Source organism: Oceaniovalibus sp. ACAM 378, from assembly GCF_008085915.1.
In the GTDB taxonomy this organism is placed as follows: Bacteria; Pseudomonadota; Alphaproteobacteria; order Rhodobacterales; family Rhodobacteraceae; genus Oceaniglobus.
Map to the genome: position 1 here is coordinate 285,352 of NZ_VSJK01000002.1, position 115,343 is coordinate 400,694.

Here is a 115,343-nt window from a genome sequence, read left to right on the forward strand (position 1 = left end):
CAGCCCATGGGGTTCTATGCCCCTTCGCAGATCCTGCGCGATGCCCGCGACCATGGGGTGATGGTGCTGCCGGTCTGCATCAACGCCAGTTTTCGGGAAAATGTGATGGAGACCGACGGCAAGGGCGGGCTGGCGCTGCGGCTGGGGTTCCGGCAGATCAAGGCGCTGCGGGCGGACGAATCGACCTGGATCGCCGCCGCCCGGGGCAACGGGTATCACAGCGTCCATGACGTCTGGCGCAAGGCCGGGATCACGCCCCCGGTGCTGCGGGTGCTGGCCGAGGCGGATGTGTTCGCCACCCTGGGCCTGTCCCGCCGCGAGGCAATCTGGGAGGCGAAAGGCATCGGCGGTGCCGCCCCCCTGCCGCTGTTCGCCGGTGACATGGACGGCGAGGGGATCGTAGAGCCTGCAGCACATCTGCCGCAGATGGCCGAAAGCGAAGAGGTGGTCGAGGATTTCGTGTCGATGCGCCTGACTCTGCGGGCGCATCCAATCAGTTTCCTGCGGCCCCGTCTGACACCGGCGGCATGATCGTCCGCCGGCTCATCAGGCAGAGCGCGCCGTCAGTCCGGCTTGGTCGCCTGCATTGCCGGGCGCAGGGCGAAGGTTTCGTACCATTTCGCCAGAGCATCGTTGCCAATGCGCCAATCGCGTGCCTCATGGCGGAAATCGAGGTAGCCCAGCGCGCAGCCGATCGAAATCTGGCCCATATCAAGCGGACCGTTCAGATGGCTCATCCAGCGGGTGTTGACGGCCCCGATGGCGCGGGCGACCTTGCCCCATTGCGCTTCGATCCAGTCGTCGGACTGTTTCTCAACGGGGCGGATACGGCGCTCATAGATCATCAGAACGGCGGCATCCATGATCGCATCCGCCGTCGCCTCAAGTGTCAGCGTGTCCCAGATCCGCGATTCGGGGTACAGTTTACCGCCCGCCCGCGCGTCCAGATAACGGCAGATCACCCGGCTGTCATACAGCGCCGGGCCGTCGGGCCGGGTCAGCGCCGGGATCTTGCCGGTGGGATTGTGAGCCAGGATTTCGGGAGCGGAATTGACCGGCGTCGTGGCCACCGCCAGAAATTCGACATCGCCGGTCTGTCCGGTCTCGTGAAGGGTCACAACCACCTTGCGCACGAAGGGCGAGGCGGGAGAGTGGAAAAGTTGCATATTTCGGGGCTCCATCAAAGGCGGGCAGGGCCGGCAGGCCAAACGGATTCCGGCAGAACAGGTCGGTACAATCTAGGCCGGGTCATTGTCACTGTCCATCAGCGCTGCGCGAAACGTGGCACGCTGATCGATCTTCTGCGCTGCCATCCGTGCTGCGAAAGGGAGGGTGGCACCAAGTGCAACGCTCAGGCCAGAAGCGCGGTTTCCGAATGGCCGGTGATCGTGGCTTTCACGAGGTCGCCCACCGGACGATCCGCATCGAACGTCACCTCGGTGAACTGTTCCGTTCGCCCCATCCGGGCCGATTCCATCAGGATGCTGTGCGCCCGTCCGACCTGCCCGGCCAAATGCCGCGCGACCCCATGCGCCCCCGCAGCGCGCAGGCGGGCCGCCCGGTCCTTGATCGCCGCACCGTCCACCGCAGGCATCCGCGCCGCAGGTGTGCCCTGTCGCGCGGAATAGGGAAAGACGTGCAGCCATGTCAGATCGCAGTCCTGCACCAGCGCCAGCGAGGCGGCAAAGTGCTCTTCGGTTTCGGTGGGGAAACCGGCGATGATGTCGGCACCAAACACCATGTCGGGGCGCAACCGCCGCGCCTCCTGGCAAAAGGCGATGGCGTCGTCGCGCAGATGGCGCCTCTTCATCCGTTTCAGGATCAGATCGTGACCGTGCTGCAAGGACAAGTGCAGGTGCGGCATCAGGCGGGGTTCGGTTGCAATGGCGGCCATCAGGTCGGGATCGGCCTCGATCGAATCAATCGACGATATCCGCAGGCGCGGCAGATCGGGCACCAGCCGCAGAATGCGCAGCACCAGATTGCCAAGCCGCGGCGTGCCCGGAAGATCGCCACCCCATGAGGTGAGATCGACGCCGGTCAGCACGACCTCGTTATAGCCACGCTGGACCAGCCTTTTGATCTGATCCACCACGACTCCGGCGGGGACCGAACGCGAATTACCGCGCCCAAAGGGGATGATGCAGAAGGTACAGCGGTGATCACAGCCGTTTTGCACCTGTACATAGGCGCGCGATCTTGTGCCGAATCCGTCAATCAGGTGTCCGGCGGTTTCCGTGACTGACATGATGTCATCAACCTGCACCCGTTCGGTGCCCAGCTCAGCACCGATATTCTCCCATGTGCCCGGCTGCATCTTTTCGGTGTTGCCGATCACATGGTCGACTTCAGGCATTTTTGCGAATGTCTCAGGCTCGGTCTGGGCGGCGCAGCCGGTGACGATCAGCGTGGCGTCGGGGTGGGCGCGGCGCAGCTTGCGGATTTCCTGCCGCGCCTTTCTGACCGCCTCGGCGGTCACCGCGCAGGTGTTGACGATCACCGTGTTTTCCACCCCGGCGGCGGCGGTAAGCTCGCGCATCGCTTCGGTTTCATAGGTGTTCAGCCGGCACCCCAGCGTGGCAAAGACCGGCGGTTTGTGCGGAGCGTTCATGTCAGTTGCGCCAGAAAGGCCGAGGTCAGTTCGGCGGTGAAAACATGCGCCGAGGGGCCGGTCATCCACACCCCGTCGTCGCGCCAGTCGATGTGCAGCGTCCCGCCGTCCAGATCAACCCGCACCGCCCGCCCGGTCAGCCCGCGCCGCGCCGCAGCCACCGCCACCGCGCAGGACGACGATCCCGAAGCCAGCGTGTGCCCGACGCCGCGCTCCCAGACCCGACAACGCAGATGGTCGGTTCCAATAAGCTGTGCCACCTGCACATTGGTGCGTTGCGGAAACAGCGGGTGATTCTCGTGCGCGCGGCCAAAGGCGTCCAGATCAACCGCCGCCACATCGGGGACGAAAAATGTACAATGCGGATTGCCCATCCCGGTGGCCACCGGATCGCCATCAATCGGCAGGTGCAGCGTGTCCATTGCCGAGGCAAGCGGAACGTCGCGCCAATCGGTCAGCGGTGCCCCCATGTTGACCGAAGTGATGCCGTTGCCCTGATCCCGGGCCAACAGAACCCCGCGTTCCGTGCGCAGGGTCAGTTCCCCGGCCCCCGCTTCGTCCATCAGGTGGCGCGCGATACAGCGGGTGGCGTTGCCACAGGCCCCGGCGGTGCTGCCGTCAGCGTTCCAGAACCTCAGAGACACATTCACCTCAGGGTCGGTTTCAATCTCTGCCAACTGATCGAATCCCACGCCGCGGTGCCGGTCGCCCAGCGCCCTTGCCAGCGCAGCCGTGACCGGCGCGCCGCCGGTGCGGCGGTCGATCACGACGAAATCGTTGCCTAGGCCATGAAATTTCATGAACCGCAGCGGCACTGTCGGTTGTCCTGTCTGCATGTGGCGGCTCATACCGCGACTTCGAACCATTTGAAAGGGTTCTGCCGATTTCTGCTTGACCCCAAATTCTCCTGCGACTAGCAAGCGCTCCAGTGGGCCTGTAGCTCAGTTGGTAGAGCAACTGACTTTTAATCAGTAGGTCTCGGGTTCGACCCCCGACGGGCTCACCATTTTAATTCAGCGATTTGCGATTCTTGCGGATACCGTGCCAAGGGCACACCCCGTACACGGAGATGTCCTGACTCCTGCCTGCCCTGCACCGGATCGGCGATGCCGTCACAAGTGCAATTCTGGCAAAGGTCAGGCCGGGAGCCCCGTGATGATCTTGCCTCGGGCTTCCCAAGCGAATCGCAGGGCCAAGCATCCTTCGGTTTTCGGAAATTGATCGCCGCGCCTGCCGCGGCGCGGCTATTGCAAAGTCGCCACCGGTTATGGCGAAGATGTCGGCGGCGGATGTGGATGCCATGGAAGAAAAAGGTCAAATCCCTTGGCGGCAGCGTGCATTCCCGGCGTCGGCGTCGAATGTGGCCGGGCAAGCGCGGCGCACCTTGGGTCAGGATCATGCCCAGAGGTTGCGGCAGATCGCCGGTGACGGTCAGCGGGGCGATGGAAAAGCCGCAGTTGCCGTTGATGATCGTGGAGACTCCCTGATTAACCATGCAATCCATCGCGGGATCGCTGAAAACCGGTTTTTCATGGTGCACATGGGGGTCGATTAAGCCGGGTGCCGTGCTGAAGCGACGTGACCGGGTGCAGGGTCATCCGCAGCGCGGTTCGCCGGTCATTGTGGGGCGGGACCGGTTGAAACCCGTGTCACAAGATGCGCGGCGATGCTGTAGTCCGGGGCGGTCGGTGTGCCGTCGTCCGATAGCATCCCGATCAGGTATTGCGCCCCGGTTCGGCCTATCGCCTCGCGGGGTTGGTGGATCGTGGTCAGGGACGGGTTGAACCGGTCGGCGAATTCGATGTCGTCAAATCCGACAACACTGACATCGCCCGGCACGTCAAACCCAAGGCGGATCGCTTCGGAGATGAACCCGATGGCGCATTCGTCCGAGGCACAGAAGACACCTGTCGGGCGACGGTCAAGAGCGGCCCAGCGATGCGCCGCCCGGGCACCGGATTCCATGGTGAAATCGCCCTCGAATACTGCCGAGTCGATCCCGGCATCGCCGACGGCCTTCAGAAAACCATCGCGCCGGGTGGTCGCCAGAACATTGCCCTCGGGCCCCTCGATATGCAGCAGATTGCGATGGCCCAACCCGGCAAGATGTTCAACGGCAAGACCGGCCGCAGCCGAATTGTCGACCGTCAGGACCGGCGCATCATAGGCCGCGTTCCATTCGCAGAGTTGGATCACCGGCAGACGCCAACCATTGACCAATTCGGGGTCAAGCCCGCCGTCCAGCAGGATAATTCCGTCGGCCCGCCCGTCATGCCCAAGGGTCGCCAGCTTTTCGCGACCGATGCGGCTGTCCGAAATCTGAACGATCAGCCCCGCCGCGCTTGCCTCTTCCTGAATGGCCGCGAAAATCCGGCTGAAAAACGTGTTCGACAGGTTGGGCGCAAGGATCAGGATCGAACCCGCACGGCGCTGGCGCAGGTCCCGCGCAGCCGCGTTGATCCGGTAACCGGTGGCGCGAACCGCCTTCAACACCTTCTCTCGGGTATCTTTGCCCACCCGCTCAGGCGTGGACAGGGCCCGGCTGACCGTGGCCGTCGAAACGCCCGCAATGGCGGCGACATCCGAGATGCGAATTTTAGGTGTCATCAGGCTTCCGCAATTTAGTTGCGCGTAATCGATTACAAATTTGTATTGATTTCAATATACGGTATGATGTAATCGATTACTAGACATCGGCGATCAAACGCTATGCCGATGTGAAGGGGGGACAGATGAAAACGATGAAGGGCCCGGCGCTTTTCCTTGCGCAGTTCGCAAGTGACGAGGCACCGTTCAACAGTTGGCAGGGGATCACCGAATGGGCCGCCGCGTGTGGCTATGTCGGTGTTCAGCTTCCCAGCTGGGACGAAAGGCTGTTCGACCTCGCGAAGGCCGCGTCTTCAAAAGATTACTGCGACGAAATCATTGGGGTTGCCGCGCAGAATGCCATCGTGGTGACCGAGCTTTCGGCCCACCTGCAAGGCCAGTTGGTCGCGGTTCATCCCGCCTATGACATTGCCTTTGACGGCTTTGCGACTGCTTCGGTCCGGGGCGATCCGGCGGCGCGACAGGCCTGGGCGGTCCATCAGGTGGGGCTGGCGATCAAGGCATCGCGCAACATGGGGCTGACCGCGCTGGGGACATTTTCCGGCGCGTTGGCCTGGCCTTACCTCTATCCATGGCCGCAACGCCCTGCAGGTCTGGTGGAGGCCGCGTTTGACGAGCTGGCAAAGCGCTGGCACCCGCTTTTGGATCAAGCCGGGGAGAACGGCATCGATCTTTGCTATGAGATCCATCCCGGCGAAGATCTGCATGACGGCGTGACATTCGAGATGTTTCTGGAACGGGTCGACGGGCATGAGCGGGCCAAGATGCTGTACGATCCGTCGCATTATGTTCTGCAATGTCTCGATTATCTCGACAACATCGACATCTACGGCGAACGGATCGGGATGTTTCACGTCAAGGACGCCGAATTCAACCCGACGGGGCGGCAGGGTGTCTATGGCGGCTTTCAGCCTTGGGTGGATCGCGCCGGACGGTTCCGCAGCCTTGGCGACGGGCAGGTCGATTTCGGTGCGGTGTTCTCAAAACTCACCGCCATCGGGTTTGACGGCTGGGCGGTAGTTGAATGGGAATGCTGCCTGAAACACCCCGAAGACGGCGCCCGCGAAGGCGCCGCCTTTGTACGCGATCACATCATCCGTGTGACGGACAAGGCATTTGACGATTTCGCAGACGGCGGGGTCGATCAAGCCGCAAACCTTAAAATGCTGGGGATTTGAACGATGGAACCAGTCAGGCTTGGCATGGTCGGCGGTGGCACCGGGGCGTTTATCGGCGCGGTGCACCGGATCGCGGCGCGGATGGACGGGCATTTCACCCTTGTCGCGGGCGCGCTGTCCTCTGATCCGGATCGGTCGCGCGAAAGTACCGTGGCGCTTGGGCTGGATCCGGCACGCAGCTATGACAGCTTTGCCGAAATGGCCGAGGCCGAGTCACAGCGCGAGGACGGGATCGAGGCGGTTTCCATTGTCACGCCAAACCACCTGCACGCACCCGCTGCGACCGAGTTTCTCAAGCGCGGCATTCACGTCATCTGTGACAAACCCCTGACGGCGACATTGCCCGAGGCCGAGGCTTTGGAGCAGGCCGCGCGCGCCAGCAGCGCACAGTTCATCCTGACCCATAATTACACCGGCTATCCGATGGTCAGACAGGCCCGTGCGATGGTGGCGCGGGGCGATCTTGGACAGTTGCGGCTGGTGCATGTGGCATATCTTCAGAACTGGATGACCGAAGCGGTTGAGGCGCAGGGCAGCAAACAGGCCGAATGGCGCACTGATCCGGCCCGTGCCGGTGCAGGTGGTGCGCTTGGCGATATTGGCACCCATGCCCACAACCTTGCCGGGTTCATCACCGGACAGCAGGTTGAAAGCCTTGCCGCCGATATTCAGAGCTTTGTTCCGGGCCGTAAACTGGATGACAACGCCCATGTGCTGTTGCGCTTTGCCGGGGGTATGCGCGGAACGCTGATGTGCAGCCAGATTGCGCCGGGGCAGGAAAACGGCCTGTCGGTCAAAGTGTTCGGCGACAAGGGCGGTCTGGAATGGTTTCAGGAGCACCCGAACGAATTGTGGTTCACCCCCCATGGTGAGCCTACACGCCGGCTGTCGCGTATGGGGGCCGGTGCGGAACAGGTGGCAATCGACGCCTCGCGCGTCCCGCCGGGCCATCCCGAAGGATATCTCGAGGCCTTCGCCAACATCTATGCCGATACCGCCGCCATGCTCCGCTCGGGCGTAAGCGATGCCGTCTTGCCCGGCATTGCGGATGGGATCGCAGGGATGCGTTTCGTCACCGCCTGTGTGGCGTCGTCAGAAAATAACAGCGCGTGGACACAGCCATGAAGCTTGGGATCAATCTTCTTTGTCTCGGCGGCCATATCGATGAATCGACGCTGCCGCATCTCGAGCGGATTGCCGAATGCGGCTATGATCATGTGGAAGTGCCAGTAATGCACGGCACGCCGGATCATTTCGAATGGCTGGGCAAACGGCTTGCCGATCTGGGCCTTGGTCGCGCGCAAACTTCGATTATCCCCGACCCGGACGCAAACCCGCTTTCCGCCGATCCCGACAACCGCAAACGGGGCCGGGCGCATCTGGACTGGATTCAGGATTGCGCCGAGGCGCTGGGGTCAGAAACCATCGGCGGACCGTTTCATGCGCCAATCGGGTATTTCACCGGTATCGGGCCGACAAATGACGAGATCGCTCGGGGTGCCGAGGCGCACCATGCCATGGCCGAGCGCGCGGCGCGCAACGGATATCGCCTTGCGCTGGAACCGCTGAACCGGTTCGAAACCTATTTCCTGAACACGATGGAGCAGGCCACCACCTACGCAAAGGCAGTGGATCACCCCGCTTTTGGCATCATGTACGACACATTTCACGCCAATATCGAGGAACAGGATCAGGGCGCGGCGATTGCGGCGCTGGGCGACAAGATGCACGTGCTGCATATTTCCGAGAATGACCGTGGCATTCCCGGGCGCGGTCAGATCGATTTTGCTGCCGTCTTTGCTGTCGTCAAGCAACAGGGTTTCGATGGTCCTGTCGTGCTGGAAGCCTTCGGCGCGGGCGTGCCGGAACTGGCTGCGGCCACGCGGGTCTGGCGGCCGCTGTTTCCCGATTTCGATACTTTGTTTACTGAATCCCACGATTTCATCCGCAACGCATGGGCCGCCGCATGAGCACTCCGGTCATCGAGATGCAGGCAATCACCAAGGTGTTTCCGGGCGTGAAGGCGCTGTCCGACGTCAGTTTTGACGTGCGCGCAGGCGAGGTGCAGGCGCTTGTCGGTGAAAACGGTGCCGGAAAATCGACGCTGATCAAAATCCTCTCGGGGGTCTATCAGGCGGATGGCGGCGAGGTGCGGTTGGCGGGTAAGCCGGTGCATTTCACCCATCCCGTGCAGTCACTGCTTGCCGGAATATCGGTGATCTATCAGGAGTTTTCGCTGCTGCCCGAACGGACCGTTGCGCAGAACCTGTTTCTGGGCCGCGAACCGCGTGGGCGTTTCGGATTGATCGACGAGGCGGCAATGCGTCGTGAAACCCGCCGGGTGCTTGATCTTTTTTCGTCCGGTGCGCGGATCGATCCGGACAGATTGGTCGGCGAACTTGATGTTGCCACCCAGCAGATGGTCGAGATTGCCAAGGCGGTGTCGCTGGATGCGCAGGTGATCGTCATGGACGAACCGACCGCCGCCCTGAACGATACCGAATGTGCCGAGCTTTTCGAAACCGTGGACAGGCTGCGGGAACGCGGCGCTGCGATTATCTATATCACCCACCGGATGCGCGAAATTACCCGTCTGGCGGATCGCGTGACCGTTTTGAAAGACGGCGAAGTGGCCGCGCGGTTCGATCATGTTCCCGAACCGGACGCCATCGTGCGCGCCATGGTGGGGCGCGACATCGCCGATTTCTATGCGCGTGAGGCAACCGAGGCGGAACTGGGCGCGCCGGTGTTGACCGTGACGGGCGGTGGAAATGCCCGACTGAAGGATATCGCCCTGACGGTCCGCGCCGGTGAAATCGTCGGGCTTGCGGGGATTCAGGGTGCAGGCCGCGTGGCCCTTGCCATGGCCCTGTTCGGCGAAGAGCCGTTTACCGAAGGCGAAGTGGTGCTTGACGGTAAACCCGCCCGTTTTCGCTCGGCGCGCGAGGCGATCATCGCAGGCATCGGCCTGTTGCCCGGCGACCGCAAGAAGGAAGGGCTCGTTCTGATGCAGTCGGTGCGCGACAACGGCATGCTGACGCCGCGCGCCTTTGCGCCGCTTTGGGCCAGCCACAAGCGCAATGCGAATGCCGATCTCACACGGATCGACGATCTGCTGGATCGGATGGATATCCGCGCGGCCTCCTATGATCAGGAAATCCGCGGGCTTTCGGGCGGCAACCAGCAAAAGGCCATCGTCGCTCGCTGGCTGTCGATGAACCCCAAGCTGCTGATCTTTATCGAACCGACGCGGGGCATCGACGTGAATGCCAAGGCGGGGATCTATCACCTGATGCGCGATCTTGCCCGCGAAGGTGCGGGGATCTTGATGATTTCCTCCGACCTGCCCGAAGTGATTGGTGCCGCTGACCGTATCGTGGTGATGCAGGCGGGGCGGATCACCGCCGAATTCCCGCGCGGCGCGTCCGAGCGCGATATCATGCACGCCGCCACCGACGACGCAAAGGACGCAGCATGAGCGCGCCCGAGGGTATCCGCCCGGTCAAACCCGGGTTTCGTTTTGAAAAGTGGGCCCCCGTGATCCTGCTGGCCCTTGCATCGGTGCTCTACATCGCAATCGCGGTGGCGACGGACCAGACCCAGTATCTGTCGCTGGAAAACCTGATCGCGATTCTTGGCCGTTCCATCGCGCTGGGCATCACCGCCATCGGTCAGACATTCGTGATCCTTGTGGCCTCAATCGATCTGAGCGTCGCCAGCCTGATTTCGGCCACAGCGGTGCTTGCTTCGGTCGTGATGGATGGCTCACCGGCGATGATCCTTCCTGCCATCGTCGCCGCCCTTGTCCTTGGCGGATTTGTCGGAGTTCTTAACGGGCTGGTCGTGACCGGGCTGAAGGTCAATCCGCTGATCGCGACGCTGGGGATGAGCCTGATAATCCAGGGTTGCCTGTCGGCCTTTGTGTCGAATTTCGCGGGTTCGGTGCCGCCCGAGTTTCAGATCTTTGCCTACGGGCAAATCGCGGGGGTGCCGTTTGCGTTGGTGTTTCTGGTGCTGCTGGCCATTGCCGCCTGGGGGATGCTGCGGTTTACCAAACTCGGGTCCGATATCTATGCTGTCGGCGGCAACGAAGAAGCGGCGCGTTTTGCCGGGATCAAGACCGGGCGCGTCGTTGTTCTGGCCCATGTGATCTGTTCGCTCTGTGCCACGGTTGCCGGTCTGTACCTTGCCAGCCGGTTGCGGTCTGGCGCGCCCTGGATCGGGGCCGACGGGGTTTATGACCTTGAAAGCATCGCGGTCGTCGTGATCGGCGGCACGGTTCTGGCTGGAGGGCGCGGCGGAGTCTGGGGCACGATGGCGGGTATGATGATCTTTTCGCTCATCGACTCGGTCTTCAACATTGCCGGGGTCGACAGTTTTGCCAAACAGGTCATGCGCGGGGTGATCATCATCGCGGCTGTCGCCTTTTATGCCCTTCGCTCAAAAAGGATCGTCGCATGACCGGCAAGGCAACAACCCCGTCCGCAACGTCATCGGCGCGCCGGTCGCGCAAACCGTTTGACTTCAATCCCGTCTGGGGATTGCTGGCGGTGCTGATTGTCGGGATCGTTTTCATGAACCCGGGGTTCATCGAGCCGACGGGCTATATGAACTTCCTCAAACGCGCGGCACCTCTGGCGATTCTTGCGGCGGGTCAGGTCTTTGTGATCGTTTCGGGCGGGTTCGATCTGTCGGTCGGGTCGCTGATCAGCCTTGTGGTGGTCGGCGCGTCGATGCTGACCAACAATGATCCCGCGGCGACCTATTGGGTCATCCCGCTGATGCTGGCGATGGGGCTGGGCATTGGGGCGATCAATGGAATGGTCGTCTGCTTCCTGCGGGTGCCATCGCTGATTGCCACCCTTGGCATGATGATCACGCTGAACGGTGTGGCCTTCATGTGGTCAGGTGGTGCGCCGCGCGGATACCTCCCCGATTCGTTCCGGTTTTTCGGGCGCGAGTTGATTCGTGATGTGCCGCTGGTGCGGTTTATTCCGATCTCGGTGATCGTGCTCGTGGTGATTGGTGGACTGCTTGCCTGGGCGATGCACCGGACCAATCTGGGCCGTCTTCTGCATGCCATCGGTGACAACCCTCTGGCCGCGCGACTGGGCGGCGTGCCGGTCAATCGTGTGCGGATCGCCGCTTTCATGATCTCGGGGCTGTCGGCGGCTGTTGCGGGGATCTTGCTGGGTGGCTTTGCCGGTGTGTCGACCGATGTGGGCACCGGATACGAGTTGCAGGCGATCACCGCCGCCGTTCTGGGCGGTGCGCAGCTTTTGGGTGGGCGCGGCTCTGTGCCCGCTGCCATCGGTGGGGCGCTGGCGCTGACTGCCATCTTCACCCTTTTGAACTTCCTCGGCCTGCCGCAACCCGTCCGGCAGGTGGTGCAAGGTCTTATCCTGATCGCAGCCGTCGCGCTTGCGATGCACCGAAGGACACGGACGGGAACCTGACAGGCGCCAGGAGCAAGCGCCCATGAACACACCCCAAAGGGAGGAAACCCATGAAACAGGTCATCTTGACGACCACGGCTGCAACCGCGCTGGCGCTTTGCCTGAGCCCGGTGAATGCCCAGAATTTCAACGATCCGGATGAGTTTGCCAAACAGCAAGAGCAACTGTCCGCCCCACCCAACGGTCCCGAAGGCCAGCCCTGGCTGCAGTATATCGGCGACAGCATGACCACAGCCCCCGGTCTGGGCGGCGGAGAGCCGGCGACCGTCTGCTTTTCCAACGCAGCGGTAAACAACCCCTGGCGCGTGGTCGGCTTTACCAACATGACCGAAGAGGCAAAGCTGCACGACTCCATCGGCGAATTCATCCACGTGGATGCCGAAGGGTCGGACGACAAGCAGATCGCCGACATCAATGACCTGATCGCGGGCGGCAAATGCGATGTGATGATCGTATCGCCCAACACGACCGCAGCTTTGACGCCCGCCGTTGAAAAGGCTTGCGCCGCGATGCCGGTCATTGTGTTTGACCGTGGCGTGAATACGGATTGCCCGGTGACTTTCGTGCATCCGGTCGGCGGTTATGGTTTTGGCATTCAGGGCGCCGAGTTCATCAAAGGCAATGTGGACGAAGGTTCCAACGTGCTGATGCTCCGCATCTTGCCGGGTGTCGACGTGCTGGAAACCCGCTATTCCGCCGGACGTCGCATTCTTGACGAAGCCGGAATGAATGTCGTCGGGGTCGAATTCACCGATGGTGACAATGCCAAGACCAAATCCATCGTCGAAGACTATCTCATGCGCGGCAAGATCGATGCCGTCTGGATGGATGCCGGCGCCACCGCCGTTGCCGCGATCGAGGCCTTCGAGGATTCGGGTTTTGAAATCCCCGTATTCGTCGGCGAAGATCAGCAGGATTTCCTGCGCAAGTGGCAGGACGAAGGCATGACGGCCATCGCGCCGACCTATCCGACCTATCAGTGGCGCACGGCTGTGATCGCCGCCGCGCGGGTCATCGAAGGTGGCGAAGTCCCGGCGCCCGAGTGGGTTCTGCCGCAACCGGCAATCACTCAGGACACTCTGGCAGAATTCGCGAATCCGGCCATGCCGCCGCTGCACTATTCCATGTGTGGCTGCGAAAGCATGGACAACTACCCCCAGGCATGGGGCGCAAAGTAAGGCTCACCCGGCAGGGGCAACCCGGCTGAAACGGTGCGGGCGGCAGTATCACTGCCGCCCGTTCCGCATTCTGAATTACCGGATACTTTGACGGAACCCTGTCAGGTGCCGTCGATCACCTGTTCGAAATCCTCAGCCCGGGCAAAGGCGGTGGTTGCCGAACGTCCGAACTTTGTCGGCTGGCCAACAGAAAGCTGTGCGCAGACCGCTGCATTGCGGCCTTTTTCACGGCAATCTTGGACGGGTCAAAATCCATCACCCTGCCGTCAGTGTCGATTCCTGAACATCCGAGAAACGCGAAATCATTGCAGTTGCCGGGACTGAACACTTAAAAAAGCAGAGATGGCGCGGCGTTCAAGCGTTGCGCCACTTTGTGAACGGAAGGAATGGCCCGGTATTCGGGTGATTCGTGCAAATGGCGATTCGAGCGAACATTCGTAAATCCCTTAAAAATAAGTTAAAAAACTGAATTGTTTGTTTGAATCTTTTCGGCGCTCGCGCCGGTATTTCGCCCCTAGGTTGAATTGATGATCCGTTAACGCTGGTGACCCAAGGTCAGCTTACCGGATATCGGCAATACGGGAAGTAACACGATGATCGCGGCGGCACGTTCCTGTTCCAATCGCCGTCGCAATGGTCATCGCCCTTCGAAAGCTGTGTCCTGTACCAAAGTCAGACTTGCTGCTTTGCAGGCTGGCACACGTTCTGTCCGCTTTTGGTCCATTCATTGCGGGCGTGTTGACAGTGACGTCCATCGGGAGGCCCGATTTCACGGGCAATACGGCATTTCCGCCGTGCCCCGGTGCTCCGGCTGTCCGTCCCGACCGGACGGGCAGCCGATAACTTCCCGGCAAAGCCACAGTCACGCCGAATTCCGTAATCCCGTGCGGACGGGCGCGATGTGACGGTCTTGCCGGGCAAGGAAAGCTGGCACCCTTCCCAGGGCCTCCCCGCCGATGCGCCATTGCGCGGGCAGGGTGTCGGCCACCTTGCACCGAATCGCACACCTGCTACTGTTTTTATTGGGTTGGACCGGACGGCCCGCACCGGGCGACCGCCAGCCCCGTGGAACAGGATTGGTGCGATAGAGGTGGCGGAACAAACGCGGATGACCCCCGAACGTTCTCCGGGCGGTCTCGTTTACCTTCTGGGGCCGCTGCGGGTGCAGACGGCCGATGGGCGCGATTGCACGCCTGCCGGAGTGTTGCGCAAGGCGCTGTTTGCGGTTCTGGCCCTGTCCGAGCGCGGCAGCCGGTCACGGGTGACTCTGCAGGATATGTTCTGGGGCGCGCACCCGGGTGCACGCGCCGCCGGTTCGTTGCGGACGGCTTTGTCGACACTGAAATCCGAACTGGCGCCACTGGGCGATGACATCCTGCGGATTGATCCGCAATCGGTCAGCCTGAACTGCGCGGCTTTGTGGATTGACACGGTTGCCTATCGCAATCAAGAGGTCCCGTTGCCGGGATCAGGGCGGATGCCCGACCTGCTGGAAGGGATCGATCTGGGGGGCGCCGATCGCGAAGTCTTCGAAGACTGGCTGCGTGTGGAGCGCAGCGCATGGGATGATTTCGTCGATCAGGCCGAAACCGTACCCGTCCGCCCAAAGCTGCCGGCCGAGGTTACGAAACATCACGTCATCACACCGGATCAAGAGCCCCGGGTGCAGGTAAAACTGCCAGAGGCGCGGATTGGACTGGGGTTGCTGATGGTGGTCGGTGACGGGATCACCCCAAATCTGGAACAGCAATGCGACGACGTGCTGGATGCCATCGGCGCCAGCGCCCGAGAGTTGTGCGGCGCCGACATCTATGACTATCGCGACGGTATCCGCCATGGTTTTACCGATCCGGCCGGGCGGGGGGCCGCGCATCTGTTGCAGCTTCATGTCCGCACGCAGGGTGAAAGCGTCCGATTGACCCTGAAAGTGATCGAGACCGCGACCCGGCGCTCGCTTTGGGATCAACGGGTCGTCTGTGACAGCGCCGAAATGGTTGAGGTGCACGAGCCGAAGGTGGCTGAATTCATCAGCCGGGCCATCGAACAACTGGCGGTCAGCATCCTGCCCAACGCCGACCTGTCGCGCAGCGCTCTGCACGCGCCCTATCAATCGCTGAACATGATGTTCACCCTGTCACCGGATGCGCTGGAGCGGGCCGGGCTGTTGTTGCAGTCGGCCTGGGACGAAACCGGTGATCCGGTGCATCTGGGCCTGCTGTGTTATCTTGAGACCTTCCATGTGGGCGAAAGCTGGGGCCATGCCGTCGCGCGCAGTGCCGATGTGACCGCGCTGACCCGGGAAGGTCTGAATGCCGGAGCGTTCAACGGATTGTTTCTGACGACGGCGGGCTATGCGCTGTTTTATCTCACGGACGAAAACGAACTGGCGGGCGATCTGCTGACCCGTGCGGTCGAAGTCGCACCGGCACAGGCGTTGGCCTGGGATCATCTGGCGCTGTTCCAGAACGCGCGGGGCAATCACGCCGCTGCCCGTCTTGCCGCCGGGCGGGCGATGGCGCTGGGTCGGTTCAGCCCGCTGCGCTATGCCTATGACACCACATTGTCGATGGTGGCCCATGCCGAGGGCGATCTGGACGCCGCCGTGCAATATGGCCGCCGTGCGCTGGCGCGAAAGCCAGAGTTTTCGGCCGCGCTGCGCTATGTGACCGCCGGGCTGGGTCTGATGGGGCGGCGGGCCGAGGCTGAACAGATGGCACAGCGTATTCTGCGGCTGGACCCGGACTTTACCACCCTTCGCAGTACTCAGGGATTGCTGAAACTGGCGAATGCCGGTGTGCCCGAAGAATTGCGAAAGGGTTTGATAATGGCCGGATTGCCGTAAGGTAAGACCACAATGGAAACGGGGAGTGAATGACCATGACCGAAACCAGAGATTTTGACCTTTCGATCCTGCAACGCTGGAGGTTGCGGGTTCGGGCCGACACAATCACGCTGGATTCGGTTCCGGCCATGGCCGATGCGCCAATCGGGCAAATGGGGGCGACGCAACCCGGCGCTGCACAGATGACCGCCTCGCAATTGGCCCTGTCACGCAGCGCGGCGGCATCGCCCCTGTCGTTCATGGGAGTGCTGAACCGCGGCAACCGTGGAAATCGGGGCAACCGTGGCAACAGAGGGAATCGTGGGAATCGTGGGAACCGGGGCAACAGGGGCAATCGCGGCAACCGGGGAAGCAGCGATTCATTGGATGCCGCGTTCTACAGCATGCTTGCCCCCTGGCAGGAGCGTGAAAAGCTGCACGATCTGCGCCCGCTCTGGATCGACTTGCCGCTGGCCCCACCGCCGTCGCGCGCCGAACTCCGCACTGAAATTCCACATATGTTCAAACTTCAGGCCGCGCTGAAAACCGAGGCCGAGGCGGGCCGCCGCGACGAAATCCTGACCGAGCGTGATCTTGAACTGTCGTCCTATCTTGCCCCCTTGGGGATCAACGGCGACACCGGGTTTCACCAGACCATGCGCCTGTTCGTGTTGGTTGCGGGCCTGTGTGAAGAAATCGGGTTGCGCTACAAGGATCGGTGGCACGCGATCCGGCCCAACATGCTGGAGCCGTCGCTGCGTCCGTTCATCCCGAACCCCGCGCATCCGTCCTATCCTTCGAACCATGCGTTCCAATCGATGGCCATCGCGCAGATCTTCGCCCGCGCGGTGCCCGAACACCCGGGCAACCCCGAACTGTTCCGTCGCGCAATGCGGATCGCGCACAACCGCGAATGGGCCGGAATACATTTTCCGTCCGATACCCGTGCGGGGTTCGATCTGGCGCGGCTGTTCCTGCCGGTGCTGGAACAGGTGGTTGCAGAACAGATGATCCGAACCAGCGAAGAATGGCGCGACTGAAAGAGGGCACAGATATGACAAGCACAACCGGGAATTCCGCAGGGAGCGAGCCGCGCCACGGCGGCAGCTATCCCGAGTATCACGCGCTCTGGCATCTTGAGAGGTTGGGCGTCGTCACCGATCTTCACCGATTTGCCAGTCCCGATGCCTGGAATGCGGTTCAAAGCGGCGGGCGCAAGACCCGGGTGGCGCTGATCGACACGTCGGTCGACTGGACCCACCCCTGTCTTGCCCCCGCGATCGACCGGGCGCGGATGATCGATCTCGCGGCGCGCGATTTCGGCGTTTTCACTGTGCCACAAGACGATTTGACCGGGGCTGAGGCTCCGGCGCGGGCCGAAGTGATCGCCGCGGCCGCCGCCGGGGCGGGGCAGGGCGATGCCCTGCGCGACCGGTTCCTACGCGATCTGGGGCGGGCGCATGAGACACAGGACGGTTACCGCGCGGCGGCGTCCAGCGCGTTTTCGGGTCATGGCACTTCGATGGCCGGGCTGATCGGCGCGCGTCCGGTTGATAACGTCTGGCTGCACCGTCCAGCGCGCCTGTCGCCCGATCCACGCGAGGCGGGTGAAACCGGTGCCGCGCTGCCCTATGCCGGGATCGATCCGTTCTGCGAGATTGTGCCGATTTCGACATCCGCCCTGCCGTTCCCGGACCAAATGTGCGCCGCGCTGATCTATGCTGATCTGATCGGCGCGGATGTGATTGCGTTCGCCGCCTCGATTCCCGACCCGACTTTGGCCGGGGTGGCCATGGTCGACGCCGAGCCGCCAGCCACTGGCAAGGTGCCGGCCGGCCAGACTGCCATGGGGGACGAGGCGTTGCCGTCCGATCCGGACTTGCTGACGCGCTGGACCGAACTGAAGGCGCTGATCCTTGATGTGTCCCAGCGTCGGCTGATCCTTTGTGCGGCAGGCAATGCGGCGGATGGGATGCTGTCCTATCCGGCCAATCTGGCAGCGGACGACAATGGTATCGTTGCCGTGGGTGCCTGTACTTCGGATGGGAGGCGCGCCGGATATTCCGCTGGCGGGGACAGCCATCATCCGGTGACGTTGTTCGCGCTGTCGGGGGACGGGCCGGTGGCCGATCGCGATCTTTACCGGCTGGACCCGTTCGCGGAGCTGCCCGGCACCGATGCGCGCCGGCTGTTTGACCGGGCAGGCGCACAGATGATGGCCGTCGAAACCCTGATCTCGACAGATGTGGCGGGGCGTCCGGGGTATTCCACCTCGCCCTATGCAAAGGTCTGGCGCGACACGCCGGGGCCGGATGGCGCGCCGGTGGCCTATGAGTTCACCAGCTTCTTTTGCGAATTCTCGGGCACCTCGGCGGCAACCGCTGTGGCGACGGGCCTGATCGCGTTAGGGTTTTCTACCGGGCGATTAACTCGCGCGACTGCGCCGTCGGAAATCAAGGCCGCGCTGGTCGGCGGGCGGGATTACGACGGGGAAAAGGGCGAACCGGCGCTGACATGGCGCAACATGGGCGCTGATTCGGGCGGCTGACCACAACCCATGGGGCCTTGTGGGTTTGCTGCAACGCCCCGGGTTTCCAGCCGCAACCGGTGCCTGAATAATAGGCGGAAAGATGCTCGTCTGCTAAGTTGCTATCAATAATAAACGATTGGCAGGTTTGAGCAGGATGGCGGGCTTTGTAGGCACGTTCGTCGTTTCCTGGTCGCAAACAGAGATAGACGGTTTGGCGGGGGCACCGATTTCGGCCCTCGATGTCGGTGTCACTTGGCGCTGGCAGGGGTCACCCGTGCGGGTAGACGGTCCGAATGACGTTCTTGTTCTGAACGGCCCGGAAGGCGAAGCGGAAATGCGCAAACGCGCAGCGCGGACGGTGCGCCGTCTGGTTGGCCCGGCTCTGGCGCCGCAGCACAGCCATGATGTGGATCGCGACGAACCGATGTTCGACCGGTTCTTCATTGTCACCGACGGGCGCGATTCCTATCCGATCACGTTGATCGATCTGGCTGAAACCGCGCGCCCCTTGCTGCTGTTTCTTGGGCGGATGCCGCCCTCCAACTGCGATCTGTGGGTCACCCAATGTCTGGAGAACAGTGACGGCGTGAACCGCAGCACCGAGCAGCCGACCGGTGTGATCTGTTTCACCGAAGGCACGCTGTTGCGTACCCCCAAGGGGAACCGGGCGGTCGAAACGCTCATCCCCGGCGATATGATCGATACCCGGGATGGCGGTGTCCAGCCGGTGCAGTGGGTAGGCCACAGACATCTGTCGGGGGCGCGGATGTTCGCATTGCCCGAACTGCGCCCGATCCGGATCCGTACCGATGCGCTTGGGTTGCACCGTCCGTCACCCGACCTGATCGTTTCGCCCCGCCACCGGATTCTTGTGCGTGGCGACATGGCGCAGGCGCTGTTCAACACCTCCGAGGTGCTGGTGACCGCCGCGGATATGGTGAACGACCGGACCATCGCCCAGGTTCACGGCGTGCGCAGGGTGACCTATTATCACATCATGCTGGCCGCACATCACGTGGTCTGGGCCAACGGTGTGGCCACCGAAAGCTTTCACCCCGGCCACACCAGTCTTGAAACGATCCCCGGCGATCAGCGCGACGGGCTTTTTGCCGCCGACCCAAGGCTGCGCGACGATCCGCAGGCCTTCGGCGATCCGGCGCGGCGGATGCTGACCACATCCGAGGCGGCGATCCTGATGCATGAGGCGCGCGGTCGTTCGCGACAGCTCCATCGGACGATCGGCGGCTGATCCCCTTGACACTGGCGGTCACAAGGGTAAGACGCCTGCCTGTGCCTTGCCTAGGGCACGATTTATTGGTGTTGGTGGCCCCCGCAAGGGGATGCCTGTCGGGGTTACCCCAAAGGACAACGCCCTTCCTGCCCGCAAGGGCCGCAAAGAAGGAGATCAGACGGTGACCAAACGCACCTCTGCCAAGTACAAAATTGACCGCCGCATGGGCGAAAACATCTGGGGCCGTCCGAAGTCCCCGGTGAACCGCCGTGAATATGGCCCCGGCCAGCACGGCCAGCGCCGCAAGGGCAAGGTTTCCGACTTTGGCCTGCAGCTGCGCGCCAAGCAGAAATTGAAGGGTTATTACGGCGACCTGACCGAAAAGCAGTTCAAGGGTATCTTCGTGGCTGCCGAGCGGGTTCGCGGCGACACCGGCGAGAACCTGATCGGCCTGCTCGAGCGTCGCCTTGACGCAGTGGTCTATCGCGCGAAATTCGTCGCCACCGTCTTTGCCGCCCGCCAGTTCGTCAACCACGGTCATGTCACCGTGAACGGCCAGCGCGTGAACATTCCGTCCTATCGCGTGAAAGAAGGCGATCTGATCGAAGTGCGCCAGAAGTCCAAGCAACTGGCCGTTGTGCTGGAAGCTGTCGGTCTGGCCGAACGTGACGTGCCCGATTATATCGAGGTCGACCACTCCAAGATGACCTGCACTTTCGTGCGGATCCCGGGTCTGGGCGACGTGCCCTATCCGGTGCAGATGGAACCGAATCTGGTTATCGAATACTACGCCCAGAACTGATTTTTCTGCGCTACCCATACAGTTACCAAAGCCGTCGCAGGAAACTGCGGCGGCTTTTTGCGTTTTTCCTTGGCTTCTCACGGATCAAAAACGCCGGGCGGTGCGCGATTTCATCTATCTGTCACATAACTTTGCCACTAGCGTTTGGACAACAAGGAGGAAACACCATGCAAATCAACACTACATTCTTGTCCGGCGCCGCGATCGGCCTTGCGCTGTTCCTTGCCGCGCCCGCCCTTGCGCAGGATTGCGAACGCGGCACGCTTGACGAACGGTTCTGCGATGTCGACGGTGATCTGATTGCAGACGTGCCCACCGATCCGGCACAACTGCTCGACCCCGACACATTGATTTTTGCCTATACGCCAGTTGAAGATCCCGCCGTTTACAAGACGGCATGGGAGGATTTCCTGACCCACCTTGAAACCGAAACCGGCAAGAAGATCGTGTTTTTCCCGGTGCAGAACAACGCCGCCCAGATCGAGGCGATGCGTTCCGGTCGCCTGCACATTGCCGGCTTCAACACCGGTTCAAACCCGCTGGCCGTAAACTGTGCCGGCTTCCGTCCGTTCACCATCATGGCCGCCGAAGACGGCGCCTTCGGCTATGAGATGGAGATCATCACCTACCCCGGGTCGGGCATCGAAAAGATGGAAGACATCAAGGGCAAGAAGCTTGCCTTTACCGCCCCCACCTCGAACTCGGGGTTCAAGGCACCCAGTGCCATCCTCAAGGCGGACTATGATCTGGAGGCCGACCGGGACTTTGAACCGGTATTTTCGGGCAAGCACGACAATTCGATCCTTGGCGTGGCGAACAAGGATTATCCGGCGGCCGCCATCGCCAATACCGTCCTGACCCGGATGATCGGCCGCGACGTGGTCAAGGCCGATCAGATCGTATCACTGTACAAATCCGAGACCTTTCCGACCACGGGATACGGTGTCGTGTACAACCTCGCGCCCGAATTGCAGGACAAGATCCGCAACGCGTTCTTTTCATTCGAATGGGCAGGCTCGACCCTGGAAGAAGAGTTCGGCAAGGGCGGCGAGGCCAAGTTCATCGAAATCAACTATAAGGATTTCTGGAACGTGATCCGCAAGATCGATGCGGCCAATGATGTCAGCTATTCCTGCGGATAAGCGGGCTGTGCGGTGGCCCTGCGGGGCCTCCGCGCCATTTTGACATGCACGAAAACACACCCGGCCAAGGGGGCTCCATGCTGCGGCTTGAAAAGCTGGTGAAAACCTACAAGACCGGTGATCAGGCGTTGAAATCGGTGGATCTGGAGATCCCCGAAGGTCAGGTTCTGGCGCTGATCGGGCCTTCGGGCGCGGGCAAATCCACCCTGATCCGGTGCATCAACCGTCTGGTGGAACCGACCTCGGGCAAGATTTATCTCGGCGGAACCGAACTGACCACTCTGTCCCAAGGCGCATTGCGACGCGAGCGGCGGCGGATGGGGATGATCTTTCAGGAATATGCGCTGGTCGAACGTCTGACGGTGATGGAAAATGTTCTGTCCGGGCGGTTGGGCTATGTCGGGTTCTGGCGCAGCTTCCTGCGCCGTTTTCCGCAATCTGACGTGGACGAGGCGTTTCGACTGCTCGACCGTGTCGGGTTGGCCCATATGGCTGACAAACGCGCCGACGAACTTTCGGGTGGGCAACGCCAAAGGGTGGGAATCTGCCGGGCGCTGATTCAGAATCCGGCGCTGTTGCTGGTCGACGAGCCGACGGCATCGCTTGACCCCAAGACCAGCCGGCAGATCATGCGGCTGATCTGCGAGTTGTGCCGCGAACGCGGACTTGCGGCGATCATCAACATTCATGACGTGGCGCTGGCGCAGATGTTCGTTCAGCGGGTGATCGGACTGCGATTGGGTGCCGTCGAATTCGACGGCCCGCCTGACGCCCTGACACCCGATGTTCTGACCACGATCTATGGCGAAGAGGACTGGGAAGCCACCATCGCCAAGGTCGAGGACGACGAGGACGAGGCCGCCTGATGAGCAATCCGACCTCCCCCAGCCCCGACACAGAACTGGCCACACTGCTGGGCAAACCCTGGCGCAAACCGCCGTTCATTAAACGTGCGGGCCTGCGCTGGATGCTGATCCTCGGTTTCGCCGCCTATCTGATCGCGGCGGTCCTGACGATCGAGGTCAACTGGTCGCGGGTCTATGACGGGCTTGAACGGGGCAAGCAGTTCGTGCTGGCCTTCGCCAGCCCGGATTTCACCACCCGGTCCAGCGATATCTGGGGAGGGATGCTGGAAAGCATCATCATGACCGTGGTCGCCTCGGTCGTTGGCATTGCGATTTCGATTCCCATCGCGCTCGGTGCGGCACGCAACATTGCGCCGCTGCCGGTCTATGTGACTTGTCGGGCGATCATCGCGATCAGTCGGTCGCTGCAGGAAATCATCGTCGCGATCCTGCTGGTTGCGATCTTTGGTTTCGGACCGCTGGCCGGGTTCCTGACCCTGTCCTTTGCGACCATCGGTTTCCTGAGCAAACTTCTGGCCGAAGACATCGAAAGCATGGACAAGGTTCAATCCGAAGCGGTCCGCGCCAGCGGCGCGCGCTGGTTGCAATGGATCAACTATGGCGTGCAGCCGCAGGTGATGCCCCGGCTGATCGGGTTGGCGATATATCGTATCGACATCAATTTTCGCGAAAGTGCAATTCTGGGTCTGGTTGGGGCGGGCGGCATCGGCGCCACCCTGAACACCGCCTTTGACCGGTATGAATACGATACCGCGGCCGCGATCCTGCTGATCATCATCGTGATCGTGATGGCGATGGAATATCTGTCGGGCGTGATCCGCGCGAGGGTCCAGTAATGCCGGTGTCCGAACGCGAAGGTCAGACACTGTGGAAGCGGCGCAGTGGTCGGGAAAGCCTGTTCCACTGGATCCTGTGGCTGATCGGAATCACCATCTTTGCCCTGTGCTGGCAACGGATTTCGGCGGTCACCACATGGTATTTCGTTTGGGACGCACCAACCATCGCGGGCGATATCTGGTCGCGCGCCACACCGCCCAAATGGGAGTATATCACCCAACTGGGCCGCCCGATCTGGGACACGCTGAACATCGCGACTCTGGGCACGATCATCGCGCTGATATTGGCAATTCCGGTGGCATTTCTGGCCGCGCGCAACACCACGCCTTCGGTCCTTCTGATCCGGCCGATCGCGCTGCTGATCATCGTCGCAACCCGGTCGATCAATGCTCTGATCTGGGCGCTGTTGCTGATCGCGATCATTGGGCCGGGCGTGTTTGCCGGGGTGGTGGCCATCGCGATCCGGTCGATCGGGTTCTGCGCCAAGCTGTTGTATGAGGCGATCGAGGAGATCGACGAATCCCAGGTCGAGGCGATTACCGCCACCGGCGCGTCCCGGTGGCAGGTCATGGCTTACGGCATCGTGCCGCAGATTCTGCCCGCTCTTGCCGGGATCGCCGTGTTCCGCTGGGATATCAACATCCGCGAATCGACGGTTCTGGGGCTGGTTGGCGCCGGGGGGATCGGATTGCAGCTTTCTTCGTCGCTGAACGTGCTGGCGTGGCCGCAGGTGTCGCTGATCCTGCTGGTGATTCTGGCGGCGGTGGTGATCTCGGAATGGGTGTCGGCCAAGGTGCGTGGCGCGATCATCTGACAGCATGCCGGGGCGGGCGATATGTCGAAATCATTTGCCAGACTGCGCATGGCTTCCTAACCTTTGACGACAAATCTGTAGCAAACAGATGGTCCAGGGAGGGACAGACATGATTTCGATCAAGACATTTCTCGGCGCATCGGTGCTGGCGTTTGCAGCGGCAGGCACGGCGCAGGCTGCCAAGCTGACGTTTTATTGCTCGGCACAAGAGGACTGGTGCCAATTGATGGCGAACAGTTTTCAGGACGCCACTGGAATCGATGTCGCGATGACGCGCAAATCATCGGGCGAGACGTTTGCCCAGATCAAGGCCGAGTCGGCAAACCCCAAGGGCGATGTCTGGTGGGGCGGCACAGGCGATCCGCATCTTCAGGCCGCCGAAGAGGGGCTGACGGCGGAATATATCTCGCCCATGCGCGACCAGTTGCATCCTTGGGCAATTTCACAGGCGGAAAGTGCGGGCAACCGGACAATCGGCATCTATTCCGGCGCTCTGGGCTATGGTTACAACAGCGATCTGCTGGCGGCGAACAACCTGCCAGAGCCGGCCTGCTGGGAGGATCTGCTCAAGCCTGAATATAAAGGCCATGTGCAGATGGCGAACCCGAATTCATCGGGCACCGCCTATACCACGCTGGCCACGATGGTGCAGCTGTTCGGCGAAGAAGGCGGGTTCGACTTCATGAAAGGTCTGCACGCCAATATCAACCAGTACACGAAATCCGGATCGGCACCGATCAAGGCGGCGGGCTTGGGCGAGAACACCATCGGAATCGTTTTCCTGCACGACGCCGTGGCACAGGCCGTTGCCGGTTTCCCGATCAAGGTCGTCGCGCCCTGCGAAGGCACCGGATACGAGATCGGATCGATGTCCATCATCGATGGCTCACGCAACATGGACGAGGCAAAACAGTTCTATGACTGGGCGCTGAGTGCCGAGGCGCAAAATCTGGCGTTGCAGGTCAATGCGTTTCAGGTGCCGTCGAACAAGGGGGCCGAAACATCGCCAAAGGCACCCGACATGTCGCAGATCAAGCTGATCGATTACGACTTCAAGACCTATGGATCGTCCGACGAACGGGGGCGGCTGCTGAAGAAATGGGATGATGAGGTCTCGGTGCTGCCCCAATAGTGGCGTTGCGCCGATCCGCTTCCGCTCCGGTGGCGCATCCGGTCCTGATCTTCTGGATTTTGGTCGGATGCGTCGGTTTTCTGCTTCTGCCTTGGTACGGGATCGAGGATTTCTTTGAATTCGGCTGGTTGTCAGACGGATATCCCTTTGACACCGATCTCGCTCCGGCGGCGTTTCTGCTGGCGCAGGGCGAAAAGCCCTGGCTTGCACCGCTGATCCTGCCGCTGCTGATGCCTCTGGCGGTGTTGCGGCGACCCAAAAGTGACCCATTGCACGCAAGAATTCTGATTGTGGCGGGGGCGTTCGGCTTTGGCTGGATGATCTTGCAAGGGTTCGCCATCGGGATCCGCGGCTGGAATTTCGACCTCGCCGCATCGGTGTTCGGCGATCTGGAAGACCGGCAGTTCGGAATGGGCTATGGGGCGCTGCTGTGTGCGTCGTCATTCCTGTTCGTCTTTGCGCAGGGAATTGCCGCACGGGGTGCGATCAATGGCGATGTTTTCGTCGTCGGGTCGATCACCGGAATTATCACCATCGTCAGCATTTTTGTGTTCTTCCCCATCGCCAAAATGCTGACGGCTGCCTTTGTCACCCAGGACGGCGGATATTCGGTCAGCGTCTTCCTGGCGAAATTCCTCGACAACCGGTTGTGGGGGCTTGGCTGTCTGTCGGGCGGGCGGTGCGGGGTGGCGTGGAATTCGCTGTTTCTCGCCGTTCTGGTGGCATTTTTCACCACCGCTCTGGGGCTGGTCTTTGCGCTGGTCGTCACCCGTTCGGGGTTTCGTTACAAACGCGTGCTCAGGGCGCTGACCGTGCTGCCGATCATCACGCCACCCTTTGTCATCGGGCTGGCGCTAATCCTTTTGTTCGGGCTGTCGGGCTCGGTGACGGTTTTCGTCTCCGATGCCCTCGGCGTGCAGCCGACGCGCTGGCTGTACGGGATGCCCGGCATTCTGATCGCCCAGACCCTCGCCTTTACCCCGATCGCCTTTCTGGTGCTGATCGGCGTGGTCGAAGGCGTGTCGCCCTCGATGGAGGAAGCGGCCCAGACCCTGCGCGCCTCCAAGTGGCAGGTGTTCCGCACCGTGTCGCTGCCGTTGATGCGGCCCGGTCTGGCCAATGCATTTCTGCTGGGCTTCATCGAAAGCATGGCCGACTTTGGCAATCCTCTGGTGCTTGGCGGGAATTTCGACGTGCTGTCGACCGAGATCTTCTTTGCCATCGTTGGCGCGCAATACGATCAGGGCAAGGCAGCCGTGTTGGCGATGGTGCTGCTGTTCTTCACCCTTGGCGCGTTCTATGCTCAGCGGTTCTGGCTGGGCCGGAAAAGTTACACCACCGTGTCGGGCAAGGGGGACAGCGGGGTGCACCCGCATATGCCCCGCGCTTTGGCGGTGCCCGTGATGGCCGTCGCGGCGGTCTGGGCGGTCTTTACCGTCGTCGTCTATGGCATGATCCTGTACGGGTCGGTTGTCGAACTGTGGGGCATCAACAATTCGCTGACCTTCAAGCACTATGTCACTGCCTTTGCCTTCCGGATCGAGGACAGCGGCATCCGCTGGTCGGGGTCGGCCTGGAACAGTTTCTGGACGACGCTAAAAATCGCCGCCATCGCGGCCCCCCTGACCGCCGCCGTCGGTCTGATCGCCGCCTATCTGCTGACGCGCCAGTCTTTTGCGGGCAAGAATGCATTTGAATTCGGCACCATGCTCAGCTTTGCGATCCCGGGCACGGTGATCGGGGTCAGCTATATCCTGGCCTTTAACGTCCCGCCGATCGAGATTACCGGAACCGGGATCATTCTGGTGGTCAGTTTCATCTTCCGCAACATGCCGGTCGGGGTACGTGCGGGTATCGCAAGCATGTCGCAGCTTGACCGGTCGCTGGATGAAAGTTCGCTGACGCTGGGTGCCAATTCCTGGCAGACCTTCCGCCGGATCATCCTGCCGTTGCTCCGGCCCGCGATCCTGGCCGCGCTGGTTTACAGCTTTGTGCGGGCAATGACGGCGATTTCGGCGGTGATCTTTCTGGTGTCGGCGGAATACGACATGGCCACCAGCTATATCATCGGGCGGGTCGAGAATAACGACTATGGGCTTGCCATCGCTTACTCTACTGCGCTGATCTTTGTCATGCTGGTGGTCGTCGGGCTGATGCAACTGGCAGTCGGGCGCACGGAAATCGGCCGGCGCATGTCGCAGTCGCGCACCAATGTCTGAGGGACCGGAATGAAAATCAACGCCAAGGCTGCCTCGGTCACCTTCCGCAATGTCAGCAAGGTCTACGGCAAGGATGTGCTGGCGGTCGATAATATCGACCTGACCATCGAAGCAGGCCGGCTGGTGACGTTGCTGGGTCCGTCGGGCTGTGGCAAGACGACGACGTTGCGGATGATTGCGGGGCTTGAAATGGCAACGCGCGGTTCGATCCTCATCGGCGACAGGGATGTGACGCTGCTGCCCGCGACCGACCGGGATGTCTCGATGGTGTTCCAGTCCTATGCCCTGTTCCCGCATATGACGGTGATGGAAAACGTGTCTTACGGACTGGGGTTTTCGGGGTTCGACAAGACTGAAACCCGTGATCGCGCGATGCAGGGGCTGGAGCTTGTGGGGCTCAGGGGATACGGGGCGCGGCTGCCCTCGGAGCTGTCGGGCGGGCAGCAGCAGCGCGTCGCGGTGGCCCGTGCTCTGGTGCTGGAGCCGCAGGTGTTGCTGTTCGACGAGCCCCTGTCCAACCTTGATGCGAAACTGCGCCGTCAGGTGCGTGAAGAGATCCGCGAGATCCAGCAGAACCTGGGCCTGACCGTGGTCTATGTCACCCACGATCAGGAAGAGGCGCTGGCGGTCTCCGACGAAATCATCGTCATGCGCAATGCCGGGATCGCGCAGGTTGGCACACCGCGCGAATTGTACGATGCGCCTGCCGACCGCTTCGTGGCCGATTTCATCGGTGAGGCAAACATCATCGCCTGCGAGATCCTGTCAGTCGAGGACGGCACCGCAACCGTGCGTATCGGCGATTTCGTCCATATATTGCCGGCGCGGGGCCTGAAGCCCGGTGCGGCCCTGATTGCCGTGCGCCCGACCCGTCTGGTGCTGGGCGCCGAAACAGGCATGGCGATGCAGGTGATCAAGGCAACATATGTGGGCAGCCGGATGGAATACACGCTGAGCGCCGGTTTCGGATCGGTCTATGCGGTCAGTGATGACGTCGATTCGCCGCTGGCCGTCGGCACGGAATTGACTGTCGGGCTGGACCGGATCGGCCCGGTTCTGTTGCCGCCCGATGCCGAGCGCGGGTCTGTCGCGGTGGGGCAGTGACCTTGAATCCCCACACCCTGCCAAATTTTCGCACCTGTGCTGCATTGGCCACATGTATTCTGGCTTCCGCCCCCACCCGACGCTAGAACGCCGCAGAAGGGGGACTACTGACCATGACACATGCCATTCAGCCAAAACCCGGCGTTCTCGAGATCAGGCCCTATGTGGGCGGTGAAAGCCGTATCCCCGGTGCGCGCGACGTAGTGAAACTGTCGAGCAACGAAAACCCCTTTGGCCCGTCCGAAGCGGCGAAAGAGGCGATCAGGAAGGCCGTGCATCAACTGCACCGCTATCCGTCAACGGATCACACCGCCCTGCGCACGGCCATTGCCGAAGTGCACGGTCTGGACCCGGCGCGGATCATCTGCGGCAATGGCAGCGACGAGATCATAACCCTGCTCTGTCAGGCCTATGGCGGGCCGGGAACCGAGGTGATCCATACCGAACACGGCTTCGGCATGTACCGGATCAGCGCGCTGGCCGCCGGAGCCGCCCCGATCGAGGTTCACGAGCAAGAGCGCAAGGTGGATGTCGATGCCATTCTGGATGCGGTGAATTTCCGCACCCGGTTGGTGTTCATTGCCAATCCGGGCAACCCCACCGGCACGATGATCGGCCAGAACGAAGTTGGCCGTCTGGCCGCCGACCTGCCCGAACATGTGATGCTGGTGCTTGACGGAGCCTATGCCGAATTCGTCGATGGGTATGACGGCGGCGCGAAACTGGTGGACGAGCGGGAGAATGTCTTCATGACCCGCACCTTCTCCAAGATCTATGGTCTGGGCGGCCTGCGGATCGGCTGGGGCTATGGCCCCGCCCATGCGATTGACGCGCTGAACCGGGTGCGCGGGCCGTTCAACCTGTCCGAGCTTCAGATGGCCGCTGCCGAGGCCGCCCTGAAAGACGAGGATTATGTCGACCGCTGCCGCGCCGAGAACACGCGCATGCGGGCCTGGCTGGCCAAGGGGCTGAATGATCTGGGGGTGCCGTCTGACACGTCCTTTGCCAACTTTGTCCTGGCCCGGTTTGAAAGCGTCGAAGAGGCGGACGCCTGCGAGGCGCATCTGCGCTCCGAGGGGCTGCTGGTGCGCAAGACAGCCGGCTACAAACTGGCCAACTGCCTGCGTATCACCGTGGGGGACGAGGCATCGTGCCGCCGGGTGATCCATGCCATGACAGCGTTCAAGGACCGCGACGGATGAGCCATATCTATGAACGGGTTGCGCTGATCGGCTTGGGCCTGATCGCCGGGTCCATGGGGCTTGCCATGCGTCGCGCGGGGCTTGTGGGTGAAATCGTCGGCACTGCGCGCACTGCCGAAACCCGCGATGTCGCAGTGGGTCTGGGCCTGTGCGACCGGGTGACAGAGACCAACGCCGAAGCGGTGCAGGGCGCCGATCTGGTGGTTTTATGCGTGCCCGTGGGGGTGATGGGTGCCATCGCCGCCGAAATAGCGCCGCATCTCGCGCCCGGCTGCACCGTCACGGATGTCGGCTCGGTCAAACGCGCGGTGATCGAAGCGGTGGGGCCACACCTGCCGGAGGGTGTGCATTTCATTCCGGCCCACCCGCTGGCCGGAACCGAACATTCGGGGCCAAATTCCGGTTTCGCCGATCTGTTCCGCAACCGTTGGTCATTGCTGGTGCCGCAAGAGGGCACTGATGAGGCCGCCGTGGCGCGTCTGCGTGCATTGTGGGAGGGGATGGGCGCAAATGTTGATGTGATGGACGCCGATCACCACGATCTGGTGCTGGCGGTGACCAGCCACACGCCGCATCTGATCGCCTATACGATGGTCGGGGTCGCTGACGATCTGCGGCGCGTCACCGACAGCGAGGTGATCAAATATTCCGCCGCCGGTTTTCGCGATTTCACCCGTATTGCAGCCAGCGATCCGACCATGTGGCGCGACGTGTTCCTGACCAACCGCGAGGCGACACTCGAGATTCTTGGCCGGTTCACGGAAGAGCTGTTTGCGTTGCAGCGCGCAATCCGCAAGGGTGACGGCGACCATCTGTTCGACTATTTTACCCGCACCCGCGCCATCCGGCGCAGTATCATCGAGGCTGGACAGGACACCGACGCACCGGATTTTGGCCGCAGCGGAGACAGGACCAAAACGTGACACGGATGACCGGATTGACCCTCGCCATCGCGTTGCTCACCAGCGGCGCGGCTTGGGCGAATCCGCCAACATCTTCCCCCCGGCCCCAGTCCCGCTCGATTCCGGATACCGAGGTAACGCAGGCCGTTGTTGCCAATACCGCCGAAACAGGTCTGGTCGCGCAGGTCCTGCGAGACGTCAAACAGCCCGCAGCGCCGGGCAAGGTCGTTCAGGCCACGCTGGCCGGGGGTGTCATACACTCGCCCCGCCCGCCCGAACGGCCCGAAAACCTGTATCGCAAGGCGACGGTGGCGGCCGCCGGGTTCCGCGCGGTGCCGTTGCCACCGGTCAGCGGAATAAAAGGCACTCTGTGTGGTGATCCGTCGATTCAGGGCGTGCGCATGTCGCCGATTGCCGGGCGGTTGCGTGGTTGCGGCGTGCCTGAACCGGTGCAGGTGCGCGCTGTGTCGGGCGTGACACTCTCCACCCCCGCCACCATGGATTGCACCACGGCAAAGGCGTTGAAATCCTGGGTCGACCGGGGCGTCATGCCTGTCATAGGCCGGTTGGGTGGTGGCCCGGCCGAGTTGCGCGTGGCGGCGCATTACTCTTGCCGCACCCGCAACAACCAGCCGGGCGCGAAGATTTCAAACCACGGTATGGGGCAGGCGATCGATATTTCCGGTATCGTGCTGCAAAACGGTGTGGCGATCGATGTGCTGAAAGGTTGGCGCGGTGGGCAGCACTCGGGCATGCTCAAGGCAATGCACCGCGCCGCCTGTGGGCCGTTTGGCACGGTTCTGGGGCCAAACGCCGACCGGTATCATCAGGATCACTTTCACCTGGATACCGCGCGATATCGGCGCGGCTCCTATTGCCACTGAGCGTCAGACAGAGGCGCGCTGCCAGCCTTCGGCGAACGTCACACCAGTCAGTCCGGCAAATCTGGCGGTCCGGTTCAGTGCGGATTCCAGCCGCGCACGCCGCCCCGCACCCATCCGCACAGCCGGTTCGGGCCAGAAAGCGGTGACGTGCAAGGTGCCGCTGGCCCGATTTGCCGCCGTATCGATCCGCCCGATCAGGCGATCCCCCTCAAGCAGCGGAAACACATAATACCCGTATTTGCGCCGCGCGGCCGGCACGAAGATCTCGATACGATAATCGAACCCGAACAGCCGCAGTGCACGTTTGCGGTCGCGCAGGGCAGGGTCAAAGGGCGACAGCACGCGGATCATACCCGGCGCGTCGGGCAGGGCGTGCGCCGCCTGCACTGTGCCCGGGCGGGCAAAGTGACTGCGCCATGAGCCATCGGCGGATTCAACCTCGATCTGTTCGATTTCGCCGCGGGCGCGGGCGGCTGACACCCATTCCCGCGCCTCGGCCGGAGAGATCAGCGCCCAGAACGCGGACAATTCGCCGTGGGTGGCGAACCCCAGACGGTCCAGCGCGGCGTTGCAGGCCCAGTCCACCGTCGCCGCTTCGTCCAGCGGTGTGGTGTGAGGCGGATAGACGTTGGCGGCCAGATCATAGACCTTGCGGAACGCGTCACGGCGGCTCACGGCCAGATCGCCGCACCGCCAGAGGTATTCCAGCGCAGTTTTCGACGGGTGCCAATCCCACCAGCCATCCCCGGTCTTGCCCGAGGAGCGGTCAGCGAAATCATCGGACCGGCAGGGGCCATCGGTTTCTATCCGCCGGGCGACATTGGCAATTTCATCCATATATCCGGGGCGACGCCAATTGGACCATCGGCGTTCCAGCGACACCCGGTCACGGGCGAACCGCAGCCGCCAGTGGGGCAGGAATTCTGTCGGGATCACCGATGCATCGTGGGTCCAGTGTTCAAACAGCGTCCGGTCCCGCTCCAGCAGCGGCGGCAGATCCGCCGGTCGATAAGAGGTGCGCCGGGCGTGCAGGATCATGTGATGCGCCCGCTCGACCGTCGTCACGCTGTCCACCTGCACAAAGCCGAGCCGGGTGATCAGCGACAGCAGGCCGCCGCCCTGAGATGGCGCATCCAGCAGGGCGTGGCGATGCAGAAACAACCGCCGTGCAGCCCCGTTGGTCAGGCGCTGGGTCATCTGAGCCTTGGCGCCGGACCCAGTGGAACCGGGCCCAGCGACACCAGACCCTTGGCAAAGTTCAGCGGCATCGTGACGCTGTCCGAGCCGCCCGACAGCAGGGCCAGACCCTTCTCGACCGTATCCTTGAGCCCGTCCTGTACCAGCCCGGCGGCAACGGCCATGTCGAGCATCCCGCGCCACTGGGTCGCCGTAACGGTCACGAGCCCGGTGGGGGTGCCGGCCTCGTCGACGGTCAGCGCGCCGGTCGCCTCCAGCGTCATGTCACCCCAGATCATCCGCGCCGAGGTCACGTCAAGCGCGGTCAGTTCCGGGCGATCGGCACCCAGCGCAGACCGGTCCCACGGCGCATCGAAGGCAGCGGTCGCGTCGATCTTCAGGGTTTCCAACGCGGCGGGCAGGGTGCCCTCTGGGTCAAGCCGACTGCGCAAATCCGAAGTCGGCGCGAACCCAAGCAGTTCCAGACCGATGTCATGGGCGTTTTCCCGCGCGACCGCACGGCGGGTGGCCAGCCGTCCTTCGTCCAGAGAAACCGACCAGCCGCTTCGCCCGGTCACAGTGACCGTCTCGGCGATGAATGCCGAGTGATCCAGAGCAAGGGAGGTATTGGGAGCAAACACCACCGATCCGCGCATCCGGTCGCTGGTCACGGCGATGTCGTCGAAGGGCGTCGTGATGCTTTGCAGGTGCGGCAGGGCGGCGATCACATGGTTGGGTTTATAGCTGAGCGCGAGAATCTGCGCGATCTCTCCGGACCAGCCCAGCCCGCTTTGCGGATCGGCAAGGGTTAGGCCGGTCACCGTGGTGTCGAAACGATTGGGAAACCCCGAGGTGTTCAGCCCGTCATAGGCAACGGTCCAGCCATCGGCACGGCGCGCCTCCAGCCAGGCGGTCAGCCCTCGTTCCACCGCCGACGCGCCGACGAACCAGTATCCGCCCCAAGCCAACGCCGCGATTACGATCACCGCGATAAGTATGCGCACGCCCGTTCCTTTCGGTCACTTCGGTGCCGAGCCCCTTTCGCCCGGCGTCATGGTGGTGTTTACAGGCGGAGCAGAAAAAGGACCAGTCGTCATGGCAATGTGGGTGTTCGGATACGGATCGCTGATGTGGAACCCGGGGTTCGGCGTCGCCGAAAAGGCGGTGGCGACACTGGGCGGTCACGCGCGCACCTTCTGCATGCGCTCGATCCATCATCGCGGCAGCTCGGCCGCGCCGGGGCTTGTGCTTGCGCTTGATCCGCACCCCGATGCCTGTTGCATCGGTCTGGCGTTTCGTGTCGTCGACGGGATCGAGGACCAGACACTTGCGGATCTGCGCGAGCGTGAACTGATCTCATCGGCCTATGTCGAGCGTGAGGTGACTCTGGATCTGGTGGACGGGCGGCAGGTGACCGCGCTGGCCTATGTCGTTGACACCGAACATGTGCAGTACTGCGGCGGCCTGCCGCTTGAGGAACAGGCGCATATCATCGCTCATGCCGTCGGCGATCGCGGGCCGAACACCGAATATCTGTACAACACCGTTGCACATCTGGGCGATGTGGGTATTCCCGATGCCGATCTCGGCTGGCTTGACGGACGGGTGCGGGAAATCCTCACAAAGGGCTAATCTTTGGGGGATATTGGACATTCGCCACGGCTGCTTTATGCTGCGGCGCAACAATGAAAAGTCAGGGCAGTTCCATGGCGCGCAAGCCGGGTCGCGAGGCCGAGCCGCAGTTTACCCAACCCGTGCGCCAGATCACCATGATGCTGGTGGTACTGGTGCTGGTCGCGATGGGCGGATACGTCGCCTTTCCGCGCGTTGCGCCGGTGTTTCTGGCCAATCCATGGCTGAACGGTTTCATCGCGCTGGTGTTCGTCTTCGGAATTCTCGCCTGTTTCTGGCAGGTGTTCCAACTGTATCAATCGGTGTCCTGGATCGAAGGCTTCGTTGCCGAAAATCCGGGCCATGAATTTGTCAGCGCACCGCGGCTTTTGGCTCCGCTTGCGGCGCTTTTGCGGTCGCGTGGGCGAGAGATGCAGATCTCGGCGTCCTCATCCCGATCAATTCAGGATTCCGTTGCCACGCGGATCGACGAGGCGCGGGATATCACCCGGTACCTCGTCAATCTGCTGATCTTCCTTGGCCTTCTGGGCACATTCTATGGCCTTGCCACGACGGTTCCGGCGATTGTCGAAACCATCCGCGGCCTTGCCCCGCAACAGGGCGAAGACGGCATGGCGGTATTCGCCCGTCTGATGGGCGGGCTTGAGAAACAGTTGGGCGGCATGGGGGTGGCATTTTCGTCATCGCTTTTGGGGCTAGCCGGATCGCTGGTCGTTGGGCTGCTGGAACTGTTTGCCAGCCATGGCCAGAACCGTTTTTACCGCGAGCTTGAGGAATGGCTGTCCAGCATCACGCGCCTTGGATATGCCGCCAGCGGCGACGGAGAGTCGCAGGGTGATGCCGGGATGATCGCCGCGCTGATGGATCATATGGTGCGCCAGATGGACCAGATGCAGCAGATCTTCGTCGAATCCGATATGGCCCGTACCGAGGTCGACAGACGGTTGGGTGATCTGGCCGCTTCCATCGACCGAATGACCCAGCGGATGGAATCCGAAGGTGCTGTGTCGGGCGCGCTGGATCGCGTGGCGCGCGGGCAGGACAAGCTGGCCGAACTGATGGAAGCCCAGGCCGAACAGGGCGGCGGCTCGGTCGATGCCGAAAGCCGGATGCGCCTGCGCTCGATCGATGTGCAGCTGCTGCGTCTGCTTGAGGAAATGGCCGCGGGCCGTCAGGAAAGCACCTCCGAGCTGCGCAATGACCTCAAGCAGTTGATCCGCGCTGTAAGGGGTCAGAGCCGGATCGAGGCATCGCCTGCCAGCAACGGCAGCCGGAGCTGAACCATGGCACTGACGCGCCGCTCCAACCGTGCCGTCTCCAACAGCATCTGGCCCGGTTTTGTAGATGCGATGACGGCACTTCTGCTGGTGATGATGTTCGTTCTGACCATATTCATGGTGGTCCAGTTCGTGCTGCGCGAAGAGATTTCCGGTCAGGAAACCGAGCTTGACGCGCTGGGGTCCGAGGTGGCGGGGCTGACCCGGCTTCTGGGGCTCGAACAGGCGCGCACTGCGGATCTTGAAACCGCCAACACCGATCTTGACGCCGAATTGCAACAGGCGCGCGGCCGGGTCACCGAGCAGGACACATTGATCTCGAGCCTGACCGCAGCGCGCGAAACCCAAGCCGCCCGGATTGCCGATTTCGAGACGCAGTTGGCGACGCTTTTGACCGAACGGGACGCTGCCCGGCAAGAAGGCGCATTGCTCAGCGCCTCGGTCGATGAACTGGAAGCGGCGCAAACACAGTTGCTGACCGAGCAGGAGCAATTGCAGCTGGCACTGGCCCGCGCCCGCGATGAAATCGACGTGACTGCCGAACAGGCCCGCCTTGCCGCCGCCCGCCGCGAGGCTCTTGAGGCGATGACGGCGGATTTGCGCAACACTCTGGGCGACCGCGACGCGACACTGGCCAACCTGACGGCGACGTTGGACGATACACAACAACGGCTGAGCGATGAAGAACAGGCGCGCCTTGCCGAAGCCGCCGCAGCCGAGGCGCTGCGCGAGCGGTTGCAGAATTCCGACGCCGAGCTTTCCGCGATGACGCTGGCGCTTGAGGAGCAGCGCAAGCGTGCAGAAGACACGCTGACCCTGCTGGCCGCGGCCGAAAAGGCGGGCGAGGATCTGGATGCGAAACTGGCCATCGCGCTGCTGGATCAAAAGGCCGATGCTGCCGGTCTGGCGCAACTTGCGACGGACAAGGCCGATTTAAACCGGCGTCTGGCGCTGGCGATGCTGACGCAGGATAAGACCGACGAACAGCTGGCCACCCTGCAAATCGCGCTGGATCAGGCCGAAACCGACCGGGCGGCGCTGAACGCGAAACTGGCGGCAGCGCTGCTGGCCGAAGGGAAGAGTGCCGAACAGGTGGCGGCGCTGACGGCCGATCTTGAAGGATCGGCAACGGATCGCGCCGATCTGAACCGGCGGTTGGCAGCGGCGCTGACCGAGCGTGACGATGCGTTGGCGCAGGGCATGGCACTGGGCGAACAGGCTGCTGAATCCGATACCGCCCGCGCCACCCTGAACCGCGATCTTGCGGCAGCACTGTTGGCGCAGGACGAATTGCGCGCGGCACTGGACGCCACCACCGGCGCGTTGGAAACAGCCGAGACCGATGCGGCGACACTGGACGAACGGTTGGCGGCGGCGCTGCTGGCAAAGGATCAGACCTCCGAGGCGCTGGCCGAGGCGCGCGCTGCGCTGGACACTGCCGGGCTTGACCGCGAGGACCTGACCGCGCGTCTGTCCGCCGCGCTGTCACAGGCCGATACCCGGCAAGGCGAGCTGGACGACAGCGAGGCGGCGCTGGCCGCAGCCCTGACCGCCCGCGCCGCCCTGTCCGATGACCTGCAACAGGCCGAGGCGGCGCTTTCCGCTGCCCTGACCACCCGCGCCAAGGCCGAGGGTGAACGGGAATCAGCCGAGGCTCTGTTGCGGGCGGCGTTGCAGCAAGTTGATGAAACGACCGATGAACTGGCCACGATATCCGCCGCATTGCGCGCCGCCGAAGCCGCGCGCGAGCTGTTTCAGGGCGATTTGCAGGCCGCCCGTGATCGTTTGGCCGAAGCAGAGTCCGAGGTGGATCGCCTGCGTGAAACCGTGGGCCGCGAGGCGACCGAACGGGATCGTCTGGCCGCCGCTCTGGATGCCGCCCGTCGCGAGGCCGTCGCGCTGGAAAACGCAGTCGGTGCCGACGAAAACCTGCGCGATCAACTGGCCGATGTGTTGGCCGCGAAGCTGGCCGCCGAACGGCAGGTCGAGGCGCAACTGTCCGAGGCCAAGCAACGCGCAGTGCTTTTGGCCACGGCCAATCAGCAGCTTGAATCCGAAGAGGCACGATCAGCCGAAAGTCAGCGCCGGTTGACCGTGCTGAACCAGCAAGTGACCGAATTGCGCCGCCAGTTGGACCAGTTGCAGGGGTTGCTGGATCTGGCATCCGATAAAGACAAAGTCAGCCGCGTGCGCATTGAATCGCTGGGCTCTGACCTGAACGCCGCTTTGGCCCGCACCGCAATCGAAGCGAAACGCCGCGCCGAACTGGAAGCCGCCGAACGCCAGCGGCTGGAACGCTATCAGTCGGAATTCTTTGGCCGGTTGCGCGATGTTCTGGGCGACCGCGAAGGGGTCAAAATCGTCGGCGACCGGTTTGTGTTCTCATCCGAGGTGCTTTTTGAGAGCGCCAAGGCGGAACTTTCCCCCGAGGGTGAGGCGCAGATTTCCGGCGTGGCCGATCTTTTGCTTGAGGTGTCGCAAGAGATTCCCGAAGGCATCGATTGGGTGATCCGCGTCGATGGTCACACCGACAACGTGCAATTGAATCCAACGGCACAATATGCCGACAACTGGGAGCTGAGCCAGGCGCGTGCCTTGTCAGTTGTGCGGTATCTGACCAAACAGCGGGGGTTCCCGGCAAACCGGCTGGCCCCCACAGGATTTGGCGAATTCTATCCGGTGAACACAGCCGATACGCCCGAGGCACGGGCCCAAAACCGGCGAATCGAGTTGAAGCTGACCGAGCGATAGGGCGGGGGCTGCCGCGCAACCCGCCTAGGGGGTGATGGTCAGGACGGTCGCGCGTTGTTCGATTTCGGCTCCGTCGCGCAGCAATCGGATCGTGCCGGTGTAGTCACCCGCAGACCATCCTTCGCCCGGCGTTCTCCGTCCGACGGCGCGGAAATACTGCGCCAGTGGCCGGTCCAGAGTGGCCTCTTGCGACAGGACATTGCCCGACGGCCCGGTGATTGTGATCTTCAGGACATCGCCCGCATGGCCGCCGTACCCATAGGCCCAGAGAACAAGCGCGGGCGCACCGCCGGGCAGCGATTCAGCACCAGCCGTCCCGTCCTTGATCGCCGCATATTCGGGCACCGCATCGGAGAAACCCGCCGCGATCAGACCGCCGGGGCGGTATTCGGGAGTGTCCTGCCACAGGGTGCGTTCGGGCGTACCGCAGGTGAAAGTGGCATCGGGATTGAACGGATCAATGATTTCCCCATCGTGGCGCACCGAAAGGTGAAGATGCGGAAATTCGGTCTGCCCGCTTAACCCGACTTGACCCAGCACTGTTTGCGCATCCACGCCATTGCCGCGTCTAACCTGAATCGAGCCGCGTTTCATGTGGCAATACTGGGTTTCCCAGCCGTCGCCGTGATCAATGACCACGCCATTGCCGCATTCCTTGTCGGTCACATCGGGGGCCCCATCGCTCCCCTGCAAATGGTCAGCCATGCCGTCGCGTACGCTGCGCACCACACCGGGCGCGCCGGGATAGACATCCACGCCCGCCCGAAACGCGGCAAGCGATTGCAGCGCGATATCTGTGCCCTTGTGCCCGTCATAGCTGAGCGGACCGCAAGAATAATCACTGGCCCCGGGTCCAGAGTCGGCATCGGTATATTGCTGGATGAAACAGCTGCTGCCGAGGGTGCAATCAAGCGGGAGATTCAAAACAGGCTCGCCCGCGACCGCAGGGGTCGCGAGCGTCAGTGACAGGATCAGCGCCCCCCGCACCCGATCAATCGGCGGTCAGCAGAGGCGGTTTTTTCGACGCAAGACGACGGGTTTCTGGCGGACGGATGTCCAGATGAAGCTTACCGTCCTTGACGCCGACCTGCACGATGCCGCCTTTCGCCAGTTGGCCAAACAACAGTTCTTCGGCCAGCGGTTTCTTGATGTACTCTTGAATGACGCGTCCCAGTGGGCGCGCCCCCATCTTGTCGTCATACCCCTTGTCGGCCAGCCATGCCGCCGCTTCGGGCAGCAGGTCGATGTGGACATTGCGATCCAACAGCTGTGCCTCAAGTTGCAGGACGAATTTCTCGACCACTTGCAGGATCACCTCTTTCGGCAATGCGCCGAACGAAATCACAGCGTCAAGCCGGTTGCGGAATTCCGGCGTGAACATGCGCTCGATCGCGGCCGTATCCTCGCCCTCGCGCTTGTCCCGTCCGAAACCGATCGCCGCCCTTTGCATGTCGGCGGCACCGGCATTTGACGTCATGATCAAGATGACATTGCGGAAATCGACCGCCCGTCCGTTGTGATCGGTCAACTTGCCGTGGTCCATCACCTGCAGCAGGATGTTGAACACGTCGGGGTGTGCCTTTTCGATCTCGTCCAGCAGCAGGACGCAGTGGGGGTGCTGGTCGACGCCATCGGTCAGCATGCCACCCTGATCGAACCCGACATAGCCCGGAGGCGCACCGATCAGCCGGGAAACCGCGTGTTTCTCCATGTATTCCGACATGTCAAAGCGCAGAAGTTCCACACCCAGCGTATCGGCCAGCTGTTTTGCCACCTCAGTCTTGCCCACGCCCGTGGGTCCGGCGAACAGATAGTTGCCGATCGGTTTTTCAGGTTCGCGCAGCCCGGCGCGGGCCAGTTTGATCGCGCTGGCCAGTGCGGTGATCGCTTCATTCTGGCCGAACACCACACGTTTCAGCGAACCCTCCAGATCGCGCAGCACCTCTGCGTCGTCTTTCGACACGCTCTTTGGCGGGATACGCGCGATCTTGGCCACCACTGCCTCGATCTCTTTCACGCCGATGGTTTTGCGGCGCTTGGATTCGGCCACCAGATGCTGGGCCGCTCCGGCCTCGTCGATGACATCGATGGCCTTGTCCGGCAGTTTCCGGTCATTGATGTAACGGGCGGAGAGTTCGACCGCCGTCTTGATCGCGTCAGCGGTATATTTGATGTGGTGGTGTTCTTCGAAATACTCCTTGAGCCCCTTCAGGATCTTGATCGTGTCTTCGACCGAGGGTTCTGACACGTCGATCTTCTGGAACCGGCGGGACAGTGCGCGATCCTTTTCGAAATGCTGACGGAACTCTTTATAGGTGGTGGAGCCCATGCAGCGCAGCTTGCCGCCCTGCAACGCAGGTTTCAGCAGGTTCGAGGCATCCATCGCGCCGCCGCTGGTCGCGCCGGCGCCGATCACAGTATGGATTTCATCGATGAACAGCACGGCGTCGGGATGAGCCTCAAGCTCGGTCACGACGGCCTTCAGCCGCTCTTCGAAATCGCCGCGATACCGGGTCCCAGCCAAAAGCGCACCCAGATCAAGGCTATAGATGGTGGCTGACGCCAGAACCGCAGGGGTTTCGCCTTTGACGATCTTGCGCGCCAGACCTTCGGCGATGGCCGTCTTGCCCACGCCCGGATCGCCCACCAGCAGGGGGTTGTTCTTGCGCCGACGGCACAAGACCTGGATGCAACGCTCGACCTCCTGCTCGCGACCGATCAGAGGATCGACATCGCCCTTGCGGGATTTGCTGTTCAGATCGACGCAGTATTTGGACAGCGCCGATTCCTTTTGCTCACCTTCTTCAACAGCCATTTCTTCATCCGGGTCGGGGGAACCGTTTACTGAGCGGGTTTCGCCAAAGGATGGGTCCTTGGCGACGCCATGGGCAATGAAATTCACCGCATCATAGCGGGTCATATCCTGTTCCTGAAGGAAAAAGGCGGCGTTGGATTCCCTTTCGGCAAAGATTGCGACCAGCACGTTGGCGCCGGTCACTTCAGTGCGGCCCGAGGATTGGACATGGATCGCGGCGCGCTGAATCACCCGCTGGAAAGCGGCAGTCGGCACGGCCTCGGACCCGTCGATATCGGTCACAAGGGTGGAAAGGTCGTCGTCAATGAATTCGACCAGTGTCGATCTCAGGTCGTCGAGATCGACCGAGCAGGCCTGCATCACAGTGGCGGCGTCGGGTTCGTCGATGAGTGCCAGCAGCAGATGCTCCAGCGTTGCAAGTTCGTGTCGGCGCGCATTGGCCAGTGCCAACGCGGAGTGGATGGCCTGTTCGAGTGTCGTTGAAAATGAAGGCACCGCCGTGCTCCTTCCTATCTGGGCCGGAAAGGGTGATCCTTCCGCGACCTTCGCCTCTTCTCCTTAAAGCTTGGTTGTTTATCCCGCTGCTTCAAGAGTTTTCTTTACACGACCGGTCACAATTCCGATCGGTGTGACCCGCACCAGAGGGTGCCGGCCACGAATTCATCGGGGATAAATCGATTCCCGTCAAAACCTGTCCTTTGCCGCACGGATGGTCGCAAAGACCGCGGCATCGCTGTCGTGTTGCATAGATAAGGCTGATTTCACCGACGACAATCCGGCGCGCAGAAATGGATTGGTCGCAAGCTCAAGCGCCAGAGAAGACGGCACAGTGGGCTGTCCCTTGTCGCGCGCGGTCTGGATCGCCTTGGCCCGGTCCTGCAGGGCAGCGTTGTCCGGCTCGATGGTCAGGGCGAATCGGGCGTTGGCCGCCGTGTATTCATGGCCCGAACAGATCAGCGTCTCGGGCGGCAATACAGCCAGGCGCGACAGGCTGGCCCACATTGTTTCAGGCGTACCTTCGAACAGCCGCCCGCACCCCAGCGCCATAAGACTGTCGGCGGTAAAGGCAGCCTTGGCGTCGGGAACGTAAAAGGCGATATGGCCCATGGTATGGCCCGAAACGTCGATGACATGGACGTCATGCCCGGCAAAGGCGAACCGGTCGCCGCCGTCGACCGTGCGGTCCAGCGAGGGCAGGCGGCGTGCATCCGCCGCCGCGCCGGTGACGCTCGCGTCCGGGTGTGCCGCCAGAATTTCCGGCAGTGCCTGCACATGATCCGCATGGTGATGGGTGATCCAGATCTCGGACAGGGTCCATCTGCGCCGGTCGAGTTCGGCCAGAATCGGCGCCGCCTCGGGGGCGTCGATCAGGGCGGTGGCGCCGGACGCCGAATCGTGCAGCAGGAACGCGTAATTGTCGGACAGGCATGGGATCGTGACAAGTTCGCAGCCTGCAATCCGGTCGGGTGTGGTAACGGGGGGCATGGTCATCGCGGTGCAGCCTTCCTATGTTCGCTCCAGACTTGCAGCAATCGGGCCGGGCTTCAATGCATCTGGATGTTCTCGACCTCAGAACCTTTTACTACCGCACGGCTCTGGGCCGGGCGGCACAACGCGCCGTGCGCGATCAGGTGGTTGCGCTGTGGCCGCCTGCGCGCGGGCACACGGTTGCCGGTTTCGGTTTCGCCGTGCCGCTTCTGCGACCCTATCTGGAACTTTCGGACCGGGTGATCGGCCTGATGCCCGGACAGCAGGGGGTCATGCCCTGGCCGCAGGGAATGGCGAATGTTTCTGTGCTCTGCGAGGAAACCCTCTGGCCGCTGGAGCGGGATTCGGTCGACAGGCTGATGGTCATGCACGGTCTGGAAACCAGCGAGGACCCGTCAAGCGTGCTGGCCGAATGCTGGCGCGTGCTGAAACCACAGGGGCGCGGGTTGTTTGTCGTGCCCAACCGGGCAGGCTTGTGGGCGCGGCGCGATGGCACGCCTTTTGGATTTGGCCATCCCTATTCCCGGTCGCAGCTGGAATCGCTGTTGCGCAGACACGGTCTGATCCCGCAGCGCCAAGTGGCCGCATTGTTCCAGCCCCCCAGCGACCGGCGGTTCTGGCTTCGCGCCGGAGCGGTGATGGAGCGTGTCGGTCGGGCGGTGTCAGGGCACTATGCCGGTGGCGTTCTGATGGTCGAAGTGTCCAAACAGGTGCCCGCGCCAACAGGAATGGGGCTGCGGGATTCGCTGCGCCGCCCGTTGCGTGTTCTGGACGGTCTCGGCGCGCCCGAGCCGAAACCTGTCTGATCCCAAGCACTGCGCAGGTCGGGGCCTGGGGGAAAACACGCGCCTCTGATTTGATCAATCTGATGATTGATACAGCCTTGTTGGGCTGAACCGGCAGGAGAATCACCGGATACCGTCCTGAAATCTATGGTTTTCCGATTATATATGCACTGCAGACGGGAACCGTTGTCACACCGTCCATAGCCTGTTGCGGGGTTGGAATAACCCTGCTACACCCCCCCCGATCTTGATGACGACCCCGTGAGGGCCGTCTTTTGAAATGCCTTGGATTGGCCGGTTCCGGTTCGTTTCAGGCGAGAAGACATCGAAAGGGTGGACGTGTCCGAACCAGCTTCGATTTCCACGGGGATTGCCGGGCGTTATGCCTCGGCCGTCTTTTCGCTGGCCCGCGAAGACAAAGCAATTGACGCGCTGGAAGGCGATGTCTCCACGCTTGAAGCAGCGATTGCTGACAGTGGCGATTTTCGCGCCCTGATCTCGTCGCCGGTCTATACGCGCGAGCAGCAGCAAAAAGCGATTGGCGCGCTGTCCGACAAGATGGGCCTGAGCGTGACAACCGGCAATACGCTGCGTCTGATGGCATCCAAGCGGCGCCTGTTCGTGCTGCCGCAACTGCTCGCATCCCTGCGCGCCCTGATTGCCGAGGAAAAAGGCGAGGTGACCGCCGACGTCACCGCCGCGACAAAGCTGAGCGCGGAACAGCAGAAATCCCTGGCCGAAGCCCTGCAAAAGGCGGTCGGCAAGGATGTGAAAATCAATATGGCCATCGATGATTCTCTTATCGGTGGTCTTGTCGTCAAGGTCGGCTCGCTGATGATCGATACATCGATCCGCGCCAAGCTGAACGCACTCCAGAACACCATGAAAGAGGTCGGATAAATGGGAATCCAGGCAGCCGAAATTTCTGCGATCCTGAAGGATCAGATCAAGAACTTCGGACAAGAAGCAGAAGTCGAAGAAGTCGGTCGCGTCCTGTCCGTCGGCGACGGGATCGCCCGCGTTCATGGTCTGGACAAGGTGCAGGCAGGCGAGATGGTCGAATTCCCCGGTGGAATTCAGGGCATGGCGCTGAACCTGGAAACCGACAACGTCGGCATCGTGATCTTCGGTTCCGACCGCGACATCAAAGAAGGCGACATCGTCAAGCGGACGAACTCGATCGTTGACGTTCCCGCCGGCGACGGTTTGCTGGGGCGCGTTGTCGACGGTCTGGGCAACCCGATTGACGGCAAGGGTCCGATCGTGGCGACCGAGCGTCGCGTCGCCGACGTCAAGGCCCCGGGCATCATCCCGCGCAAATCGGTGCACGAACCGATGGCGACCGGCATGAAGGCGATTGACGCGATGATCCCCGTTGGCCGTGGCCAGCGCGAACTGATCATTGGTGACCGTCAGACCGGCAAGACCGCCGTGGCGCTGGATACGATCCTGAACCAGAAATCCTATAACGATGCCGCCACGGATGAGAGCCAGAAGCTCTATTGCATCTATGTCGCCATCGGTCAGAAACGTTCGACCGTTGCGCAGCTGGTGAAGAAGCTCGAAGAAACCGGCGCCATCGAATACACCACAATCGTGGCCGCCACCGCATCCGACCCCGCGCCGATGCAGTTCCTCGCGCCCTATTCCGCCACCGCGATGGCCGAGTACTATCGCGACAATGGCCGGCATGCGCTGATCGTTTATGATGACCTGTCGAAACAGGCTGTGGCCTATCGTCAGATGTCGCTGCTTCTGCGTCGCCCGCCGGGCCGCGAAGCCTATCCCGGCGACGTGTTCTATCTCCACTCCCGCCTGTTGGAGCGTTCGGCGAAACTGAACGAGGCCAACGGGAGCGGTTCGTTGACCGCGCTGCCGATCATCGAAACCCAAGGTGGCGACGTTTCGGCGTTTATTCCGACCAACGTGATCTCGATCACCGACGGTCAGATCTTCCTTGAGACCGAACTGTTCTTTCAGGGCATCCGCCCTGCCGTGAACACCGGTCTGTCGGTGTCGCGCGTCGGGTCGTCGGCCCAGACCAACGCGATGAAATCTGTCGCCGGCCCGGTCAAGCTTGAGCTTGCCCAGTACCGCGAGATGGCTGCCTTTGCCCAGTTCGGTTCCGATCTTGACGCTTCGACCCAGCAGTTGCTGAACCGTGGTGCGCGTCTGACCGAATTGATGAAGCAGCCGCAGTATTCGCCGTTGACCAACGCCGAGATCGTCTGCGTGATTCTCGCAGGCACCAAGGGATATCTCGACAAGATCCCGGTGGGTGCCGTGGGCCGGTTTGAAACGGGTCTGCTGAACCATCTGCGGTCGAAACACGCCGATATGCTCGAGTGGATCACCAAGGAAGACCCCAAGGTCAAGGGCGACGCCGAAGACCGCATCCGCAAAGCCATCGCCGAGTTCGCCGACGACTTTGCAGCCTGAGACACCCGGAAGGACAGCTGAATGCCCAGCCTGAAGGACCTTAAGAACAGGATCGTGTCGGTCAAATCGACCCGCAAGATCACCAAGGCCATGCAGATGGTCGCCGCCGCCAAACTGCGCCGTGCGCAGGAGGCGGCCGAAGCCGCACGCCCCTATGCCGAACGGTTCAATGCCGTGATGGCGGGGCTTGCCCAATCGGTTCAGGGCAGCGACACCGCGCCTCGTCTGTTGGCCGGAACCGGCGCCGATCAGGTGCATCTGTTGGTCGTGATGACCTCAGAGCGCGGACTGTGCGGCGGGTTCAACTCGTCCATCGTCAGAAAGGCCCGTGCGCGCGTCCAGGCGTTGCTCGCCCAGGGCAAGACGGTCAAGATTCTGACCGTCGGCAAGAAGGGTCGCGATCAGTTGCGTCGCGACTATGGCGCGTATCTGGTGGGTCATGTCGACATGTCCGAGGTCAAGCGCCTTGGTTATGTCAACGCCCAGGCGGTCGCCAAGGATGTGCTGGACCGGTTTGATGCGGGCGACTTCGACGTCTGCACGATCTATTTCAGCCAGTTCGTGAATGTGGTCACCCAGATCCCGACCGAATTGCAGGTGATCCCGGCCACGTTCGAACCGGCCGAGGAAAGCACGCTTTACGATTACGAGCCGAGCGAGGAAGGCATCCTTGCCGATCTGCTGCCGCGCAACATCGCGACGCAGATCTTTACGGCGCTGCTGGAAAACGCCGCGTCGGAACAGGGTGCCCGGATGAGCGCGATGGACAACGCCACCCGCAACGCGGGCGACATGATCGACCGGCTGACCATCCAGTACAACCGCTCGCGTCAGGCCGTGATCACCAACGAGCTGATCGAAATCATTTCGGGCGCCGAAGCGCTCTAAGACGAACCGGAGAAACAAGACATGGCAAATGCCAAAGGCAAGATCACCCAGGTCATCGGTGCCGTCGTGGACGTGCATTTCGAGGATGAACTGCCCCAGATCCTGAACGCCCTGGAAACCGACAACAACGGCAAGCGTCTGGTGCTTGAAGTGGCTCAGCATCTGGGCGAAAACACCGTGCGTACCATTGCCATGGACGCCACCGAAGGTCTGGTGCGCGGTCAGGTTGTCACCGATACAGACGGCCCGATCACTGTTCCGGTGGGCAAGGCCACGCTGGGCCGGATCCTGAACGTCATCGGGGAACCTGTGGACGAAGGCGCGCCGCTGATTGTGACCGAGCGTCGCTCGATCCACCAGCCCGCCCCGGCTTTTTCCGAACAGGCGACCTCGTCGGAAATCCTCATCACCGGGATCAAGGTGATCGATCTGCTGGCGCCTTATTCCAAGGGCGGCAAGATCGGTCTGTTCGGCGGTGCCGGTGTGGGCAAGACGGTTCTGATCATGGAACTGATCAACAACATCGCCAAAGTGCACTCGGGCTATTCCGTGTTTGCCGGCGTGGGCGAGCGGACCCGTGAGGGCAATGACCTGTACCACGAGATGATCGAATCCAACGTGATCAAGCCCGACAATCTGGAAGAATCCCAGGTGGCTCTGGTCTATGGTCAGATGAACGAACCACCGGGAGCCCGTGCCCGTGTTGCCCTGACCGGTCTGACGCTGGCCGAACAGTTCCGCGACGAATCCGGCACCGACGTTCTGTTCTTTGTCGACAACATCTTCCGCTTTACCCAAGCGGGTTCGGAAGTGTCGGCGCTGCTTGGCCGGATTCCTTCGGCCGTGGGTTACCAGCCGACGCTGGCCACCGACATGGGCCAGATGCAGGAACGCATCACCTCGACCAAAGCGGGATCGATCACCTCGATCCAGGCCGTGTATGTTCCCGCCGATGACCTTACTGACCCGGCGCCTGCCACGACCTTTGCCCACCTCGACGCGACGACAGTTCTGAACCGTGCGATCTCGGAACTGGGCATCTATCCCGCCGTTGACCCGCTCGATTCGACCTCGCGTCTGATGGACCCCTCGATCTTGGGTGAAGAGCACTATCAGGTGGCCCGCGACGTTCAGGGTATTCTTCAGCGCTATAAGTCGCTGCAGGACATCATCGCCATCCTCGGGATGGACGAGCTGAGCGAAGAGGACAAACTGACCGTGACGCGCGCCCGCAAGATCCAGCGTTTCCTGAGCCAGCCGTTCGACGTCGCCAAGGTGTTCACCGGTTCCGACGGCGTTCAGGTGCCGCTGGAAGACACGATTTCGTCCTTCAAGGCGGTCGTGGCCGGCGAGTATGACCACCTGCCCGAAGGCGCCTTCTATATGGTGGGCGGCATCGAAGACGTCAAAGCCAAGGCCCAGCGTATGGCAGCCGACGCCGCCTGATTTTCGGGCCCGGTTTCGGGCCTGAAAACGGGGTCCGGCCCTGCGCCGGACCCGAACCGCCCAGAGAGGAGCCGACATGGCCGACACGATGCATTTCTCACTCGTCAGCCCCGAACGCAGCCTTGCGTCGATGCAGGTCACCGAGGTGTTGATCCCCGGTGCCGAGGGCGATCTGACGGCCATGCCGCAGCACTCCCCGACGATCACCACCCTGCGCCCCGGCGTACTGCGTGCGACCGGACCGGAGGGTGTGGTTGAATACGTGGTCACTGGCGGATTTGCCGAAATCAGCACCGATGGTGTGACGGTTCTGGCTGAACGCGCCATGGCCCGCAACGACGTGAGCCAGGACGATTTCGACTCCATGGTTCAGGAAGCGGCCGAGGCCCACGGCAAGGCGCGCGAAACCTTCCAGAATCAGCCGGGCCCAGTTGATGATGCCGCGAAACTGCTGGCCGACATGGTGGCCATGGGCACCCATATCGGTATGTCGACGAAACAGTCTTCGCTTTAAGGCCTGTCGGATTTTACCTGATACGCCGCGCATCGGACGGCGTTTTCAAGCGTCATAGTTTCGGTTACGAATTTACGCCGAAACGCTGTCAGCGCCCTGCATTTGCAGATCCGACCCCGGTTTCACGACCGGGGTCTTTTTTTTGCCGGCAATGCAAGCTACTGTCCCGGCAGGAAACCGAGGGTGAGGCATGCACAGATTTGACGGCAGGACACTGGGGGTGGCTCAGGGGTCGGTCGTGCTGTTTTCAGACTATAAAGACAATGGACAGATGTGGACCGGCTCGGGAGAGCGCGAGATCCAGCGTGAAATCCGCTTTTCCGAACCATTCCGCACTGCGCCGGTGGTTCAGGTTTCGATGTCGATGTGGGACATTGACCAGACCACAAGCCCGCGTGCCGATATTTCCTATAACCGTGTGACGCCCGAAGGTTTCTGGATCGGATTTCGCACATGGGGCGACACAAGGATCGCACGGATCCGCGCCGACTGGACCGCTATGGGGCCGGTCCGCGATGACGATGATTGGGACCTCTGCTGAACAGCATTGATCACCCGCTGGGGCTGACCCAGCCGTAAATCAGCCGAGTTCGGCCACCGGAATGATCGGAAAGAACGTACCGGACGAGTGGACGCCGAACCACTCCTGCCCGTCATGACGGGCGGGTTCGCCCAAATCGACCAGACGGTAAAAGCTCTTTCTGTCAATCAGCGCCTCCATGCCGGCACGCACCATAACATAGGGTGACGGTTCGCCGCTGTCCGGATCGCGGACCACACGCAGCGGGCATTCGGCGCTGGCGATGGTGGTGTCGTCGACGTTGGTGGTAAAGGTTATGACCTGTTGCTTGCCGCTGCCCGTCACGGTGAAATCAACGGCGACGAAGGGCGCGTCATCGACCGTGATCCCGACCTTTTCAACCGGAGTGACAAGGAAGTAATCGTCGTTCTCCCGTTTCAGGATGGTCGAGAACAGCCGCACCAGTCGTTTGCGCCCGATTGGTGTGCCAAGATAGAACCACGTTCCATCCCGCGCGATACGGATATCCAGATCGCCACAGAACGGCGGATCCCACAGATGTACCGGCGGCATTCCGCCCTTGGATGCGGCGCGGGCGCTGGAGGCAAGCCCCTCAGCGGTTGGTTTCACGATGTTTTGTGCAGTCATATGCTTTGCCGATTGTGGTGATAGGTCTAGGTCTGTCTAATACCCATATAAGCCTTCATGGAGATATGTCATGGCCGACGCCGATACCTTGATCGACGAGATTGAAACCCTTGGCGAAAAGCTGACCCAGGCGCGGGACAGCATCACCCGGCGGTTCATCGGGCAACGCCCGGTCGTTGATCTGGTGTTATCGGCCCTGTTGTGTGGCGGTCACGGGTTGCTGATCGGTCTGCCGGGGCTGGGCAAGACCCGGCTGGTGGATACGTTAAGCACGGTCATGGGGCTCGATGGCGGGCGCGTGCAGTTCACCCCCGATCTGATGCCAGCCGATATCCTTGGGTCCGAGGTTCTGGAAACTGCGTCCGATGGCACGCGGTCCTTCCGGTTCCTTCAGGGGCCGGTGTTTTGCCAGTTGCTCATGGCCGATGAAATCAACCGCGCCAGTCCACGCACGCAATCCGCGCTGTTGCAGGCAATGCAGGAAAAATCGGTGACGATTGCGGGTAAACCGCATCGCCTGGGGGTGCCGTTTCACGTTCTGGCGACGCAAAACCCGATCGAGCAAGAGGGAACCTATCCCTTGCCCGAAGCGCAGTTGGACAGGTTTCTGGTCCAGATCGACGTGCCTTATCCGGACCGCGACACCGAACGCAATATCCTGCTGGCCACCACTGGTGTGAGCGAGGATGAATCCGTGAGCGTGTTTTCCGCCGCCGAACTGCTGGCGGCGCAAACTCTGCTGCGGCGGATGCCGGTGGGCGACAAGATCGTCGAAACGATCCTTGATCTTGTGCGTGCCTGCCGCCCGGGGGATCTGGCGGCACCGGCCGTCGTCAACCAAAGCGTCGGTTGGGGCCCGGGGCCGCGTGCGGCGCAGGCGTTGATGCTGACGGTGCGTGCCCGGGCTTTGCTTGACGGGCGATTGGCGCCCTCGATTGATGATGTGGCGGCGATGGCGATGCCGGTGCTGTCCCACCGTATGGCGCTGACCTTTGCGGCGCGGGCGCGGGGCGAAAACCTGTCGAATGTCATTGGTACGGTGGTCGGAAACGTAACACGGATTGAGGCTGCCGCGTGACAGCAGCCGCCGATCTTCGCGCCGATGCCGAAGCACTGGCCGCACCCCTGCCGCCACTGCTGGCCGATGCGCAACATCTGGCGCACTCCGTGATGCTGGGCGCGCATGGGCGGCGGCGTGCGGGGGCAGGTGATGAGTTCTGGCAATACCGCCCCGCGATGCCGGGGGACGAGGCGCGGACGATCGACTGGCGCCGGTCGGGACGTTCAGATGCGCATTTCGTGCAGGAGAAGGAATGGCAGGCGGCGCAATCGGTGCTTCTCTGGGTCGATGGGGCGCGTTCGATGGGTTTTGCCTCGGACAAGGCTCTGCCCGAGAAGGGGGCTCGGGCGCGGCTGTTGGCCATGGCGATTGCGGTTCTGCTGATCCGTGGCGGTGAACGTGTGGGCTTGTCGGGTCTGGGTCTGCCGCCCCGGTCCGGACCGGTGCAACTGTTGCGACTGGCCGCGGCTTTGGCGGCGGATGGCGATGCGCCGGAATACGGAGCGCCTGAATCGCGCGGGATGCTGGCCCGGTCGCGCGCCCTGTTCGTGTCGGATTTCCTTGGCGATCCCGCGCCGGTGGTGGAGGCGTTGACCAAGGCCGCCGACCGGGGCATCAAGGGCGCGATCCTTCAGGTGCTGGATCCGCAGGAAGAAGCGTTCCCGTTTGACGGGCGTACGATATTTGAATCCATCGGCGGCAGCCTGCGCCATGAAACGTTGAAAGCGGGCGATCTGCGGGCGCGATATCTCGACAGGCTGGCGGCACGCAAGGCGATGTTGCGCGATCTGGCCCGCGCCACCGGCTGGCAATATCACTGCCATCACACCGCTGACGGTGCCGCGCCGGCCCTGTTGTGGCTTTTCGGCGCATTGGAGCATGACCACTGATGTTCACCCTTGCCGGCATAGGTTTTACCGCGCCCTGGCTGTTGCTGGGGCTTGTGGCGTTGCCGATCCTTTGGCTATTGCTGCGCGCCGTGCCGCCCGCGCCGGTGCGCCGTCGCTTTCCCGGTATCGCGCTGTTGCTGGGGCTGACGGATGACGACCACCAGTCGGACAAGACGCCGTGGTGGCTGTTGCTGCTGCGCACGCTGGCGGTTGCTGCGGTGATTGTCGGCTTTGCCGGGCCGGTGCTGAACCCTGATAATCGTCTGCCGGGCAGCGGGCCAATGCTGGTTCTGGTCGATGGCACCTGGGCCGATGCCCGCGACTGGCCACGCCGGATTGATCGGATCACTGCCGCGCTGGACGAAGCGGGGCGCGATGGGCGCACCGTGGCATTGATCAGCCTGACCGACCTGCCGGGGGGCGATCTGCCGTTTCAATCCGCCGATTCCTGGGCCGCCCGATTGCCCGGTCTGACCCCCCGGCCATGGGTGGCGTCGGACGGAGGTGTAACGGGATTTACCGACCGGCTGAGCGGGAGTTTCGAGACGCTCTGGCTATCCGATGGCGTGGCGCATCCTTGGCGCGAGGGGCTGTTGACGGCACTGGAGCAGCGCGGCCCGGTAACCGTGTTCGAAAGCCCGCGCCCGATCTTTGCCATGAAACCGGTAACCTATGATGAGGGTGCGCTTTCGCTGACGGCCCTCAGGGCTGCGCCGGGGCCGGAACAGGCGGTCGAGGTCACCGGACACGGGCGCGATCCATCCGGGGTTGAACGGGAGTTGGCCCGCGCGACGGTCAGCTTTGATGCTGGTGCGGTGCAGGCCGCTCTGGCGCTGTCGCTGCCGCCGGAACTGCGCAACCGGATCACCCGGTTTCAGATCGAAGGTGCCCGGTCGGCGGCGGCCGTGACCCTGACCGACGACGCGCTGAAACGGCGCGAGGTGGCGCTGATTTCCGGGCGCGATGACCGCGAGTCGCTGCAACTGCTTTCGCCGACGCATTATCTGGAGCAGGCCCTGCAACCGACCGCCGATCTGATCTCGGGATCGCTTGAGGACGTGCTGCTGGCCAATCCGGATGTGATCGTTCTCGCCGATGTGGCAACCGTCACCGGCACCGAGGAACAGGCGATTGTCGATTGGATCGATGCGGGCGGACTGCTGCTGCGCTTTGCCGGGCCGCGTCTGGCCGCCAGCGATATCAGCCGCGATGTCGAAGACGCGCTGATGCCCGTGCGCCTGCGCGCCGGGGGCCGCAGCGTCGGGGGCGCGATGAGTTGGGGAGAGCCGAAAGCCCTGCGCGCCTTTGCCGAGGGTTCGCCGTTCTTTGGACTTGAGGTGCCCGCCGAAGTAACCGTGTCAGCTCAGATTATGGCCCAGCCCGACCCAAATCTGGCCGACCGTGTGATCGCCGCGCTGACCGATGGCACACCGCTGGTCACGCGCAAACGGATCGGGCAGGGGCAGGTGGTATTGTTCCACGTCACCGCCAACGCCGAATGGTCGACATTGCCGCTGTCGGGCCTGTTCGTGCAGATGTTGGAACGTCTGGCCGTATCGACCCGCCCCGCCGCCCCCAGTGCCGGGGATCTGGCAGGTACGACATGGGCGCCCGACCAGGTGCTGGATGCCTTTGGTCGGGTCGGCGATGCCGGCAATCTGCCCGGTGTGGCTGGCGAGGATCTGGCGGCGGCGGTCCCCTCAGCGGCAACGCCGCCGGGGCTGTACGCGGGCGAGGACCGGCGGATTGCGCTGAACGTTACCGGAGCGGAGGCCGCGCTTTCGGCGGCGGTCTGGCCCGCGCGGATAGCGGTCGAAGGATTGGAACATCGGCGCGAAACCCCGTTCAAAGGCGCGCTGCTGGCGCTGGCTCTGATGCTGCTGGCGCTGGATGTATTGGCCTCGCTCTTGCTGGCCGGGCGGTTGACCGGTGCGGGAACAACCAAGCGCGCGACACGGGGCGCAGCAGCGGTTCTGGCGCTGGCGCTGATGTTACCGGGCGACGGGCAGGCGCAGAGCCCCGATGCGTCGCCCCCTGACGACGATTTCGCCATTCAGGCAACATCTGAGGTGGTGCTGGCCCATGTCATCACCGGTGACAAGCAGGTCGACGAGGTGGCGCAGGCCGGGTTGGTCGGGCTGTCTGATACACTCTTTCAGCGCACATCTATCGAACCGGCGGCGCCGATTGCCGTGAACCTTGAAACCGACGAACTGTCGTTCTTTCCGTTCCTGTACTGGCCGATCACCCCGGATCAGCCTCAGCCCAGCCAAGAGGCCTATGGGCGGCTCAATACCTATCTCAGGGGCGGCGGAATGATCCTGTTCGACACCCGCGACGCAGATATCGGCGGCTTTGGCAGCGGATCGGTCAACGGGCGCAAACTGCAACAACTGGCCCGCCCGCTGGACGTGCCACCGCTTGAGCCTATTCCGGCCGATCACGTCCTCACGCGCACGTTTTATTTGTTGCAGGATTTTCCGGGCCGCCACACCAGCCGCGATGTCTGGGTCGAAGCGGCACCTGCCGACGCCCAAACTGTCGAAGGCATGCCGTTCCGCAACCTGAACGACAATGTGACGCCTGTGGTAATTGGCGGCAACGACTGGGCCGCTGCTTGGGCGGTCGATTCCGGTGGCAACCGGATGTTTCCGGTGGGCCGCGGCTATGCCGGTGAGCGTCAGCGTGAAATCGCGCTGCGCTTTGGGGTGAATCTGATGATGCATGTGCTGACCGGAAACTATAAATCCGATCAGGTGCATGTGCCCGCTTTGCTGGATCGGCTGGGCCAATGACCGGCGCGCGGGTTCTTTCTGGCGGCGGCGTCGGCCTGTTTGCGCCCTGCCTGTGGCATTTGAACACCAAGGATCGAGGCCCGATATGGACAGCGTGATTTTCGATCCGCTGGTGCCGGTCACGGTCCTTGCCGGGCTGGCCGGGCTGGCGGTTCTGGTGACCGGCCTGTCCCTATGGCGCGGTCTTTCGGGGTGGTGGCTGCGCGGGTTGGCGGCTGTTGTGCTGTTGGTCGCCTTGGCCTCACCCTCGTTGCAGGACGAAGACCGCACACCGCTGTCTGACATTGTGCTTCTGGTCGTGGATGAAAGTGCCAGCCAACAGATATCCGACCGCGCAACGCAGGTGGCGGATGCGGTGACAGAGATCGAAGCCGGGGTGGCGGCGCTGGGTAACACCGAATTGCGGATCGTCCGCCTTGCCGATGGCGAGGGGGATCGCGGCACGCTGCTGATGACCGCGCTGGCCGAAGCCATGGCCGAAGAACCCCGCGCCCGGCTGGCCGGAGCGATCTTGCTTAGCGACGGACGGCTGCACGATATCGACGCCGCACCCGATCTGCCCGCGCCGCTGCATCTGTTGCTGACCGGGCGCGATACCGATTGGGACCGCAGGCTGGTGGTTGAAAACGCGCCCGCCTTTGCAATCATCGATGAACCTGTACAACTGACCGTGCGGATCGAGGATCAGGGTGCCATCCCGCGTGAGACGGGCGGGATGGCACAGCTGACCATTGCCGTGGATGGTGGTGCGCCACAGGCGTTCGACGTGCCAGTCGGTCAGGCGCTGAATCTTCCGATCACCCTGTCCCACGCCGGGATGAATGTGATCCAGTTCACCACTCCCGCCATTGATGAGGAATTGACCGATCGCAACAATGCAGCCGTCGTGCAGATCAACGGTGTGCGCGACCGGCTGCGTGTTCTTCTGGTCAGTGGTGAGCCGCATCCCGGCGAGCGGACATGGCGCAACCTGTTGAAATCGGACAGTTCTGTTGACCTCGTGCATTTCACCATCCTGCGCCCGCCCGAAAAACAGGATGGCGTCCCGGTGTCGGAATTGTCGTTGATCGCCTTTCCAACGCGCGAGCTTTTTCTGGAAAAGATCGATGAATTCGATCTGATCGTGTTCGACCGTTACAAGCGGCGCGGCATCCTGCCTGCGCTTTATTTCGAGAATATCCGGCAATATGTCGAACGGGGCGGGGCGGTTCTGGTGGCGGCAGGGCCGGATTTTGCCGGGGCCGATTCGATCTATCGCTCGCCTTTGGGCGATGCCTTTCCCGGCGTGCCGACGGCGCGGGTTCTCGAACAGGGGTTCCTGCCCGAACTCAGCGATCTGGGGCGCAGGCACCCGGTAACGGCGGGGCTTGATACCGCGATGGGGCCGCTGGTGGACGGGCGGCCCGGCTGGGGTCGTTGGATGCGCCAGATCGAGCTTGAGGCCATCCGGGGACAGACCGTGATGCAGGGGGTCGACGGCAAGCCGCTGCTGATCCTTGACCGGTACGGCGAAGGCCGTGTGGCGCTGCTCGCGTCCGATCAGGCCTGGTTGTGGTCGCGCGGTTTCGAGGGTGGCGGGCCGCAGCTGGAGCTGCTGCGCCGTCTGGCCCACTGGATGATGAAAGAACCGGAACTTGACGAAGAAGCGCTGACCGTTTCGGCGGAAGGTCAGGTGATGACCATCCTGCGCCGGACCCTCGGCGATAGCGTCGGCGACGTCGAGATCACCGGGCCGGATGGCGCGGTGACCATGGTGCCGCTGCAAGAAATCGCGCCGGGCCGGTTCTCGGCCGATTGGCGCGCACCGGAAATCGGGCTGTACGCGCTGCGCGAGGGGGAACAGGAGGCGGTGATCGCCCTTGGCCCCTCAGCACCGAAAGAATTCGAGCAGACGGTCGCGTCGGGCGATCTGCTTGAACCGGTTATCGCCTTGCGGCGCGGTGGAACCATGATGGTCGAGGATGGTTTGCCAACCCTGCGCCGGGTGCGCGACGGACGTCCGGCAGCGGGGCGCGGCTGGATCGGGATCGTGCCGCGACAGGCCTATCTGACGGCGGACGTCACGGTGACACCGCTGGTATCGGCCTGGCTGTTCCTGTTGCTGGCGGCGCTTCTGACCGTTGGCGCCTGGCTGCGCGAAGGGCGGCGTTGACGCGCGATTTGCGACCGTTTGCGAGGGCGCAAACCCGTGTCGCCACAGCCGTCACCGCGGCAGGTTGAACGGGGTGGTGCCCTTGGCCCAGCCTTCAACGGTGGTGCGGGCGCGGATCAGTACCTGTGTCGTGCCTTCGGGGATGCGGATGCCCGATTGGGCGCGGGTGAAGGGCTGTTCATTCTCATGCGGGTGGGCCAGCGGGCGATCACCCAGAACCTTGCCACCGGCGGATTCAACCCGCCATCCATCGGCATAATCATCCCAACCCTTATCGGCATGGCGCAGGGTAACCGAGAAGGTCCAGGTGTCTCCGTCCGGCTTGGCGCTGACCTTTACGACAGCGGCGGGGTCGGCAAATGCCGGTGGCGAAGCGAAAAGGGCAGGAAGCGCGATCATCAGCGCGGCAAGAGTGGAACGGATCATTCGGGTATTCCTTTGGCAGCTTACGGCACGGGCCATATCACGGTTTTGCCGGAGGTTGCGTCAAAAGCACCTCGCGGGGGCGTGACATGAATTCCCGTGACCAGAGTACCCAAATGGTGACCACAACCGCCCCCAGCAACGTCAGCGCGCCTAAAAGCCATGCCAGCGCCGCAAGCGCGAAATACATCGCCCGCAGTCCACGATTGAAATTCCATGCCGCACGGATGTTCAGTTCGCCCGATTGCCAGGCGCGATGGCGGGCCAGCGGGTGATCGGGGTCGTTCGGCACCGCCCCCATGACGACAGCGCAATATCCAAACAGCCGGTTCGACCAGACGAATTTCAGGAACGCGTGGGTCAGCAGCAGCGCGACAAGGCCCAGTTTGACCTGCCAAACGATGGTCGGGATGGTCGGAACGCCCGAAAGCGCCAGATCCTCGGCCACACCGACCAGCCGTTCGGCATTGCCGATCAGCGCCAGAACTCCACCCAGAGCGATCACGCAGGTCGATGAAAAGAACGCTGTACCCTGCCGCAGGGAGGAAAGCATCTGCGCGTCAAAGATCCGCGGATCGCGGCGCACCATCTCTTGCATCCAGTCACGGCGGTACTGGATCATCAGCACGGTGACCGACGGATATGTTGTGTTTTCACGCTCGATCCACCAGCCGATGATCAGCCAGCCTGTCACAAGCGCGCCGAGCGCGATGGCATCAATCGGGGAAAGTAGGGCCAGACGGTCAAGCAATGTCATGGGCAGACCATAGGGCGGGGAATTGCCGCTTGCCAGTCAGGAAAATTGGTTATATTTTCTTACCAATTAATCCGGAGGCCGCCCATGGACATGCCAATTCCCGATGCTGGCATTCTGGCCCGCAAGGCCGGGATCGTCGCGCTTTTACAATCGGTTCTTCCCGCCGACGCGATGATTCACGAAGATCGTCAGGTCAAGGCCTATGAGTGTGATGCGCTGACCGCCTATCGCTGCCCACCGCTGTGTGTCGTCTTGCCCTCGACGACCGAAGAAGTGTCGGCGGTGATGAAGCTGTGTCAGGAACAGGGAGTTCCGGTGGTGCCGCGCGGATCGGGCACCTCACTGGCGGGGGGCGCGCTGCCCACTGCCGATTCGGTTATTCTGGGCGTGGCGCGGATGAACGATGTGCTGGAAACCGATTATGGCAATCGGTTCATCAGGGTGCAGTCGGGGCGCACGAACCTGTCCGTTACCGGCGCCGTCGAGGATGACGGGTTCTTCTATGCTCCCGACCCCAGTTCGCAACTGGCCTGTGCGATCGCGGGCAATATCGGCATGAACAGCGGCGGGGCGCATTGTTTGAAATACGGCGTGACGACCAACAATCTGTTGGGTGTCACCATGGTTCTGATGGACGGCACCGTGGTGGAAATCGGCGGCGCGCATCTGGACGCGCCGGGGCTGGACCTGCTGGGCGTGATCTGTGGCTCGGAAGGCCAGTTGGGCGTTGTGACCGAAGCGACCCTGCGTATCCTGCCCAAACCCGAAGGCGCGCGCCCCGTTCTGATCGGATTCGATTCAAACGAGGTGGCGGGGATGTGCGTCTCCGACATCATCAAGGCCGGTGTTCTGCCCGTGGCAATCGAATTCATGGATCGCCCCTGTATCCGCGCGACCGAGGCTTTTGCCCATGCCGGTTACCCGGATTGCGAGGCGCTTTTGATCGTCGAGGTAGAGGGCAGTGAGGCCGAGATCGACGAACAGCTTTCGGTGATCACCGCCATCGCGCGGCGCCATGATCCGGTGGAACTGCGCGAAAGCAAGTCGGAAGAGGAAAGCGCCAAGATCTGGCTGGGGCGCAAATCGGCTTTTGGCGCCATGGGACAGATCAACGATTACATGTGTCTGGACGGTACGATCCCGGTGACCGAACTGCCCTATGTCCTGCGCCGGATCGGCGAGATGTCAAAGGAATACGGGCTGGACGTGGGCAATGTGTTTCACGCCGGCGACGGCAACATGCATCCGCTGATCCTGTTCGATGCGAACAAGCCCGGCGATCTGGAAAAATGCGAGGCCTTCGGCGCCGACATCCTGCGTCTCTGTGTTGAAGTCGGCGGATGCCTGACCGGCGAGCACGGCGTCGGGATCGAAAAGCGCGATCTGATGGTGGATCAATACGATCCGGTCGATCTTGAGGCACAGTTGCGGGTCAAGGATGTGTTCGACCCCCGCTGGCTGCTGAACCCTGCCAAGGTGTTTCCGCTGGCAAGCACGGAACGCCGGCGTGCCGCATAGGGCAGGTGTCGGAATTTGAGTATTTGTACAAAGAAGAAGCAGGGGGCCTGAATGCTTTTGCCGAAGGACGAGGCGGAATTGGGCGCGATCGTGCGCGAAGCTGACGGCCCGCTGTGGATCGAAGGCGGCGGCACGCGCGGCCCGGTGGCGGCGCGGGACGGCGTTCGGCTGGGAACCTCTGGCTTGACCGGGATCACGCTGTACGAGCCCGGCGCGCTGACCCTCGTGGCACGGGCGGGAACCCCCTTGGCCGAGGTTGAGGCCGCACTGGCCGCCGAGAACCAACGCCTCCCGTTCGAACCGATGGACCACCGCGCGCTGTTGGGCACCGACGGGGTGCCGACGATCGGCGGGGTGGTGGCGGGCAATGTATCGGGGCCGCGGCGGATTCAGGCCGGGGCGTGCCGCGATTCGCTGATCGGGGTGCGGTTCGTCGACGGGCGGGGCGATGCGATCAAGAACGGCGGGCGGGTGATGAAGAACGTCACCGGATATGATCTGGTCAAGCTGCTGGCCGGGTCGCACGGGACATTGGGCGTATTGACCGAAGTGTCGTTCAAGGTGCTGCCCGTGACGCCCGAACAGGCGGTGGTGATCCTGCCGGGCCTTTCGGTGGGGCAGGCGATTGCGGCCATGGCGGCGGCTCTGAGCTCTCCGTTCGAGGTTTCGGGCGCGGCCCATCGTCCGGGCGGCGATGTGATGCTGCGGATCGAGGGGTTTGCGGCTTCGGTAAGCTATCGCGCTGGGCGTTTGGTAAAGCTTCTGGCAGGGTTCGGACCTGCCGAGATTCTGCGCGAAGGTGTCGCCGCCATGTGGCGCGATATCGGCAATGGGGCGCAATTTTCCGGCACCGGGCAGGATGTCTGGCGGATTTCCGTGAAACCCGCCGATGGCACGGCTGTGGCGGCGCGGCTGGAGGGTGCCGATCTGCTGTTCGATTGGGGCGGTGGTCTGATCTGGGCCGGGGTGGCACCGGGTCAGGACGCGCGCGCGGCGCTGGACGGCATCGCGGGGCACGCAACGCTGGTGCGCGCCACGCCCGAAACCCACGCACGGCTGGGCACGTTCCATCCGGAACCGGCGCCTTTGGCTGCCATCGCTGCCGGGCTGAGGGCGCAGTTCGATCCGCGGGGCATTCTGAACCCGGGACGGATGGCATGACCGGCGATATCCGCCTGTCTCCCGTTGCGGGCGGTGCCGTTCTGGTATTGGCCGAAATCGTCATGGCAATGAATCTGGTGTTCCTTTCTCTTACAGATGCAGGCTGAACGACATGCAGACGAATTTCACACCCGAACAGCTTCGCGATCCGGCAATTGCCCGGTCCAACGAGATATTGCGCGCCTGTGTCCATTGCGGATTTTGCACGGCCACCTGTCCGACCTATCAGGTGCTGGGGGATGAACTGGACAGTCCGCGGGGCCGGATTTACCTGATCAAGGATATGCTGGAGAACGATCGTCCTGCCGATGAAAAGACGGTCAAGCATATCGACCGCTGCCTGTCCTGTCTGGCCTGTATGACGACCTGTCCGTCCGGGGTGCATTACATGCATCTGGTTGATCACGCCCGGGCGCATATCGAAAAGACCTATCGCCGCCCGCTGTTCGAGCGGCTGTTGCGCTGGACTCTGGCCAAGGTCCTGCCCAATCCGACATTGTTCCGTGTTGCGCTGCTTGGGGCAAAAATCGGCCGGCCCTTTGCGTTTCTGGTGCCTGATGCGCGGCTGCGGGCGATGTTGGCGATGGCACCCAAACAGGTGCCGCCGGTCAGCCCCAACGACGATCCGCAGACCTTTGCCGCCGAAGGGACGCGCCGGATGCGTGTGGCGCTGATGACCGGTTGCGCGCAAAAGGCGCTGAATACCGATATCAACGATGCGACGATCCGCCTGCTGACCCGGCTGGGCGCAGAGGTGGTGATTGCCGAGGGCATGGGGTGTTGCGGCGCGCTGACCCATCACATGGGCCGCGAGGGGGAAAGCCACGCGGCGGCGGCGAACAACATTCGTGCCTGGATGGCCGAGGTGAACGGGCAGGGGTTGGATGCGATCGTGATCAACACCTCGGGCTGCGGCACCACGGTCAAGGATTACGGCCATATGTTCCGCAACGACCCGATTGCCGCCGATGCGGCGGCTGTCTCGGGCCTTGCCCGGGATGTGTCCGAAGTGCTGATGACGCTGACAGCGCCACAAAAGGACGCGGAGCCAGAGGCCGAACACAACCGTGCCGCCGAGTTGATCGCCGGGACCGACGCCGCCGCGCGCCCGGGCCCCGAGGGGCCGAAAGGTATGCGCGTTGCCTATCACGCGGCCTGTTCGCTGCAACACGGTCAACAGATCAAGAGCCACCCCAAGACTCTGCTGAAACGTGCGGGTTTTACCGTGGTTGAGCCGAAGGACAGTCATCTGTGCTGTGGATCGGCGGGCACTTACAACCTGATGCAGCCCGAAATCTCGGGCGAACTGAAGCGGCGCAAGGTGGCGACGCTCTCTGTTCTGGACGCCGAGGTGATCGCTGCAGGCAACATCGGCTGCATGATGCAGATCGGTGACGCGGCGGGCGTGCCTGTGGTGCATACCGTCGAATTGCTTGACTGGGCCTCGGGGGGGCCGCGGCCACCTGCTCTCTCGTACGGGTTGCATCGCGATAATGCCCCGAAGGTGCCCCGGCTTCGCTGAACCAGCGCCACTGTTCTGCCGCACCCGCCCCATACCCATGAGGGAACTGGGCAATGGCAGACGGGCGGGATTCGCGGCATGGGTATATTCAATTGGATTGCAGGCGGGATGCTGGCACTGACTGCCGGAACCGCCCCCGCCTTGGCCGCGGGACAAGCCATTGCCGGGCAGGACAATCCGGAGCTGCGCGCCCTGATCACCGCCGATGACAGCCGCGCCTGGGATGCTGTCGGACGGTTGAACATGGGGGACGGGGCGTTCTGCACAGGGGCGCTGATTGCCGAAAGCATCGTTCTGACCGCCGCCCATTGCCTGTTCGACAAGCGGACCGGGCGGCGGTTTGAAAGCGACGAGATCGAATTTCTGGCCGGGTTCCGTGATGGCCGCGCCCAAGCGTATCGCGGGGTGCGCCAGACGATTGTACATCCCGATTATGACGTCAAGGACAAGGAAATCGGGCGCATCGCCCGGGATCTGGCGCTGATCCAGCTCGACCAACCGATTCGCAATGGCCGGATTGTTCCCTTTGCCACCCACGAGGGGCCTGCGACGGGGGATAAGGTTGGCGTTGTGTCCTATGCCCATGACCGGGCGGAACGGCCCAGCCTGCAAGAACTGTGCCACGTTTTGGCGCGCCAGGCAGGCGCGCTGATCCTGTCCTGCGAAGTCGATTTCGGCAGTTCCGGTGCACCGATCTTTGTCTTTCAGGACGGGCAGGCGCAGATCGTGTCGGTCGTATCGGCGATGGCCGAGGTCAAGGAACAGAAGGTCTCGATAGGCACATCGCTGGAACAACCGCTGGCCGAACTGATGGCGCAGCTTGAGAAGGGCGACGGCGTGTTCCACCGCGCCGCCCCGCCGGTGCGCCGGATGAGCGCCGGTGAATCGCGCCGTGCGGGATCGGCCAAATTCGTGAAACCATGAGGCGCGACGTGAAACGCCGCTGTATCGCGCTGGCCCTGGGACTGCTCGCCCAGTGGCCGGCGCATCTTTCGGCGCAGGACAGCGGATTGAAACGTCTGACCCTGCGGTCCGAAGGGCTGGGATGGGAGGCGGTGGGTCGCGTCGATGTGGCCGGGCGTGGGTTTTGTTCCGGCGTGCTGATTGCAACCGATCTGGTGCTGACGGCGGGGCATTGCCTGCACGATCGCGCCACCGGCACGGCCCGCGATCCCGGCACGGTGAAGTTTCGCGCCGGATTGCGTGACGGGCTGGCGGTGGCCGAACGGAGCGTCGCGCGGGCGGTGGTGCATCCCTCCTATACCGATCCGGAGTCCAGCAGGACGACGCAGATCCGCTTTGATCTGGCGATCCTGCAATTGGCCGAGCCGATTCCGGCGGCCACTGCGGCGCCCTTTTCTGTAGAACCGATGCCCGGTATCGGGCGAGATGTGGCGGTTGTGTCTTATGCAAAGGGACGGGATGCTGCGCTGTCCTGGCAGCGCCGCTGTGCCGTTCTGGACAGCCGCGATCATCTGACCATGCTGACATGCGACGTGACCTTCGGCTCGTCCGGTGCTCCGGTCTTCGACATGTCGGGGCGGCGGGCGCGGATCGTTTCGATGATTTCGTCAGGGGGCGAACAGCGCGGGCGCAAGGTGGCCTTTGGCATGGATATTCCGCCAGTGCTGGCCGATCTCAAGGTGGCGCTGAATTCGGGGCGCGGGGTGATTGAATCCGCGCAAATTCCTGTGCGGCGGGTCACTCCACGGGCCGATCATTCGGCGTCGGGGGCGCGTTTCGTCAAGGCGCCGACCCGAGATTAGATCACCACGGATCTGCATCCGATTGTCGGGTCTCCGGGTCGGATGCCGGGCCTTGAAACCGCTTTTTCGCCTTCCTACCTAAGTGCTACCGGATGCCGATGATTGGGCCGGTAACCATCGGTCCGTCCTGTGTGGAGGGCCGGACAATGTTGTCGCTTTAGAAAAGGATGACCTATGCGAACCTTCGATCTTGCCCCCCTGTACCGCGCCACTGTCGGTTTCGACCAGATCGCCGATCTGATGGACCGGGTGCTGACCGACAATGTCGGCGCGCAAACCTATCCCCCCTATAACATCGAAAAGACCGCCGAAGACGGCTGGCGGATTTCGATTGCGACTGCCGGTTTCTCGGATGAGGATCTGAATGTTGAAGTGCGCGAACAGGCGCTGTTCGTCTCGGCGCGCAAGGCCGCTGACGAGGAAAAGCGCACCTATCTGCACCGTGGCATCGCCACCCGCGCGTTCGAGCGCCGGTTTCATCTGGCGGATCACGTCAAGGTAACAGGTGCGGCCCATGTCAACGGCATGTTGCACATCGATCTTGTGCGCGAGGTGCCAGAGGCGCTGAAGCCGCGGACCATCGCGATTGCCCGGGATCACTCGGCCGATGCGAAAACCGTCGAGCACGCCACAGCCTGATCGCCGTGCGATTGCAAATCCAAGGGCGCGCCACAGGGCGCGCCCTTTTCGTTTCTGCTCCGGTCAGGTCGCGCTGTCGGGCCCACCGCCGGCCCGGGTCAGCGCATCAAGCACCGCGTCGGTGGACAGCAATTCGGGCAGCGCGATCCCCTCGGGCGCGGCGGGGCCATAGACGATGTTGAACGGAATGCCGTAACGCCCGTTGGTTTCGAGATAACGCGCGATCACCGGGTCGGGGCGGGTCCAGTCGGCACGCATTGGCACGACGTCTGGCTGGGCAAGCGCCAGAGCCACGTCGCCCCGGCTGAGCACAAGCGCCTTGTTCGCTTTGCAGGTCAGGCACCAGTCGGCAGTCACATCGACAAAAACCGTGCGCCCTTCCGACACCAGCCGGGCGATCTCGGCACGTTCGAACGGCTGCCAGATCGTCTCGGTCCCGGCGATCTGGTCGGTTGCGCCGCCCGAGACGTCGCGTGGTGCCAAGGCAGGTACGACAAGCACCGCCGCAGCCATGATCACGGCCACCAGCGCGGCGCGGCCCGGCTTGTGCCGTACCACCAGCAAGGCGAGCGACCCCACCGCCAGAATTCCGATGGCAAGCGCCGCGGCCACAGGGCCAGCCACGGCGGCCAGGACCCAGATCAGCCAGGCGGCAGTCAGCGCCAGCAACCCGCCCAGCAGCCCGCGAACCGCCAGCATCCAGCGCCCGGGCCGGGGCAGGGAGCGGATCATCGCAGGCCGCGCCGCCACAACCAGATAAGGCAGCGCAAGCCCCAGCCCCAGCGCGCTGAACACCAGCACAATATCAACCGCACCGCCTGACAGGGCAAAGGCCACCGCCGTGCCCAGAAACGGCGCGGAACAGGGCGTGGCAAGCACGGCGGCGAAGGCACCCGTGGCAAAATCCCCGGCCAACCCCTTGCGCGACTCGCCCTTCGCCATCGCGGTTGTCCAGGACTGCGGCAAGGTGATTTCAAACAGTCCGAACAGGTTGGCGGCGAACAGCCCCAGCAGCGCGATCATCCCGGCCAGAAAGAATGGGTTCTGAAACTGCAATCCCCAGCCCACCGCTAACCCCAGCGATTTTGCACCAATTGTCGCGCCTGCCAGCAGCCACATGAAGGCCATCACCCCCAGCGCCGAAACCAGAAACCCGCTGCGCACCCGCGCCGATGACATGCCCTGTGATTGAATGGCCGAAGACAGCTTGATCGACAGAACCGGCAGAACGCAGGGCATGACGTTCAGGATCAGCCCACCCAGAAGCGCCACCAGCACGATCCACGCCCGTTCGCCCATGTCCGGCCCCGAAACGCTCATTTCGATGGGCGGCTCGGGCGCAACCGAGGCGCGCGAAAGATCGAAGGTCGCGGCGCGGGGGCCATCGGCGACGGTCACGGACAGCGGCGCTGTGTCGTCCCCGGCCAGCAGAGGCAACCGCGCCCAAAGCAGCCTGCCATCTTCGCCCAGCCGGATATCCGGCACACCGAATGCAGCGGTGCCCTGTTCGGGAAAGATGTCGGGTGCGGCAAACGGCGTGTCGCTGCGCAGGGTCACGGTCAGGGCCGTGTCATCCAGATGGGCGGTGCCCGGCTCGACTCCGGCGGTGCTTGCATCGGGCACCTGCGCTACCGCTGCGGCAATCAGCGTGGCGGAGGCCGTGTCGATGTCTGTGGTATTTCCCCCGCCCGAGTCCGAGCCGGTGCCTGCGGGCAGATCCAGTGACAGCTCAAGGGTTTTCGGAACGCAGATGTCGGAACAGATCAGCAGATTCAGTGTGCCGCGCAGCTCGGTAGGCGCACCCGGTTCGGCCAGCGCGATGCGCATGGGGAACACGACCTCTGAGGCATAGCCGAAATTCTCGATCCCGAAGGCGCGGAACCGGGTGGGCGTGGGCCAGAGAAACTCCACGTCGGCCACGTTTTGCGATCCATCCCAGTGGATTTCGGGTGGCAGGCCGACTTCGCCCGGGGACCGCCAATAGGTTTTCCAACCGTCGCCCAGCGTGACATGCAAACCCGCCGATACCGAAGCCGCACCGGGTGCGATGCCGTTCTCGGCGGTCAGCAGGCGGGCCGAGACGTTGGCATCTCCCACGCTTTCCGACTCAGCGGCCAGCACCGGCGCTATTCCCCCGAACAGGGCCAGAAAGAGACAGGCAAACGCCCATACCCGCGGCATTCCGGCGATAAAGGTTTGGGCCCGGGTCTGATGGCTGCGGATGCTTGGGGTATAAATCACGGTCGGTCCCTTTGCTTGGCGACGTGCTTGTGCGGTTACACATCCAATGCCCACGGCTCGAAAGGTCAAGCCATGCGGTCGGGACTCACCCCTTCGTGATGGTGAGTGTGACGATCTGAGGCCCGATTACAGGCGAGATGCAAAAGTTTCGCACAGCCCTTGACCTTCCAGTTACGGGAACCCTCATATCCCGAAGGAGCAACATTCCGGAGCCCGCCATGCCCACGACGCCCGCCACTACGATCACCATGAAAATCAGCGGCCTGAGCTGCGCATCCTGCGTCGGGCGGGCCGAACGCGCCATTGTCGCCGTTTCGGGGGTCGTCGGGGCGAACATCAACCTCGCCAGCGAAACCGCGCAGGTCGATCCCGGCAGCGTCGCGCCGGGCGAGATTGCCGATGCGTTGGACAAGGCCGGATACCCTGCCGAGATCACCGAGGCGCTGTTCGATATCGAGGAGATGCACTGTGCCTCCTGCGCCGGGCGGATCGAAACGGCGCTTTTGGCACTGCCGGGCGTGGTGGCGGCGACGGTCAACCCGGCGACGGAGACGGCCAGTGTGCGCTGGTTCGCCGGAGCCGTGACGCCAGAACAGATTGCCCAGGTATCGGGGGACGCCGGATATCCCGCCACGTTGCGCAGCGCGGCCTCGGCGATGGAAGATGATAGTGGGGCAGTTGACCGCTCGGCTGCGCTTGGGCGTGATGTGGCGATCGCCGCCGCGCTCACCCTGCCTGTGTTCGTGATGGAGATGGGCAGTCATTTCATCCCGGGCGTTCACGATCTGATCGCGGGCACCATCGGGATACGGGTTTCGTGGCTGATCCAATTCGCGTTGGTGACGCTGGTGATGGTCTGGCCGGGGCGGCGAATCCTGTTTGGCGGTGCGCGGTCCCTGCTGCGCGGTGCGCCCGATATGAACGCGCTTGTGGCGCTGGGCACATCGGCGGCCTGGATGTTTTCCACCGTTGCCCTGTTCGCGCCGGGCCTTCTGCCGGTCGGAACGCAGGCGGTCTATTACGAGGCGGCAGCGGTGATCATCACGCTGATCCTGCTGGGTCGCTGGCTGGAGCTGCGGGCCAAGGGGCGCACGGGTGCCGCCATCCGGGCCCTTGCAGGGTTGCAGCCGCGCACGGCAATGGTGCTGCGCGACGGTGCACTGGTTGAAACCGAAATCGCGCAGATCCGGCAGGGCGATCTGGTGCAGATCCGTCCGGGCGAAAGGATCGCAGTGGACGGCACGGTGACGGCGGGCGCATCCTTTGTCGACGAAAGTATGATCACCGGAGAAGCAGCGCCGGTTGAGCGCAGCGTCAGCGCTCCGGTGGTGGGTGGCACGGTCAACGGCACCGGCGCTCTGACGGTACGGGCAACGGCGGTGGGTGCTGACACGGTGCTGGCGTCGATTGTGCGGATGGTCGAACAGGCGCAGGGCGCGAAACTGCCGATTCAGGCGATGGTTGACCGGGTGGTGATGTGGTTTGTACCTGCGGTGATGGCGGTTGCTGCCGTGACCGTTGCGGTCTGGCTAATCTTTGGCCCCGCTCCGGCGTTGCCTTTCGCACTGGTGGCGGGCGTGTCTGTTCTGATCGTCGCCTGCCCCTGTGCCATGGGTCTGGCCACGCCGGTCTCGGTGATGGTCGGATCGGGGCGGGCGGCGCAGCTGGGTGTGCTGTTTCGCAAGGGCGACGCGCTGCAATCCCTCTCGGGTGTCAGTGTCATCGCCTTTGACAAGACCGGAACGCTGACCCAAGGGCGTCCGGAACTGACCGATTTCACACTGGCTGAGTCTGCGGTGGCTGGTGGGCAGGACCGCGATGGGGTGCTGGCCCGGATCGCGGCGGTTGAATCGCTGTCAGAACACCCGGTAGCGTCGGCAATCGTGCGGGCCGCTGCCGGACTGACCCTGCCAGCGGTTGACGGGTTCGATGCGATCAACGGCATGGGCGTGCGCGGGCAGGTCGATGGTCTTGATATCATCGTCGGCGCCGACCGGCTTATGGCACAAGAAGGCATCGAGATTGCCGATCTGGCACCTCTTGGACTGCGGATCGGCGAACGGGGGCGCACGCCCCTTTATGCCGCCATCGACGGGCGGGCGGTGGCGGTGCTTGGCGTGGCCGATCCGGTCAGACCGACCAGCCGCGCCGCGCTGGACGCGTTGCGCACCATGGGTCTGCGACTTGCGATGATCACCGGCGACAACCGTGCCACCGCACAGGCCATCGCGAATGATCTGGGCATATCTGAGGTCGAGGCCGAGGTCATGCCCGACGGCAAGGTTGCCGCGCTGGAGCGTCTGCGCGCCCATGGCACGCTGGCCTTTGTCGGTGACGGGATCAATGACGCGCCCGCCCTTGCCGCCGCCGATGTGGGGATCGCCGTGGGCACCGGCACGGATGTCGCCATTGAAACAGCGGATGTGGTGCTGATGTCGGGCGATCCGGTCGGTGTCGTGCGGGCCATCGCCGTCAGTCGCGCCACCATTCGCAACATCCGCCAAAACCTGTTCTGGGCTTTCGCCTATAACATCGCGCTGATTCCGGTGGCGGCTGGGGCGCTGTATCCGTTGACCGGCACCTTGTTGTCGCCGATGCTGGCCGCAGGGGCGATGGCACTGTCCAGCCTGTTCGTCCTGTCGAACGCACTGCGCCTGCGCCGTGCTGCGGACCCGGCTGCACCGAGCAGCGCCAAAGGCGCCAAACCCGCCCTGTTGGAAGAAAGAACGGCCCTGTGAACATCGGAGAAGTTTCGAAACGCGCCAAACTGCCAGCCAAGACGATCCGATACTATGAAGAGATCGGTCTGATCCTTCCGCAGCGCGAACCGAACGGTTACCGGGTGTTCCGCGCTTCGGAACTGCACAAGCTCGAGTTTGTCGGCCGGGCGCGGGCGATGGGATTCAGCATCGAAGAATGCCGCACCCTGCTGGCCCTGTGGGATGACCGGAACCGTGCGAGCGCTGATGTGCGGGCACTGGCCGCCCGGCATCTGGCGGTGATCGAGGCGCGGATGGATGATTTGCGGGCGATGCACGCCACCCTGTCGGATCTGGTCACCGCCTGCGCCGGCGACGACCGCCCCGATTGCCCGATCCTGTCGACGCTTGCTGCAGACGGTGCGCCGCCGGACCGGGAATTGTGATCCGCCCGGCAGGGGGCTGATCCTGCCGGGCGGAAATTGGTGTGGATGGTCGCGCGTCAGTTCTTCAGGCTTTGCGCCAACCGCATCAGGTTCACTGCCTCGCGGCGGTATCCGAACGGGTCGTCGCCCGTGCCCGACACCGCCAGCGCGATGGCGTCTTCCAGCGTCCAATCGCCCAGATAATCCGATCCGCGCAAAACCTGCCCGAACCCGGCGATCGCGGCGGCAAAACGTGCCTCATTGTCCGGGGCCGTCAGGGCGGTGGGCAGGACAATTTCGCTCAGGGTCGAGGTGTCGCTGCCGGGTGCCTTGGACCGCAGGCGCAGCAGGCCGATTTCATCGCTGTCACCCGTCGGGGTCAGAGCGCCATAACGAAGCGGATCACTCAGCACGGCAGGCGATCCGACCGGCGTGATCTCATACAGGGCGGTGACACTATGTCCGGCACCGATCTCGCCCGCGTCCACCTTGTCGTTGTTGAAATCCTCGCGCCGCAGAGCGCGGGTTTCATAGCCGATCAGACGGTATTCAGCGACGGTCGCGGGGTTGAACTCGACCTGTATCTTGACGTCATCGGCAATCGGAAACAGCGCGCCGGTCAACTGGTCCACCAGCACTTTCTGCGCCTCGGCCAGAGTGTCAATATAGGCGGCCTGCCCGTTGCCGCTCTGGGCCAGCGCCTGCATCGTTGCATCGTCCAGATTGCCCCGACCAAAACCCAGAACCGACAGATAGGTGCCACTGTCACGCTTGTCGGCGATAAAGCGTTCCAGCGCCTTGGGATCGGCCAGCCCGACATTGAAATCACCATCGGTGGCCAGCAGGATGCGGCTGACATCGCCGTTTTGCGCCATGGATGCGGCAGTGGCATAGGCCTGTTGCAGCCCGGCCTGCCCCGCCGTCGATCCGCCTGCCTCAAGCCGGTCAAGCGCGGCCATGATGGTGGCGCGGTCGCTGGCCGGGGTCGGGTCAAGCACCTGACCGGCAGACCCGGCATAGGTGACGATCGCCACCTCGTCCTCGGGGCGCAACTGACCCAGCATCAGGCGGAATGACTGTTTCAGCAGGCCCAGCCGGTCGGCCCCCTGCATCGATCCCGACGTGTCGATCAGGAACACCAGATTCAACGGCGGGCGATCGGCGATGGCGGGCAAGGCTCCTTGCAATCCGATGCGCAGCAGCCGCGTGTCGGGGTTCCACGGGGTTTCCATCAGGCTGACCGTGGGGCGAAAGGCGGTCCCATCATCGGGGGCTGGATAGGCATAGGGGAAGTAATTGATCATCTCTTCCACCCGCACCGCTTCGGGCGGAGGCAGGACTCCGGACAAAATCGAGGACCGCACAACACCATAGCTCGCAGTGTCTACATCAATGGAGAAAGTCGAAACCGGGGTTTCCGAGGTGATTTTAACCGGGTTCGGATCGGCATTGGCAAAGGCTTCGGTGTCGGCTTCGGGCTGAACCACGGGCGCGTCGGCGGACATGGCGCCGACAGCGCGCGCACCTGCCTTGCTGTGCAACGCCTCGCGTTGCGCCGGAGGGGCGGTGACGCGTGAGGGCAAGGGCGCAAAGGTCATGTCGGCGGACCCTTCGCCTGCCGCTGTGGAGTCGGGCGCAACCGCATAAGGTGCGGCGGCGCGTTCTCTCATTGGTGGCGCGGCGGCCTCGTCCTGTGGTGCGGGGCTGGGCAACAGCAGGGCGCGGGTATCGGGCAGGGCGACAAAGACGACGCAGGCGACAAGCGCTGTCGTCGCGGTGAGCGCGCGCGGGGTGGCAAGGGTGGCAAACATCTGGCGTACTCCGGTCATGATCCCCGCCCATCTCTTTGGGCGGTCAGAACTATGACGCGGCGGTGTGGCCGATCCTTGGTGGCGGGCAAAGATTTCCTGTGCCCGGGCCAGATTTTCGGCACGTCGGGTGGAATCGGACGGCGGAGTGGCGGCGTCCATGGCAGATTTCAGATCGTCCAGCGGATCATTCATGTGGTGGTCTCCTGCTCTGCCATGGCGCGCAGACGCTTTCGCACTTCGGACAAGCGCCAGCTGACCGTGCCTTCGGAAATCCCAAGCACCGCGGCAGCCTCGCCATGGGTCAGGTCATCGCCCAGCGTCAGCGCCAGAGTGTCGCGCAGATCGTCAGGCAGGGCGGCCATCGCACCGCTCAGCCAGTCCTGCCTTGCGGCGCCCTGGGCGATATCCGCTTGCCGTGCCACCTCCCAGTCTCCCCAACCGGTGGCGGCTTTTGCATGGCTGGAGGCGCGTCGGCGTCTGTCATGCGCAGCATTCACCGCAACCCGGTAAAGCCAGGTGGAAAACTGCGCATCGCCCCGGAACCCGGGCAGTTTCGCGGGCAAGGACAGACAGATATCCTGGGTCAAATCCTCGGCCTGATCGCGGGCACCGGTCAGCCGGAAGCACAGGCCGAACAGCCTGTCATAACTTCGTTCCAGCAATGCGGCAAAAGCGGCGCTGTCGCCGCCCGCAGCGGCCATCGCCAGGGCATGATCAGATGTGTTCATTCGCATGACAGTCGTTTGACGCAGGGGGGCGGTCAATCCTTGGCGGGTCGGCACAAAAATCTCTCAGAGATTTTTCCTGAGAAAATCCAGATTTTCTCGGGGACTACCGCAACGGCAGTGCATTGACCCCGGCGCGGACCTGACGGTACTGGTAATGCCAGCAAGGAGTCCGTGCCATGGAATGTGTATTCGTTCAGATCAGATGCGTGCCGGGGGAAACTTACCGCGTGGCGGATGAGATCGTGTTGCGCGAACTGCAGTCGGAACTCTATTCGACCAGCGGCGAATTCGACCTTCTGGTGAAGATGTATATTTCCGGCGATCAGGATATTGGGCTGTTCATCAACGACAACCTGCGCACCATCAAGGGCGTGGAGCGGACGCTGACAACGCTGACGTTCAAGGCATTCTGAACCGGCTTCGCAATCCCTGTGCTCTGGCGGGAAACCCCGTCACGCAACGGCACCCGGTATCGCCGCGCCAGCCCGAAGGTGGCGCGGCAAGGATTGATTACACCGACAGGCAGATGTACTTCATCTCAAGGTAATCATCGATCCCGTGGTGGCTGCCTTCGCGGCCCAGTCCCGACTGTTTGACCCCACCGAACGGCGCGACCTCGGTGCTGATGATTCCGGTGTTCACGCCGACGATGCCGTATTCCAGCGCCTCGGCCACCTTATAGACGTTGGACAGGTCCTTGGCATAGAAATAGGCGGCCAGGCCAAAGATCGTGTCGTTGGCCATCTCGATCACCTCATCCACGCTGTCGAACTTGAACAGCGGGGCCAGTGGGCCAAAGGTTTCATCGGTCGCAACGGCCATGTCCTGTGTCACACCGGTCAGGATGGTGGGTTCAAAGAACGTCCCGCCAAGCGCATGGGGATTGCCGCCGGTCAGGATCGACGCGCCCTTGTCGGTGGCATCCTTGATGTGGCTTTTCACCTTTGCGACCGCATCCGTATCAATCAGCGGCCCGAGGTCCGCGCCGTCCAGACCATCGCCGACCTTTTTCTGTGCCAGTGCCGCCGCCAGTTTTTTGGCGAAGGTGTCATAGACGCCAGCCTGAACATAAATCCGGTTGGCGCAGACGCAGGTCTGACCATTATTGCGGAACTTGGACATCATCGCGCCCTCGACGGCCGCATCCAGATCGGCATCGTCGAAGACGATGAAGGGGGCGTTGCCGCCAAGCTCCATCGAGCATTTCATCACTTGTTCGGCGGCCTGTGCGAGCAGGATGCGCCCGACTTCGGTCGATCCGGTGAAGGTCAGCTTGCGCACGGTGGGGTTCTCGCAGAACTCCTTGCCGATGGCCGAGCTGGATTTCGACGGGATGATCGACAGAACACCTTTGGGCAGCCCGGCACGGTCAGCCAGAACACCCAGCGCCAGTGCTGACAGCGGGGTCAGGCTGGGCGGACGCACGATCATCGAACAACCCGCGGCCAGCGCCGGTGCCACCTTGCGGGTGATCATCGCGTTGGGAAAGTTCCAGGGCGTGATCGCCGCACAGACGCCGATCGGCTGTTTCAGCACCATGATCCGCTTGTCGGGCTGGTGGCCCGGAATCGTTTCGCCATAGACGCGCTTTGCCTCTTCGGCGAACCATTCGATAAAGCTGGCACCATACAGGATCTCGCCCTTCGCCTCGGCCAGAGGTTTGCCCTGTTCCGCCGTCAGGATCATCGCCAGATCGTCGGCATTTTCGATCATCAGGTCGTGCCATTTGCGCAGGATGTTTGAGCGATCCTTGGCCGTTCTCGCGGCCCATGGTTTCTGTGCGATGCGGGCCTTTTCGATGGCATCGGCGCACATGGCGCGGTCCAGATCGGCGACCGAGGCAATCACGTCACCGCGCGCCGGGTTGGTCACGTCGAATGTTTTGCCGCCGGGGCCGTCGACCCAGTCTCCGGCCAGATACCCCTTGGTCACCAACAGGCCCGGATCTTTCAGCATGTTGGCAAGGTTCGTTGTGGAATCGAGCATCGCGTCACTCCCTTATCGGTGAAATCCTTTGGCGCGCACAATTCCAGCGCCCCGCCCGGATGTCCAGCCATAACGGGGCGGCGGTGAGAGCTGCACCCGGCGATTCCCCGCCCGTCCATGCGTCGGGTTAGCCGGCACCTTCGGCCCGGCGTTGCATCCCGGATCAGCTGTCAAAGGCTGCCAGCGCCTTGAAATTCATCATCTTCATGTGCGGAATCATGACCACCCTTTCGCCTGCCGGTCCCTGCTGAAATACCGCAGTTTCGGCTATGACCACTCGTTCGGCATCCTGTCCCATTACTATGGCCGCGAGGCGGGGCTGGAACTGCGCGAGGATATCGATACCGTGCTGAAATCCGGCATGACTGTCAGCATGGAGCCGATGTTGACCCAGCCCGCCGGCATGCCGGGTGCGGGTGGATACCGCGAACCTGATATTCTGTTGATCGGCGAGGCGGGGTCCGAAAACATTACCGGCTATCCCAATGGGCCGGGGTTCAACCTGGTGTGACAGTCGCACCTTGAAGGCGGGTGTGGGGGTGGTATCATGCACCCCTATATTTCGCACATGAAAGGTACACCGATGACCATGGACGCCCCCGAGACCGAGGTGGTGACTTCGCGCCGCGTGGCCTGTGACGGTGGCGGGGTCGCGCTGGGACATCCCCGGGTGTGGCTGCAGATCCCGGTCGAAACCGGCTGGGTCGAATGCGGGTATTGTGACAAACGCTATGTTTTTCAGGGTGATGACCACGATCATTGAACGCCTGCGGCTTTGGCCGCTTGTGCTGCTGGTGGCGCTGTTGGTGCCGCTGGCCGCGCTGGCGGACACGCCGCGTCAGGGGTTGATGTGGAACCGGTCGGGCCTGCCCGCAGTGTTCCCGCTGATCCTGAAGACTTCGCCGGGTCAGGATTATCTCGTGGTCCTGCGCCGCGTCGATGACGGTACCGCCGTTCTGGCGGCGTTTGCCCGGGGCGGCGCGTTCTTTCGCGTTCTGGTGCCACCGGGCACTTTCCAAGTGTCCATCCGTCGCGGGGTCGGCTGGCAGGACGAGGATCAGGTGTTCGGACCGGACACCGAGGATGTATCACCCAAGGTTCCCCTGACTTTCGCGGTGCGCGGGCTGCGCACGAAGGTTGGCCATATCATTGACCTGCGCGGCGACGCTCAGGGCGTTTTGGCCGCGGTCAGTGGCGCCATGATCTGCCAGCGTTGGGAAAGGGTGTGGCGCCCCGAAGATCTGCTCGACAATCCGCTGGATCGCCCGCCGCCCCTGTATCGCCTGCGCGAGGTTCAGTGCGGCTGATCCTGTCCGGGGCAATTTGCGCCCCCATCCGGGATGGTCCTGTCCCGGAGAATCTGGCAAGACGAACCCCGACACAACGACCCGGCACCACGAAAGGCGCACAATGGCAGACACATTCGGCAAGGGCCATCATCTGAGCCTCGTCGACGGATCGGCGTTCATCTTTCGCGCCTATCACGCTTTGCCGCCGCTGACCCGGGCCTCGGACGGTCTGCCGGTGGGGGCGGTCAGCGGCTTCGTCAACATGATCTGGAAGATGATCGAGGACAATCGCGGCCCCGACGCCCCGACACATGCCGCCGTGGTGTTCGACAAGGGTTCGCATACGTTCAGAAACGACATGTACGATCTTTACAAGGCGAACCGCGAAGAAATGCCGCAGGATCTGCGTCCACAGATCCCGCTGACCCGCGAAGCCACCCGCGCCTTCAACCTCGCCTGTCTTGAGCAGGAGGGATTCGAGGCCGACGATATCATCGCCACCCTGGCCTGCCGCGCCCGCGAGGCCGGGGGGCGGGTGACAATCATCAGTTCCGACAAGGATCTGATGCAACTGGTCGGCGATGGCGTGGTGATGTTCGACGCAATGAAGAACGCCACGATTGACCGTGAAGGTGTGCTGGCCAAGTTCGGGGTTTATCCTGAACGGGTTGTCGATGTTCAGGCGCTGGCCGGCGATTCGGTTGACAATGTGCCGGGCGCTCCGGGGATCGGCATCAAGACCGCCGCCCTGCTGATCAACGAATTCGGCGATCTGGATACGCTTTTGGGCCGCGCGGCAGAGATCAAACAGCCCAAGCGCCGCCAGACCCTGATCGACCATGCCGATCAGATCCGTCTGAGCAAGCGTCTGGTGCAGCTCGATTGCGAAATGGTGCTGGATTACAGCCTCGACTCGCTTGAGGTGAAACCGCCCGTGGTCGACGATCTGCTGGGGTTTCTGGGGGTGATGGAGTTCCGGACCGTGACGAAACGGGTGGCCGATGCCTTGGGAGCAGCGGTTCCGGCGATCCCTGAAGCCGTGGTCGAGGAGACGGCACAGGATGCGATACCCTTTGACCACGCAGGATATGAATGGGTGCGTGACGCCGACCGGTTGCAGGTCTGGATCGATCGCGCCCGCGCCCGCGGCTGGGTGGCTGTCGATACGGAAACCACCGGGCTTGATGACATGGTCGTCGATCTGGTTGGGGTCTGTCTGGCGGTCGAGCCGGGACAGGCCTGTTATGTGCCCCTGACCCACCGGGCGGCGGGCACGGATGATCTGTTCGGCTCGGATGATCTGGCCGAAGGGCAGATGCCGCTGGACGACGCCATCGCGATGCTGAAGCCGCTTCTGGAAGATCCCGCCGTGATCAAGATCGGCCAGAACATGAAATACGATTCCAAGATCCTGTCGCGCTATGGCATCAACATTGCACCGATCGATGACACGATGCTGATGTCCTATGCGATGCACGCCGGTCTGCACAATCACGGCATGGACGCGCTGTCGGAACGGTATCTCGGCCATGCGCCGATCCCGATCAAGACCCTGCTTGGATCTGGCAAATCGATGATCACCTTTGATCGTGTTCCGGTCGAAGAGGCGGTGAAATACGCCGCCGAGGACGCGGATATCACTCTGCGCCTGTGGCAGTTGTTCAAGCCGCAACTGCACCGCACCCGGGTCACGACGGTCTATGAAACTCTGGAACGTCCGCTGGTGCCGGTGCTGGCGCAGATGGAGCGGCACGGCATCAAGGTCGACCGCGACACGCTTTCGCGGATGTCCAACGCCTTCGCGCAAAAGATGGCAGGGCTGGAGGCCGAAATTCACGAGTTGGCCGGGGGGCCGTTCAATGTCGGATCGCCGAAACAACTGGGCGAAATCCTGTTCGACCGGATGGAGCTGCCCGGCGGCAAGAAGGGCAAGACCGGCGCCTATGCCACGGGTGCCGATGTGCTTGAGGATCTGGCGACCGAACATGATCTGCCCGGTCGCGTTCTGGACTGGCGGCAGCTGGCCAAGCTGAAATCGACCTATACCGATGCGTTGCAGGACCATATCAACCGCGACACCGGGCGGGTCCACACCAGCTATTCCATCGCGGGCGCCAGCACCGGGCGGCTGGCCTCGACCGATCCGAACCTGCAAAACATCCCGGTGCGCAGCGACGAGGGGCGGCGCATCCGCGAGGCGTTTGTGGCCGACAAGGGCAATGTTCTGGTCAGCCTCGACTATTCCCAGATCGAGTTGCGCATTCTGGCCCATATCGCCGGGATCGAGACGCTGAAACAGGCGTTCCGTGACGGGCAGGACATCCATGCGCTGACGGCGGCAGAAATGTTCGGCGTGCCGCTTGAAGGGATGGACCCGATGGTGCGCCGGCAGGCCAAGGCGATCAACTTTGGCGTGATCTATGGCATCTCGGGCTTCGGTCTGGCGCGCAACCTGCGAATTCCGCGTGATCAGGCGCAGGGGTTCATCGATCGGTATTTCGAGCGGTTTCCAGAGATCCGCGATTATATGGATGCCACCGTGGCCTTTGCCAAGGAAAACGGTTTCGTGCAGACCCTGTTCGGACGCAGGATCAACACACCCGAAATCAACGCGCGCGGGCCCCATGCCGGGTTCGCCAAACGCGCGGCGATCAACGCACCGATTCAGGGCACGGCGGCCGATGTGATCCGCCGGGCGATGATCCGTATGCCGACGGCAATTGATGGTTTGCCCGCCAGGATGCTGTTGCAGGTCCACGACGAACTGCTGTTCGAGGTCGAGGCAAGCGCAGCGGATGATCTGATCGCCATTGCCCGTGGTGTCATGGAAGGCGCCGCCAGCCCGGCGGTGCATATGGACGTGGCGCTGACGGTGGACGCAGGCCAAGGCGACAACTGGGCCGCTGCCCATTGAGCGGCGCAAAATTCCGAAACGGAATTTTATTGAGAAAATCTGGATTTTCTCGGGTCCCGCACTGGATGATGGCGTTGATGCCCAAATCTTCCGTCAGCCGGGTGAAATGGCCGTGAAGGGCCGCTTTCGATTTTGCGGTGCCGGGGTTACATGATCCGGGGTTTCGGAACCGAAGCGTCCCGCGCTGCATCCGGCCCATCCCACAATCGCGGGACATAGTGTTCGCCCGTATGTCCGTCGCTGCAATCCCGCCAGCCACAGGATCGCGTCGCGCATGACTGCCAAAGACAGCAGGTTGCCGTCCGCGCCCTTGCGATCGACGGCGGGGGGGCAGCAGATCAGTGTCTGCCGCCGCCCGGCGGGTGTGACCAACCATTTCGCGCGTCTCTTCGTACCCATCATGGCAGTCAGCGACGACGACGGTTTCATCGCTTTGGTCAAGCCGATTGGCGCGACGCTGAACGATGCGGTTGACCGCTGCATGACTTGCCAGCCGGAACATCTGATCATGGGAATGTCGGCGCTGATGTTCTGGGATGGACGCGATGACAGCGAAAGGCGATGAATGAATTGTCCGATTACTGCGGTGTCAGGGTATCGGCGGGTTCGTTCGCCTGCGAGGCTGCGCTGAACACCACGCGGGCCAAGCGGATAGCGGTCATATCGCCGTATTTTCCAATTTCTGATGTGAATGTGACGCGGTTCTTTCAGGACTGCGGGTTTGACGTTGCAAAATTTCGCGGCCTGAAACGCAATTCGCCCGTGGCCATCGCGCAGGTGCGACCCGACACGCTGCGCGCGCATCTCGAAGAAATGGACGACGATACCATCGACGCCTTCGTTCAGGTGGGAACCAACCTGCCCATGGTCGCGCTGTGCCGCGAACTTGAGGCTGAGCGGGGCAAGCCATTCATTGCGATCAACGCCGCAACCTATTGGCACGCGCTGCGGGCCATGGGCATCGACGATCAATTCCCGGGCCATGGCCCGTTGTTCGAACGACACTGATCAATCTGGTCGGAATCGCGCTGGGCGCGGTTCTGTGGTTGGATGAACGTCGAGGTTTGGTGACGGCCTGACGGGGCCGAAAGGGAACACCGCTGCGCGGCGTGCCTGCGGCGCGAGTATTTTTACAAAGAAGAAGCCGGGGTAAAGTGGAAGGTTGTCGTCTGGTGCCAGGGTTCGCCGGGGCGCAGGACAATGTTTGGGAAATGCGCGTGGTGCGGCGCGTCGGGCCAGGATTGCGGCTCGATTGCGAGGCCGCAATGCGCCCGGTAGGTGCGATTGTGCAGCGTTGCAAGCGAGCCTGTGTTGATCGGGGCCGCGTCGAAGATCTGTAACCCCGGTCCGGTGGTGGCGATCTCCATGGTGAGGCCCGTTGCGCCAGTCAGGCACAGGGCCGGGGTCAGTTCGCGGCGCGCATCGGCCAGACAGAAGTTGTGATCAAGCGGCGGCAGAGCACCCGGCGTGATCCGGCGTGGGTGGCGCATGTCATGGGGATGACCGTCAAGCGACTGCACAACACCGGTTGGCAGGTTTCGATCGTCATTTGGCAGGATCCGGTCGGCGTGGACTGTAAGGGTATGGCCCGCCCAGGTTTCGCTTCCGTCAAGGTTCCAATACCCGTGGTGGGCGATGTTCATCAGGGTCGGCGCGTCGGTCGTGGCCGTGATGTCGAGGCTGAGGGTGTCGCCTGACAGCGCATAGGTGGCGGTGATACGCCGATTGCCGGGAAATCCGCCTTCGCCATCGGGCAACGTGACGGTCAGCGTGACATGGGTTTCACCGTGGTCTTGCACCGACCAGAGCGCGTTTTGGGTGCCTGCGGCACCGCTGTGCAGGGTGTTCGGGCCTTCGTTGGCCTGAAACCGGTGTGCCCGTCCTGCGATTTGCGCGCTGGCGTCCTTGATCCGGTTGACCACCGGCGCGATGACCGATCCGAAATAGGTCATGTCGCCCTCATAGGCGGCGATATCCGTCGCGCCGAGCGTCAGACTGTGGGCCTGTCCGGAAAGGTAGAGCGATTGCAGCACCGCTCCGTGGGTCAGCACCGTTGCACGGAGCGTGGTGTTGGACAGGGTCACAGCATGGACCGCGCGCCCGTCGGTGCGGATGCCGAAAGGGGTCACAGGGGCACCCAGGCGACCCCGGCGGGGGAGAGTGTCATCCCGTCGATCTCCACCGGATCGGGGGCATAGTTGAACCAGAACCGGTGGGTGGACGTGTCGCGGCAGCGCAACCCGTCAGGCAGATTGCGGGTCGCGATGCGCTCGGCTGTGCAGGCATTGGCGATCAGGCGGTCGAAGGCGGCATCATCGGGCCAGCCTGCAAGATAGTGTTGCTTGCCGTTGGACATGATCGCGGGTTGGCCTGCGGTGGTGGTTTCGGTGATCATCGCAGCGCCTTCGAGGTGTTCGAACCAATGGGCAAAGGCGCCGCCAGCGCTCAGGGGCACCGAAATCCCGGGCGGCAGGGATTCGACCTGTGCGACTGTGGCGTCCAGCCCCGGCAAAGCGGGGGGCAGCGGCAGCGGGATCGACAGGTCCGGGGTCTTGGCGTTGCTGCGCGGGCCGATCAGAGCCGTGCCGGGAAAATCGCCCAGACGGTCCAGAAATACCTGCGGCAGGGTGGCGATACCGGGGGCCAGGATCAGATCATAACCCGAGAGTTCGCCATCGGCGCGCAGGATATCGACCGACAGACCGGCCCGGCGCAGCGCACGGTAGGCGGCGAAACTCAGGCGGAAATAGTCGAAATCGGCACCCTGCGGTTGGATCTCCCATGCCCAGGCCGAGGGATAGTCGAACAGCAGCGCGACACGGGCGGTGGCGGTTTCGGCCTGTGGCATATCGGCCAGCTCGCGGGCGACTGTCGCAGCTTCGCCCAAGGCCGGGGCAGGGGCGCTGTCGGGGCGCAACAGGCCGGCGTGTTGTTGTTCCTGCGCAAAGGGTGCCTGACGCCAGCGGAAATAACACACGGCCCCGGCCCCGTGGGCGAAGGCCTCCCATGTCCAGAGCCGGACCATGCCGGGCAGGGGCGCGGGGTTGTAGGGCGCCCAGTTTACCGGGCCGGGCTGCTGCTCCATCACCCACCAGCCACCTTCTTTTGGCTGTCCAGTTTTGCCAGAGCGTCCCACGGCGCGGTAAAGATCGTGGTGAAACGCCTGCATGTCGGGGTCGCCCTGACGCAGGAAGCGGGCCTTGTGTTCTGGGGTGGCCTCGATCCGGTCGGACAGGAACCCGATGGGATAGCTGTCCCAGGAGGCGATATCGAGATCGGCGCCGACATCGAAGTGATCGAAGTCGAGGATGCGGCCCATATAGTTGTGGATCAGCGGCGCATCGGTGTGGCGGCGCAACACCTCCGTCTGTACCCTGTTGAACCGCACGACCTGATCGCTGCTGAACCGGCGAAAAGCCATGACATGGGCGGGGTTCGGTTCGGTCACTGTCAGGTTCGGCAGGTCGATGTCGTCGATACTGTCATAGTCCATCGACCAGAATACGTTGCCCCATGCGCGGTTTAGGGCAGCGACCGATTGATACCGCTGGGCGCACCAGTCGCGAAATGCATCGCGTGCGGCGCTGGAATAACTCAGCGTCGTGTCATGGCAGCCGTATTCATTGTCGGTCTGCCATGCCCGGACATGGGGGTTGGAGCCATAGCGTTCCCCAAGAAGGGTGACGATGCGGTAACATTCATCGCGGTACCCCGGGTGGCTGAAACAATAGTGGCGGCGTGATCCGAACCGGCGCGGGCGGCCGTGTTCATCGACGGCGAGCATGTCGGGGTGTTTGTCGACCATCCAGCGCGGCGGGGTGGCCGTGGGCGTACCGAGGATCACCTTTAATCCGGCATCTCCAAGGGTTTCGATTGCGCGATCAAGCCAGCCGAAATCGAACCTCCCCTCGCGCGGTTCGATGCGCGACCATGCGAATTCGCCGATCCGGACCCAGGACAGCCCGGTTTCCACCATCAGGGCGGCATCGGATGACCACTGATCCTCGGGCCAATGTTCGGGGTAGTAGCAGACACCAAGGGCGCGGTTCGTCATGGCAAGGGTCCGGTCGGAATGAGAGGGAGTGGTGTTTCCGTTAGGCGAGGGGGCAGTGTGAAACCGCCCCCCTGCACAGGTGTCAGATGATGACTGCCGGTTCCGGTCTGCCTTTGTGCGCCGTTTCGATGGCAAAGGTCTGCCCCGCTGCCGGGCCGTCATCCTTGACCGAGGCCGAGGTACAGAACAGCGTCGTCAGGTCAGCGCCGCCGAAGGCCGGGCAGGTGGCAAGGTTTGCCGGGATCGCAATGGTTTCCAGAAGCTTGGCATCGGGCGAATAACAGGCGATGCGCGCCGCACCCCATTGGGCGTTCCACAGATTGCCAGCCGCGTCGGTGACGGCCCCGTCGGGGCGCAGGGCTTCTTCGGACAGATCCAGCCATGGCTCGGGGTCGCCGTCGGGCCAGCCTTCGGAATCAAGAGCAACGCGCTGAATGATGTGGGTTGGCGTGTCGGCGAAATAGGCGAATGTGCCATCGGGGCTGAAGCAGATCGCGTTGGTGGTGCTGATCGGCGCGAACAACTGGCGCAGCTCGCCTTTGTAAAACCGATAGAATGCGCCCGCGTCTTTCTGTCCCGACTTGCCCATTGTGCCGATCCAGAACCCGCCGAAGGGATCGGCCCGCCCATCGTTCGACCGGGTGTCGGGATTGTCGGATTCCAGCAGGCAGACCGTTTCCTTGGCCTCGGTGGACAGGGAAAAGGTGAACAGCCGGGTTTCCGACGCGATCAAAAGGCGGTCGTCATCAATCCAGCCAGCGGCCGTGACGATTTCGTCGAAATTCCAATGTCGGGTCTTGTCGGTGCGCTGGAACAGCCGCTTGCCCAGAATGTCGAACCAGAACAGGCAACCCAGCGACGGATGCCAAAGTGGCCCCTCGCCCAATTGGCAGGGGGTGGGATCGAAAACTGAAATGCTCATCCTGAGGCTCCGTCAAAGGCCGCGACCATTTCGCGGGCGCGGGTTGAAATGTCGGCCAAGGTATCGCCGGGGCGGTACAGTGCCGTGCCGATGCCGAACCCGGTCGCACCGGCGGCGATATAGTCGTGGAAATTGTCTGGCCCGACACCACCGACCATGAACACCTTTGTGTCCACCGGCAGCACGGCGCGCAGGGCCTTGAGCCCCTCTGTCCCCATCTGGAAGGCGGGGAACACCTTGATCCCGTCGGCACCGGCTTTCAGGGCCGCGAATGCCTCGGACGGGGTCAGGATGCCGGGAAAGCTTTGCAGGTCCAGCTTTTTGGTGGCGTGAATCACCTCGGGGTCACAGTTTGGTGAAACGATCAGCTTGCCGCCGACATTGCTCACCTGCGCCACCTGTTCGGCGCTTAGGACCGTGCCCGCACCGATCAGCGCGTCCTTGCCATGGGCCGATGCCATCGCCTCGATACTGTCAAACGGCGAGGGCGAGTTCAGCGGGACCTCGATACGGGTGATGCCCGCCTCGATCAGCGCGGCGGCGACCGGCACTGCCTCGGACGGGTCGATACCGCGCAGAATGGCGATCAGGGGTCTGCTCATATGGTTATTTCCTCACAGTCAGGGCGCGGGCTGCGATCAGGCCGGCACGGGTCAATCCGTCGCCGTTGGTGCGGATCGGTTGCACCCCTTGGGCGACAAGCGCGGTTTCATAATGGCTGCACAGGGTTGCAGCCCCGATCAGTGCGATCTGGCGACCCAGCCACCAGGCGCGTGTCGCCGAAAGCTCGGCCCCGATCAACAGTCCCGACAGGCGGGCGCGGGCGGTGGCGCCGGACAGATCGTGCAACAATCCCTCGGCGCGCAGAGAGAACAGCCGGGCCGCCAGACGCTCGGGGTGGGACAGGGCATCGGACAGCGCGGTGGCAAAGGCTGCGTCGTCCCAGCCATCCGCGATGGAATGGCGCAAAACCGTATGGCCTGCGATGGCAGCGAACAATTCGCCGGTCATGACGGTCTGGAACCCCGTCACCTCGCCCGCGCTGATCTGCACCCATTTGGTGTGGCTGCCGGGCAGACAGAGCACGCCGTCGAACTGCGGTGTGTGCGACAGGAAACCGGCGATCTGGGTTTCTTCGCCGCGCATCACATCGGCGGGACGGTCCTGTTTCAGGCCCGGCACGATCCGCACGTCAAGGCGGGGATCACGGGCTTTCACCCGCGTCAGATCGGGCGACAGAGGCGGGCAGGGTACGGCGACATAGGCAGCTTCGGCCCAGCCCTGCCGCGCGCCGACCATGCCACAGCAGATGACGGAAAGCGGTGTGTCCGGCGTGACCTTGTCCAGCCAGTCGGCCAGCAGATCGGTCAGCGCCGGTTCAAATTCATCGGGTGCAAGGCTGCCCATGCCGCGGTCGGATCGCCGGTCTTCAAGGATCGAGCCGTCTTGCCCCATGGCCCATGCCCGGCAATGGGTCGTGCCCCAGTCGACTGCCACCCATTCAGGCACCACAGGTCCGCGCGATTTCATCCTGTCACCACCACGCCAGCGTCCACCACCAGCGCCTGACCGGTCACCATACGCGCCGCATCCGACGCAAGGAACAGGCAGGGACCAACCATATCTTCGGGTGAAATCCGCTGTTTAAGGCACTGCATATGCATGTGGTTCTCGATGTCCTTTTCAGAGACGACGTCGTCAAGCTGGCGTTGGGTCAGCACCATGCCGGGCGACAGAGTGTTGACGCGGATGTTGTCGGGGCCGAATTCACGGGCATGGCCGCGGGTCAGCGCATTGATGGCGGATTTCGCGGCAGTATAGACCGGCATTTCCGACATGCCCATCATGTAACTGATCGACGACAGATTGACGACCGCCCCACCGCCCGCCGCCCGCATTCCCGGCACCACGGACTGCAAAGCGAACAGGAAGGGGCGCAGGTTGATCGCGATCAGGGCGTCGAAATCACCCGTTGTCAGCTCCATCGTTGTGTGCCGCCGGTCATTGGCGGCGTTGTTCACCAGAATCGTGATCGCGCCGTTGGCCGTGGCCGCATCGGCGATGGCCGATTGCAAGGCGTCTATATCGCTCACGTCGCAGGGACGAAACCATGGGCGGCGGCCATGTTTGTGCTCCATGGTGGCAAGAAACGCGCTGGCGTCGGAGCGCTGAACAAAGCCGACGTTTGCACCCTGAGCCATGAATCCGTCGGTCAGGGCCGCGCCGATTCCGGAACCGCCGCCGGTGATAAAGACGGACTTGCCATTCAGATCGGGAAATGTGGCGCTCACTGGCGTTCTCCTTCGATCACCCACATGGTCAGCGGAAAGGACCAGGGCAGGGTCAGCCCATGGTCCATCAGATATCGGCCCGACAAGGTGATATCGTCGGTTTTCAGCACCGGTGTTCCGCGCGACAAAGCCACGGCATCGGCGCGGTTGGCCAGATGGATCCGGTATTTTGCGGCCACGTCCAGCCCGGTCAGGCGCAGGGGGCGCGGCGCGATCTGGCTGCTGCTGTCTGCCTTGCCTGAAAACACTACAAAACGCGAGCCGTCACGGGCTGTCTGCTGTTCGGCGATCACCGATGGATCGGCGCTGTCCAACCGCAGGATATCGCCGGCGCACATCCAGTCGCGGTTTGCTTTCCACCACGTTGTCACATCGCGCAGCACGCCCGCCTCGTCCTCGGTCAACTCGCGGGGGTCCATTTCGAACCCCATGTGCCGCTGTGCCGCGACCCATGCGCGGAACCCTATATCAATGGTGCGCCCCGAGGTGTGGCAATGGCGCGGGCCGACATGGCTGCCGGTGACGGCAAGTGGCAGGAACAGCGCCGCGTTGTGCTGGATCCGCAGACGTTCCAATGCGTCGTTGCTGTCGGACAGCCAGACGCGCTGGCTGCGTTGCAGGATGCCGAAGTCGATCCGCCCGCCCCCCGAGGCGCAGCTTTCGATCTCGACAGTCGGAAAATCGGCGCGCAACCGGTCGATCAGATCATAGGTGCCACGGGTCTGCGCCGCGTCGGGCGTGGGCAGGACGCGGTTATGATCCCATTTGATATAGTCGATCGCATGGGCCGACAGGATCGCCGCGATGTGATCGTAAAGGTATGCGCGCACCTCGGGCCGCGCCATGTTCAGCGCCATCTGCTGGCGTCCCAATGTCTGATCCCCGCGCCCCAGCGCCCATTCGGGATGGGCGCGGTACAGATCGCTTTCGGGGTTCACCATCTCGGGTTCAAACCAGAGGCCGAAGGTCATGTTTTCGGAATGCACATGATCGATCAGGGGGTTCAAGCCATTGGGATACTTGCGGCTGTCGGTGGTCCAGTCACCCAGCGATGTGGTGTCGTCGTCGCGCTGCCCGAACCAGCCGTCATCCAGCACAAAACGCTCGGCACCGAGGGCGGCGGCGCGGCTGGCGATGTCTTTCAGCTCGGTCAGGTCGTGATCGAAATAGATCGCCTCCCAGCAGTTGTAATGGACGGGCCGGGGGGTGCCCGGTTTTGCCCATGTGACGATCCGGTCGCGCAGGTGCCGCTGAAACGCCACGGCGATACCGTTCAAACCGGTGTCGGAATATGTGACATAGAGCGGCGCTGTGGAGAAACGGGTGGCGGGCGCGGATTCGGTCCCGGAGGCATGGCCGAATTGCACATGACGGCGACCGTCGGGCAGTTCCTCGGCCACCATGCGGTGCCCGCCCGACCAGCCATAGTGGAAGCCGAATGCGCGCCCGGCGGTGTTGCTGGCGCCTCGCTCGGGCAGGATCAGTCCGGGAAAATGTTCATGCCCCGTGCGCCCGGTGCGGTTTTCACGCAGCCGGATCCCCGCCGACCATGGGGTGCGGTTCAATTGGAATTCACCGATCCAGCGGCCCGAAACATCGATCATCTCATCGCTGAGTTGCGGCGCGGGCAGGACGGGTGCAGCCAGCCAGTCCAGATGGACGGGGGTTTCAGACTCGATCTGAGCCTGCGCCGTGATGACGCCGGTTGTCGGGTCGGTGGCGAAACTGGCAGAGTATCGCAGCCCGTTTTCGGGGTCGGCGAAGATAAGGGTCAGGGTCTGGCGGGGTTCGCTGCCCTCCGTGCCCGGACTGGACAGCTTTGCATTCTGAAAACTGAACCGGGGCAGCAGCGCCTGGCCGTCTGCACCGCGCAGGATCAGGCCCGGCTGGCCCGGAAAGCTGCGCACGGCCTCCGGGCAGATCGACAGGTCAGGGTTTTCATCCAGCATCCCGCCCGTCACGTCCAAAGCATAGGCGCGGGCCACGGTGGTCAGGTCTTCGTCCATCGGCAGCGCGCCGCCCCAATAGACACATTCGGGCAACCGGTCATCCATGGCGGCCAGAACCAGAGTCTGGCCGCCATCATCCAGCCGCCAGAAGCGATAACGTTGATCGGGCATGGTTATCCTATTTCACGGCGCCAAGGGTCAGCCCCGCAATGAAGTGTTTCTGCATCAGAAAGAACATTGCCACGGGGGGGAGGGCGGCGACAATGCTGCCCGCGCTCATCAAATGGTATGCGGCGCGGTATTGCGCGTTAAAGCTGGTGATCCCTGCGGTCACCGGTTGGGATTCGACACCCTGGGTCAGCACGACGGCCCAGAAATAATCGTTCCAGATAAAGGTAAAGACCAGCACGGCCATGGCGGCCAGCGCCGGTTTCATCAGCGGCAGCACAATGTACCAGAAGATCCGCCATTCGGCGATCCCCTCGACCCGCGCCGCCTCGATCAATTCGAACGGCAGGGCGCGGATGAAATTACGCATGAACAGGGTGCAGAACCCGGTCTGAAACGCGATATGAAACAGCACCAGACCGGTTTTGGTGTTGTAGAGGCCCATCTCGAGCGTCAGATCGCGCACCGGCACCATCAGGATCTGGAATGGCACGAAATTGCCCGCGACAAACATGAAGAAGACCCAGAGGTTCGCCTTGAACCGATAGACGCCCAGCGCAAATCCGGTCATCGACGACAGGATCATGCAGCCAATCACCGTGGGAACGGTGATCAGGACCGAGTTCAGCATATAGCGCGGCATGTCGGACTCAAAGAAAACCTTGCCATAGTTGGCGAAGCCCTGAAAGCTGGATGGCCAGCCCCAATAGTTGCCCGATGTGAAGTCCGAATCCGGCTTGATCGAGAAGATAAGGATCGAGATCAGCGGCAACAGCCAGAGGATCAGGGCCAGCGGCAGAAGCGATTGATAGGTCAGCTGCCACGTGCGCGAAGTCTTTGCGATCGGGGTCGGAAACATCTCAGCAGTTCCTTTCCGGAATGCCCGCTGCAGGCCTGTCTGCGGCGCGGGTAAATTGATCGGTGATGCGGCGGGAACAGATCATCAGCGTTTGTCCTCTTGGTACATCGACCACAGGAAATAGACGATGAAGCAGAGCATGATCAGGAACAGAACCACAGCGATCGCGGCGCCATATCCCATGCGGAACCCGTATTCCGACAACGCGACCTCGAACATATAGAACGACAGTACGCGGGACGATCCGAAGGGGCCGCCGTTGGTCATGATCGAGATCAGGTCGAAACTGCGCAGCGCGCCGATGATCGTGACGACAAAGGCGATGAAGGTGGCGGGTTTCAGCTGTGGGATGATGATGTACCACAGCATTTTCCAGCCCTTGGCATTGTCCAGCCGCCCGGCCTCGATCTGTTCGGGGTTCACGCCGTTGAGCCCGGTCAGATACAGGATCATGCAATAGGCGGTCTGCGGCCAGATACCGGCCAGAATGATCCCCACAGTGACAAACCGTTCATCCCCCAGCACGTTGATCGGGCCCAGTCCGACCCAGCCCAGCATGACGTTAAGCAGGCCGAAGGTTGGATCATAGAACCATGTGAACACCAGTCCGACGACAACCTGAGAGATCACGAAGGGAAAGAAAAACAAGGATTTATACAGCCGGATGCCCGTCACTGTCTGGTTCAGGAACAGCGCGATGAACAGTCCCGCCGGGATCGCCGCGAGGTACAGCACCAGCCACAGCATGTTGTTCCAAAGCGAAGTATAGAAGGCATCGTCGTAGTAGAGTTCCTGATAGTTCTGCAGTCCGATGAATTCAGGCTCGCCCAGACCGTCCCAATCCAGCAGCGAAATCTGGAACGACTGAAAGATCGGAAAAATCACATAGAAGGCAAAGAACAACATGCCCGGCGCAAGGAACAGCCACGGTGACAGCCCGATCTGGTTTCGGCGCCACCAACTGCGCTTGTCCGGGGCAGGAGAGATGTCGGGAAGGGTCGCGTGGGTCATGGGGCCACCTGATCTGGGGGAACCGACGGCGCGATACTTTGATATCGGTGCGCTCGGATCCGTACAGTTTCGACCTTGCCCCGGGTGGGATCGGCCCTTTGCTGTCGCCGGTGGGGTGGCGCGCCCGCAGTAACAGGCGCCACCCCTGATTTCGGTTGCGGGCGGGGGGACTTTTTCCCGCCCGGTATGGATCAGTAAATTCGGGCGCGGGCACGCTCGAGACGGTCAAGGATCTTGTCCAGATTGTCGGGCTTGACCATGAATTCCTGAAAGCCTTCCATCGCCACCTTGGCCATTTCGGCGGGTGCGTCACGGTCAAAAAACTGTGCCACACCACCGGGGCTGTTGGTCGACAGCATCTGGAAACCCTGCTCAAGAAACTTGTCGTCATCCACCGATGATTTCGAATTTACCGGAAGCTGGCCCAGGTTGTCGCCGTTGTTGATCAGCGTCTGGTTGTCTGCCGAGACCACGAACCGCAGAAACTCTCTCGCGTTTTCCTTGTTCTTCGCACCCGTCGGGATGTGGAAGGTGTCGGTCGGCGCATCTTCGGCCAGTTCGACATCTTCGTTGATCATCGGGAACTGATAGAAATCCAACTGATCGTCGGTCAGCCCGGCTTCGCGCAGGGGAGCGACGGCGAAGTTGCCCATCAGATATGCGGCAGCGTCGCCGCCGGTCATGAAGGGCAACGCCTCTTGCCAGCTATAGGCGGTGTGGTTGTCGATAAACGCGCCCATATCCAGCAGCTCGCGCCAGTTTGCGAACGTATCCTTGACCCGCTGGTCGGTCCACTCGACTTCGCCATTGGTCAGGGCGGCGTGGAAATCATAGCCGTTGGTGCGCATGTTCAGATAGTCGAACCAGCCACCGGCGGTCCACAGGAACTTGGTGCCGATGGTAAAGCATTTCTTGCCGGAATCGAGGATCGCCTGACAGTTTGCCTTGAACTCATCCCATGTTTTAGGCTCGGACAGGCCCAATTCGTCATAGATGTCTTTGCGATAGTAAACGCCCCACTGATAATAGGTATAGGGGACGCCGTACTGCTTGCCGTCGAGTGTCATCGCGCCCTTGGTCGAGGCCAGTTCTTCGCTCAGCGTGCCTTCCCAAAGATCCGAGATGTCTTCAAACAACCCGGCGTTGACATAGGGCAACATTCGGTTGGCCGCATACCAGTTGGCCACATCGGGCGTGTTGGCGGTCAGAAAGTTGCGGATCTGGGTCTTGTAGGCCTCGCGATCGATCACCGTCAGTTCAATGTTCAGATCAGGGTGCATTTCACCGAAACGCTCGACCATGCCTTCCATCACCGCGCGGGGTGCAGGGTTGCCCATGTCGGAAAAGATAACGAGATCGCCCGACAGTTTCGCCGCATGGGCATCGGCAAATGCGCCGGTTGCCATGGCCATGGTCAGACCCAAAGTCGCGACAGTTGCTTTCAAGTTGGATCGCATTGGTTTCTCCCTGAACAGTTTCATTAGTTGGAACTCTGTTTTATATATTGAAATTTTAACAGCACCCGGCTTATGCTTGTCAACAGTTTCCTCGGAAGGGTGCCCGATCAGGGTCTGCGAGTCCAAACATGATTGGGCCCGTGAAACCGCCGGTAAGGAGACAGCAGGAGGATCGAATGCAAGAGACGGATGCGCGCAACGGTGGCACTGTGGGCAAGGCGCTTGAGGTGCTTGATCAGGTCGCCGCCCATGGCGGCCCGGTGCGGTTTGCCGAACTTCTGCGCGACAGCCCGTTTCCCAAGGCGACGCTTTACCGGCTGCTTCAGACGCTGATCCAACAGGATATGTTGCAGGTCGATTCCGAGACTGGCGCCTATCGTGTGGGGGTCCGGCTGGTGCGGCTGGCCCACTCGGCATGGCGTACTGCATCGCTGGCTCCCCTGGCGCAGCGCCATCTGGATGATTTGGCGGCGCAGGTCTGCGAAACGGTGCATCTGGCACAGTTGGACAACGCGCAGGTGCTTTATATCGACAAGCGCAATGCCGATGTCCCGGTCCAGATGTATGCTGAGGCGGGCAAGATCGGCCCAGCCTATTGCACCGGCGTGGGCAAGGCGATGCTGGCATTCCTCCCGGCGGACCGGGTGGGGCCGGTTCTGCAACAGCAGTCATTTCACCGGTTTACAGCAACGACACTGACCAGCGTGGCCGCATTACAGGTCGAACTGGCCGAAATTCGCGCCTGCGGCCATGCCTTTGACCGCGAAGAGCATGAACCGGGTATAATCTGCGTCGCCATGCCGATCCTGACGCAGGACGGTCAGGTTCTCGGCGGGCTGTCGGTCACCGCGACGACACAGCGGCGCGGTCTGGCCGATCTGGAAACTCTCGTGCCGCATCTGCGCAGTACCGTCCGCAAGATTGCCGATGACGCGTCAATCTGGCGTTTTCCCGGCCGAACCGCCCCGCAACTTATCAAAGCAGGATGATCCCATGTCAGGTGTGACACTTTCCAAGGTGATAAAACGATACGGCGAAATTCAGGTGATCCACGGGATCGATCTGGAGATTGCGGACGGTGAATTCTGTGTTTTTGTCGGCCCGTCGGGGTGTGGCAAATCCACGTTGCTGCGGATGGTCGCAGGGCTTGAGGAAACCACCGAGGGGCGGATGACCATCGGCGCCCGCGATGTGACCCGTGAAGATCCGGCCGAACGCGGCGTGGCAATGGTGTTCCAGACCTATGCTCTGTACCCGCATATGACGGTGCAGCAGAACATGGGGTTCGGCCTGAAGATGACCGGCCACCCGAAGGCCGAGGTCGAGGCCAAGGTGGCTGAGGCGTCGCGTATCCTGAAGCTGGACTCCTATCTGGATCGCAAGCCTGCTGCGCTGTCTGGTGGACAACGCCAGCGGGTCGCGATCGGACGCGCCATCGTGCGTGGCCCTGAGGTGTTCCTGTTCGATGAACCGCTGTCCAACCTCGATGCGGAACTGCGGGTAGAGATGCGGGTCGAAATTGCCCGTCTGCACAAGGAAATCGGCGCGACGATGATCTATGTCACCCACGATCAGGTCGAGGCGATGACACTGGCCGACAAGATCGTCGTGCTGCGCGCCGGGCGGATCGAGCAGGTGGGCGCGCCGCTGGATCTGTACCGCAATCCCGACAACCGTTTCGTGGCGGGTTTCATCGGCAGTCCGGCGATGAATTTTCTTGCCGGAACGGTCCGGGATGGCATGGTCGAGGTGGCGTCATTGCAGGACGCAGTGAAAGTCCCGGTGCAGATGCCGGCCGACGGAACCGAGGTGGTGTTGGGCATACGGCCCGAACATCTGGAACTGGTGTCCGGCGACACGCATTCTGTCGAATTGACCGAGGCGCTTGGCGGTGTTTCCTATGCATATCTGGCGGGTTCGACGGGGGAGCGGATGATTGTCGAGGAACGCGGCGATGAACGATCGGTCACGGGTACGAAAGTGGGCGTGACGTTCGATCCGGCCCGCGCGATGCTGTTTGACGCCACGACCGAAGCCCGGATCAGATAGCGCGCGTCCCCCCCGGCGCGAGACGAGAAAATCGAGGATTTTCTCCTGAAAATTCTCTGGAGAATTTTGTTGCGTGGCCGGCGCTGCACATCGCCGGTTCGGTCAGCCCTGTTCGGAAAACGGCGAAGAAAAGATCGTGCGCGGCGGAATCAGATCCGGCGGGACTTCGACCACCTGGCGTGACGGTTTGTCGATCAGATCATAGGCTTTGACGATCAGTTCGGCCGCGTTCTGGCGCACCATATGTACCGGAAACCGCAGGAAGGCGGCGAAGGGATCATAGTCGTAACAGCCGAACCGAGTGTGCTCGGTGGCAGCGTCGGGCAGGGTGGTGAAGTGGCCCAGCAGACCCTCCAACACAGTCAGGGAGTTGATGAACAGCGCCTCGGGAAGTCCGTCGCAGCGATCCATCAGGGCGGCAACCGCCCTTCTGGCGCTGCCGGGGGCATAACCGCAGGTGATGATTTGGTCATCCGAAAGGGAGAAACCGGCGGTCTGTGTCTCCGCGCGGAAGGCTGCGATCCGGCGCGATGTGGCCTGATCCGACGCGCATCCGCCGATGAAATGCGGCCGCGCGCCGTGTGGCAGGCCGGTCAGCAAGACGCGGGTCAGCGCCGCCGCGCCACCATAATTGTCAGAGGTGACCGACGGCGCGCCGCTGCCCGGCAGGTCGACGAAAACGTGACGCATATTGGCGGCTTTGCAGGCGGCGGTGATCGCGTCGGGATCGGTCGCACCGGCGATGAACACGAAATCCACCGCATAGGAGATCAGCGTTTCAAGAATGCGCAACTCCTCGACGGGATCGCGTAGGGACGATGCGATGACCGGCACCAACCCCCTCTGGCGGGCCTGCGCTTCAAAATTCTGCGACAGGGATGAAAAGAACCGGTTGTCATGGAAAGCGATGATCATGCCCACAAGGCCCGATCTGGCCTGCCGCAATCCGCGCGCCTGAAGATTGGGGGAATAGCCCTGCTGTTCGGCAATCAGGCGGATCGTGTTGACGGTGGTTTCGCTGATCCTGCGCGCCTTCCATTTACCGCCCAATGCCGCACTGACCGTCGAGGGCGAGGCGCCGGACAGACGGGCAATGTCATAGATGGTTGCCTTGCGGTTGGTGCCGTCCACGCGGTGGTTTCCCCTGTCGCGATGCATTTGTCAGGCTGCAGTGACTTTTGTCTTGACGACTCTATCCGGTTGCTGCTTCCATAGGCAACATCGATTGTGCAGAGTATGAGACCTTTGCGCGTCCCGTCTTTCGTAGTGGGAAAAGTGGGGCGCGGAGTGATAACTCAACCGATGCGCACAATCGATGGTGCACTTGGTTTACACGGGCTGTCCGTGGTGGATGGTCCTGGGGAGGAGAACGTCATGAAAAGAAGATCCGCATTGCTGGCCGGTGTCGCGCTGTCCGTTGCGCTTGGCACCGGTGCCTGGGCACAGGACAAGCCGACCATGGGCGTCGTTGTCAAGATCGGCGGTATTCCGTGGTTCAACGCAATGGAAATGGGCATCAAGGAAAAGGGCGAGGAACTGGGCGTCGATGCGACGATGATCGGGCCAACCAGCGCCGATCCGTCGTTGCAGGTGCGCGCCATCGAAGATCTGATCGCCAAGGGCGTCGATGTGATCGGCGTGGTTCCAAACGACGAGGCGGCGCTTGAGCCGGTGCTTGAAAAGGCCCGTGCGGCAGGGATCAAGGTGATCTCGCACGAAGGTCCGGGGCTGAAAAACGTCGACTGGAACTTCGAGATGGCCAGCGCCACCGGCTTTGGTGAAGCACATGCCAAACTTCTGGCCGAAAAGATGGGCGGCAAGGGCGAATATGCGATGTTCGTCGGCTCGTTGACCGTTCCGCTGCACAATGCATGGGCGGATGCGGCGGCTGCCTATCTCGCCGAGAACTATCCCGATATGAAGCTGATCGGCGAGCGTTACGGCGTGGCCGAGAACGTGGATGAATCGCGCAAGACGGCGCTGGATCTGATGGCGGCGAATCCGGAATTGAAAGGCTTTCTTGCCTTTGGTTCGCAAGGGCCGATCGGCGCGGGCCGCGCGATCGAAGAACGCCGCAAAACCGGCGAAGTCTTTGTCCTTGGGCCGTTTTCACCGGGTCAGGGCCGTGAGATGATCAAGGCCGATGCGATCTCGGGCGGCTTCATGTGGAACCCCGCCGAGGCAGGCCGGGTGTTCGTGACCATGGGCAAGATGCTGGTCGACGGTACGGAAATCACCGAGGGCACAGATATTCCGGGGCTCGGCGTTGTCAGCCCCGACGTGGAGAACCGTGACATCATCACCGACAATCTGGTGACGATCAACAAGGATACGGTGGACGAGCTGGCCGATCTGGGCCTGTAATTTCACCGTTAACCGGGCCGCCCCGTCTCTCCCCGGGGCGGTCCGCCATTATTTATCCGGAGCCTGAAATGCGTAGCATCCGCCCATTCCGGGGTTCTTGCCGCCGTGGCTGAACCCGCGATCCGACTGACTTCGGTGTCCAAGCGTTTCGGCGGTGTGCAGGCACTGGATAGCGTGGATTTCGCCGTCGATGCAGGCGAGGTGCATTGTCTGGCGGGCGAAAACGGCTGTGGCAAATCGACGATCATCAAGATTGTGACCGGCGTGTATCAACCCGACCCCGGTGCGCGGATCGAGTTGTTTGGCGAAGTGGTCGAAAAGGTCACACCGCAAGAGGCTCGGGCGCGGGGCATCGCGGTGATCTGGCAGGATCTGGCGCTGTTCCCGGAAATGACCGTGGCGGAAAACATTGCGTTTGAAACCATGCTGGGCAACCGGCCGCGCCGGGTTTCCTATCCGGCGATGCGCAAACGGGCGGTGGCGGCACTGGCGCGGCTTGATGTCGATCTTGACCTTGACGCGCGGCTGAACACCCTGCCCATCGCCCAGCGGCAGGTGGTGGCGATCGCCCGTGCACTGGTGTCGGACGCGCGGTTGATCTTCATGGATGAACCCACGGCCTCGCTGACGCAGAGCGAAACCGATGCGCTTCTGGATGTGGTGCGCAAACTGTCGGCGCGGGGAGTGGCGGTGGTCTTTGTTTCGCACCGTCTGGCCGAGGTGCTGGATATTTCATCGCGGGTCACGGTGTTTCGCGATGGTCGGCTGGTCGGGGTTTACCCGACCGAGGGGATGACCCAAGGCCGGCTGACCGAATTGATGACCGGCAAGCATTTTGAAACCACGGTTGCCGCCCGCGATGTGACTGGCCCGCCGGTGCTTGAGGTGCAGGGCCTGACCCGACAGGGCGAATATGCCGATGTGTCCTTTACCCTGCATGCGGGTGAGGTTCTGGGGCTGACCGGGCTGATCGGTGCCGGACGCTCGGAGCTGGGGCACACGTTGTTCGGAATGTCGCGCGCCGATGCGGGGCAGGTTCTGCTGGACGGAAAACCGGTGCGTTTCCCGTCCAACCGCGCGGCAGTCGATGCCGGAATCGCCTATGTCTCGGAAGACCGGCTTTCGCTCGGGTTGATCCAGCCGCAAAGCATTGCGGACAACACGGTGATGGCGGTGCTGAAACGGATCACATCGGGCGGTTTGATCTCGCCCGCCAAGAAAGCCGCGCTGGTCGATCACTGGATCCGCGAACTTGCGGTCAAGATCGGTGAGCCGACAGATGCGGTATCGACTCTTTCGGGCGGTAATCAGCAACGGGTGGTTCTGGCCAAATGGCTGGCGACCGAACCGCGGGTGCTGATCCTCGACAGTCCCACCGTGGGCGTCGATGTCGGCGCGCGGGCAGGGATCTTTCGCATCGTGCGACAACTGGCCGAAACCGGTCTGGCGATCCTGCTGATTTCCGATGAGGCGACCGAGGTTCTGGCGAACGCTGACCGCGTCTTGCACATGGCAGGTGGGCGAATTCTGGGCGAATACGATCCGCGAGAGACCACGCTGCAAGGATTGGAGGCCGCGATCTATGCATAGTTTCCTGCGCAATTACCCGACCGAGGCCAAACTGTTGGCGGTGCTGGTGGTGATCTGCGCCGCACTGTCGTCTGCCTCGCCCAGCTTTCTGACGCTGGTGAATTTTACCGACCTGCTGAACAACAACGCGGTCAATGTGATCTGGGCCGTGGGGCTGGTGGTGGTGCTGATCGCGGGGGGAATCGACATCTCCTTTGCCGTCGCCGCCTCGGTCGTGCAGTACCTTTGCGTCTTTGTCTTCGGCTGGATCGGCGGTGGCAACTGGGCCATCGGGTTCGTCGTGGCGGGGGTGCTGGGCATATCTCTGGGGCTGATCAACGCCTTTCTGATCCACCAATTCCGGATCATCTCCATCGTCGTGACCATCGCCACATTCAACGCCTTCTTCGGGTTGTTGATGTTCTTTTCCTCGGGGCGGTTCCTGTACAACCTGCCGGGCTGGTGGTCGGACCGCCTTATCCTGTGGGAGTATGAGACATCGGGCGGCACCTGGGCGGAAATTCGTCTGCCTGTGGTGGTGATGGTGGTTGCCATGTTCGCGACTTGGGCGTTGATCCGGCACACGACGACGGGGCGTCAGTTGTATGCCTTCGGCGATAACCCCGAAGGAGCGCGGCGGGCGGGGATCAACATCGCGCTGATGCAGGCCATTGCCTTTGGCTGGATGGGAATGATGGCCGGGATCGGCGGGCTGATGCAAAGCCATATCACCCGCGAAGTGGTGCCGAACGCGCTGTACGGTCGCGAGCTTGAGGTGCTGGCGGCGGTGGTTCTTGGCGGCGCGCGGCTTGGCGGCGGTCGGGGCAGCGTTCTGGGCTGTTTCCTTGGGGTCGCTCTGATTGCTGTGACGCAGAACGGGCTGAACCTGATGGGTGTGTCGCCCTATGCCTTCAAGATGGTCGTCGGTCTGACGATCCTGATCGCGATTTCCATGTCGAACCTCGATTTCTCGGCAATGACCGCTCCGAAAAGGAGAGATCTGTGACCCGGTTGCGCAATGCACTGGGCGGTGAGGTTCTGGGCCTGATCGGCTTTCTGATCCTTGTCGTCATCCTGTTCGGACTGACCGCGCCGCGGTTCCTGACGGCGGCAAATTTCGGATCGATTGCGTTTCAACTGCCGGAACTGGGGCTTTTGACACTGGCGATGCTGATCCCGATCATTTCCGGCGGGCTGAACCTTGCGATTGTATTCACCGCCAACATTGCCGGGCTGACGCTGGCATGGGTGCTGAACACCCATGGCGGGGTCGATGCCGGGTTCGAGTGGTTCGTGGTCGGGTCGCTTGGTGCGCTGATTGTTGGCGCGCTGGCCGGAATGGTGATGGGGCTGGTCATCGCCTATACCGGCGCGCATCCGATCCTTGTGTCGCTGGCGATGATGATCTTTTTGCGGGGCCTGGGCGAATTTCTGACCAAGGGCGGCGACATCTCGGGCTTTCCGGATTATCTGCGGCCTCTGGGGCATGGTCTGATCCTTGGCATACCTGTGCCGCTGATCCTGTTCGCCGTTGCCGCCTTTGTCTGGCACATCCTGCTGACGCGGACGCGCCACGGGTTTGCCGCGACGATGATCGGCTCGAACATTCGCGCCGCTGCCTATTCCGGGATCCACACGAAACGCACGCTGACGCTGATCTATACGCTGTCGGGGCTGATGTGCGCGGTGGCGGGGATCCTGATGGTTGCAAGGTTCAATTCGGTGCGGGTCGGCCACGGCGAGGCACTGTTGCTGGTCACGGTTCTGGCGTGTTTTCTGGGCGGCGTCGATCCGTTTGGCGGGTTCGGACGCGTGGTGCCGGTCGTGATCGCGCTGATCGTGCTTCAGGCGCTGTCATCGGGGCTGAACCTGCTCGGCGCGAACCAGCATCTTTCGACCGCAGTCTGGGGCCTGTTCCTGATCGGGGTCATGGTCCTGCGCTGGGTTGCCGCACAAATACCGAAACGACGAAAGGGATAACCATGCAAGGCTTTGGCGTACATACCAGCATGTGGACGATGAACTGGGACCGCGAGGGGGCCGAGCGCACGATCCCTTCGGCCGCAGAATATAAAATGGATTTCATCGAAATCGCGCTGTTGAACGCACCTGCGGTGGATGCGGCGCATACCCGCGCCCTGTTGGAAAAGCACGACATGCGGGCGGTCGCCTCGCTGGGCCTGCCTGAACACGCCTGGGCCTCGGTCAATCCTGACGGTGCCATCGCGCACCTGAAGCAAGCCATCGAAGTGGCGGCGGCCATGGGCTGTGAGGCGCTATCGGGTGTCACCTATGGCGGGATCGGCGAACGCACCGGCGTGCCGCCGACAATGGCCGAATATGACAATATCGCGATTGCCCTCTCGGCAGCGGCGAAACACGCGAAAGACGCGGGTATCCTGTTCGGGATCGAACCGGTGAACCGCTATGAAAACCATCTGATCAACACCGGCGCACAGGCGACATGGATGATTGAAAAGGTCGGCAGCGACAACATCTTCGTCCATCTCGACACCTATCACATGAACATCGAGGAAAAGGGTGCGGGCAACGGCATTCTCGACGCGCGCGAGCATCTGAAATACATCCACCTGTCGGAATCCGACCGCGGCACCCCCGGCTGGGGCACCTGCGATTGGGACGAGATATATTCGACTCTGGCGGCCATCGAATACAAGGGCGGGCTGGCGATGGAGAGCTTTATCAACATGCCGCCCGAAGTGGGCTATGGTCTGGCGATCTGGCGCCCGGTGGCCGAGAATTTCGAAGAGGTAATGGACAACGGCCTGCCTTTCCTGCGCGGCAAGGCGCGGCAGTACCGGTTGATCTGAGATGAGCGACACTGCGTTACCGGCGACAATCGCGGTGCTTGACGTTGGCAAGACCAACATCAAGCTGTCGGCCTGCACCGATCAGGGGGCAGTGGTGGAAACCCTGTCCCACGCCAACACCACTTGCCCCGGGCCGCCATGGGTGCATCACGATCTGGCCGGTCAGGCAATATGGCTGTTCAGGGCGTTGAAGGACCTGTGTGACCGCCATCCGCTGCGTGACATCAACTTTGCGGGCCACGGTGTCGGCGGTGTTCTGGTGGCAGAGGCGGCGGCGAACGGTGACGGCACGGCTGTGCCGATGATCGACTATGAACAAGAGCCACCTGCGGGCCTGAACGACGCCTATATCCCGCAGGCGGGGGATTTCTTTGATCGCGGCAGTGCGATCATGCAGGCGACGACCCATACCGCCCGGCAGATGTTCTGGGCCGAGATCGCCGATCCCGAAGGGTTCACGCGGGCGGATCACGTCCTTGGGATACCGCAATACTGGGCATGGCGGCTGTCCGGGGTCGCGGCCTCCGAAGTCACCCATCTGGCGGCGCAATCCCACCTGTGGAACGTCGCACGCGGGGCGTTTTCACCCATCGTCGGGGCGCGGGGCTGGACCGGGTTGATGCCGCCGTTTCACCATGCAGGCGATGTTCTGGGCCCACTGCGCGCCGATCTCTGCGGCGCTCATGGGTTGCCACCCTTGCGGGTCCACACCGGATTGCATGACAGTTCGGCCAACTTCTATCGCTATCAGGCGGCGGGGTATTCCAACCTTGTCGTTGTCTCCACCGGCACCTGGATCGTCGGTCTGGCCGACGGTATCGCCCCCGCAGATCTGGACGAGGCACTTGGCATGACGCTGAACGCCGATGTCGGGGGCAATCCGGTGGCTGGCGCGCTGAGCATGGGCGGGCGCGAATTCATGGCCGTGGCTGGCGATCAACCCGAAGGCGCGATGGCGGATATGGAGGTGGTGAAACGGCTGATTGCGCGAGGCACCATGGCATTGCCGTCGTTCAGTCCTGCTGATGGCCAGTTTCCCGGTTCGGGTGGTCGTGGGCGGATCGACGGGCCACCGCCCGAGACCGCCGCCGAACGTCTGGCCCTTGCGGTGCTTTACGTCGCACTGCTGACCGAGACTTGCGCCGCCGCCCTTGATCCCGACCGCCTGCTGATCCTTGACGGCAGTTTCGTGCGCGATCCGGCATTTGCGACGCTGGTGGCCGCCCTGCGCCCGGGGCAGCGCACGCTGGTCAATCCCGAAGGTTACGGCGTCGCGGCGGGCACCGCCCTGTTGTGCCGTCAAGGACAGGCAAAGGCCGAGCTGAACCTGCTGACGCCTGCTGCCGCCCCCGATATACCCGACCTGACCGCCTGGGCCGCCCGATGGCGCACCCTGGCCAGAACACAGAAAGACGAGAAATGACTGACGAGAAGACATTGAGAGAACAGATGGTCGACATCTGCCGCCGGATGAACACCAGCGGCATCAACCAAGGCACATCGGGCAACCTGTCCGTGCGCCACGGTGACGGATTCCTGATCACCCCGTCCAGCCGCCCCTATGAAACGATGCAGCCCGAAGATCTGGTCTCGATGGCCTTTGACGGCACCTATGACGGGCTGCGGCCATCCTCGGAATGGCGGTTTCACCGGGATATCCTCAGGGCGCGGCCCGATGTGGATGTCGTGCTGCACTGCCATTCGCTCTATGCCACGACGCTGGCCTGCCATCACCGGTCGATCCCATCGTTCCATTACATGACCGGGATTGCCGGTGGCACCGACATCCGCTGTGCCGGTTACGCCACCTTTGGCACCGCCGAACTGTCGGAAGAGGCGGTCAAGGCGCTGAAGGACCGGATGGCCTGTCTGCTGGGCCAGCACGGCCAGATATCGCTTGGCAAGAACCTTGAGGGTGCCCTGTGGCTGGCGATCGAGGTCGAGGCATTGGCGCGGATGTACCTTCAGGCGCTGACCATCGGCGAACCGCCGGTGCTCTCGGACGAGGAAATGGCCAAGGTCATCGGCCAGATGCAGCGGATGAGCTATGGTCAGGCGCCCGATGGCGACGGCGTCGGAGATCTGGCGCGGCCGCGTTCGGCCTGAGTGCAGACAATGCGGGGGGCTGCAACGGCCCCCCGGTTACCGCAGTGGCCGGATGATCCGGTCAGCCCCAATCATTCAGCCCAAACCACTCGGCTTAAATCACTGGGCCCAAATCAATCAGGTCGTCGCGGCGATTGCGTCGGGTACGATCCCCGATGCGGTGATAAACGGCGCAACGTCGCGTCCGGCAAACAGCCCGTGATCGGCAATCAGCACCGTTCCCATTCCGGCAGCACGTCCGCCCAGAACATCTGTGTGCAAAGTGTCGCCGACCATGGCGATCCGACCGCGCGGCAGATCCATCCGTTCGGCGGCATCATCAAAGGCGTCGGCGAAGGGTTTACCGAACCAGTGCGTCGCAACATTGATCCGGTCGAGCATCCCATGGGCAAACAACCCCGGCTCAAGGCTCAACCCGTCTTCGCGCGGGGCGACAAGATCGGGATTGGCGATGACCACCGGGCGCGGGTTGCGGATCAATGCGTTCATCAACCGGTCCTGCAATTCCGGCGTCCAGCGGAGCGAGGACAGGAAAACGAATGCGTCGGCGCTGTCGAACAGCCCGGGTGAATCGATGGCATCGGACAGACGCGCCGGAATGTCGTGATAATCGTCACCGGGCGCCGAAAACGCCGCCCAATGGGCGCCGGGGGCGATGGTGTCGAGACGCCGCGCCGCCACCTCGCGCGAGGTGACGACTTCGTCGGGCGAAAAGTCGAACCCAAGGCGGTGGTATTTCTCGACCGCGCCACTGCGGGTATAGCTGGCGGCGTTGGTCAGCACGCAGAGCCGTTTGTCCATGGCGCGCAATTCGGCCATCCGGGCGATGGCACCGGGGATCGGCGTGTCCCCCACATTCAGCACGCCAAAGGCGTCCAGCAGGAACCCGTCATACTGATCCGCCAGATCGCCCAGCGTCGCCACCTTTTGCGAAGTCGCGGGAAAATCCGTGGCGGGCAGCCTTGGGCGCACCTGTTCATAGCGGGCAAAGGCGGTTTCGGCATCCAGCGCGGCGTCAAACACTGGTGAACCCGCCATCCACCATCAGCAGCGCGCCGTTGACCATCGCCGAGGCGTCGGACGCGAGGTAAAGCGCCATATCAGCCACCTCAACCGGTTCGGCAAAGCGGCGGGCGGGGGTTGCGGCGATCATCGGGTCTTTCCTTTCGGGCGCGGCCCAGACCTGCCGACCCATGGGCGTCATCACCACGGTCGGGCAGATCGCATTGACCTGAATGTTGAAACGCGCCCATTCGGCGCAAAGCGATTTCGTCAGCGCATTCAGTCCGCCCTTGGAGGCGGCATAAGCCGCGTGATCGTCCAGCGCGATCACCCCGGTTTGCGATGAAATGTTGATGATCTTGCCGCGGCGCCGTTCGATCATGCCGGGGGCCAGCGCCTGTGCCCAGAGGAACGGGGCGCGCAGGTTCACCGCCATGGTTTCATCCCAGTCGGCCAGTGACAGGTCGGTGGCCGGGGCAATGCGCGCGATTCCGGCAGAGTTGACCAATATGTCGATGGTGGGATGGGCGGCCAGCGCCTGCGCGGCGGCGCGCTGCACCTGCGCCGGATCCGCCATATCGGCGGCGATGGTCAGACAGTCGCGTCCCCGCTCACGCACGGCGCGGGCGGTTTCGGCCAATCCTGCGGTATCACGGGCCACAGCGATCACATCGGCCCCAGCGTCGGCGAATACGGCGCAGATCTCGGCGCCGATGCCCTTGGACGCGCCGGTGATCAGCGCACGGCGGCCGGTCAGGGCAAAGCGGTCTTGCCAGTCGGCCATGGGATCATTCCAGATTGGTGTGGCGGGCACGCATGTCGCCCGCAGATATACCCAATGAGTCGCGCAGTTCCAGCACAAGAAGCTCGAAAATCAGATACTGCGCGCCTTCAAACAGCGATCCCATGGGCAGCACCGATCCGGCCTTCGGTTCGGCTCCAAGGTCGTCGGCCATGGTCTGCGCCGGAATGTGCAGGACCGTGTCCACCGACCGGGGCGCGGCACCGTCGGGTTGCGCGGTGACGCAAGCGGTACGCGCCCCCGCCTGCCGCGCCACGTCGATCAACGCCGAAATGGTCGAAAAATCGCCCGGTCCGGCGCTGACCACCAACAGATCATCCGGGCCGACGGGCGGCGTGGACATATCGCCGACCACATGGGCGTCGAGCCCAAGATGATACAACCGCATCGCCAGCGCGCGCATCATCAGCCCCTCGCGCCCGACGCCGTGGCAGACCACGCGCCGGGCCTGCGAAATCGCATTGGCCAGCGCGGTCAGTTCGGCGGGATCAACAGCGGCACAGGCGGCGAGCAGCTCTTCTGTGGCGCGGGCAACCTTTTCGCTGTGGGCCATTGTTCCGGAACCGGCAGTCATCCTGCCTTATCCTGTGACGCGGGCCCTTGTGTGGCGTCGATGGCACCGGTCAGCAGGCCGGTTTCATCCAGCAGATCAAGCAGGGTATAGCGTGACCGCAGAAACCGTGCGTTCGCGGTGGTGCGATGCAGGTGGGCGGGCCCGACGCCAATCTGCGCGGCGTCGTGGGGCGCTCCGGCAGCGGACAGATGGGCAATCATCTCATCGGCGCCTTGCAGTTGCCTGCACAGTCGCGGCGCAAGACCGGCCCAGACCTGTTGCAACCGCTTCAGCCGCGCTGCCAGTGCCGGTGGGTCGATGTGTTTCGCCGCAGTCTCGGCCTTGGCCCGCTGGGCGACTTCGCCGGGTCCGAAAGCGTCGTCGATCATCCGCGCCTTGGCCTCCATTCCGGGAGCCATCGCGACGGCACGGTCGATGTCGAGCGCGCCAATATCGCGGGTCAGCAGCCAATCCCACAAACGCATGACCGTCACGGTTCCCACTGCCACACAAGCGCCATGGCTGACGCGTTCGCCGTTCAGCGCCAGCCCCTCCATTTCCCACAGGTGGGCGATCTGGTGGTCGGCACCCGATGCGGGGCGGGATGTGCCATGCGCCTCCATCGCGAACCCGACAAGGGTAAGACCGGTGAACAGCCCCTCAATCGCAGCCGGGTCACCTGCCGCGACGCGTTCCGGTTCGGACAGCCAGCCGCGCAGGGGGTGCTGCACCATCGGCCAGGCGATATCGTCGATCGGTTCGATCCCCAATGCATCGGCCACCATCCAGTCGGCACCGGCGGGCACCTTGCCGGCCAGATCGCCGTATCCCCAGCCGGTCATTTCGGGCGGTGCCGCCGATATCACGTCAAGATCGGCAAGCAGGGCGCGGGCCGGGCGGCACTGAATCGTCATCTTGAACCCGCCCTGCGACAGCGGCGCGCCCGCCGATGTGTAACCGTCCATCGACGCTGCCGTCGCTACACACAAATAGGGCCGGTCAAGCGAGAAAGCCGCGTGTTTCACCACATCGTTAATCACACCCGATCCGATCGAGACAGGCACGGCATCGCCGGTCGCCAGCATGTCGCGGAACGTATCGGCCAGTTCGACCGTGGGTTTGGGGCGCGGATCTGCACGCAGGATGTGACGCGAGGTAGTGATGCCCGCCGCGTTCAGGGATGCTTCGGTCGCCGGACCTGCCGCCGCCCATCCCAGATCATCGGCAAACAGCATCGCGGTTTTGCCCGCGAAGGTGCGGGTAAACAGTGCCCCCGCCTGTACCAGCATGCCGCGCCCGATCAGCACTTCGGCGACGCTGGGCGAATTTGCTGTGGCGGTGGCGATTGCATCCCGGTTCATCTTGGCTGCCCTCCGGATGCGATGGTTCGCCCATCCACCGCAAAGAAATGCAGCCGGTCGCCGGGCATGGTCAGCCCGACGGTTTCACCCGCCCGCACCGGCGTATCGCCATCGGCGCGCACAACCATCTGCTGACCGTCGGGCAGAGCGACATAAAGGTATGAATCGCCGCCCAGGGTTTCGCGCAACCGCACCTTTGCGTCGATGGCTCCCGATCCTGGGGCGACGGCGCCGGTGTGTTCGGGGCGGAGGCCCATGCGCGTGGCACCATCGGCCAACTGAGCGGCCACGTCGGTGCCCGCAACATGCGCCCGGCCGCCGGATTGGGTGACATCCAGCACGTTCATTGATGGCGCGCCGATAAAGGTGGCAACGAATTCGCTGTTTGGGCGGTGATAGAGGTCCATCGGCTCGCCGGTTTGTTCGACCCTGCCTGCCTGAAGCACGACGATCTTGTCGGCCATGGTCATCGCCTCGACCTGATCATGGGTGACATAGATCATCGTCGCGGCTAGGTCGGAATGCAGCGCCTCAAGCTCGACTCGCATCTGCACCCGCAGCTTGGCGTCAAGGTTGGACAGCGGTTCATCAAACAGAAACACCGACGGATTCTTGACGATGGCCCGGCCGATGGCAACCCTCTGACGCTGGCCGCCTGACAGTTGCCCGGGCTTGCGGTCAAGATAGTCGTCCAGTTGCAAAACACGCGCGGCTTCCGCGATCCGCGCCTTGCGATCCTCGGCGGTGAAGTTGTTGATCTTCATCCCGAAATCCATATTTTCGCGCACCGTCATATGGGGATAGAGCGCATAGGACTGAAACACCATCGACACATCACGGTCCGACGGGGCCAGTGCGGAAACATCGCGCCCGCCGATAGAGATCGTACCACCCGAAATCGGTTCTAGACCGGCGATAGATCGCAGCAGGGTGGATTTGCCACAGCCCGAAGGCCCGACAAACACTGTGAATTCACCATCGGCGATGTCCAGATTGATGTCGAACAGCGCCTGCGCCGCGCCATAGAATTTGTTCACGCCGTTCAGCCGGACTTCAGCCATAACACCCTCCTGCTTTTCCGACCGGTGGCAAATCCGCTGTTGACTTGCCGTTTGATTTTTACATTTATATGGGTGACGATACAAATGGAAGTCAACCTTCAATTCGTAACGTTGTTCAATGGGAGGACACGATGAGACTGAACACCAAAGCAAGCGTGATTGCGCTGGCCGCGACCAGCGTTCTGGGCGCCGGTTCGGCCTGGGCCGATGCCCACGCCTGGAGTCTGGAGAAAGCCGCCGAACCCTATGCCGGAACCGAGGTCAACCTGCTGTTCCTCGACCGGCCCGGATATGCGGCAGCACTTGAGATGATCCCCGAGTTCGAGGAAAAGACCGGGATCAAGATCAACACCACCACCGTACCCTATGAAAATGCGCTGGGCGAACAGGTGCGTGATTTCGTCGCCGGGGGCGACATCGACATCGCGCTGATCGATCTGGTCTGGATCGGCAACTTTGCCGAAAACGACTGGATCGTACCGATTTCCAAGTTCACCGGAAACGCCGATCTGGCCGATCCCGAGCTGGATATGGAAGATTTCTTTCCGCTGACGCTGAATGCCTTCGGCGGCTGGGACGGCGAAATCTATGGCCTGCCTTTCGATAACTATTCCGGGCTGATGTTCTATAACAGCTGCATGTTGAAAGAGGCCGGTTTCGATGGGCCACCGGAAACCTGGCAGGAGTTGATGGACGACTATGGTCCGGCGCTGACCAAGGACGGCAAATACGCCTTTGCGCTGCAATCCAAGCGCAATGAGACCCAGAGCGCGGACAGTTTCGCGCGGATGCTGTGGCCGTTTGGCGGCTCGTTCCTGAATGCCGAATTCAGATCGAACCTGAACAGCGAAGAGTCGCAAACCGGGCTGAAGTTCCGGCAGGATCTGATGAAATACATGCCCGAGGGCATCGTTGCATGGGATCACGCGGAAACCGTAAACGGTCTGGCGCAGGGCGATATCGGGATCATCACGGAATGGTCGTCGTTCTACTCCACGCTGGTCAGCCCTGAAACCAGCACATTGGGCGATTGTCTGGCCGTCGCGGCCGAGCCTGCAGGCCCGGCAGGTCGCAAACCCGCACTGGGTGGATTCAGCCTGGCCGTCGCAAGTCAGGCAGATGATGCCGAACAGGCGGCGGGCTATCTGTTCATCCAGTGGGTGACGTCCAAAGCCAACGCCGAACGCTATGTTCGGGCCGGTGGTGTGTCGGCGCGCCAATCTGTCTATGAGGATCCGGCGATCCGCGAAGAGTTCAAATTCGTGCCCGCGCTGGTTGAATCCTGGCAGGAAGGCGTGCCGGAGTTCCGCCCCCGCTTTGCCGAATGGCCGGAAATCACCGAGATCGTGCAGGAGTGGGGCACGAAGATGATGCTGGGCGAGGTTTCGACCGAAGACGGCGCGACCGAGATCGGCAAGCGCATGGAAGCGGTGCTGGATCAGGCCGGATATTACGGCGGCGACAAGCCTTTGGCGCAGTAACCGAACAACGTACCGACAGGCGCGCCCCGGATCTCCGGGGCGCATCATCCCCGACCGGAGCCCGCGCCCATGTCCACCCGAGTCAACCGCCGCACCCTGCTCGCATTCCTTGGCCCGTCGGTGTTTGCGCTGCTGGCCGTGGGGGTTGTGCCGTTGGCCTATGCGGTCTGGAAATCGTTTTACTATTTCAACCTGACCAAACTGAGCCGCAGTGAATTTATCGGGCTGGACAATTACGCCACCGTCCTGACATCGGGCGCGTTCTGGGGCGCCATGGGGCGCACGGCCATGCTGTTCATCACTGCCGTTCCCATCCAGATCGCCATCGGTCTGTGCATCGCTTTGGTGCTGCACCGGCCCGGGCTGACCCTGTTCAAGACGCTCACCCGGCTGGCGCTGGTTCTGCCCATGGCCACCACCTATGCGGTTGTCGGTCTTTTGGCGCAGGTGATGATGAACCAGAAATACGGTGTGTTTAACCAGATGTTCGGTTGGATCGGCATCGATCCGATAAACATCATTGGCGATCCGACCAATGCCTTTATCGGCGTCGTGTTCTGGGACATCTGGCAATGGACGCCGTTTGTCGCGCTGGTGCTGCTGGCCGGGCTGACGACCGTCCCGCCCGAGATCGAAGAGGCGGCGCGGCTGGAGACCAAAAGCAACTGGATCGTGCTGCGCCATGTGCAGCTTCCGTTCCTGATCCCGAGCCTTGTCGCGGTTCTGATCCTGCGCACCGCCGATACGCTGAAATTGTTCGACATGCCCTTCACGATGACCCGGGGCGGCCCCGGCAATGCAACCGAATTCATTGCGGTGCTGATCGAACGCATCGGCAACCGGCAGTTCGATATCGGGCTCGCGGCGGCCCATGCAATCATCATGCTGGCGATCACCGTGGTGCTGGCCCGTATTTATATCAGCCTGTTTTACAAGGATGTGCGCTGATGGCCGCTGCCTCTCGAACCCCAAGCCGCTGGGGCGAAATCGCCCTGCTGTGTGCGATCTGCCTGTTCTGCGTCTTTCCGTTCTACTGGATGGTGACGACCAGCCTGAAAACCCAAGTGGTCGCCTTGCAGTCGCCGCCCGCATGGTTGTTCACGCCGACCTTGCAGAACTATATCGACGTGCTGGTCGAGGACCGGATGGGGTTTGCGCTGATGAACAGCATGATCGTCTCGGTCAGCACCACGGCGCTGGCGGTGTGTCTTGGGTGTCCGGCCGCCTATGCGCTGGCGCGGTTCGAATTTCGCGGCAAGACCGATCTGTGGTTCTGGTTCATTACCAACCGGTTCGTGTCGCCCGTCGTTCTGGCCTTTCCGGTGTTCATGATCGCCCGCGAAACCGGGCTGCGCGACACGCATATCGCGCTGATCCTGATGTATCTGACGTTCACCCTGCCGATCGTGATCTGGATCTGCACCGATCAGTTCCGCTCGATCCCCTATGATCTGGACGAGGCAGCGCAGCTTGAGGGGGCGAGCCAGTGGCGGATTTTCCGCAGTATCTGTCTGCCGCTGGCGATGCCGGGGGTGGCTGTATCGGCAATCCTGTCGTTCATCTTTGCGTGGAATGAACTGCTGTTCGCCTATATTCTCGCCCCGAAGGCGGCCAAGACCGCGCCTGCCATGGCCGTTACCTTTATGGAAGGGTATTCGGTGCCCTATGGCAAGATCATGGCGACATCGACGCTGATCGTCATCCCTGTGTTGATCTTTGCGCTGCTGGCCAGCAAACACCTTGTTCGGGGTCTGACCATGGGCGCCGTAAAATAGCGCCTTAGGCTTGTGAAATGATGCCCTCGGCTTGGTGAAATCGCGCTTTTGGCGTCGTGAAGATACGCCAATGGCGTTGTGAAACAGGGATGCACCATGGCCCGCGCGCCGAAATTGCCACAGATTGATGCCGACGAAAGGTTCCTCGCGCAGGTCGCCTGGTCCTATTACGTCGAGGGGCTGACGCAAGAAAAGGTTGCCGAAAAGCTGGGCGCGACCCGGTTGAAGGTGAACAAGTCGATTTCCGAGGCGCATCGCCGCGGGCTGGTGCGGATCACCTTCAACACCGCCTTTGCCGCCTGCGCCGAGCTTGAGGCGCAATTATGCGCGCGTTGGGGGCTGAAACAGGCCTATGTCGCGCCCGCCCCTTCTGAAGACAAGGATATCCAGATGCTGGTTGGCGCCGCGCTGGGCCATGTGCTGTCCGAGCTGCTGGTGCGCCCCGATGTGCGGTTGTTCGGCATGTCATGGGGCGGCACATTGAACATCGCCACCCGGTTCACTGCCGCGATGAGGCGCCCCGATCTGGAGATCATATCCGTCATGGGCGGCTTAACCCAGGGATCCGACCTGAACAGCTTTGAGATCACCACCCGACTGGCTGATCTGGTGGGATCGAAACATTCGTATTTCACCGCGCCGCTCTATGCCGGATCGGCGGCCAGCCGGGACACCATCATGCAGCTTGACGTGTTTCGTGATGTTCTCGAGAAACTGCGTTCGGTCGATGCTCTGGCCATGGCGGCGGGCGATCTGTCCGACCGTTCGCTGCTGGTGCGTGACGGGTTGCCGGCGGATTGCCGGGTCGAGGATCTGATCGCGCTCGGCGGGGTCGGCGATGTGCTGGGCAATGTGGTGGATGCCTGGGGGCAACCGCTGAATCATCCGATCAACGAACGGATCATCGGCATCGGATTCGACGATCTTTCGCGCATCCCGAACGTGATACTCGCGGCGGGAGGGGCGCATAAGGTGGCGGTAAACCGGGCGATCCTGCGGCGCGGTGTGATCGATACGCTGGTGACAGACGAATCGACCGCGCGGGCACTGGTGGACGGCTGATGCTGGCAATCGGGATCGATCTGGGCACTTCGGGGATCAAGGCGGTCCTGCTTGAAGATGCCGTGCGGGTGCTGGCGGCGGCGCACCGGCCGGTTTCCGTGTCGATCCCCGAGGTTGGTCAAAGCGAACAGGATGCCGACGGCTGGGTTTCGGCGGTGTTCGCCTGTCTCGACGAACTGGCGGCGGCCCGGCCCGATCACATGGCGGCAGTGGCCGGAATCGGGCTGTCAGGGCAAATGCTGTCGGCCCTGTTGCTGGACGGGAATCTGCGCCCGCTGCGCCCGGCGATGCTGTGGAACGATCAGCGGGCGATGGCGGAATGCGCCGATCTGCTGGCCGCTGTGCCCGACATCGGGCAGCGCACCAATGGCACCCCCGACCCGGGCATCACTGCGCCAAAGCTGCTGTGGCTGGCGCGCCACGAACCCCGCGTTTTCGGGGCGGCGCGGATGCTGCTGCTGACCAAGGATTATGTGCGCCTTGCCCTAACTGGCGAAGTGGCGAGCGACCCGACCGATGCGGGGGGCACACAGCTGTTCGATGTGGCCCGGGGCGTTTGGGCCGAGGATCTTTGTGCTGCCGTGGGATGGGACATGGCGCATCTGCCCTGCGTCGTGCCGTCATGGCAGGCGGCAGGCGGGCTGCGCGCCGGGCTTGCCGCACGGTGGGGGCTGCGGCCCGGCCTGCCGGTGGCGGCGGGGGCTGGCGACAACATGGGCTCGACCCTTGGTGCGGGTGCGGCGCGTCCGGGCGACGCGGTGCTGTCCATTGGCACGTCGGGGGTGGCAAATCTGGTGGACCGGGCGTTCCATCCGGGGCCGGGGGTGGCGGTTCTGACCTCGGCCCATGCCGCGCCGGATGCGTTTCTGTCCATGGGCGTGGTGATGAGCGCGACTGCCGCCCTGGACTTTTCCGCGCGGTTGACCGGGACCGATGCGGTGACACTGGCGGGCGAGGCTGGTGCGATGGACGCCCGCGCCATTGCCGCTGCGCCGGTGTTCCTGCCCTGTCTGAACGGGGTGCGCACGCCCGCCAACCGCCCCGGCGCCACGGGCCGGATCGAGGGGCTGCATCCCGGGACCAACCGTGCCGCGCTGGGATTTGCGACGATGGAGGGCGTGGCGTTTCAGTTCGCCGATTGCGTGAGGGCGCAGCGTTCGATCGGGGTGACACCCGAACGGTTCATTGCGGTGGGCGGCGGCACCCGTTCGGCGCTTTGGGTGCGGCTGCTGGCAACCGCGCTTGACGTGTCGATCACGCTGCCCGCAGGCGCAGATGGTGCCGGCCCGTCGGGGGCGGCCCGTCTGGCCATGGTGGCCGCCGGTGCACCGATCGAAACACTCGCCACACCGCTGGAGGTGGCAGCGACAATCGACCCGGACCCGGATCTGGCAAGACTTCTGGTGGCGCGTAAGGCGCGGTTCGACGGGCTGATGGCCAGTCTGGGTGAGTAGGTTTCAGATGATTCGGGATCGGGTACTGGCCATGCGGGCCTGTAAAACCCCTCGCTAGTCGCGCAGCTCAGACGCCGATACGCCCCACAGTGATGCCTTGCGCACCCATCCGCGATGAGGGCCGATCTTGATGCGGCACCAGTCAATCAGGCATTCGTTCAGCCGCGCCACCACGCCCTGTTCGGCGATGGCCTCGACCTGCGAGTTGACGTCGGGGGCCGAAAACAGGCTCAGGGATTCCGCCTCGATCGTCACGGTCCGCACACCGGACAAAAGCGAGTAATGCACCCAGCCGCCCGCGCCGTCGCGGTCGCGCACCTGTCGCCAGTTGCCATATTCCTCGGTGATCTGCATCGGCAGTTCCTTGCGGTGATACACCCAGTCGATCCGGTGGGTCAGGGACGGTCCGCGCCGCACGTTCACCTCGGATGATTTCAGCGACACATAGCGCGGCAAGGGCAGGCTGGTTTCCGGGCCGCGCCGTTGCGGCTCGCCCGCGCCATCCGGATCGTCACTGCCGCCATCCGCAGTGGCCGCCGCAGCCAGAGCCAGCGTGCAGACCAGGCCAAGCGCTGCCAGCGCTAACCGAAATCCCGAAAAATTGCCCGTCATACGCCTGTATCGCCCCGTGATTCTGTCGATGACCGCCGCCCAAGTGCCGAAGTTTCGGCGTCGGAGTCTTTGGCACCCTTGTGCACTGCCCCGTTCCTTGACAGTTTGGCGTAAGCCATCGGCGAATGAAAGTTCCGGAGAAAAGATAATGCCATCTCAGCGTCTGAGTGTTGTCGTTACGCGACGGTTGCCCGAGGTGGTCGAAACCCGGCTGAGCGAGTTGTTCAACGTCACGTTGCGCAACGACGATGCGCCGATGACGCGGGACGAACTGGTCGCTGCCGTGCGCAGTGCCGATGTTCTGGTGCCCACCGTCACCGATCATATCGATGCAGCCCTTCTGGCACAGGCGGGGGATCGACTGAAACTGATCGCCCTTTACGGCGCGGGGGTTGACCGGGTGGATGTGGCGACGGCCCGCCAAAGGGGCATTCTGGTGTCGAACACGCCGGGGGCGGTGACGGACGATACCGCCGACATGGCAATGGCTTTGATTCTTGCCGTGACCCGGCGCATTCCCGAAGGTCTGGCGGCGATGCAGTCGGGCAACTGGACCGGATGGGCGCCCACCGCGTTTCTGGGCGGACGTCTGGGCGGTCGGCGGCTGGGTATTCTGGGCATGGGTCGGATCGGTCAGGCGGTGGCACGCCGCGCCCACGCATTCGGCATGCAGGTGCATTACCACAATCGCAAACGCCTGCGCCCCGAGATCGAAGAGGCCTTGGGGGCGACTTATTGGGAAAGTCTGGATCAGATGGTCAGCCGGATGGACATTCTGTCGATCAACTGTCCGCACACGCCCAGCACATTCCATCTGTTGAACGCGCGGCGGCTGAAACTGATGAAACCCACCGCCGTGATCGTGAATACCTCGCGGGGCGAGGTGATTGATGAAAACGCACTGACCCGTGGCCTGCGCGCGGGAGAAATTGCCGGTGCCGGGCTGGACGTGTTCGAACGCGGCCACGAGATCAATCCACGCCTGCGCGAACTGCCCAATGTGGCTCTGCTGCCGCATATGGGATCGGCCACTCTGGAAGGGCGGATCGAGATGGGCGAGAAGGTGATCATCAACATCAAGACCTTCGCCGACGGGCACCGTCCGCCGGATCAGGTCGTTCCGTCGATGCTCTGACCTTTGATCGTTTGGGCCCTTGATCGTCTGGCGGCTCAGCTCAGCTCGAATGTTTTGCCGATATGCCAGTCGGGGGCGTGCCATTCGATTTCATACGTGTCGCTGGTGATGTGGCCGCCGATGCCGATGATCTTTCCGTCCTTATGCTGCGGATTGGTGTAAAACAGCGAAACGCTGGTGCCTTTCCCCTTGGGCCCGTTCGACGCGTGATAGACCGTGTTGTGATGATACTTGATAATGTGTGAATTCTTGTCGCCCGGCGCTTTCCATTTGCAGGCCGTGCCGTGACCGCCCGCGAATTTCTCGATTGCTCCCGAAATGTTGCTGCCGCGGGTACTCAATTCATTGGCCGAAAAATTGGCCTTTCCCACAATCCATTGCTTGATCTCATCGCTTGAATATCTGGCCATCTCCGTTTTGCCGTTGACGTTGCGGGGGCCGGACATTGTCAGTGGTTCGTGGGGCATCGTTGCCTCCTCTGGCAGGGAGTTTCGCGCGGAAATACGCCGGCTCAGCATGCACCGATTCCATTTACCTCGCAACAATTCGACGCTGCGGGCGTCTCGGTGTCCCGGACGCGGAACCATCCCAAGCGACTGTGCGTTGCATTTTCAACCAACCAGCAAACAGGAGAAAAGTCATGAACTGGGATCAAGTTGAAGGCAACTGGAAGATCATGAAGGGCAAAGCCAAAGAGAAGTGGGGCGATCTGACCGACGACGATCTGGACCGGATCGAAGGCAA

The 115,343-nt window shown here is 62.6% G+C and carries 103 protein-coding genes, 1 tRNA gene and 1 pseudogene (2 of these 105 only partly in view); 70 read left to right on the forward strand and 35 right to left on the reverse strand.

All coding sequences use genetic code 11. The features are described 5' to 3' along the window. Window positions 1-531 carry the 3' portion of an error-prone DNA polymerase gene (locus FQ320_RS03335; protein WP_148470013.1) on the forward strand. It extends 2,331 nt beyond the left edge of the window, so the window shows 531 of its 2,862 coding nt (coding positions 2,332-2,862); its start codon lies beyond the left edge, outside the window; its stop codon occupies window positions 529-531. A 32-nt stretch (window positions 532-563) separates the two neighbouring features. Here the strand turns inward: FQ320_RS03335 and FQ320_RS03340 are convergent, their stop codons facing one another. From FQ320_RS03340 to dapF, 3 genes are all read right to left on the reverse strand, one after another. Continuing rightward, the gene (locus tag FQ320_RS03340) at window positions 564-1,166 is read right to left on the reverse strand and encodes a glutathione S-transferase (protein ID WP_148470015.1); all 603 of its coding nucleotides are present in this window, start codon (window positions 1,164-1,166) and stop codon (window positions 564-566) included. A gap of 185 nt (window positions 1,167-1,351) precedes the next feature. Next, on the reverse strand, window positions 1,352-2,611 hold the full coding sequence (gene mtaB, locus FQ320_RS03345) for a tRNA (N(6)-L-threonylcarbamoyladenosine(37)-C(2))-methylthiotransferase MtaB (protein WP_148470017.1): 1,260 nt from the start codon (window positions 2,609-2,611) through the stop codon (window positions 1,352-1,354). Next, on the reverse strand, window positions 2,608-3,447 hold the full coding sequence (dapF, locus tag FQ320_RS03350; protein ID WP_148470019.1) for a diaminopimelate epimerase: 840 nt from the start codon (window positions 3,445-3,447) through the stop codon (window positions 2,608-2,610). The genes mtaB and dapF overlap by 4 nt, the downstream gene beginning before the upstream one ends. 94 nt (window positions 3,448-3,541) lie before the next feature. Between dapF and FQ320_RS03355 the strand changes: the two genes are divergently transcribed. Together FQ320_RS03355 and FQ320_RS03360 are read left to right on the forward strand one after the other, a co-directional pair. Continuing rightward, window positions 3,542-3,617: transfer RNA gene (locus tag FQ320_RS03355), tRNA-Lys, on the forward strand. 261 nt (window positions 3,618-3,878) lie between these two features. Beyond that, window positions 3,879-4,166 (forward strand): hypothetical protein, encoded by a 288-nt coding sequence (locus tag FQ320_RS03360; RefSeq protein ID WP_148470021.1) that lies wholly within the window; start codon window positions 3,879-3,881, stop codon window positions 4,164-4,166. Window positions 4,167-4,228: 62 nt separating this feature from the next. On the opposite strand, the gene FQ320_RS03365 is transcribed toward FQ320_RS03360, so the two are convergent. Further along, a complete protein-coding gene (locus FQ320_RS03365) occupies window positions 4,229-5,218 on the reverse strand; it encodes a LacI family DNA-binding transcriptional regulator (protein WP_148470023.1) in 990 nt (329 codons plus the stop codon). Window positions 5,219-5,343: 125 nt separating this feature from the next. On the opposite strand from FQ320_RS03365, the gene FQ320_RS03370 reads away from it, so the two are divergent. From FQ320_RS03370 to FQ320_RS03400, 7 genes are read left to right on the forward strand one after another with little or no spacing between them, the layout of a single operon-like run. After that, the gene (locus tag FQ320_RS03370) at window positions 5,344-6,396 is read left to right on the forward strand and encodes a sugar phosphate isomerase/epimerase (protein ID WP_148470025.1); all 1,053 of its coding nucleotides are present in this window, start codon (window positions 5,344-5,346) and stop codon (window positions 6,394-6,396) included. A gap of 3 nt (window positions 6,397-6,399) precedes the next feature. Next, a complete protein-coding gene (locus FQ320_RS03375) occupies window positions 6,400-7,521 on the forward strand; it encodes a Gfo/Idh/MocA family protein (RefSeq protein WP_255509349.1) in 1,122 nt (373 codons plus the stop codon). Next, window positions 7,518-8,366: a sugar phosphate isomerase/epimerase gene (locus FQ320_RS03380; RefSeq protein ID WP_148470027.1), complete on the forward strand. Its 849-nt coding sequence runs from the start codon at window positions 7,518-7,520 to the stop codon at window positions 8,364-8,366. The genes FQ320_RS03375 and FQ320_RS03380 overlap by 4 nt, the downstream gene beginning before the upstream one ends. Then, window positions 8,363-9,874, forward strand: coding sequence for a sugar ABC transporter ATP-binding protein (locus tag FQ320_RS03385; protein WP_148470029.1), 1,512 nt, complete (start codon window positions 8,363-8,365; stop codon window positions 9,872-9,874). The genes FQ320_RS03380 and FQ320_RS03385 overlap by 4 nt, the downstream gene beginning before the upstream one ends. Further along, window positions 9,871-10,857, forward strand: coding sequence for an ABC transporter permease (locus FQ320_RS03390; RefSeq protein WP_148470031.1), 987 nt, complete (start codon window positions 9,871-9,873; stop codon window positions 10,855-10,857). The genes FQ320_RS03385 and FQ320_RS03390 overlap by 4 nt, the downstream gene beginning before the upstream one ends. Beyond that, window positions 10,854-11,852 carry an ABC transporter permease gene (locus FQ320_RS03395; protein WP_148470033.1) on the forward strand — a complete coding sequence of 333 codons (999 nt, stop codon included), beginning with the start codon at window positions 10,854-10,856 and terminating at the stop codon, window positions 11,850-11,852. Before FQ320_RS03390 ends, FQ320_RS03395 begins: the two co-directional genes overlap by 4 nt. Window positions 11,853-11,902: 50 nt before the next feature. Further along, window positions 11,903-13,030, forward strand: a complete 1,128-nt coding sequence (locus tag FQ320_RS03400; RefSeq protein WP_148470035.1) for a substrate-binding domain-containing protein — start codon at window positions 11,903-11,905, stop codon at window positions 13,028-13,030. 115 nt (window positions 13,031-13,145) lie between these two features. Here FQ320_RS03400 and FQ320_RS26815 read toward each other — a convergent pair whose 3' ends face one another. Next, window positions 13,146-13,358 (reverse strand): hypothetical protein, encoded by a 213-nt coding sequence (locus tag FQ320_RS26815; RefSeq protein ID WP_148470037.1) that lies wholly within the window; start codon window positions 13,356-13,358, stop codon window positions 13,146-13,148. Between the two features lie 780 nt (window positions 13,359-14,138). Here FQ320_RS26815 and FQ320_RS03410 point away from each other — a divergent pair. From FQ320_RS03410 to FQ320_RS03480, 15 genes are all read left to right on the forward strand, one after another. Then, window positions 14,139-15,872 carry a hypothetical protein gene (locus FQ320_RS03410; RefSeq protein WP_148470039.1) on the forward strand — a complete coding sequence of 578 codons (1,734 nt, stop codon included), beginning with the start codon at window positions 14,139-14,141 and terminating at the stop codon, window positions 15,870-15,872. 35 nt (window positions 15,873-15,907) lie between these two features. After that, a complete protein-coding gene (locus FQ320_RS03415; RefSeq protein WP_148470041.1) occupies window positions 15,908-16,891 on the forward strand; it encodes a phosphatase PAP2 family protein in 984 nt (327 codons plus the stop codon). A 14-nt stretch (window positions 16,892-16,905) separates the two neighbouring features. Further along, entirely contained in the window at window positions 16,906-18,399 is a 1,494-nt protein-coding gene (locus tag FQ320_RS03420; protein ID WP_187393759.1) for a S8 family serine peptidase, read from the forward strand. A gap of 136 nt (window positions 18,400-18,535) precedes the next feature. Then, window positions 18,536-19,630: a Hint domain-containing protein gene (locus tag FQ320_RS03425; protein WP_148470045.1), complete on the forward strand. Its 1,095-nt coding sequence runs from the start codon at window positions 18,536-18,538 to the stop codon at window positions 19,628-19,630. Between the two features lie 163 nt (window positions 19,631-19,793). Further along, a complete protein-coding gene (gene rpsD, locus FQ320_RS03430; protein WP_148470047.1) occupies window positions 19,794-20,414 on the forward strand; it encodes a 30S ribosomal protein S4 in 621 nt (206 codons plus the stop codon). Between the two features lie 167 nt (window positions 20,415-20,581). After that, the gene (phnD, locus tag FQ320_RS03435) at window positions 20,582-21,556 is read left to right on the forward strand and encodes a phosphate/phosphite/phosphonate ABC transporter substrate-binding protein (protein WP_148470049.1); all 975 of its coding nucleotides are present in this window, start codon (window positions 20,582-20,584) and stop codon (window positions 21,554-21,556) included. A gap of 77 nt (window positions 21,557-21,633) precedes the next feature. Beyond that, window positions 21,634-22,422 (forward strand): phosphonate ABC transporter ATP-binding protein, encoded by a 789-nt coding sequence (phnC, locus tag FQ320_RS03440; protein WP_148470051.1) that lies wholly within the window; start codon window positions 21,634-21,636, stop codon window positions 22,420-22,422. Further along, on the forward strand, window positions 22,422-23,258 hold the full coding sequence (gene phnE, locus FQ320_RS03445) for a phosphonate ABC transporter, permease protein PhnE (RefSeq protein ID WP_148470053.1): 837 nt from the start codon (window positions 22,422-22,424) through the stop codon (window positions 23,256-23,258). Before phnC ends, phnE (FQ320_RS03445) begins: the two co-directional genes overlap by 1 nt. Continuing rightward, on the forward strand, window positions 23,258-24,073 hold the full coding sequence (gene phnE / locus FQ320_RS03450) for a phosphonate ABC transporter, permease protein PhnE (RefSeq protein WP_148470055.1): 816 nt from the start codon (window positions 23,258-23,260) through the stop codon (window positions 24,071-24,073). The genes phnE (FQ320_RS03445) and phnE (FQ320_RS03450) overlap by 1 nt, the downstream gene beginning before the upstream one ends. A gap of 109 nt (window positions 24,074-24,182) precedes the next feature. Then, window positions 24,183-25,205 (forward strand): ABC transporter substrate-binding protein, encoded by a 1,023-nt coding sequence (locus tag FQ320_RS03455; protein WP_148470056.1) that lies wholly within the window; start codon window positions 24,183-24,185, stop codon window positions 25,203-25,205. A gap of 29 nt (window positions 25,206-25,234) precedes the next feature. After that, a complete protein-coding gene (locus FQ320_RS03460; RefSeq protein ID WP_255509350.1) occupies window positions 25,235-27,424 on the forward strand; it encodes an iron ABC transporter permease in 2,190 nt (729 codons plus the stop codon). A gap of 9 nt (window positions 27,425-27,433) precedes the next feature. After that, entirely contained in the window at window positions 27,434-28,528 is a 1,095-nt protein-coding gene (locus FQ320_RS03465; protein WP_148470058.1) for an ABC transporter ATP-binding protein, read from the forward strand. Between the two features lie 113 nt (window positions 28,529-28,641). Beyond that, window positions 28,642-29,730: a histidinol-phosphate transaminase gene (gene hisC / locus FQ320_RS03470; protein WP_148470060.1), complete on the forward strand. Its 1,089-nt coding sequence runs from the start codon at window positions 28,642-28,644 to the stop codon at window positions 29,728-29,730. Next, the gene (locus tag FQ320_RS03475; RefSeq protein WP_148470062.1) at window positions 29,727-30,653 is read left to right on the forward strand and encodes a prephenate/arogenate dehydrogenase family protein; all 927 of its coding nucleotides are present in this window, start codon (window positions 29,727-29,729) and stop codon (window positions 30,651-30,653) included. The genes hisC and FQ320_RS03475 overlap by 4 nt, the downstream gene beginning before the upstream one ends. Window positions 30,654-30,658: 5 nt before the next feature. Continuing rightward, a complete protein-coding gene (locus tag FQ320_RS03480; RefSeq protein WP_148470288.1) occupies window positions 30,659-31,516 on the forward strand; it encodes an extensin family protein in 858 nt (285 codons plus the stop codon). 3 nt (window positions 31,517-31,519) lie between these two features. On the opposite strand, the gene FQ320_RS03485 is transcribed toward FQ320_RS03480, so the two are convergent. Both FQ320_RS03485 and FQ320_RS03490 read right to left on the reverse strand, forming a co-directional pair. Further along, window positions 31,520-32,713: a winged helix-turn-helix domain-containing protein gene (locus FQ320_RS03485; protein ID WP_148470064.1), complete on the reverse strand. Its 1,194-nt coding sequence runs from the start codon at window positions 32,711-32,713 to the stop codon at window positions 31,520-31,522. Continuing rightward, complete coding sequence (locus FQ320_RS03490) at window positions 32,710-33,696, reverse strand: DUF2125 domain-containing protein (protein ID WP_148470066.1); 987 nt, start codon at window positions 33,694-33,696, stop codon at window positions 32,710-32,712. Before FQ320_RS03490 ends, FQ320_RS03485 begins: the two co-directional genes overlap by 4 nt. Before the next feature lie 91 nt (window positions 33,697-33,787). Between FQ320_RS03490 and FQ320_RS03495 the strand changes: the two genes are divergently transcribed. From FQ320_RS03495 to FQ320_RS03505, 3 genes are all read left to right on the forward strand, one after another. Beyond that, window positions 33,788-34,324, forward strand: coding sequence for a gamma-glutamylcyclotransferase (locus FQ320_RS03495; protein ID WP_148470068.1), 537 nt, complete (start codon window positions 33,788-33,790; stop codon window positions 34,322-34,324). A gap of 74 nt (window positions 34,325-34,398) precedes the next feature. Then, window positions 34,399-35,604, forward strand: coding sequence for a biopolymer transporter ExbB (locus tag FQ320_RS03500; RefSeq protein WP_148470070.1), 1,206 nt, complete (start codon window positions 34,399-34,401; stop codon window positions 35,602-35,604). A gap of 3 nt (window positions 35,605-35,607) precedes the next feature. Next, window positions 35,608-38,352, forward strand: coding sequence for a peptidoglycan -binding protein (locus FQ320_RS03505; protein WP_148470072.1), 2,745 nt, complete (start codon window positions 35,608-35,610; stop codon window positions 38,350-38,352). A gap of 24 nt (window positions 38,353-38,376) precedes the next feature. Here the strand turns inward: FQ320_RS03505 and FQ320_RS03510 are convergent, their stop codons facing one another. From FQ320_RS03510 to gloB, 3 genes are all read right to left on the reverse strand, one after another. After that, window positions 38,377-39,276 (reverse strand): M23 family metallopeptidase, encoded by a 900-nt coding sequence (locus tag FQ320_RS03510; RefSeq protein ID WP_255509351.1) that lies wholly within the window; start codon window positions 39,274-39,276, stop codon window positions 38,377-38,379. Window positions 39,277-39,343: 67 nt separating this feature from the next. Further along, window positions 39,344-41,662, reverse strand: a complete 2,319-nt coding sequence (gene clpA, locus FQ320_RS03515) for an ATP-dependent Clp protease ATP-binding subunit ClpA (protein WP_148470076.1) — start codon at window positions 41,660-41,662, stop codon at window positions 39,344-39,346. A gap of 189 nt (window positions 41,663-41,851) precedes the next feature. Next, entirely contained in the window at window positions 41,852-42,658 is an 807-nt protein-coding gene (gloB, locus tag FQ320_RS03520) for a hydroxyacylglutathione hydrolase (RefSeq protein WP_255509352.1), read from the reverse strand. Window positions 42,659-42,714: 56 nt separating this feature from the next. On the opposite strand from gloB, the gene FQ320_RS03525 reads away from it, so the two are divergent. The 7 genes from FQ320_RS03525 to FQ320_RS03555 all read left to right on the forward strand — a co-directional run bounded on the left by FQ320_RS03525 (window position 42,715) and on the right by FQ320_RS03555 (window position 49,268). Then, a complete protein-coding gene (locus FQ320_RS03525) occupies window positions 42,715-43,461 on the forward strand; it encodes a class I SAM-dependent methyltransferase (protein ID WP_148470293.1) in 747 nt (248 codons plus the stop codon). A gap of 318 nt (window positions 43,462-43,779) precedes the next feature. Continuing rightward, entirely contained in the window at window positions 43,780-44,340 is a 561-nt protein-coding gene (locus tag FQ320_RS03530; protein ID WP_148470078.1) for a F0F1 ATP synthase subunit delta, read from the forward strand. Next, the gene (gene atpA, locus FQ320_RS03535) at window positions 44,341-45,879 is read left to right on the forward strand and encodes a F0F1 ATP synthase subunit alpha (protein WP_148470080.1); all 1,539 of its coding nucleotides are present in this window, start codon (window positions 44,341-44,343) and stop codon (window positions 45,877-45,879) included. 21 nt (window positions 45,880-45,900) lie between these two features. Further along, window positions 45,901-46,767: a F0F1 ATP synthase subunit gamma gene (locus tag FQ320_RS03540; RefSeq protein ID WP_148470082.1), complete on the forward strand. Its 867-nt coding sequence runs from the start codon at window positions 45,901-45,903 to the stop codon at window positions 46,765-46,767. Between the two features lie 21 nt (window positions 46,768-46,788). After that, entirely contained in the window at window positions 46,789-48,213 is a 1,425-nt protein-coding gene (gene atpD, locus FQ320_RS03545; RefSeq protein ID WP_148470084.1) for a F0F1 ATP synthase subunit beta, read from the forward strand. Window positions 48,214-48,289: 76 nt separating this feature from the next. After that, window positions 48,290-48,727 carry a F0F1 ATP synthase subunit epsilon gene (locus FQ320_RS03550; RefSeq protein WP_148470086.1) on the forward strand — a complete coding sequence of 146 codons (438 nt, stop codon included), beginning with the start codon at window positions 48,290-48,292 and terminating at the stop codon, window positions 48,725-48,727. A gap of 190 nt (window positions 48,728-48,917) precedes the next feature. Next, window positions 48,918-49,268 (forward strand): H-type lectin domain-containing protein, encoded by a 351-nt coding sequence (locus FQ320_RS03555; protein WP_148470088.1) that lies wholly within the window; start codon window positions 48,918-48,920, stop codon window positions 49,266-49,268. 39 nt (window positions 49,269-49,307) lie between these two features. On the opposite strand, the gene FQ320_RS03560 is transcribed toward FQ320_RS03555, so the two are convergent. Beyond that, window positions 49,308-49,895, reverse strand: a complete 588-nt coding sequence (locus FQ320_RS03560; RefSeq protein ID WP_148470090.1) for a DUF1285 domain-containing protein — start codon at window positions 49,893-49,895, stop codon at window positions 49,308-49,310. A gap of 70 nt (window positions 49,896-49,965) precedes the next feature. Here FQ320_RS03560 and FQ320_RS03565 point away from each other — a divergent pair, with 70 nt between their 5' ends. The 4 genes from FQ320_RS03565 to FQ320_RS03580 all read left to right on the forward strand — a co-directional run bounded on the left by FQ320_RS03565 (window position 49,966) and on the right by FQ320_RS03580 (window position 56,792). Further along, a complete protein-coding gene (locus tag FQ320_RS03565; protein ID WP_148470092.1) occupies window positions 49,966-50,973 on the forward strand; it encodes a MoxR family ATPase in 1,008 nt (335 codons plus the stop codon). Then, on the forward strand, window positions 50,970-51,845 hold the full coding sequence (locus FQ320_RS03570; RefSeq protein ID WP_148470094.1) for a DUF58 domain-containing protein: 876 nt from the start codon (window positions 50,970-50,972) through the stop codon (window positions 51,843-51,845). Before FQ320_RS03565 ends, FQ320_RS03570 begins: the two co-directional genes overlap by 4 nt. Continuing rightward, complete coding sequence (locus FQ320_RS03575) at window positions 51,845-54,640, forward strand: DUF4159 domain-containing protein (RefSeq protein ID WP_148470096.1); 2,796 nt, start codon at window positions 51,845-51,847, stop codon at window positions 54,638-54,640. Before FQ320_RS03570 ends, FQ320_RS03575 begins: the two co-directional genes overlap by 1 nt. A gap of 85 nt (window positions 54,641-54,725) precedes the next feature. Continuing rightward, window positions 54,726-56,792, forward strand: a complete 2,067-nt coding sequence (locus FQ320_RS03580) for a hypothetical protein (protein ID WP_148470098.1) — start codon at window positions 54,726-54,728, stop codon at window positions 56,790-56,792. A 51-nt stretch (window positions 56,793-56,843) separates the two neighbouring features. On the opposite strand, the gene FQ320_RS03585 is transcribed toward FQ320_RS03580, so the two are convergent. Together FQ320_RS03585 and FQ320_RS03590 are read right to left on the reverse strand one after the other, a co-directional pair. Continuing rightward, window positions 56,844-57,218, reverse strand: a complete 375-nt coding sequence (locus FQ320_RS03585) for a hypothetical protein (protein WP_255509353.1) — start codon at window positions 57,216-57,218, stop codon at window positions 56,844-56,846. Between the two features lie 37 nt (window positions 57,219-57,255). Beyond that, window positions 57,256-57,972 (reverse strand): DUF599 domain-containing protein, encoded by a 717-nt coding sequence (locus FQ320_RS03590; protein ID WP_148470100.1) that lies wholly within the window; start codon window positions 57,970-57,972, stop codon window positions 57,256-57,258. An 84-nt stretch (window positions 57,973-58,056) separates the two neighbouring features. Here FQ320_RS03590 and FQ320_RS03595 point away from each other — a divergent pair, with 84 nt between their 5' ends. The 6 genes from FQ320_RS03595 (at window position 58,057) to FQ320_RS03620 (ending at window position 64,578) form a co-directional block, all read left to right on the forward strand. Continuing rightward, a complete protein-coding gene (locus FQ320_RS03595) occupies window positions 58,057-59,490 on the forward strand; it encodes an FAD-linked oxidase C-terminal domain-containing protein (protein ID WP_148470102.1) in 1,434 nt (477 codons plus the stop codon). A gap of 51 nt (window positions 59,491-59,541) precedes the next feature. Then, entirely contained in the window at window positions 59,542-60,651 is a 1,110-nt protein-coding gene (locus tag FQ320_RS03600; RefSeq protein ID WP_148470104.1) for an FAD-binding protein, read from the forward strand. Window positions 60,652-60,763: 112 nt separating this feature from the next. Continuing rightward, window positions 60,764-62,173, forward strand: coding sequence for a glycolate oxidase subunit GlcF (gene glcF / locus FQ320_RS03605; RefSeq protein ID WP_148470105.1), 1,410 nt, complete (start codon window positions 60,764-60,766; stop codon window positions 62,171-62,173). Between the two features lie 78 nt (window positions 62,174-62,251). Then, window positions 62,252-63,097, forward strand: coding sequence for a serine protease (locus FQ320_RS03610; RefSeq protein ID WP_255509354.1), 846 nt, complete (start codon window positions 62,252-62,254; stop codon window positions 63,095-63,097). 8 nt (window positions 63,098-63,105) lie between these two features. Then, a complete protein-coding gene (locus FQ320_RS03615; protein ID WP_187393760.1) occupies window positions 63,106-63,939 on the forward strand; it encodes a serine protease in 834 nt (277 codons plus the stop codon). 174 nt (window positions 63,940-64,113) lie between these two features. Continuing rightward, window positions 64,114-64,578, forward strand: coding sequence for an Hsp20 family protein (locus FQ320_RS03620; RefSeq protein ID WP_148470110.1), 465 nt, complete (start codon window positions 64,114-64,116; stop codon window positions 64,576-64,578). Between the two features lie 63 nt (window positions 64,579-64,641). On the opposite strand, the gene FQ320_RS03625 is transcribed toward FQ320_RS03620, so the two are convergent. Further along, window positions 64,642-66,819, reverse strand: a complete 2,178-nt coding sequence (locus FQ320_RS03625) for a protein-disulfide reductase DsbD (RefSeq protein WP_255509355.1) — start codon at window positions 66,817-66,819, stop codon at window positions 64,642-64,644. Between the two features lie 218 nt (window positions 66,820-67,037). Between FQ320_RS03625 and FQ320_RS03630 the strand changes: the two genes are divergently transcribed. After that, window positions 67,038-69,557: a heavy metal translocating P-type ATPase gene (locus FQ320_RS03630; RefSeq protein ID WP_148470111.1), complete on the forward strand. Its 2,520-nt coding sequence runs from the start codon at window positions 67,038-67,040 to the stop codon at window positions 69,555-69,557. Further along, the gene (cueR, locus tag FQ320_RS03635) at window positions 69,554-69,964 is read left to right on the forward strand and encodes a Cu(I)-responsive transcriptional regulator (RefSeq protein ID WP_148470113.1); all 411 of its coding nucleotides are present in this window, start codon (window positions 69,554-69,556) and stop codon (window positions 69,962-69,964) included. The genes FQ320_RS03630 and cueR overlap by 4 nt, the downstream gene beginning before the upstream one ends. Window positions 69,965-70,020: 56 nt before the next feature. Here cueR and FQ320_RS03640 read toward each other — a convergent pair whose 3' ends face one another. Together FQ320_RS03640 and FQ320_RS03645 are read right to left on the reverse strand one after the other, a co-directional pair. After that, complete coding sequence (locus FQ320_RS03640; RefSeq protein ID WP_148470115.1) at window positions 70,021-71,946, reverse strand: VWA domain-containing protein; 1,926 nt, start codon at window positions 71,944-71,946, stop codon at window positions 70,021-70,023. Further along, window positions 71,943-72,482: an RNA polymerase sigma factor gene (locus tag FQ320_RS03645; RefSeq protein ID WP_148470117.1), complete on the reverse strand. Its 540-nt coding sequence runs from the start codon at window positions 72,480-72,482 to the stop codon at window positions 71,943-71,945. Before FQ320_RS03645 ends, FQ320_RS03640 begins: the two co-directional genes overlap by 4 nt. A gap of 176 nt (window positions 72,483-72,658) precedes the next feature. Here FQ320_RS03645 and FQ320_RS03650 point away from each other — a divergent pair, with 176 nt between their 5' ends. Continuing rightward, the gene (locus tag FQ320_RS03650; RefSeq protein ID WP_148470119.1) at window positions 72,659-72,895 is read left to right on the forward strand and encodes an Lrp/AsnC ligand binding domain-containing protein; all 237 of its coding nucleotides are present in this window, start codon (window positions 72,659-72,661) and stop codon (window positions 72,893-72,895) included. A gap of 97 nt (window positions 72,896-72,992) precedes the next feature. Here the strand turns inward: FQ320_RS03650 and FQ320_RS03655 are convergent, their stop codons facing one another. Next, a complete protein-coding gene (locus FQ320_RS03655; protein WP_148470121.1) occupies window positions 72,993-74,468 on the reverse strand; it encodes an NAD-dependent succinate-semialdehyde dehydrogenase in 1,476 nt (491 codons plus the stop codon). Between the two features lie 238 nt (window positions 74,469-74,706). Between FQ320_RS03655 and FQ320_RS03660 the strand changes: the two are divergent. From FQ320_RS03660 to FQ320_RS03685, 6 genes and pseudogenes are all read left to right on the forward strand, one after another. Next, a pseudogene (locus FQ320_RS03660) lies at window positions 74,707-74,979 on the forward strand (creatininase); the annotation flags it as partial. Window positions 74,980-75,051: 72 nt separating this feature from the next. Then, window positions 75,052-75,231 (forward strand): zinc-finger domain-containing protein, encoded by a 180-nt coding sequence (locus FQ320_RS03665; protein WP_148470123.1) that lies wholly within the window; start codon window positions 75,052-75,054, stop codon window positions 75,229-75,231. Continuing rightward, a complete protein-coding gene (locus tag FQ320_RS03670; RefSeq protein ID WP_148470125.1) occupies window positions 75,215-75,775 on the forward strand; it encodes a hypothetical protein in 561 nt (186 codons plus the stop codon). Before FQ320_RS03665 ends, FQ320_RS03670 begins: the two co-directional genes overlap by 17 nt. Before the next feature lie 103 nt (window positions 75,776-75,878). Then, window positions 75,879-78,671, forward strand: a complete 2,793-nt coding sequence (gene polA / locus FQ320_RS03675; protein WP_148470127.1) for a DNA polymerase I — start codon at window positions 75,879-75,881, stop codon at window positions 78,669-78,671. Between the two features lie 274 nt (window positions 78,672-78,945). Further along, window positions 78,946-79,236, forward strand: coding sequence for a hypothetical protein (locus FQ320_RS03680; protein WP_148470129.1), 291 nt, complete (start codon window positions 78,946-78,948; stop codon window positions 79,234-79,236). Beyond that, entirely contained in the window at window positions 79,233-79,679 is a 447-nt protein-coding gene (locus tag FQ320_RS03685) for a hypothetical protein (protein ID WP_148470131.1), read from the forward strand. Before FQ320_RS03680 ends, FQ320_RS03685 begins: the two co-directional genes overlap by 4 nt. 122 nt (window positions 79,680-79,801) lie before the next feature. Here the strand turns inward: FQ320_RS03685 and FQ320_RS03690 are convergent, their stop codons facing one another. The 10 genes from FQ320_RS03690 to FQ320_RS03735 all read right to left on the reverse strand — a co-directional run bounded on the left by FQ320_RS03690 (window position 79,802) and on the right by FQ320_RS03735 (window position 91,382). Further along, a complete protein-coding gene (locus FQ320_RS03690; RefSeq protein ID WP_148470133.1) occupies window positions 79,802-80,800 on the reverse strand; it encodes an aldose epimerase family protein in 999 nt (332 codons plus the stop codon). Then, a complete protein-coding gene (locus FQ320_RS03695) occupies window positions 80,797-82,725 on the reverse strand; it encodes a beta-galactosidase (RefSeq protein ID WP_148470135.1) in 1,929 nt (642 codons plus the stop codon). Before FQ320_RS03695 ends, FQ320_RS03690 begins: the two co-directional genes overlap by 4 nt. An 82-nt stretch (window positions 82,726-82,807) precedes the next feature. Then, window positions 82,808-83,647: an SMP-30/gluconolactonase/LRE family protein gene (locus FQ320_RS03700; RefSeq protein WP_148470137.1), complete on the reverse strand. Its 840-nt coding sequence runs from the start codon at window positions 83,645-83,647 to the stop codon at window positions 82,808-82,810. Then, complete coding sequence (locus FQ320_RS03705; RefSeq protein ID WP_148470139.1) at window positions 83,644-84,249, reverse strand: 2-dehydro-3-deoxy-6-phosphogalactonate aldolase; 606 nt, start codon at window positions 84,247-84,249, stop codon at window positions 83,644-83,646. The genes FQ320_RS03700 and FQ320_RS03705 overlap by 4 nt, the downstream gene beginning before the upstream one ends. Before the next feature lie 4 nt (window positions 84,250-84,253). Further along, window positions 84,254-85,177, reverse strand: a complete 924-nt coding sequence (locus FQ320_RS03710; protein WP_148470141.1) for a 2-dehydro-3-deoxygalactonokinase — start codon at window positions 85,175-85,177, stop codon at window positions 84,254-84,256. Then, complete coding sequence (locus FQ320_RS03715) at window positions 85,174-85,938, reverse strand: SDR family NAD(P)-dependent oxidoreductase (protein WP_148470143.1); 765 nt, start codon at window positions 85,936-85,938, stop codon at window positions 85,174-85,176. The genes FQ320_RS03710 and FQ320_RS03715 overlap by 4 nt, the downstream gene beginning before the upstream one ends. Beyond that, window positions 85,935-88,058 carry an alpha-galactosidase gene (locus FQ320_RS03720; protein ID WP_148470145.1) on the reverse strand — a complete coding sequence of 708 codons (2,124 nt, stop codon included), beginning with the start codon at window positions 88,056-88,058 and terminating at the stop codon, window positions 85,935-85,937. The genes FQ320_RS03715 and FQ320_RS03720 overlap by 4 nt, the downstream gene beginning before the upstream one ends. 7 nt (window positions 88,059-88,065) lie before the next feature. Then, the gene (locus tag FQ320_RS03725) at window positions 88,066-88,914 is read right to left on the reverse strand and encodes a carbohydrate ABC transporter permease (protein ID WP_148470147.1); all 849 of its coding nucleotides are present in this window, start codon (window positions 88,912-88,914) and stop codon (window positions 88,066-88,068) included. An 84-nt stretch (window positions 88,915-88,998) separates the two neighbouring features. Further along, entirely contained in the window at window positions 88,999-89,925 is a 927-nt protein-coding gene (locus FQ320_RS03730) for a carbohydrate ABC transporter permease (protein WP_148470149.1), read from the reverse strand. Window positions 89,926-90,116: 191 nt separating this feature from the next. After that, window positions 90,117-91,382: an ABC transporter substrate-binding protein gene (locus FQ320_RS03735; RefSeq protein ID WP_148470151.1), complete on the reverse strand. Its 1,266-nt coding sequence runs from the start codon at window positions 91,380-91,382 to the stop codon at window positions 90,117-90,119. Window positions 91,383-91,558: 176 nt separating this feature from the next. Between FQ320_RS03735 and FQ320_RS03740 the strand changes: the two genes are divergently transcribed. Beyond that, a complete protein-coding gene (locus FQ320_RS03740; protein WP_148470152.1) occupies window positions 91,559-92,371 on the forward strand; it encodes an IclR family transcriptional regulator in 813 nt (270 codons plus the stop codon). Between the two features lie 4 nt (window positions 92,372-92,375). Then, entirely contained in the window at window positions 92,376-93,431 is a 1,056-nt protein-coding gene (locus FQ320_RS03745) for an ABC transporter ATP-binding protein (RefSeq protein WP_148470154.1), read from the forward strand. 102 nt (window positions 93,432-93,533) lie between these two features. On the opposite strand, the gene FQ320_RS03750 is transcribed toward FQ320_RS03745, so the two are convergent. After that, entirely contained in the window at window positions 93,534-94,562 is a 1,029-nt protein-coding gene (locus FQ320_RS03750) for a LacI family DNA-binding transcriptional regulator (RefSeq protein ID WP_222861565.1), read from the reverse strand. Between the two features lie 243 nt (window positions 94,563-94,805). Between FQ320_RS03750 and FQ320_RS03755 the strand changes: the two genes are divergently transcribed. From FQ320_RS03755 to FQ320_RS03785, 7 genes are all read left to right on the forward strand, one after another. After that, entirely contained in the window at window positions 94,806-95,795 is a 990-nt protein-coding gene (locus tag FQ320_RS03755) for a substrate-binding domain-containing protein (protein ID WP_148470158.1), read from the forward strand. 105 nt (window positions 95,796-95,900) lie between these two features. Continuing rightward, entirely contained in the window at window positions 95,901-97,385 is a 1,485-nt protein-coding gene (locus tag FQ320_RS03760) for a sugar ABC transporter ATP-binding protein (RefSeq protein WP_255509356.1), read from the forward strand. After that, entirely contained in the window at window positions 97,378-98,370 is a 993-nt protein-coding gene (locus FQ320_RS03765; RefSeq protein ID WP_148470162.1) for an ABC transporter permease, read from the forward strand. Before FQ320_RS03760 ends, FQ320_RS03765 begins: the two co-directional genes overlap by 8 nt. Beyond that, a complete protein-coding gene (locus tag FQ320_RS03770; protein ID WP_148470164.1) occupies window positions 98,367-99,344 on the forward strand; it encodes an ABC transporter permease in 978 nt (325 codons plus the stop codon). The genes FQ320_RS03765 and FQ320_RS03770 overlap by 4 nt, the downstream gene beginning before the upstream one ends. A 2-nt stretch (window positions 99,345-99,346) precedes the next feature. Next, a complete protein-coding gene (locus tag FQ320_RS03775) occupies window positions 99,347-100,195 on the forward strand; it encodes a sugar phosphate isomerase/epimerase (protein WP_148470166.1) in 849 nt (282 codons plus the stop codon). Between the two features lies 1 nt (window position 100,196). Continuing rightward, the gene (locus FQ320_RS03780; RefSeq protein ID WP_148470168.1) at window positions 100,197-101,618 is read left to right on the forward strand and encodes an FGGY family carbohydrate kinase; all 1,422 of its coding nucleotides are present in this window, start codon (window positions 100,197-100,199) and stop codon (window positions 101,616-101,618) included. Next, entirely contained in the window at window positions 101,615-102,301 is a 687-nt protein-coding gene (locus tag FQ320_RS03785; protein ID WP_148470170.1) for a class II aldolase/adducin family protein, read from the forward strand. Before FQ320_RS03780 ends, FQ320_RS03785 begins: the two co-directional genes overlap by 4 nt. 117 nt (window positions 102,302-102,418) lie before the next feature. Here the strand turns inward: FQ320_RS03785 and FQ320_RS03790 are convergent, their stop codons facing one another. Genes FQ320_RS03790 through FQ320_RS03810 form a run of 5 tightly spaced genes read right to left on the reverse strand, consistent with a single transcriptional unit; the run spans window position 102,419 to window position 107,080 of the window. After that, a complete protein-coding gene (locus FQ320_RS03790; protein WP_148470172.1) occupies window positions 102,419-103,339 on the reverse strand; it encodes an HAD-IIA family hydrolase in 921 nt (306 codons plus the stop codon). Further along, window positions 103,317-104,087 carry an SDR family NAD(P)-dependent oxidoreductase gene (locus FQ320_RS03795; protein WP_148470174.1) on the reverse strand — a complete coding sequence of 257 codons (771 nt, stop codon included), beginning with the start codon at window positions 104,085-104,087 and terminating at the stop codon, window positions 103,317-103,319. Before FQ320_RS03795 ends, FQ320_RS03790 begins: the two co-directional genes overlap by 23 nt. 4 nt (window positions 104,088-104,091) lie before the next feature. Further along, window positions 104,092-104,679 (reverse strand): SIS domain-containing protein, encoded by a 588-nt coding sequence (locus FQ320_RS03800; RefSeq protein WP_222861566.1) that lies wholly within the window; start codon window positions 104,677-104,679, stop codon window positions 104,092-104,094. Further along, window positions 104,676-106,019, reverse strand: a complete 1,344-nt coding sequence (locus FQ320_RS03805; protein WP_148470176.1) for a sn-glycerol-1-phosphate dehydrogenase — start codon at window positions 106,017-106,019, stop codon at window positions 104,676-104,678. Before FQ320_RS03805 ends, FQ320_RS03800 begins: the two co-directional genes overlap by 4 nt. Next, window positions 106,016-107,080, reverse strand: coding sequence for an ABC transporter ATP-binding protein (locus FQ320_RS03810; RefSeq protein WP_148470178.1), 1,065 nt, complete (start codon window positions 107,078-107,080; stop codon window positions 106,016-106,018). The genes FQ320_RS03805 and FQ320_RS03810 overlap by 4 nt, the downstream gene beginning before the upstream one ends. Before the next feature lie 131 nt (window positions 107,081-107,211). Here FQ320_RS03810 and FQ320_RS03815 point away from each other — a divergent pair, with 131 nt between their 5' ends. The 5 genes from FQ320_RS03815 (at window position 107,212) to xylB (ending at window position 112,852) form a co-directional block, all read left to right on the forward strand. Then, the gene (locus tag FQ320_RS03815) at window positions 107,212-108,561 is read left to right on the forward strand and encodes an ABC transporter substrate-binding protein (RefSeq protein ID WP_148470180.1); all 1,350 of its coding nucleotides are present in this window, start codon (window positions 107,212-107,214) and stop codon (window positions 108,559-108,561) included. A gap of 69 nt (window positions 108,562-108,630) precedes the next feature. Further along, window positions 108,631-109,509 carry a carbohydrate ABC transporter permease gene (locus FQ320_RS03820; RefSeq protein ID WP_148470182.1) on the forward strand — a complete coding sequence of 293 codons (879 nt, stop codon included), beginning with the start codon at window positions 108,631-108,633 and terminating at the stop codon, window positions 109,507-109,509. Beyond that, window positions 109,509-110,336 (forward strand): carbohydrate ABC transporter permease, encoded by an 828-nt coding sequence (locus FQ320_RS03825; protein WP_148470184.1) that lies wholly within the window; start codon window positions 109,509-109,511, stop codon window positions 110,334-110,336. The genes FQ320_RS03820 and FQ320_RS03825 overlap by 1 nt, the downstream gene beginning before the upstream one ends. A gap of 96 nt (window positions 110,337-110,432) precedes the next feature. Next, window positions 110,433-111,398 carry a sugar-binding transcriptional regulator gene (locus tag FQ320_RS03830; protein ID WP_148470186.1) on the forward strand — a complete coding sequence of 322 codons (966 nt, stop codon included), beginning with the start codon at window positions 110,433-110,435 and terminating at the stop codon, window positions 111,396-111,398. Beyond that, window positions 111,398-112,852, forward strand: coding sequence for a xylulokinase (xylB, locus tag FQ320_RS03835; protein ID WP_148470188.1), 1,455 nt, complete (start codon window positions 111,398-111,400; stop codon window positions 112,850-112,852). Before FQ320_RS03830 ends, xylB begins: the two co-directional genes overlap by 1 nt. 54 nt (window positions 112,853-112,906) lie before the next feature. Here xylB and FQ320_RS03840 read toward each other — a convergent pair whose 3' ends face one another. Continuing rightward, a complete protein-coding gene (locus FQ320_RS03840; protein WP_148470190.1) occupies window positions 112,907-113,464 on the reverse strand; it encodes an SH3 domain-containing protein in 558 nt (185 codons plus the stop codon). A gap of 148 nt (window positions 113,465-113,612) precedes the next feature. On the opposite strand from FQ320_RS03840, the gene FQ320_RS03845 reads away from it, so the two are divergent. Next, window positions 113,613-114,599 (forward strand): D-glycerate dehydrogenase, encoded by a 987-nt coding sequence (locus FQ320_RS03845; protein WP_148470192.1) that lies wholly within the window; start codon window positions 113,613-113,615, stop codon window positions 114,597-114,599. Between the two features lie 35 nt (window positions 114,600-114,634). Here FQ320_RS03845 and FQ320_RS03850 read toward each other — a convergent pair whose 3' ends face one another. Continuing rightward, the gene (locus FQ320_RS03850; RefSeq protein WP_148470194.1) at window positions 114,635-115,066 is read right to left on the reverse strand and encodes a hypothetical protein; all 432 of its coding nucleotides are present in this window, start codon (window positions 115,064-115,066) and stop codon (window positions 114,635-114,637) included. 173 nt (window positions 115,067-115,239) lie between these two features. Between FQ320_RS03850 and FQ320_RS03855 the strand changes: the two genes are divergently transcribed. Beyond that, window positions 115,240-115,343: the 5' portion of a CsbD family protein gene (locus FQ320_RS03855; RefSeq protein WP_148470196.1), read on the forward strand. 94 nt of this gene lie beyond the right edge of the window; 104 of the gene's 198 nt are visible here — the first part of the coding sequence; the start codon lies at window positions 115,240-115,242; the stop codon falls past the right edge of the window.

Coding starts and splice junctions, on each gene's coding strand:
- FQ320_RS03725 (WP_148470147.1), bottom strand. CDS start 88,914: ATGTTTCCGACCCCGATCGCAAAGACTTCGCGCACGTGGCAGCTGACC.
- FQ320_RS03540 (WP_148470082.1), top strand. CDS start 45,901: ATGCCCAGCCTGAAGGACCTTAAGAACAGGATCGTGTCGGTCAAATCG.
- FQ320_RS03480 (WP_148470288.1), top strand. CDS start 30,659: ATGACCGGATTGACCCTCGCCATCGCGTTGCTCACCAGCGGCGCGGCT.
- FQ320_RS03620 (WP_148470110.1), top strand. CDS start 64,114: ATGCGAACCTTCGATCTTGCCCCCCTGTACCGCGCCACTGTCGGTTTC.
- FQ320_RS03550 (WP_148470086.1), top strand. CDS start 48,290: ATGGCCGACACGATGCATTTCTCACTCGTCAGCCCCGAACGCAGCCTT.
- FQ320_RS03680 (WP_148470129.1), top strand. CDS start 78,946: ATGACTGCCAAAGACAGCAGGTTGCCGTCCGCGCCCTTGCGATCGACG.
- FQ320_RS03410 (WP_148470039.1), top strand. CDS start 14,139: ATGACCCCCGAACGTTCTCCGGGCGGTCTCGTTTACCTTCTGGGGCCG.
- FQ320_RS03340 (WP_148470015.1), bottom strand. CDS start 1,166: ATGCAACTTTTCCACTCTCCCGCCTCGCCCTTCGTGCGCAAGGTGGTT.
- FQ320_RS03420 (WP_187393759.1), top strand. CDS start 16,906: ATGACAAGCACAACCGGGAATTCCGCAGGGAGCGAGCCGCGCCACGGC.
- FQ320_RS03385 (WP_148470029.1), top strand. CDS start 8,363: ATGAGCACTCCGGTCATCGAGATGCAGGCAATCACCAAGGTGTTTCCG.
- FQ320_RS03705 (WP_148470139.1), bottom strand. CDS start 84,249: ATGAGCAGACCCCTGATCGCCATTCTGCGCGGTATCGACCCGTCCGAG.
- FQ320_RS03700 (WP_148470137.1), bottom strand. CDS start 83,647: ATGAGCATTTCAGTTTTCGATCCCACCCCCTGCCAATTGGGCGAGGGG.
- FQ320_RS03815 (WP_148470180.1), top strand. CDS start 107,212: ATGAGACTGAACACCAAAGCAAGCGTGATTGCGCTGGCCGCGACCAGC.
- FQ320_RS03775 (WP_148470166.1), top strand. CDS start 99,347: ATGCAAGGCTTTGGCGTACATACCAGCATGTGGACGATGAACTGGGAC.
- FQ320_RS03805 (WP_148470176.1), bottom strand. CDS start 106,019: ATGAACCGGGATGCAATCGCCACCGCCACAGCAAATTCGCCCAGCGTC.
- FQ320_RS03465 (WP_148470058.1), top strand. CDS start 27,434: ATGAAAATCAACGCCAAGGCTGCCTCGGTCACCTTCCGCAATGTCAGC.
- FQ320_RS03655 (WP_148470121.1), bottom strand. CDS start 74,468: ATGCTCGATTCCACAACGAACCTTGCCAACATGCTGAAAGATCCGGGC.
- FQ320_RS03640 (WP_148470115.1), bottom strand. CDS start 71,946: ATGAATGATCCGCTGGACGATCTGAAATCTGCCATGGACGCCGCCACT.
- FQ320_RS03685 (WP_148470131.1), top strand. CDS start 79,233: ATGAATGAATTGTCCGATTACTGCGGTGTCAGGGTATCGGCGGGTTCG.
- FQ320_RS03695 (WP_148470135.1), bottom strand. CDS start 82,725: ATGACGAACCGCGCCCTTGGTGTCTGCTACTACCCCGAACATTGGCCC.
- FQ320_RS03525 (WP_148470293.1), top strand. CDS start 42,715: ATGCATCTGGATGTTCTCGACCTCAGAACCTTTTACTACCGCACGGCT.
- FQ320_RS03785 (WP_148470170.1), top strand. CDS start 101,615: ATGACTGACGAGAAGACATTGAGAGAACAGATGGTCGACATCTGCCGC.
- phnC (WP_148470051.1), top strand. CDS start 21,634: ATGCTGCGGCTTGAAAAGCTGGTGAAAACCTACAAGACCGGTGATCAG.
- FQ320_RS03580 (WP_148470098.1), top strand. CDS start 54,726: ATGGACAGCGTGATTTTCGATCCGCTGGTGCCGGTCACGGTCCTTGCC.
- FQ320_RS03375 (WP_255509349.1), top strand. CDS start 6,400: ATGGAACCAGTCAGGCTTGGCATGGTCGGCGGTGGCACCGGGGCGTTT.
- FQ320_RS03730 (WP_148470149.1), bottom strand. CDS start 89,925: ATGACCCACGCGACCCTTCCCGACATCTCTCCTGCCCCGGACAAGCGC.
- FQ320_RS03825 (WP_148470184.1), top strand. CDS start 109,509: ATGGCCGCTGCCTCTCGAACCCCAAGCCGCTGGGGCGAAATCGCCCTG.
- glcF (WP_148470105.1), top strand. CDS start 60,764: ATGCAGACGAATTTCACACCCGAACAGCTTCGCGATCCGGCAATTGCC.
- phnE (WP_148470055.1), top strand. CDS start 23,258: ATGCCGGTGTCCGAACGCGAAGGTCAGACACTGTGGAAGCGGCGCAGT.
- polA (WP_148470127.1), top strand. CDS start 75,879: ATGGCAGACACATTCGGCAAGGGCCATCATCTGAGCCTCGTCGACGGA.
- FQ320_RS03710 (WP_148470141.1), bottom strand. CDS start 85,177: ATGAAATCGCGCGGACCTGTGGTGCCTGAATGGGTGGCAGTCGACTGG.
- FQ320_RS03365 (WP_148470023.1), bottom strand. CDS start 5,218: ATGACACCTAAAATTCGCATCTCGGATGTCGCCGCCATTGCGGGCGTT.
- FQ320_RS03765 (WP_148470162.1), top strand. CDS start 97,378: ATGCATAGTTTCCTGCGCAATTACCCGACCGAGGCCAAACTGTTGGCG.
- FQ320_RS03560 (WP_148470090.1), bottom strand. CDS start 49,895: ATGACTGCACAAAACATCGTGAAACCAACCGCTGAGGGGCTTGCCTCC.
- dapF (WP_148470019.1), bottom strand. CDS start 3,447: ATGCAGACAGGACAACCGACAGTGCCGCTGCGGTTCATGAAATTTCAT.
- phnE (WP_148470053.1), top strand. CDS start 22,422: ATGAGCAATCCGACCTCCCCCAGCCCCGACACAGAACTGGCCACACTG.
- gloB (WP_255509352.1), bottom strand. CDS start 42,658: ATGACCATGCCCCCCGTTACCACACCCGACCGGATTGCAGGCTGCGAA.
- FQ320_RS03475 (WP_148470062.1), top strand. CDS start 29,727: ATGAGCCATATCTATGAACGGGTTGCGCTGATCGGCTTGGGCCTGATC.
- FQ320_RS03415 (WP_148470041.1), top strand. CDS start 15,908: ATGACCGAAACCAGAGATTTTGACCTTTCGATCCTGCAACGCTGGAGG.
- FQ320_RS03380 (WP_148470027.1), top strand. CDS start 7,518: ATGAAGCTTGGGATCAATCTTCTTTGTCTCGGCGGCCATATCGATGAA.
- FQ320_RS03495 (WP_148470068.1), top strand. CDS start 33,788: ATGGCAATGTGGGTGTTCGGATACGGATCGCTGATGTGGAACCCGGGG.
- FQ320_RS03840 (WP_148470190.1), bottom strand. CDS start 113,464: ATGACGGGCAATTTTTCGGGATTTCGGTTAGCGCTGGCAGCGCTTGGC.
- FQ320_RS03820 (WP_148470182.1), top strand. CDS start 108,631: ATGTCCACCCGAGTCAACCGCCGCACCCTGCTCGCATTCCTTGGCCCG.
- FQ320_RS03505 (WP_148470072.1), top strand. CDS start 35,608: ATGGCACTGACGCGCCGCTCCAACCGTGCCGTCTCCAACAGCATCTGG.
- FQ320_RS03395 (WP_148470033.1), top strand. CDS start 10,854: ATGACCGGCAAGGCAACAACCCCGTCCGCAACGTCATCGGCGCGCCGG.
- xylB (WP_148470188.1), top strand. CDS start 111,398: ATGCTGGCAATCGGGATCGATCTGGGCACTTCGGGGATCAAGGCGGTC.
- FQ320_RS03745 (WP_148470154.1), top strand. CDS start 92,376: ATGTCAGGTGTGACACTTTCCAAGGTGATAAAACGATACGGCGAAATT.
- FQ320_RS03800 (WP_222861566.1), bottom strand. CDS start 104,679: ATGACTGCCGGTTCCGGAACAATGGCCCACAGCGAAAAGGTTGCCCGC.
- FQ320_RS03500 (WP_148470070.1), top strand. CDS start 34,399: ATGGCGCGCAAGCCGGGTCGCGAGGCCGAGCCGCAGTTTACCCAACCC.
- FQ320_RS03645 (WP_148470117.1), bottom strand. CDS start 72,482: ATGAACACATCTGATCATGCCCTGGCGATGGCCGCTGCGGGCGGCGAC.
- FQ320_RS03575 (WP_148470096.1), top strand. CDS start 51,845: ATGTTCACCCTTGCCGGCATAGGTTTTACCGCGCCCTGGCTGTTGCTG.
- FQ320_RS03795 (WP_148470174.1), bottom strand. CDS start 104,087: ATGGCCGACTGGCAAGACCGCTTTGCCCTGACCGGCCGCCGTGCGCTG.
- FQ320_RS03830 (WP_148470186.1), top strand. CDS start 110,433: ATGGCCCGCGCGCCGAAATTGCCACAGATTGATGCCGACGAAAGGTTC.
- FQ320_RS03850 (WP_148470194.1), bottom strand. CDS start 115,066: ATGCCCCACGAACCACTGACAATGTCCGGCCCCCGCAACGTCAACGGC.
- FQ320_RS03720 (WP_148470145.1), bottom strand. CDS start 88,058: ATGCCCGATCAACGTTATCGCTTCTGGCGGCTGGATGATGGCGGCCAG.
- FQ320_RS03755 (WP_148470158.1), top strand. CDS start 94,806: ATGAAAAGAAGATCCGCATTGCTGGCCGGTGTCGCGCTGTCCGTTGCG.
- FQ320_RS03370 (WP_148470025.1), top strand. CDS start 5,344: ATGAAAACGATGAAGGGCCCGGCGCTTTTCCTTGCGCAGTTCGCAAGT.
- FQ320_RS03845 (WP_148470192.1), top strand. CDS start 113,613: ATGCCATCTCAGCGTCTGAGTGTTGTCGTTACGCGACGGTTGCCCGAG.
- hisC (WP_148470060.1), top strand. CDS start 28,642: ATGACACATGCCATTCAGCCAAAACCCGGCGTTCTCGAGATCAGGCCC.
- phnD (WP_148470049.1), top strand. CDS start 20,582: ATGCAAATCAACACTACATTCTTGTCCGGCGCCGCGATCGGCCTTGCG.
- FQ320_RS03595 (WP_148470102.1), top strand. CDS start 58,057: ATGGACATGCCAATTCCCGATGCTGGCATTCTGGCCCGCAAGGCCGGG.
- mtaB (WP_148470017.1), bottom strand. CDS start 2,611: ATGAACGCTCCGCACAAACCGCCGGTCTTTGCCACGCTGGGGTGCCGG.
- atpA (WP_148470080.1), top strand. CDS start 44,341: ATGGGAATCCAGGCAGCCGAAATTTCTGCGATCCTGAAGGATCAGATC.
- FQ320_RS03810 (WP_148470178.1), bottom strand. CDS start 107,080: ATGGCTGAAGTCCGGCTGAACGGCGTGAACAAATTCTATGGCGCGGCG.
- FQ320_RS03650 (WP_148470119.1), top strand. CDS start 72,659: ATGGAATGTGTATTCGTTCAGATCAGATGCGTGCCGGGGGAAACTTAC.
- FQ320_RS03740 (WP_148470152.1), top strand. CDS start 91,559: ATGCAAGAGACGGATGCGCGCAACGGTGGCACTGTGGGCAAGGCGCTT.
- FQ320_RS03400 (WP_148470035.1), top strand. CDS start 11,903: ATGAAACAGGTCATCTTGACGACCACGGCTGCAACCGCGCTGGCGCTT.
- FQ320_RS03425 (WP_148470045.1), top strand. CDS start 18,536: ATGGCGGGCTTTGTAGGCACGTTCGTCGTTTCCTGGTCGCAAACAGAG.
- FQ320_RS03565 (WP_148470092.1), top strand. CDS start 49,966: ATGGCCGACGCCGATACCTTGATCGACGAGATTGAAACCCTTGGCGAA.
- FQ320_RS03590 (WP_148470100.1), bottom strand. CDS start 57,972: ATGACATTGCTTGACCGTCTGGCCCTACTTTCCCCGATTGATGCCATC.
- FQ320_RS03670 (WP_148470125.1), top strand. CDS start 75,215: ATGACCACGATCATTGAACGCCTGCGGCTTTGGCCGCTTGTGCTGCTG.
- FQ320_RS03455 (WP_148470056.1), top strand. CDS start 24,183: ATGATTTCGATCAAGACATTTCTCGGCGCATCGGTGCTGGCGTTTGCA.
- atpD (WP_148470084.1), top strand. CDS start 46,789: ATGGCAAATGCCAAAGGCAAGATCACCCAGGTCATCGGTGCCGTCGTG.
- FQ320_RS03390 (WP_148470031.1), top strand. CDS start 9,871: ATGAGCGCGCCCGAGGGTATCCGCCCGGTCAAACCCGGGTTTCGTTTT.
- FQ320_RS03790 (WP_148470172.1), bottom strand. CDS start 103,339: ATGGCGGGTTCACCAGTGTTTGACGCCGCGCTGGATGCCGAAACCGCC.
- FQ320_RS03665 (WP_148470123.1), top strand. CDS start 75,052: ATGACCATGGACGCCCCCGAGACCGAGGTGGTGACTTCGCGCCGCGTG.
- FQ320_RS03555 (WP_148470088.1), top strand. CDS start 48,918: ATGCACAGATTTGACGGCAGGACACTGGGGGTGGCTCAGGGGTCGGTC.
- FQ320_RS03360 (WP_148470021.1), top strand. CDS start 3,879: ATGGCGAAGATGTCGGCGGCGGATGTGGATGCCATGGAAGAAAAAGGT.
- FQ320_RS03485 (WP_148470064.1), bottom strand. CDS start 32,713: ATGACCCAGCGCCTGACCAACGGGGCTGCACGGCGGTTGTTTCTGCAT.
- FQ320_RS03600 (WP_148470104.1), top strand. CDS start 59,542: ATGCTTTTGCCGAAGGACGAGGCGGAATTGGGCGCGATCGTGCGCGAA.
- FQ320_RS03610 (WP_255509354.1), top strand. CDS start 62,252: ATGGGTATATTCAATTGGATTGCAGGCGGGATGCTGGCACTGACTGCC.
- FQ320_RS03780 (WP_148470168.1), top strand. CDS start 100,197: ATGAGCGACACTGCGTTACCGGCGACAATCGCGGTGCTTGACGTTGGC.
- FQ320_RS03630 (WP_148470111.1), top strand. CDS start 67,038: ATGCCCACGACGCCCGCCACTACGATCACCATGAAAATCAGCGGCCTG.
- FQ320_RS03585 (WP_255509353.1), bottom strand. CDS start 57,218: ATGATCCGTTCCACTCTTGCCGCGCTGATGATCGCGCTTCCTGCCCTT.
- FQ320_RS03735 (WP_148470151.1), bottom strand. CDS start 91,382: ATGCGATCCAACTTGAAAGCAACTGTCGCGACTTTGGGTCTGACCATG.